This window comes from Azospirillum sp. BE72 (assembly GCF_031455875.1).
Taxonomy (GTDB): domain Bacteria; phylum Pseudomonadota; class Alphaproteobacteria; order Azospirillales; family Azospirillaceae; genus Azospirillum.
Window position 1 is genome coordinate 55,569 of record NZ_JAVDTO010000004.1, and the last position, 112,967, is coordinate 168,535.

102 protein-coding genes and 1 riboswitch (1 of these 103 only partly in view) are annotated in these 112,967 nt (G+C 68.4%); of the genes, 37 read left to right on the forward strand and 65 right to left on the reverse strand.

Features of this window, described 5'->3' with window-relative positions:
* Positions 1-478 precede the first annotated feature (478 nt).
* Entirely contained in the window at positions 479-1,039 is a 561-nt protein-coding gene (locus tag J2Y49_RS14660; protein WP_310115587.1) for a sugar O-acetyltransferase, read from the reverse strand.
* Between the two features lie 113 nt (positions 1,040-1,152).
* A complete protein-coding gene (locus J2Y49_RS14665) occupies positions 1,153-2,343 on the reverse strand; it encodes a plasmid replication protein (RefSeq protein WP_310115589.1) in 1,191 nt (396 codons plus the stop codon).
* A 768-nt stretch (positions 2,344-3,111) separates the two neighbouring features.
* Between J2Y49_RS14665 and J2Y49_RS14670 the strand changes: the two genes are divergently transcribed.
* From J2Y49_RS14670 to adhE, 8 genes are all read left to right on the forward strand, one after another.
* On the forward strand, positions 3,112-3,945 hold the full coding sequence (locus J2Y49_RS14670; protein WP_310115590.1) for a helix-turn-helix domain-containing protein: 834 nt from the start codon (positions 3,112-3,114) through the stop codon (positions 3,943-3,945).
* A gap of 12 nt (positions 3,946-3,957) precedes the next feature.
* Positions 3,958-4,617 (forward strand): hypothetical protein, encoded by a 660-nt coding sequence (locus tag J2Y49_RS14675; protein ID WP_310115591.1) that lies wholly within the window; start codon positions 3,958-3,960, stop codon positions 4,615-4,617.
* 90 nt (positions 4,618-4,707) lie between these two features.
* Entirely contained in the window at positions 4,708-5,784 is a 1,077-nt protein-coding gene (locus tag J2Y49_RS14680; RefSeq protein ID WP_310115592.1) for a UV damage endonuclease UvsE, read from the forward strand.
* A gap of 72 nt (positions 5,785-5,856) precedes the next feature.
* Positions 5,857-7,431, forward strand: coding sequence for a PAS domain S-box protein (locus tag J2Y49_RS14685; RefSeq protein ID WP_310115593.1), 1,575 nt, complete (start codon positions 5,857-5,859; stop codon positions 7,429-7,431).
* Complete coding sequence (locus J2Y49_RS14690; RefSeq protein WP_310115595.1) at positions 7,421-8,119, forward strand: response regulator; 699 nt, start codon at positions 7,421-7,423, stop codon at positions 8,117-8,119. Before J2Y49_RS14685 ends, J2Y49_RS14690 begins: the two co-directional genes overlap by 11 nt.
* Positions 8,120-8,243: 124 nt before the next feature.
* On the forward strand, positions 8,244-8,669 hold the full coding sequence (locus J2Y49_RS14695; protein WP_310115596.1) for a response regulator: 426 nt from the start codon (positions 8,244-8,246) through the stop codon (positions 8,667-8,669).
* Positions 8,670-8,825: 156 nt separating this feature from the next.
* A complete protein-coding gene (locus J2Y49_RS14700; protein ID WP_149225087.1) occupies positions 8,826-9,554 on the forward strand; it encodes a helix-turn-helix domain-containing protein in 729 nt (242 codons plus the stop codon).
* A 161-nt stretch (positions 9,555-9,715) separates the two neighbouring features.
* The gene (gene adhE / locus J2Y49_RS14705; protein ID WP_409017843.1) at positions 9,716-12,382 is read left to right on the forward strand and encodes a bifunctional acetaldehyde-CoA/alcohol dehydrogenase; all 2,667 of its coding nucleotides are present in this window, start codon (positions 9,716-9,718) and stop codon (positions 12,380-12,382) included.
* A gap of 81 nt (positions 12,383-12,463) precedes the next feature.
* On the opposite strand, the gene J2Y49_RS14710 is transcribed toward adhE, so the two are convergent.
* The 3 genes from J2Y49_RS14710 to J2Y49_RS14720 form a co-directional block, all read right to left on the reverse strand.
* A complete protein-coding gene (locus J2Y49_RS14710; RefSeq protein WP_310115598.1) occupies positions 12,464-13,231 on the reverse strand; it encodes an amino acid ABC transporter ATP-binding protein in 768 nt (255 codons plus the stop codon).
* Complete coding sequence (locus tag J2Y49_RS14715; protein WP_310115599.1) at positions 13,228-13,887, reverse strand: amino acid ABC transporter permease; 660 nt, start codon at positions 13,885-13,887, stop codon at positions 13,228-13,230. The genes J2Y49_RS14710 and J2Y49_RS14715 overlap by 4 nt, the downstream gene beginning before the upstream one ends.
* 114 nt (positions 13,888-14,001) lie before the next feature.
* Positions 14,002-14,775 carry an amino acid ABC transporter substrate-binding protein gene (locus J2Y49_RS14720; RefSeq protein WP_310115600.1) on the reverse strand — a complete coding sequence of 258 codons (774 nt, stop codon included), beginning with the start codon at positions 14,773-14,775 and terminating at the stop codon, positions 14,002-14,004.
* A 343-nt stretch (positions 14,776-15,118) separates the two neighbouring features.
* Between J2Y49_RS14720 and J2Y49_RS14725 the strand changes: the two genes are divergently transcribed.
* The 10 genes from J2Y49_RS14725 to J2Y49_RS14770 all read left to right on the forward strand — a co-directional run bounded on the left by J2Y49_RS14725 (position 15,119) and on the right by J2Y49_RS14770 (position 27,061).
* The gene (locus tag J2Y49_RS14725; RefSeq protein WP_310115601.1) at positions 15,119-16,078 is read left to right on the forward strand and encodes a ChuX/HutX family heme-like substrate-binding protein; all 960 of its coding nucleotides are present in this window, start codon (positions 15,119-15,121) and stop codon (positions 16,076-16,078) included.
* 118 nt (positions 16,079-16,196) lie between these two features.
* On the forward strand, positions 16,197-16,988 hold the full coding sequence (locus J2Y49_RS14730) for an ABC transporter substrate-binding protein (RefSeq protein ID WP_310115602.1): 792 nt from the start codon (positions 16,197-16,199) through the stop codon (positions 16,986-16,988).
* A complete protein-coding gene (locus J2Y49_RS14735; protein ID WP_310115603.1) occupies positions 16,985-18,076 on the forward strand; it encodes an iron ABC transporter permease in 1,092 nt (363 codons plus the stop codon). The genes J2Y49_RS14730 and J2Y49_RS14735 overlap by 4 nt, the downstream gene beginning before the upstream one ends.
* A gap of 13 nt (positions 18,077-18,089) precedes the next feature.
* On the forward strand, positions 18,090-18,923 hold the full coding sequence (locus J2Y49_RS14740; RefSeq protein WP_310115604.1) for an ATP-binding cassette domain-containing protein: 834 nt from the start codon (positions 18,090-18,092) through the stop codon (positions 18,921-18,923).
* Between the two features lie 27 nt (positions 18,924-18,950).
* Positions 18,951-19,622: a response regulator transcription factor gene (locus J2Y49_RS14745; protein ID WP_310115605.1), complete on the forward strand. Its 672-nt coding sequence runs from the start codon at positions 18,951-18,953 to the stop codon at positions 19,620-19,622.
* A complete protein-coding gene (locus J2Y49_RS14750; RefSeq protein WP_310115606.1) occupies positions 19,609-21,054 on the forward strand; it encodes a HAMP domain-containing sensor histidine kinase in 1,446 nt (481 codons plus the stop codon). The genes J2Y49_RS14745 and J2Y49_RS14750 overlap by 14 nt, the downstream gene beginning before the upstream one ends.
* A 109-nt stretch (positions 21,055-21,163) precedes the next feature.
* Positions 21,164-21,706 (forward strand): heme utilization cystosolic carrier protein HutX, encoded by a 543-nt coding sequence (hutX, locus tag J2Y49_RS14755; RefSeq protein ID WP_310115607.1) that lies wholly within the window; start codon positions 21,164-21,166, stop codon positions 21,704-21,706.
* A 158-nt stretch (positions 21,707-21,864) separates the two neighbouring features.
* Complete coding sequence (locus J2Y49_RS14760) at positions 21,865-24,168, forward strand: TonB-dependent hemoglobin/transferrin/lactoferrin family receptor (RefSeq protein WP_310115608.1); 2,304 nt, start codon at positions 21,865-21,867, stop codon at positions 24,166-24,168.
* 149 nt (positions 24,169-24,317) lie between these two features.
* On the forward strand, positions 24,318-25,469 hold the full coding sequence (locus J2Y49_RS14765) for an HlyD family secretion protein (RefSeq protein WP_310115609.1): 1,152 nt from the start codon (positions 24,318-24,320) through the stop codon (positions 25,467-25,469).
* Positions 25,466-27,061, forward strand: a complete 1,596-nt coding sequence (locus J2Y49_RS14770) for an MFS transporter (protein ID WP_310115610.1) — start codon at positions 25,466-25,468, stop codon at positions 27,059-27,061. The genes J2Y49_RS14765 and J2Y49_RS14770 overlap by 4 nt, the downstream gene beginning before the upstream one ends.
* Positions 27,062-27,149: 88 nt before the next feature.
* On the opposite strand, the gene J2Y49_RS14775 is transcribed toward J2Y49_RS14770, so the two are convergent.
* From J2Y49_RS14775 to J2Y49_RS14805, 7 genes are read right to left on the reverse strand one after another with little or no spacing between them, the layout of a single operon-like run.
* Positions 27,150-27,497 (reverse strand): RidA family protein, encoded by a 348-nt coding sequence (locus J2Y49_RS14775; protein WP_014189196.1) that lies wholly within the window; start codon positions 27,495-27,497, stop codon positions 27,150-27,152.
* Between the two features lie 29 nt (positions 27,498-27,526).
* Entirely contained in the window at positions 27,527-28,291 is a 765-nt protein-coding gene (locus J2Y49_RS14780) for a transporter substrate-binding domain-containing protein (protein WP_310115611.1), read from the reverse strand.
* A 32-nt stretch (positions 28,292-28,323) separates the two neighbouring features.
* The gene (locus tag J2Y49_RS14785; protein ID WP_310115612.1) at positions 28,324-28,671 is read right to left on the reverse strand and encodes a RidA family protein; all 348 of its coding nucleotides are present in this window, start codon (positions 28,669-28,671) and stop codon (positions 28,324-28,326) included.
* Positions 28,672-28,689: 18 nt separating this feature from the next.
* Positions 28,690-29,817: an FAD-binding oxidoreductase gene (locus tag J2Y49_RS14790; RefSeq protein WP_310115613.1), complete on the reverse strand. Its 1,128-nt coding sequence runs from the start codon at positions 29,815-29,817 to the stop codon at positions 28,690-28,692.
* Positions 29,818-29,830: 13 nt separating this feature from the next.
* Positions 29,831-31,282 carry an NAD(P)/FAD-dependent oxidoreductase gene (locus J2Y49_RS14795; RefSeq protein ID WP_310115614.1) on the reverse strand — a complete coding sequence of 484 codons (1,452 nt, stop codon included), beginning with the start codon at positions 31,280-31,282 and terminating at the stop codon, positions 29,831-29,833.
* Positions 31,279-31,581, reverse strand: a complete 303-nt coding sequence (locus J2Y49_RS14800; RefSeq protein WP_310115615.1) for a (2Fe-2S)-binding protein — start codon at positions 31,579-31,581, stop codon at positions 31,279-31,281. Before J2Y49_RS14800 ends, J2Y49_RS14795 begins: the two co-directional genes overlap by 4 nt.
* A complete protein-coding gene (locus tag J2Y49_RS14805) occupies positions 31,562-32,695 on the reverse strand; it encodes an FAD-dependent oxidoreductase (RefSeq protein ID WP_310115617.1) in 1,134 nt (377 codons plus the stop codon). The genes J2Y49_RS14800 and J2Y49_RS14805 overlap by 20 nt, the downstream gene beginning before the upstream one ends.
* Before the next feature lie 344 nt (positions 32,696-33,039).
* Here J2Y49_RS14805 and J2Y49_RS14810 point away from each other — a divergent pair, with 344 nt between their 5' ends.
* From J2Y49_RS14810 to J2Y49_RS14830, 5 genes are all read left to right on the forward strand, one after another.
* Positions 33,040-33,993 (forward strand): LysR substrate-binding domain-containing protein, encoded by a 954-nt coding sequence (locus tag J2Y49_RS14810; protein WP_310115618.1) that lies wholly within the window; start codon positions 33,040-33,042, stop codon positions 33,991-33,993.
* A gap of 250 nt (positions 33,994-34,243) precedes the next feature.
* Complete coding sequence (locus tag J2Y49_RS14815; RefSeq protein ID WP_310115619.1) at positions 34,244-35,293, forward strand: ABC transporter substrate-binding protein; 1,050 nt, start codon at positions 34,244-34,246, stop codon at positions 35,291-35,293.
* A gap of 214 nt (positions 35,294-35,507) precedes the next feature.
* Positions 35,508-36,584, forward strand: a complete 1,077-nt coding sequence (locus J2Y49_RS14820) for an ABC transporter ATP-binding protein (RefSeq protein WP_310115620.1) — start codon at positions 35,508-35,510, stop codon at positions 36,582-36,584.
* Positions 36,581-37,519 (forward strand): ABC transporter permease, encoded by a 939-nt coding sequence (locus tag J2Y49_RS14825; protein ID WP_310115621.1) that lies wholly within the window; start codon positions 36,581-36,583, stop codon positions 37,517-37,519. The genes J2Y49_RS14820 and J2Y49_RS14825 overlap by 4 nt, the downstream gene beginning before the upstream one ends.
* Positions 37,516-38,316 carry an ABC transporter permease gene (locus J2Y49_RS14830; RefSeq protein WP_310115622.1) on the forward strand — a complete coding sequence of 267 codons (801 nt, stop codon included), beginning with the start codon at positions 37,516-37,518 and terminating at the stop codon, positions 38,314-38,316. The genes J2Y49_RS14825 and J2Y49_RS14830 overlap by 4 nt, the downstream gene beginning before the upstream one ends.
* On the opposite strand, the gene J2Y49_RS14835 is transcribed toward J2Y49_RS14830, so the two are convergent.
* From J2Y49_RS14835 to J2Y49_RS14895, 13 genes are all read right to left on the reverse strand, one after another.
* Positions 38,274-38,603 (reverse strand): DUF3325 family protein, encoded by a 330-nt coding sequence (locus J2Y49_RS14835; protein ID WP_310115623.1) that lies wholly within the window; start codon positions 38,601-38,603, stop codon positions 38,274-38,276. The two genes, J2Y49_RS14830 and J2Y49_RS14835, sit on opposite strands and share 43 nt — an antisense overlap.
* Positions 38,603-40,243 (reverse strand): PepSY-associated TM helix domain-containing protein, encoded by a 1,641-nt coding sequence (locus J2Y49_RS14840; RefSeq protein WP_310115624.1) that lies wholly within the window; start codon positions 40,241-40,243, stop codon positions 38,603-38,605. The genes J2Y49_RS14835 and J2Y49_RS14840 overlap by 1 nt, the downstream gene beginning before the upstream one ends.
* A 14-nt stretch (positions 40,244-40,257) precedes the next feature.
* A complete protein-coding gene (locus J2Y49_RS14845; protein ID WP_310115625.1) occupies positions 40,258-40,539 on the reverse strand; it encodes a DUF3649 domain-containing protein in 282 nt (93 codons plus the stop codon).
* Positions 40,536-41,264: a cobalt ABC transporter substrate-binding protein gene (locus J2Y49_RS14850; RefSeq protein WP_310115626.1), complete on the reverse strand. Its 729-nt coding sequence runs from the start codon at positions 41,262-41,264 to the stop codon at positions 40,536-40,538. Before J2Y49_RS14850 ends, J2Y49_RS14845 begins: the two co-directional genes overlap by 4 nt.
* A 31-nt stretch (positions 41,265-41,295) precedes the next feature.
* Positions 41,296-43,791, reverse strand: a complete 2,496-nt coding sequence (locus J2Y49_RS14855; RefSeq protein WP_310115627.1) for a TonB-dependent receptor — start codon at positions 43,789-43,791, stop codon at positions 41,296-41,298.
* 296 nt (positions 43,792-44,087) lie between these two features.
* A complete protein-coding gene (locus J2Y49_RS14860; RefSeq protein WP_310115628.1) occupies positions 44,088-44,879 on the reverse strand; it encodes an SDR family NAD(P)-dependent oxidoreductase in 792 nt (263 codons plus the stop codon).
* A 158-nt stretch (positions 44,880-45,037) separates the two neighbouring features.
* Entirely contained in the window at positions 45,038-46,192 is a 1,155-nt protein-coding gene (locus J2Y49_RS14865; RefSeq protein WP_310115629.1) for an alpha-hydroxy acid oxidase, read from the reverse strand.
* Positions 46,193-46,221: 29 nt separating this feature from the next.
* Positions 46,222-47,100, reverse strand: coding sequence for an IclR family transcriptional regulator C-terminal domain-containing protein (locus J2Y49_RS14870; RefSeq protein WP_310115630.1), 879 nt, complete (start codon positions 47,098-47,100; stop codon positions 46,222-46,224).
* A gap of 108 nt (positions 47,101-47,208) precedes the next feature.
* Positions 47,209-48,141: a dihydrodipicolinate synthase family protein gene (locus tag J2Y49_RS14875; protein WP_310115631.1), complete on the reverse strand. Its 933-nt coding sequence runs from the start codon at positions 48,139-48,141 to the stop codon at positions 47,209-47,211.
* 50 nt (positions 48,142-48,191) lie between these two features.
* Positions 48,192-49,979, reverse strand: coding sequence for an ABC transporter permease subunit (locus tag J2Y49_RS14880; protein WP_310115633.1), 1,788 nt, complete (start codon positions 49,977-49,979; stop codon positions 48,192-48,194).
* A gap of 1 nt (position 49,980) precedes the next feature.
* Positions 49,981-51,096, reverse strand: coding sequence for an ABC transporter ATP-binding protein (locus J2Y49_RS14885; RefSeq protein ID WP_310115634.1), 1,116 nt, complete (start codon positions 51,094-51,096; stop codon positions 49,981-49,983).
* 118 nt (positions 51,097-51,214) lie between these two features.
* Complete coding sequence (locus J2Y49_RS14890) at positions 51,215-52,297, reverse strand: ABC transporter substrate-binding protein (protein WP_310115635.1); 1,083 nt, start codon at positions 52,295-52,297, stop codon at positions 51,215-51,217.
* A 54-nt stretch (positions 52,298-52,351) separates the two neighbouring features.
* Complete coding sequence (locus J2Y49_RS14895; RefSeq protein WP_310115636.1) at positions 52,352-53,785, reverse strand: FAD-binding oxidoreductase; 1,434 nt, start codon at positions 53,783-53,785, stop codon at positions 52,352-52,354.
* 285 nt (positions 53,786-54,070) lie between these two features.
* Between J2Y49_RS14895 and J2Y49_RS14900 the strand changes: the two genes are divergently transcribed.
* Positions 54,071-55,009, forward strand: a complete 939-nt coding sequence (locus J2Y49_RS14900) for an exonuclease domain-containing protein (RefSeq protein ID WP_310115637.1) — start codon at positions 54,071-54,073, stop codon at positions 55,007-55,009.
* Positions 55,010-55,094: 85 nt separating this feature from the next.
* Here J2Y49_RS14900 and J2Y49_RS14905 read toward each other — a convergent pair whose 3' ends face one another.
* The 23 genes from J2Y49_RS14905 to deoC form a co-directional block, all read right to left on the reverse strand.
* Positions 55,095-57,128, reverse strand: a complete 2,034-nt coding sequence (locus J2Y49_RS14905) for an ELWxxDGT repeat protein (protein WP_310115639.1) — start codon at positions 57,126-57,128, stop codon at positions 55,095-55,097.
* 452 nt (positions 57,129-57,580) lie between these two features.
* A complete protein-coding gene (locus tag J2Y49_RS14910) occupies positions 57,581-58,258 on the reverse strand; it encodes a TerC family protein (protein ID WP_310115640.1) in 678 nt (225 codons plus the stop codon).
* A gap of 534 nt (positions 58,259-58,792) precedes the next feature.
* On the reverse strand, positions 58,793-60,496 hold the full coding sequence (locus J2Y49_RS14915; protein ID WP_310115641.1) for a methyl-accepting chemotaxis protein: 1,704 nt from the start codon (positions 60,494-60,496) through the stop codon (positions 58,793-58,795).
* Positions 60,497-60,705: 209 nt separating this feature from the next.
* Positions 60,706-61,119 (reverse strand): hypothetical protein, encoded by a 414-nt coding sequence (locus J2Y49_RS14920; RefSeq protein ID WP_310115642.1) that lies wholly within the window; start codon positions 61,117-61,119, stop codon positions 60,706-60,708.
* A 114-nt stretch (positions 61,120-61,233) separates the two neighbouring features.
* A complete protein-coding gene (locus J2Y49_RS14925) occupies positions 61,234-61,974 on the reverse strand; it encodes a TetR family transcriptional regulator (protein WP_310115643.1) in 741 nt (246 codons plus the stop codon).
* Between the two features lie 79 nt (positions 61,975-62,053).
* Entirely contained in the window at positions 62,054-62,668 is a 615-nt protein-coding gene (locus J2Y49_RS14930; protein ID WP_310115645.1) for an isochorismatase family protein, read from the reverse strand.
* A complete protein-coding gene (locus tag J2Y49_RS14935) occupies positions 62,665-63,711 on the reverse strand; it encodes a 2,5-dihydroxypyridine 5,6-dioxygenase (RefSeq protein ID WP_310115646.1) in 1,047 nt (348 codons plus the stop codon). The genes J2Y49_RS14930 and J2Y49_RS14935 overlap by 4 nt, the downstream gene beginning before the upstream one ends.
* Before the next feature lie 24 nt (positions 63,712-63,735).
* Positions 63,736-64,542, reverse strand: a complete 807-nt coding sequence (locus J2Y49_RS14940; protein WP_310115647.1) for an alpha/beta hydrolase — start codon at positions 64,540-64,542, stop codon at positions 63,736-63,738.
* 15 nt (positions 64,543-64,557) lie between these two features.
* Positions 64,558-65,313 (reverse strand): Asp/Glu racemase, encoded by a 756-nt coding sequence (locus J2Y49_RS14945; RefSeq protein WP_310115648.1) that lies wholly within the window; start codon positions 65,311-65,313, stop codon positions 64,558-64,560.
* Between the two features lie 13 nt (positions 65,314-65,326).
* Positions 65,327-66,547 carry an FAD-dependent monooxygenase gene (locus J2Y49_RS14950; RefSeq protein ID WP_310115649.1) on the reverse strand — a complete coding sequence of 407 codons (1,221 nt, stop codon included), beginning with the start codon at positions 66,545-66,547 and terminating at the stop codon, positions 65,327-65,329.
* 157 nt (positions 66,548-66,704) lie between these two features.
* Positions 66,705-67,409: an ABC transporter ATP-binding protein gene (locus J2Y49_RS14955; protein WP_409017853.1), complete on the reverse strand. Its 705-nt coding sequence runs from the start codon at positions 67,407-67,409 to the stop codon at positions 66,705-66,707.
* A 50-nt stretch (positions 67,410-67,459) separates the two neighbouring features.
* A complete protein-coding gene (locus tag J2Y49_RS14960; RefSeq protein WP_310115652.1) occupies positions 67,460-68,248 on the reverse strand; it encodes an ABC transporter ATP-binding protein in 789 nt (262 codons plus the stop codon).
* On the reverse strand, positions 68,245-69,204 hold the full coding sequence (locus J2Y49_RS14965) for a branched-chain amino acid ABC transporter permease (protein ID WP_310115653.1): 960 nt from the start codon (positions 69,202-69,204) through the stop codon (positions 68,245-68,247). Before J2Y49_RS14965 ends, J2Y49_RS14960 begins: the two co-directional genes overlap by 4 nt.
* Position 69,205: 1 nt before the next feature.
* The gene (locus J2Y49_RS14970) at positions 69,206-70,111 is read right to left on the reverse strand and encodes a branched-chain amino acid ABC transporter permease (RefSeq protein WP_310115654.1); all 906 of its coding nucleotides are present in this window, start codon (positions 70,109-70,111) and stop codon (positions 69,206-69,208) included.
* Positions 70,112-70,132: 21 nt separating this feature from the next.
* Positions 70,133-71,269, reverse strand: a complete 1,137-nt coding sequence (locus tag J2Y49_RS14975; RefSeq protein WP_310115655.1) for an ABC transporter substrate-binding protein — start codon at positions 71,267-71,269, stop codon at positions 70,133-70,135.
* Between the two features lie 439 nt (positions 71,270-71,708).
* Complete coding sequence (locus J2Y49_RS14980; RefSeq protein ID WP_310115656.1) at positions 71,709-73,349, reverse strand: FGGY-family carbohydrate kinase; 1,641 nt, start codon at positions 73,347-73,349, stop codon at positions 71,709-71,711.
* 83 nt (positions 73,350-73,432) lie between these two features.
* On the reverse strand, positions 73,433-74,356 hold the full coding sequence (gene rbsK, locus J2Y49_RS14985; protein WP_310115657.1) for a ribokinase: 924 nt from the start codon (positions 74,354-74,356) through the stop codon (positions 73,433-73,435).
* Between the two features lie 31 nt (positions 74,357-74,387).
* Positions 74,388-75,473, reverse strand: a complete 1,086-nt coding sequence (locus J2Y49_RS14990) for an aldose 1-epimerase family protein (RefSeq protein WP_310115658.1) — start codon at positions 75,471-75,473, stop codon at positions 74,388-74,390.
* A 23-nt stretch (positions 75,474-75,496) separates the two neighbouring features.
* Positions 75,497-76,489, reverse strand: a complete 993-nt coding sequence (locus J2Y49_RS14995; RefSeq protein ID WP_310115659.1) for an ABC transporter permease — start codon at positions 76,487-76,489, stop codon at positions 75,497-75,499.
* 11 nt (positions 76,490-76,500) lie between these two features.
* Positions 76,501-77,478 (reverse strand): ABC transporter permease, encoded by a 978-nt coding sequence (locus J2Y49_RS15000; RefSeq protein WP_310115660.1) that lies wholly within the window; start codon positions 77,476-77,478, stop codon positions 76,501-76,503.
* 11 nt (positions 77,479-77,489) lie between these two features.
* Positions 77,490-78,992 carry a sugar ABC transporter ATP-binding protein gene (locus tag J2Y49_RS15005; protein ID WP_310115661.1) on the reverse strand — a complete coding sequence of 501 codons (1,503 nt, stop codon included), beginning with the start codon at positions 78,990-78,992 and terminating at the stop codon, positions 77,490-77,492.
* A gap of 85 nt (positions 78,993-79,077) precedes the next feature.
* Positions 79,078-80,124: an autoinducer 2 ABC transporter substrate-binding protein gene (locus J2Y49_RS15010; RefSeq protein WP_310115662.1), complete on the reverse strand. Its 1,047-nt coding sequence runs from the start codon at positions 80,122-80,124 to the stop codon at positions 79,078-79,080.
* A gap of 183 nt (positions 80,125-80,307) precedes the next feature.
* Positions 80,308-80,979 (reverse strand): deoxyribose-phosphate aldolase, encoded by a 672-nt coding sequence (gene deoC, locus J2Y49_RS15015; protein ID WP_310115663.1) that lies wholly within the window; start codon positions 80,977-80,979, stop codon positions 80,308-80,310.
* Between the two features lie 285 nt (positions 80,980-81,264).
* Between deoC and J2Y49_RS15020 the strand changes: the two genes are divergently transcribed.
* Positions 81,265-82,026, forward strand: coding sequence for a DeoR/GlpR family DNA-binding transcription regulator (locus J2Y49_RS15020; protein WP_310115665.1), 762 nt, complete (start codon positions 81,265-81,267; stop codon positions 82,024-82,026).
* Between the two features lie 15 nt (positions 82,027-82,041).
* Here J2Y49_RS15020 and J2Y49_RS15025 read toward each other — a convergent pair whose 3' ends face one another.
* Positions 82,042-82,938: an EamA family transporter gene (locus J2Y49_RS15025; protein ID WP_310115666.1), complete on the reverse strand. Its 897-nt coding sequence runs from the start codon at positions 82,936-82,938 to the stop codon at positions 82,042-82,044.
* Between the two features lie 112 nt (positions 82,939-83,050).
* On the opposite strand from J2Y49_RS15025, the gene J2Y49_RS15030 reads away from it, so the two are divergent.
* Positions 83,051-83,536: an Lrp/AsnC family transcriptional regulator gene (locus tag J2Y49_RS15030; RefSeq protein ID WP_310115667.1), complete on the forward strand. Its 486-nt coding sequence runs from the start codon at positions 83,051-83,053 to the stop codon at positions 83,534-83,536.
* A 22-nt stretch (positions 83,537-83,558) separates the two neighbouring features.
* On the opposite strand, the gene J2Y49_RS15035 is transcribed toward J2Y49_RS15030, so the two are convergent.
* On the reverse strand, positions 83,559-84,692 hold the full coding sequence (locus J2Y49_RS15035; RefSeq protein ID WP_310115668.1) for a hypothetical protein: 1,134 nt from the start codon (positions 84,690-84,692) through the stop codon (positions 83,559-83,561).
* A 165-nt stretch (positions 84,693-84,857) separates the two neighbouring features.
* Here J2Y49_RS15035 and J2Y49_RS15040 point away from each other — a divergent pair, with 165 nt between their 5' ends.
* Positions 84,858-85,844 (forward strand): aldo/keto reductase, encoded by a 987-nt coding sequence (locus tag J2Y49_RS15040; protein WP_310115669.1) that lies wholly within the window; start codon positions 84,858-84,860, stop codon positions 85,842-85,844.
* Positions 85,845-85,885: 41 nt separating this feature from the next.
* Here J2Y49_RS15040 and J2Y49_RS15045 read toward each other — a convergent pair whose 3' ends face one another.
* The gene (locus J2Y49_RS15045) at positions 85,886-86,860 is read right to left on the reverse strand and encodes an MBL fold metallo-hydrolase (RefSeq protein ID WP_310115670.1); all 975 of its coding nucleotides are present in this window, start codon (positions 86,858-86,860) and stop codon (positions 85,886-85,888) included.
* A 175-nt stretch (positions 86,861-87,035) separates the two neighbouring features.
* On the opposite strand from J2Y49_RS15045, the gene J2Y49_RS15050 reads away from it, so the two are divergent.
* From J2Y49_RS15050 to J2Y49_RS15095, 10 genes are all read left to right on the forward strand, one after another.
* A complete protein-coding gene (locus J2Y49_RS15050) occupies positions 87,036-88,253 on the forward strand; it encodes an AAA family ATPase (RefSeq protein ID WP_310115671.1) in 1,218 nt (405 codons plus the stop codon).
* A gap of 162 nt (positions 88,254-88,415) precedes the next feature.
* On the forward strand, positions 88,416-89,504 hold the full coding sequence (locus tag J2Y49_RS15055; RefSeq protein ID WP_310115672.1) for a putative sulfate exporter family transporter: 1,089 nt from the start codon (positions 88,416-88,418) through the stop codon (positions 89,502-89,504).
* A gap of 197 nt (positions 89,505-89,701) precedes the next feature.
* Entirely contained in the window at positions 89,702-90,070 is a 369-nt protein-coding gene (locus J2Y49_RS15060; RefSeq protein ID WP_310115673.1) for an HPF/RaiA family ribosome-associated protein, read from the forward strand.
* A gap of 257 nt (positions 90,071-90,327) precedes the next feature.
* On the forward strand, positions 90,328-90,936 hold the full coding sequence (locus J2Y49_RS15065) for an XRE family transcriptional regulator (RefSeq protein ID WP_310115674.1): 609 nt from the start codon (positions 90,328-90,330) through the stop codon (positions 90,934-90,936).
* A 17-nt stretch (positions 90,937-90,953) separates the two neighbouring features.
* On the forward strand, positions 90,954-91,940 hold the full coding sequence (locus tag J2Y49_RS15070) for an alpha/beta hydrolase (RefSeq protein WP_310115675.1): 987 nt from the start codon (positions 90,954-90,956) through the stop codon (positions 91,938-91,940).
* Between the two features lie 76 nt (positions 91,941-92,016).
* On the forward strand, positions 92,017-92,529 hold the full coding sequence (locus J2Y49_RS15075; RefSeq protein ID WP_310115676.1) for a DUF305 domain-containing protein: 513 nt from the start codon (positions 92,017-92,019) through the stop codon (positions 92,527-92,529).
* Positions 92,530-92,619: 90 nt separating this feature from the next.
* Complete coding sequence (locus J2Y49_RS15080; RefSeq protein WP_310115677.1) at positions 92,620-93,426, forward strand: alpha/beta hydrolase; 807 nt, start codon at positions 92,620-92,622, stop codon at positions 93,424-93,426.
* A 304-nt stretch (positions 93,427-93,730) separates the two neighbouring features.
* Positions 93,731-94,717 (forward strand): AraC family transcriptional regulator, encoded by a 987-nt coding sequence (locus J2Y49_RS15085; RefSeq protein WP_310115678.1) that lies wholly within the window; start codon positions 93,731-93,733, stop codon positions 94,715-94,717.
* A gap of 46 nt (positions 94,718-94,763) precedes the next feature.
* Positions 94,764-96,437, forward strand: a complete 1,674-nt coding sequence (locus J2Y49_RS15090) for an ATP-binding protein (protein ID WP_310115679.1) — start codon at positions 94,764-94,766, stop codon at positions 96,435-96,437.
* A 5-nt stretch (positions 96,438-96,442) separates the two neighbouring features.
* Positions 96,443-97,096, forward strand: a complete 654-nt coding sequence (locus tag J2Y49_RS15095; protein WP_310115680.1) for a response regulator — start codon at positions 96,443-96,445, stop codon at positions 97,094-97,096.
* A gap of 16 nt (positions 97,097-97,112) precedes the next feature.
* Here J2Y49_RS15095 and J2Y49_RS15100 read toward each other — a convergent pair whose 3' ends face one another.
* From J2Y49_RS15100 to J2Y49_RS15165, 14 genes are all read right to left on the reverse strand, one after another.
* On the reverse strand, positions 97,113-99,272 hold the full coding sequence (locus J2Y49_RS15100; protein WP_310115681.1) for a TonB-dependent siderophore receptor: 2,160 nt from the start codon (positions 99,270-99,272) through the stop codon (positions 97,113-97,115).
* Positions 99,273-99,374: 102 nt separating this feature from the next.
* Positions 99,375-100,403 carry an iron ABC transporter permease gene (locus J2Y49_RS15105; protein WP_310115682.1) on the reverse strand — a complete coding sequence of 343 codons (1,029 nt, stop codon included), beginning with the start codon at positions 100,401-100,403 and terminating at the stop codon, positions 99,375-99,377.
* Positions 100,400-101,386: an ABC transporter substrate-binding protein gene (locus J2Y49_RS15110; RefSeq protein WP_310115683.1), complete on the reverse strand. Its 987-nt coding sequence runs from the start codon at positions 101,384-101,386 to the stop codon at positions 100,400-100,402. Before J2Y49_RS15110 ends, J2Y49_RS15105 begins: the two co-directional genes overlap by 4 nt.
* Positions 101,383-102,222, reverse strand: coding sequence for an ABC transporter ATP-binding protein (locus J2Y49_RS15115; protein WP_310115684.1), 840 nt, complete (start codon positions 102,220-102,222; stop codon positions 101,383-101,385). Before J2Y49_RS15115 ends, J2Y49_RS15110 begins: the two co-directional genes overlap by 4 nt.
* Before the next feature lie 122 nt (positions 102,223-102,344).
* Positions 102,345-102,564: riboswitch (cobalamin riboswitch) on the reverse strand.
* Positions 102,565-102,907: 343 nt separating this feature from the next.
* Positions 102,908-104,056, reverse strand: coding sequence for an acetylornithine deacetylase (gene argE, locus J2Y49_RS15120; protein WP_310115685.1), 1,149 nt, complete (start codon positions 104,054-104,056; stop codon positions 102,908-102,910).
* A 31-nt stretch (positions 104,057-104,087) separates the two neighbouring features.
* Complete coding sequence (locus J2Y49_RS15125; RefSeq protein WP_310115686.1) at positions 104,088-105,485, reverse strand: formimidoylglutamate deiminase; 1,398 nt, start codon at positions 105,483-105,485, stop codon at positions 104,088-104,090.
* Positions 105,486-105,521: 36 nt separating this feature from the next.
* On the reverse strand, positions 105,522-106,481 hold the full coding sequence (locus J2Y49_RS15130) for an agmatinase (RefSeq protein ID WP_109157420.1): 960 nt from the start codon (positions 106,479-106,481) through the stop codon (positions 105,522-105,524).
* A gap of 53 nt (positions 106,482-106,534) precedes the next feature.
* On the reverse strand, positions 106,535-106,954 hold the full coding sequence (locus tag J2Y49_RS15135) for a RidA family protein (RefSeq protein WP_310115687.1): 420 nt from the start codon (positions 106,952-106,954) through the stop codon (positions 106,535-106,537).
* Positions 106,955-107,076: 122 nt separating this feature from the next.
* Positions 107,077-109,206, reverse strand: a complete 2,130-nt coding sequence (locus J2Y49_RS15140; RefSeq protein WP_310115688.1) for an ABC transporter ATP-binding protein — start codon at positions 109,204-109,206, stop codon at positions 107,077-107,079.
* Position 109,207: 1 nt separating this feature from the next.
* Complete coding sequence (locus J2Y49_RS15145) at positions 109,208-110,071, reverse strand: ABC transporter permease (RefSeq protein ID WP_310115689.1); 864 nt, start codon at positions 110,069-110,071, stop codon at positions 109,208-109,210.
* Position 110,072: 1 nt separating this feature from the next.
* Complete coding sequence (locus tag J2Y49_RS15150) at positions 110,073-111,029, reverse strand: ABC transporter permease (protein WP_310115690.1); 957 nt, start codon at positions 111,027-111,029, stop codon at positions 110,073-110,075.
* Positions 111,030-111,096: 67 nt separating this feature from the next.
* The gene (locus tag J2Y49_RS15155; protein ID WP_310115691.1) at positions 111,097-112,599 is read right to left on the reverse strand and encodes an ABC transporter substrate-binding protein; all 1,503 of its coding nucleotides are present in this window, start codon (positions 112,597-112,599) and stop codon (positions 111,097-111,099) included.
* Positions 112,600-112,661: 62 nt separating this feature from the next.
* The gene (locus J2Y49_RS15160; protein ID WP_310115692.1) at positions 112,662-112,871 is read right to left on the reverse strand and encodes a hypothetical protein; all 210 of its coding nucleotides are present in this window, start codon (positions 112,869-112,871) and stop codon (positions 112,662-112,664) included.
* A protein-coding gene (locus J2Y49_RS15165; RefSeq protein ID WP_310115693.1) for an MmgE/PrpD family protein crosses the window boundary here: on the reverse strand, positions 112,868-112,967 show its 3' end. It continues 1,331 nt past the right edge of the window; only the last 100 of its 1,431 coding nucleotides appear in the window; its start codon lies off the right edge, out of view — the gene reads right to left on this strand; it ends in the stop codon at positions 112,868-112,870. The genes J2Y49_RS15160 and J2Y49_RS15165 overlap by 4 nt, the downstream gene beginning before the upstream one ends.

Consider the following 112,967-nt stretch of genomic DNA (forward strand, 5'->3'; position numbering starts at 1 on the left):
GAACACCCAGTACGGCAAAACAAGGCCGGACGCCGCCTGTGATGGGAAGTAAAGAGCACGCGCTTTCCCATCTTCCTCCGCGTCGGAGAACATAGGCACGATGCAGAAAACGGCGCAGCGAACCGGACTGCGTTTCTCGCATGGCGGCATCCTCCCTGGCAAAATCCCCTTAGACCCGCCTTGACGACAGGGTGCATTCCGGGACTTTTGAAAGACATGCGGCGTTGATTTCCGCCGCGAGTTGTTTCGAATTATTTATTATCTGAACGACCGGCCATGATCGTTTTATTCTATGATGTGACAGAAGAAAAACAACCATCCCGTAGAGGTCATTTTCCGCTTTGCGGTAAAAGGGAGGATTACTTCGTAATATTTGGATATGGATCGGATGGAGAAGCACCGGCACCGGCGGCTGGACCCTCCGCCGGAACGGGGTGCCGCCACCGGTCCGGCGACACCCCGCCCGCAAGGAAACGGATCAGCGGATCCGCGCCGGGTTTCCCATCACCGTCGCCCCGGCCGGCACGTCGCGCGTCACCACGCTGCCGGCGCCGACGATGGCATCGTTGCCGATGGTGACGCCGGGCAGGATAAGCGCGCCGCCGCCGATCCAGACATTGCGGCCGATATGGATGGGCCGCCCGAACTCCAGCCCGGCCTCCCTGGCGGCGAAGTCGCGCGGATGGTCGGCGGTCAGGATCTGGACCCCCGGTCCGATCTGCGTCCTGTCGCCGATGCTCACCGCCACCACGTCCAGGATGACGCAGTTGAAGTTGAGGAAGACCCCGGCGCCGAGGCTGATGTTGTAGCCATAGTCGCAATGGAAGGGCGGGCGGATGACAGCCCCTTCGCCCACCGCGGCGAAGCGCTCCAGAAGCAGTTTGCGCCTTTCGCCGGGAGGCAGGGCGAGTGCGGCGTTGTAGCGGATCATCCACTCCTTGGCGGCGGCTTGATCGGCCTGGATCTCTGGAGCCGAGGCGTCATAGAGATCGCCGGCCAGCATCTTTTCCTTTTCGCTGCGTCCATCGGACGTCTGCATCGCTCATCCTCCGCATCATTCGCTCGTCCGGCGACAACGTCCGATTGTTGTCCGCCATGGGCGCCCGATTAGAGCAGATGTCGAAATGCGATGCGCCGACGCGTGAGGATGGGTCAGCCTTCACCCTGGCCGGAGCGGGTGCCCAGCAGGTTGCCGCGGCGGCGGCGGACTTCGACGCTCTGGCCGGGGGTGATGGGCATGAACTCCTTCGGGCGCTCGTCGCTGCCGGCAATGGCACGATAGGTGGCGGCGTTCGCCTCCTGCACGTCGTTGCCGCGGCGGACCTGATCCAGGAATTTCTGGCTCGGCATCATGATGTATTCGATGTCGTTGATGCGCCGCCCGTCCTTCGACACCGTCTTCTCCACCCGGTCGAGAATGCCCTCCTCGACCAGGGAATCGACGGCCAGGGTCACCGTGCGCAGCGTGTCGCGCCGCCGGCTCCACTCGTTCATGCCGCTGTTGTTGATGATGTCGTCGGCCGACAGGATCATCGGCGGCACGCTGTGCACCCCGTCGGGCAGGCGAGCCAGATCGAGGTCGCCATATTCGATCGACAGCCGGTTGTAGAGCCAGCGTGCCACCGGGCTCTTCAGCCGCATGATCCACTGGTAGGAGATCGGCTTGAATTCCAGGTTGCGGATGGCCGAGGCGACCAGCGCGTTGAATTCCAGATAGGTGTCGTTCTCGTCCTCCTCGCCACCCTCGCCGGTGCGCGGGCGGATGTAGAGCGTGGGGAAGACCGAGGATTCCAGCACCGGCCGCGCCGACTTACGGCCGCTCTCCGGCACCTTGCTGATGATCATCCGCGTGCGCGCCAGGATCTCCAGCGCCTCGCGAATCTCCGCCGTGTCCATGGTGCGGTTGACCGCGCGCAGCTCCCGCCGGATCTCGTAGAGCGAGAAATGGACGCGCACCCGGTCCTGCTTGTCGCCCATCAGCGACAGGCGCGACCGGTCCATGGCGAGGCGGCGCACCACCTGTTCGACGATCTGCTCGCGCTCGGACGGGAACACCTCATACTCGACCATGCGCTTGTCCGCCGGATCCTCGCCGGGACCGGGCTTGGCCGGGCGGTAGATGCGGGCGGGCTGCAGGGTCAGCGTGAACAGGGCGTCCTTGAAGGGAAACTCCTTGTGCACCGACTGGACGAACGCGTTGGCAGCCGGCAGCTCCGGCTCCGTCCCCCGGCCTTTGGACACGAAGACGAATCGCGGCGCCGTGTCGTAAAGCGCGATCATATGGGACTGACTGCGGTCTTCCATCTCGAACAGAGTCAGCTGGACCGCGTTCGCCTTGCTCATGGCTCATCCCTCCTCGCCAAAGGCCACGATAGGAGGTGCCGTCGGACGGAGGCAACCGGCAGGGCGGAGTCCGCCCGCAGACCTGTGTCCCGTTTGCCCGCGTTTGTGTAGGAAATGCCCGCGCCTGTGTCCCGTTTGCCCGCGCTTCGGTCGCAGGCCGCCGATTGGTGCCGCTCCGCGGGCGTCGGGTGGACCGGATCCGTGCGAATCGCGCGGCGCTTCGGCGAAACGCGAGCAAATGGGACAGAGACTCGGGGGCGCGGCTTCCCTCCATGAGGCCATGAAGCGCGAGCAAATGGGACAGCCCCGGCGCCGGAGGACTCCCAAGCGCGAGCATTAGGGACACAGTGAATCCCGTGATGCGCCTGGCCCGACCACGAAACGCGGGCAAATGGGACAGATCCGGCCGGCGAGGCTGGCCAGCGGCCTTCCTCCGCGGCAAAAGTCCGCGGGCCGGACCGCAGACCATGGCCTCAAACCGCGGGCAAGTGGGACAGCCCGAGGCGGCGCGGATGGTGCTGGTCGCCGGCAAAGCGCGGGCAAACGGGATCGAATCCGATTCGCAAGCCAAGCGCGACCAAAGGGGACACAACCGCGACCAAGGACGACACAGGCGCGGGCCGTTGGGACACAACCGCGGGCGAAGGGGACACAACCGAATCGGTCCCTTTTGCCCGCGATTCGACGGATGCCGCAGTCGGCGGAATCCTTCGCGCAAGTTCGCCGGCCCCATCGATGCCGGTCCCAAAGCCTCGCGGAGTTTTCCCCATGCTCACACCGACGCCGTCCGCATCAGCGGCAAATCCTCCCGATACCAGACGGTGGGGACGGATTCCCGCCTGGTGGCTGGACCATCCCGGCCTGGACGCCGACGGCTTCGCCGTCCTGGCGGCGCTCGCCACCTTCGCCGACGAGGACGGCCTGTGCTGGCCGTCGCAATCGACGCTGGCCGCCAAGCTGAAGCGCTCGCGCCCCACCATCAACCGCATCATCCAGGGCCTGAGCGACATCGGGCTGGTCAGGGTCGAGCATCGCCGCGGCCGCGACGGCGCCCGCCTGTCGTGCCTCTACCGCCTGCGCTTCGCCCCGCTTGATGACGCGGTCGATGCTGCCGAAGACTCCGACCGGGAGTCCGTCTCCACCCGCCCTGTCCAGCTTGCCGACAGGGATGACTCGGACACGCACAGTCCCTGTCCGCCGGCGAGTCAGGAACAGGTCCATTTCAAACAGATTCCAGACTCGCTCGCTTCGGGCGGGCACGGTCAGGCGCAGACGGTTCCGGAGGACTGGATGCCGACCGCCGACGACCTCGCCTGGGCCAAGGCCCGTCACGCCGAAATCGATCTCGGCCGCCATGTCGAGGGGTTCATCCTGCGCTGCCGGGCCCATGGCTACCGCTACCGCGACGTCTCCTCCGCCTGGCGGGCCTGGCTGGCGCAGGATGCTGCGGCGGGCAAGGCCCCGGTCGTCCGCAACCGCCCGTCTGCGGCAATGAACCCGCCAACCACACGTCCATCCGCAGCCGCAGAACAGCGGCTGGGCGCCTGGGCCGCCGCCGCCGCAGAACTGCGCCAGCGCGCAACCACCCCCTCCTGGTCCTAAAAGGGGAGACCGATGAACGCCCCCAAGAGAAGCGCCACCGCCACCGCCACCATCACAGCCCTGCCGCGCTCCCCAACCTCGCTGGCGGCGGCTTTCGATCCGGCATTGCCGGCACCCAATCGGCAGGCCTGCCTGACCGCCGCGCTGCCGCCCGTGCTTCGGCAGCGTCTGGCCCAGGGCCGGACCGACCGCCGCCCGCGCTTCGGCGACGACGGCTTCGACGGCATGATCGAGCTTTGGTCGCCGCCGGACGGCGTCACCGCCGCTGAGTCCTCGCTTGCCCGCCGGTGCCTTGATGAGCTGTACGCCACCGTGCTGGCTCCGGCCGACAGCGACCATCTGCTCGGCCGCGTGCTGACCCTGCTCAGCCATTTTCCCGCCAAGGGGCTGTCGCCCGAGGTGGAGCGGATGATGGCGCTCGACTGGGCCGAGGATTTGGGCGAATACCCGGCCTGGGTGATCGACGCCGCCGCCCGCAACTGGCGCCGCAGCCGGAAATGGCGCCCCTCCATCGCCGAGATGCGGGCCCTGTGCGAGGAGCTGTGCGCACCCGAACGGGCGCTGGCCGACCGGCTGGGCGCGCTCGCCGCAGCCGCCCTGCGGGATGCCTGCGGCACGGACCTGCAGGCGGTTGCAACCGGGGCGCTGCGCCGGATGGGCGGGATGGGGTGAGCCCGCCGGTCCCTGCGGTGAACGGCCCCGGTGGACGGTGGGTGTCGGCGGTCCATATCAAGTGGCCCGTCCGCTTCACGTTGCCGACCGATGCCCGACAGCCCTCATCCCGCGTCCTCCTCCGCCCCCCGCTTCGGCTGGTGCTGCCAGTATGTGCCGCCCGATGGCGACACCGGACTTGCCAAGCGCATGAACCCCGGTACCGTCACCATCGCGACGCTGACCAAGCTTGGCCCCGCCCGTGCCGAGGAAAAGCTGACGGAGGTGCTGCGCCGCAACCTGCTGGCCCTGCATCTGCAACTGGACGAGGTCGCCCGCCATCCGGCCTACCGCCGCCTGCTGCGCGTCAACAGCGGGCTTCTGCCGGCCTACACGCACGAGGTCGGACGGCCGCTCTACCGCCAGCCGGGCATCCAGGCGCTGGTGCGGAGCGGTTTGGAGCATGCCGGCCGCAAGGCGATCGAGGCGGGAATCCGCATCGGACTGCACCCGGACCAGTATTGCGTGCTGAACAGCGCCAACCCGTCCACCCTCGACAATTCGGTGGCGGAGCTGGAATACCATGCCGACGTCCTGCGGATGATGGGGCTGGCCGGCGGCTGGCACCCGCAAGGCGCGCACGTCAACATCCATGGCGGCGGGCGCGGGGAGGGGATCGCCGGCTTCCGCCGCGGCCTTGCCCTGCTGTCGGAGGATGCGCGCAACCTGCTGACCGTCGAGAACGACGAGATGTCCTTCGGCCTGGACGACCTGCTGCCGCTGGCCGACGCCGTTCCGATCGTTCTCGACCTCCACCATCACTGGGTCCGCACGCAAGGGGAATATCTGCGTCCCGACGATCCGCGCATCGCCGTCGTCATCGGCTCCTGGCGCGGGGTGCGACCGGTCGCCCACATCAGCGTGTCGCGCGAGGATCTGCTGGCGGACTGGCCGGCCGACAGCCTGCCGGACTATGCGGCGCTGGCGGCGCGCGGGCTGACCACGAAGGATCTGCGCGCCCATTCCCAGCGCATGTGGAACCGCGCCGTCAACCGGCTGGTGGCGGACCATCTCTCCTGGGCCGATTTCGAGGTGGAGGCGAAGGCCAAGAACCTCGCAGTCGACGATCTGGAACTGGACGCCCTCGGCAGCGGGGCCGTGGCCGCCTCGCCCGATCGACAGCCTTGACCGACAGTTGTACTCAACTACTCTGTTGGCGGAGACGAATGACAGCCGATTGATTTCATGTGAGGGTTTGACGTGGCCGACGACATCCGGGATGAAAACCTGGACGCGCTTTCGCAGTTGCAGGCGATGCTGGACACCGTGCCCGACGGGGTCGTCGTCATTGACGCCCGCGGCCGGATCAAGACCTTCAACCCTGCCTGCGAGCGCCTGTTCGGCTGGACCGCCGAAGAGGTGATCGGCCGCAACGTCAAGATGCTGATGCCGCCGCCCTATCGGGAGGAGCATGACGGCTATCTGGAACGCTACCACCGGACGGGGGAGCGGCGGATCATCGGCATCGGCCGCGAGGTGACCGGCCTGCGCAAGGACGGCTCCTGCTTCCCCATGGATCTGTCGATCGGCGAGGCGAGCCAGGACGGCGCCCCGGTCTATATCGGCATCATCCGCGACCTGACCGCGGCCAAGCAGGCGGAGGCGGCGCTGCGGGAGCGCGAGGCCCGCCTGACCTCCATCCTGGAAACGGTGCCGGAAGCCATCATCGTCATCGACGAGAAGGGGCTGATCGAATCCTTCAGCCCGGCGGCCGAACGGCTGTTCGGCTATGCGGCGGCGGAGGTGATCGGCCGCAACATCAGCATGCTGATGCCCTCGCCCTACCGCGAGCAGCATGACGGCTATCTGGAGCGCTACGGGCGGACGGGGGAGCGCCGCATCATCGGCATCGGCCGCATCGTCTCCGGCCAGCGGCGCGACGGATCGGTGTTCCCGATGGAATTGGCGGTGGGCGAAGTGCTGCTGGGCGGCCAGCGCCGCTTCACCGGCTTCGTCCGCGACCTGACCGAGCGGCAGGCGACCGAACGGCGCCTGCAGGAGCTTCAGTCGGAACTGCTGCATGTCAGCCGGGTCAGCGCCATGGGCCAGATGGCCTCGACCCTGGCACACGAGTTGAACCAGCCGCTCACCGCCGTCATCAACTACGCCAAGGCCGCCAAGCGGCTGATGGAGCGGCCGGAAACGGTGGCCAAGGCGATGGACATGGTCGACAAGGCGAGCGCCCAGGCGACCCGCGCCGGCCAGATCATCCGCCACCTGCGCAGCTTCATCGAAAAGGGCAAGACCCACCGCTCCGTCGAGCCGCTCAACAAGGTGGTGGAGGAGGCGAGCGCGCTGGCGCTCGTCGGCGCCAAGGAGCGGGAGCTTCATGTGCGCTTCGACTTCGACGCCGCCGACCCGCTGGTCCTCATCGACAAGGTCCAGGTCCAGCAGGTGATCCTCAACCTCGTCCGCAACGCGATCGAGGCGATGGGGCAGGGAAGCCCGGCAGGGGCGCAGCGGGTGCTGACCGTCCACACCGGTGCGGAGCCGGGCGAGCCCGCCTTCCGCCGCGTCGCCGTCAGCGACAGCGGTCCCGGCGTGCCGGAGACGGTGCGCGCCCAGCTGTTCCAGCCCTTCGTCACCACCAAGAGCAGCGGCATGGGGCTGGGCCTGTCGATCTGCCGCTCCATCATCGAGGCCCATGGCGGACGCCTGTGGCTGGAGCCGCCGGCGACGCCGCCGGCATCGGGCGCCAGCTTCGCCTTCACCGTTCCGCTGTCCGCATCGGATTCCGGTGGGGATGCTGTCCCGGAGGCCGGCGATGCCCGCTGACGCCATGCCCACTGCGGACTCCGACCTCACCGTCTTCATCCTCGACGACGACGACGCCATCCGCGATTCCCTGGAAGTCCTGCTTGAGTGCGCCGGATTCCGGGTGGAAAGCTTCTCCACCCCGCTGGGATTCCTGGAGTCCGGCGCGCCGTCGCGTCCCGGTTGCCTGCTGGTCGATGTGCGGATGCCGCAGATGAGCGGCCTGGACGTGCAGGAACGACTGACCCGCGGCGGCCATTCCATGCCGGTGGTGGTGATGACCGGCCATGGCGACGTGCCGCTCGCCGTGCGCGCGATGAAGGCGGGGGCGGTCGATTTCGTCGAGAAGCCGTTCGAGGAGGAGGCGCTGCTCATTGCCGTGCGCTCCGCCCTTGCCCTTGCCCGCGCGGCGGACAGCCGGACCGCAGATGCCGCCCCGCCGGCCGCAGTCTCGGAACAGCCGGCATCACCGCCCGCCGCCCCGCCGGAGATTCTGGACCGCCTCGCCGTCCTGACGCCGCGGGAACTGGACGTGCTGCGCTGGCTGGTGGCCGGCAAGTCGAACAAGGTCATCGCCTTCGAACTGTCGATCAGCCCGCGCACCGTGGAGATCCACCGCGCGCGCGTGATGGAGAAGATGCGCGCCGACAGCCTGCCGACCCTGGTGCGTATGGCGATCGCCGCCGGCGTGGTCCCCGGCGGCGGGTGATCTGCATCAAAACAGTGCCGCATACGCAATGGTCCGTATATCGGCGTCCTCCCCGGACTTTTATCTTTCATGACGCGCCGCACCCTCGGCGCCGTCATGTCTGCATGGAAGTTCGGAGGCTGTCATGGATCACCTGGGCAACAAGCCGGGCAACGGACCGGGTGGAATGCCGGGTGCCGGAATCGTCCACATCGTCGACGACGACGAGCCGGTCCGCGACTCCCTGAAGGCCCTGCTTGAAGCGTTCTCCTTCGACGTGCGGGACTTCTCGTCCTGCCGGGAATTCCTCGACGGTTTCGACGGCAATCCGCAGGGTTGCCTGGTTCTCGACCTGCACATGCCGGTGATGAGCGGGCTGGAGTTCCTGGAGCGCCATCGCGGTGATCTGCACGGCATGCCGGTCATCATGGTGTCCGGGCGCGGCGACCCCGCGACCTTCGCCCGCGCCAAGGAGGCCGGTGTGGTCGCCGTGCTGGAGAAGCCGTTCGACGAGGACCAGCTGATCGACATGCTGAACGGTCTGATGCCGTCGCCGGCCGCCGCCGCCTGATCGGATACGGCCCGCTACGTAGGTACACTTACGTACGCAAACTTCCTTAGGTACATCACCGAACTGCACAGGACGGCGGCGGATCGATAGCTTCGGGCCATCAGATGCACCCCGGAACGAACCGGAGCGCACCGCACCGAAAAGGTCGAGGCCACCATGTCCACGCACGCCGCCATTGCCGCCCACGCCAACCGCGCCGTTCCTGGTTATCTGGTCTCCGCCCTGGCGATTTCCCCCGCGTCCGGCATGGGCGCCGCCATTCAGCCGCGCAACCCCGCCGACCCGCTCGCCAGCCTGGGTCACTCCAAGGTCTACGAGCGCGAGACCACGGTGTTCAGCGAAGGCGATGCGGCCGGCTCGGTGTTCCGGGTGATGAGCGGCATGGTCCGCCTCTACAAGATGCTCCCCGACGGCCGGCGCCAGATCATCGGCTTCCTGCAGGCCGGCGACATGATGGGGCTGGCCTTCGCCGCCCAGTATCTCTACACCGCCGAAACCGTCACGGCGACCACCATCCAGCGCATCCCGCGGCTGGAACTGGACGCCCTGATGGACGCGCAGCCAGCCTTCGCCCGCAAGCTTCTGTCGGCGACCACCTCGGAACTGATCGCGGCGCAGGACCAGATGGTGCTGCTGGGCCGCAAGTCCGCCGCCGAGAAGGTCGCCACCTTCCTGCTGCGCCTCAGCGACCGCAAGGGTGGCGAACAGACCATCGACCTGCCGATGGGCCGCAGCGACATCGCCGACCATCTGGGCCTGACCACCGAGACCGTGTCGCGTACCCTGACCAAGCTGAAGTCGACCCGCCTGATCCGCATCCTCGTCGGCGGCAAGCTGGAACTGCTCGACCGCGACGCCCTGGCCGACCTCGCCGGCGGCTTCTGACCCCTACCGCTTTTTTCAAGACCTTGGCCGTGCACCGGGCGCTTCAGCGTCCCGGAGCGCAGCGACCTGCCCGAACAGCGCAGCGGCGCGCCCAAACGGCGCAATCCCGAACTCACCACCGCGACGGCGTCACGGCGTTCCTCGCGGACAGCAAGTGGATTATGACCATGACCGTCACGACCCTCTCCGACCTGAACGCCCTGATCTCGCGCGTGAAGGCGGCGCAAGCGCGCTTCGCCGAGTATCCGCAGGAGAAGGTCGACCTGATCTTCCGCAGCGCGGCGCTTGCCGCCGCCGACGCCCGCATCCCGCTCGCCAAGATGGCAGTGGCGGAGACCGGCATGGGCGTGATGGAGGACAAGGTCATCAAGAACCACTTCGCCGCCGAATACATCTACAACAAGTACAAGGACGACAAGACCTGCGGCGTCCTCTCCGAAGACCATGACGCCGGCATCCTCACCATCGCCGAGCCGGTCGGCCTGATCTGCGGCATCGTCCCCACCACCAACCCGACCTCCACCGCCATCTTCAAGGCGCTGATCGCGCTGAAGACCCGCAACGGGCTGGTCCTCTCCCCCCATCCCCGCGCCCGCAAATCGACCTGCGAGGCCGCCCGCCTGGTGCTCGCCGCCGCGGTCGAGGCCGGCGCCCCCGACGACATCATCGGCTGGATCGACGAGCCCTCGCTGGAGCTCTCCAACGCCGTCATGCACCATCCCGACATCAACCTGATCCTCGCCACCGGCGGGCCGGGCATGGTCAAGGCCGCCTACTCGTCGGGCAAGCCCGCCATCGGCGTCGGCGCCGGCAACACCCCCGCCGTCATCGACGAGTTCGCCGACATCAAGCGCGCCGTCGCCTCCATCCTGATGTCCAAGACCTTCGACAACGGCGTGGTCTGCGCGTCCGAACAGTCGGCGGTGGTGGTCGATGCCGTCTATGACGCGGTGCGCGACCGCTTCGCCCATCACGGCGGCTACATCCTGTCGGCCCGCGAGGCCGATGCCGTGCGCAAGGTCCTGCTGACTGACGGCCACCTCAATGCCGACATCGTCGGCCAGCCCGCCCATGCCATCGCCGCCATGGCCGGCCTGACCGTCCCGCACGCCACCAAGGTGCTGATCGCCGAGGTTTCGGACGTCGACGACAGCGAACCCTTCGCCCACGAGAAGCTCTCCCCCACCCTGGCACTCTACCGCGCCAAGGACTTCGCCGAGGCCTGCGACAAGGCCGCCGCGCTGGTGGCGCTGGGCGGCATCGGCCACACCTCGGCGCTCTACACCGATCAGGACCAGCAGGCCGAGCGCATCCGCCATTTCGGCGACAAGATGAAGACCGCCCGCATCCTGATCAACACGCCGTCCTCCCATGGCGGCATCGGCGACCTCTACAACTTCCGCCTCGCCCCGTCGCTGACGCTGGGCTGCGGGTCGTGGGGCGGTAACTCGATCTCCGAGAATGTCGGGCCGCAGCACCTGATCAACAAGAAGACGGTGGCGAAGAGGGCGGAGAACATGCTGTGGCACAAGCTGCCCAAGTCGATCTACTTCCGCCGCGGCTGTCTGCCCTTCGCCCTTGAGGAGCTGCGCGGCAAGAAGCGCTGCCTGATCGTCACCGACCGCTTCCTGTTCGAGAACGGCCATATCGCCGACAGCGTCCGCGTCCTGAAGTCGCTGGGGCTGGAGGTGGAGACCTTCTTCGAGGTCAGCGCCGACCCGACGCTGGCGGTGGTGCGCAAGGGCGTCGCGCTGGCGAACGCCTTCCAGCCCGACGTGATCCTGGCGCTGGGCGGCGGCTCGCCGATGGATGCGGCCAAGATCATCTGGGTGATGTACGAGGCGCCCGACGTGGCCTTCGAGGATCTGGCGCTACGCTTCATGGACATCCGCAAGCGCATCTACACCTTCCCCAAGCTCGGCGTGAAGGCGCAGCTGGTGGCGGTGCCGACCACCTCGGGCACGGGATCGGAAGTGACGCCGTTTGCCGTGGTGACCGACGAGCGCACCGGGACCAAGTATCCTATCGCCGACTACGAACTGACGCCGACGCTGGCGATCATCGACGCCAACCTCGTCATGGACATGCCCAAGGGGCTGACCGCGGCGGGCGGCATCGACGCGGTGACGCACGCGCTGGAGGCCTATGTCTCGGTGGTGGCGAACGAGTATACCGACGGTCAGGCTCTGCAGGCGCTGAAGCTGTTGAAGGAGAACCTGCCGTCCGCCTACCGCAACGGGTCGAAGGACCCGAAGGCGCGGGAACTGGTTCACAACGCGGCGACGCTGGCCGGCATCGCCTTTGCCAACGCGTTCCTGGGGGTGTGCCATTCGATGGCGCACAAGCTGGGGGCGGAGTTCCACATTCCGCACGGCATCGCCAACGCGCTGCTGATCGCCAACGTGATCCGCTACAACGCGGCGGACATCCCGACCAAGCAGACGGCGTTCAGCCAGTATGACCGGCCGAAGGGCGTGGCGCGCTATGCGCAGATCGCCCGGCATCTGGACCTGGGCGGCAGCCGCGACCATGAGCGGGTGGAGAAGCTGATCGGCTGGGTCGAGGATCTGAAGCAGGCTTTGGAGATCCCGGCCTCGATCCAGGCGGCGGGGGTGCCGGAGGCGGCGTTCCTGGCGCGGGTCGATGCGATTGCCGAGGCCGCCTTCGACGACCAGTGCACCGGCGCCAACCCGCGCTATCCGCTGGTCGCCGAGATCAGGCAGCTGCTCATCGACAGCTACTATGGCCGCGCCTATGCCGAGCCGGAAAGCGACCGGAGCCCGGCGGCGTTGAGCGTGGTCGGCCAGACGAAGACGGCCGCCGAGTAAACCGCAAGCGCAGTCCTACGTGACCGTCGGGGGCCGTCGGGCCGGGGTGACAACCCCGCGTCCGGCGGCCCCGCCGCGTTTTCACACGCCTTCGCCCTGTTGCCCCTGCTGGGTCAGGGTGGCGATGAAGCGCTGGGTGCGCTCGCGCTTGGGGTGGGTGAACAGCTCGCGCGAGGGGCCGGTCTCCACCACCTCGCCACCGTCGAGGAACACCACCTCGTGCGCGATGCGCGAGGCGAGGCGCAGGTCGTGGGTGGCCATCACCATGGTGGTGCCCTCCGCCGCCAGCGTGCCCAGCACCTCCACCACCTCCCCCGACAGTTCGGGGTCCAGCGCGGAGGTCGGCTCGTCACACAGCAGCACGCGGGGCGACGGGGCCAGCGCGCGGGCGATGGCGACGCGCTGCTGCTGGCCGCCCGACAGGGTCGCCGGCCACGCATCGGCCTTGTGGGCCATGCCGACCTTGTGCAGCAAGGCCATCGCGCGTTCGCGCGCCTTTTCCGTCGGCCATTTCTGCACGGTCACCAGCCCTTCCATCACATTCTCCACCGCCGTGCGGTGGGGGAAGAGCTGGAAGTTCTGGAACACCATGCCGGTCTGGCCGCGCAGCCGCTGGATGTCCTTCCAGGCCGGCTTGCCGCCGTGCTGGAATGTCAGCTCCTCCTCGCCGATGCGCACGGTTCCGGAGGTCGGGATTTCCAGCAGGTTGATGCAGCGCAGAAGCGTGCTCTTGCCGCCGCCGGACGGGCCGATCAGGGCGGTGACGCGCCCTTCCGCCACAGTCACGGATACGCCCTTCAGCACGGTCAGCTCGCCGAAGCGCTTTTCGATGTTCGACAGCCGGATCACGACTTCGCCTCCAGGAAACCGCCATACTGGCCGAACCGGCGTTCCAGCCGGACCTGCAGCGCCGACAGGATGGAACTCAGCGCCAGATAGATCAGGGCCACTTCAACATAGAGGATCAACGGCTCGTAGCTGGTGGCGACGATGCGCTGCGCCGCCTGGAACAGCTCCGGCACCGTGATGGCGGCGGCGAGCGAGGTGTCCTTGACCAGCGAGATGAAGGTGTTGGACAGCGGCGGCACCGCGACGCGGGCGGCCTGCGGCAGGATGGTGCGGCGCATCGCCTGCGACCAGCTCATGCCGATGGAATAGGCGGCCTCCCACTGCCCCTTCGGCACCGATCCGATGACGGCGCGGATGATCTCGGAGGTGTAGGCGCCGACATTCAGCGTGAAGCCGATCAGCGCCGCCGGGAAGGCATCCAGCACGATGCCGGCGCTGGGCAGGCCGTAGAAGATCAGGAACAGCTGCACCAGCAGCGGCGTGCCGCGGATGATCCAGACATAGAAGCGGACGATGGCGGCCAGCGGCGCCGGTCCGAACAGCCGGACCACCGCCGCCACCAGCCCGACCGTCAGGCCCAGCGCGAAGGAGGCCAGCGTCAGCGGCACGGTGAAGACCAGTGCCGCCCACAGCAGCGACGGAAGCGAGTCCGCCATCAGGGTAAGCCAGTGCAGCAAGGGGGAAGGTGCCTCTCGTGGTGAAGGAACGACAATGCCCCCGGCCCGGATGGGGCAGGGGGCATTGAGGACTGTCCGGTGCTTGGCCGGCGGTTACTTGGAAACGTCGGCGCCGAAATACTTCTGCGAGATCGTGGTGTAGGTGCCGTCGGCCTTCATCGCGGCAAGCGCCTCGTTGATGGCGGCGACCAGCTTCGCCTCGCCCTTGCGGACGATGATGCCGGACTGGTCGGCATTGTCCTGGGTCGCGGCGATCTTCACGTTGGCGTTCGGCTTCTGCTTCTTGAAGTCCAGGAAGGACAGGCTGTCGTTGACCGTCGCGTCGGCCCGGCCGTTCAGGACCAGCTGGATCGACTGGTCGAAGCCGTCGGTGCCGACCAGCTGCGCGCCCGACGCCTCGGCCAGCTTGCCGAAGTTGCTGGTCAGCGACTGCGCCGATTTCCTGCCCTTCAGGTCGTTGAAGCTCTTGATGGCGTCATTGTCGCCCCGCACGATCAGCACCGCGCGGCTGGTGATGTAGGGGTCGGAGAAGTCGTATTTGGCCTTGCGCGCCTCCGTGATGCCGACCTGATTGATCACGGCGTCGTAGCGGCGGGCGTCCAGGCCGGCGATCAGGCCGTCCCATTTGCCTTCCAGGAACTCCGCCTTCACGCCGATGCGCTTGGCAACCTCGCGCCCGATCTCGACGTCGAAGCCGACGAGCGCGCCCGACGCGTCATGATAGGTGAAGGGGGCATAGGTGCCCTCGGTCCCGATCTTCATCACGCCGTCCGCCTTGATGCGGTCGAGGTCGCTCTGGGCTTGGGCGGCGGAGACGGCGGCGACCTGCAGAAGGCCGGCGACGAGAAGCGATTTCAGCCAATTCATCGGTTGATGCCCGGTGTTTAGGGAGTGGATCTTGGGTTGGTCCGCCACCTTGGACGCAGTTTTGCGCTGGACGGTTGCCGTCACGCTACAGGAAAGAATATTCCCTAACAAGGGAATCCAATACCTATTTAGCACATATCAATTGTGCTTTGTGTGTACCGCAAACGGATCAGGCTGGAAAATCACGGACCTGTCCGGCTTTCACCGCCATCGGCGTAAACAGCTTGGAACCGGAATTAATGCGGGTTAATGAACCCCGCCTTGTCAATGATAATGACTATCATAATCATCTGGGAAACGTCACCGGCCGGCGCCGCGCCAGCCCTCTTGAGGATTTTCCCCGATGCCCGACACCTCCCTGCCTTCCATCGAGGCGCCCACCGTCACCGACACCGCGACCGGCCATCTGCGGCTGGAGGTGGACTGGCCGGCGGTGCTGCCGCGCCTCGACGTCCTCGGTCCGGTCCGGGTCGTCACCGCCAACAGCGCCATCACCCATGAGAAGGTCGGCCGCTTCGGCAATGTGTCCGGCAACGGCCATGCCATCATCGTGCTGAACCGCGACGTCGATCTGCGGATCTTCCCCCGTCACTGGCGCCGGACCGCTTACGATCCGGCCGCCGGCGCCATCCTGATCCGCAATGCTGCCGGCCATCTGGTCCACGCCATCCATCGCACGGCGGAAACCGACGCCGCGGCATGGGATACTCTCCTGGACGAGCACCGGGCGGATGGCGACTTGGCCGACGAGGTCGAAAGCGGCGAGCCGCCGGTCCAGACGGTCGCCACCGTCCCGGCCGACATCGACGTTGCCGGTCTGCGTGCCGCCTGGGCGGCGATGGCCGACGTCCACGAATTCCACGGGATGCTGAAGCGGTTCGGCGTGGCCCGTCTCGACGCCATGCGTCTGGCCGGCGGCGACTTCGCCCGCGAAATTCCGCTGGCCGCGGTGACCGGGCTTCTGGAGTCCGCCCGCGACGACCGGATGGAGATCATGATCTTCGTCGGCAATGCCGGCTGCATCCAGATCCACACGGGCACAATCGCCACGCTGCGGACGGACGGTGCTCTGCTCGGCATCGACGATCCCGCCTTCCGCCTGCACTGCGACATGGCGCGCCTGTCCAGCGCCTGGGTGGTGTTCAAGCCGACCGACAAGGGCGGCATCACCACCGTCGAACTCTACAACGCGCAAGGGGAGAACTGCGCCATCCTCTGCGGCCAGCGCGACGAGGACAAGCCGGAACGGACGGAATGGCGAATGCTGGCCCGGTCTATGCCCGACCTGCCGGGCGTCTCCTGAGATGCGGGAGCCCGTGATGATGCGCACAATACCCCGCCGCCTCTTTGCCGCCCTCGCCATTGGCATTGCCGCCTGCTTGACGGCGCCGGCCGCCGGGGCGGCAGAGGGAATGGCGCAGATGCGCCTCGTCACAATCGGGGCGCCTGTGACCGAACTGGCCTTCGCGCTGGGGGCCGGCGATGCGGTGGTCGGGCGCGACACGGTCAGCCGCCAGCCGGCCGCGGCGGCGGCGAAGCCCGATGTCGGCTACATGCGTACCCTGTCGGCGGAGGGGCTGATGTCGCTCACCCCCACCCATGTGCTGGCCGTCGAGGGGGCCGGGCCGCAGACCGCCTTCGACCAGCTTCGCGCCATGGGCGTGACGGTGGAGATGGTGCCGGAGACCTCCAACCCGGCCGGGCTGACCGCCAAGATCGCCGCCATCGCCCGTGCCCTGGGCCGTGAGGAGGAGGGCCGGCGCCTCGCCGCCGAACTGACCGGCCGGCTGTCTGCTCTGTCGGCCGAGGCGCAGCAGGCCGCCGGTTCCGGCAAGGCGGGCGCGCGCATCCTCTGTCTGGTCGGCGGCGGTCCCGGCGGCATGATGGCGGCCGGGCCCGGCACCGTGCCGGATGCCCTGATCGCGCTGGCCGGCGGACGCAACGCCATCGACAGCGACCGCGACTTCCCGCCGCTGTCGGCGGAAGCCGCCCTGGCGGCCGAGCCGCAGATCCTGCTGGTCAGCCGGACGCTGGTGGAGCGGTCCGGCGGGCTCGACGGCCTGCTCTCCCTGCCGCAGCTGGCGATGACCCCGGCGGCGCGGGACCGCCGCGTCGTCCAGATCGACGCCGCGCTTCTGGTCGGGCTGGGACCGCGCACGCCGGAAGCGGTCGAGGCGCTGCTGCGCGCGCAAACCGGGAAGGCCGGGCCATGAGCGGCAGCGCCAGCCTGTCCATCGCCGCAGTGCCCGCCGCCCGTCGGCCGCGCCTCGCGCCCGCCCTGGGGCTGCTGGGCGTTGCGCTCGCGGTCGCGGTCATGATCGCTTTGTCCACCGGAAGCATCGCCCTGCCACTCGACCGGGTGCTGTCGCATCTGACGCAGGCAATCGGTTTGCCGGGCGAGCCGCTGGGCGCGCGCGACGCCGCGGTCCTCTATGCCCTGCGCCTGCCGCGCATCGTGCTGGCGGCGGCGGTCGGCGTCACGCTGGGCGTCGCCGGGGCTTCGCTGCAGGCGATCTTCCGCAACCCGCTGGCCGATCCCGGTCTGGTCGGGGTGTCGAGCGGCGCGGCGTTCGCCGGGTCGGTCACCATGATGCTGGGGGTTGCCGGGCTGGGGTTGTCGCGCAGCGGCCTGTCGCTGTCCACGCTGCTGCCGGTGACGGCCTTCCTGGGCGCGCTGGCCGCGACGATCCTGATCCTGGCGCTGGCGCGGCGCGACGGGCGCTGCTCGGCCACCGACATGCTGCTGGCCGGCATCGCCGTCAACGCGCTGGGCGCCGCCGGCATCGGCCTGTGCAGCTATCTCGGCGACGATCAGGCGTTGCGGCAGATGACCTTCTGGATGATGGGCGGCTTCGGCGGCGCCGGCTGGACGCAGATCGGGCCGGCGCTGGTCCTGATGCTGGCGGCGACCGCCGGCCTGCTCGCCAACGCCCGGCGGCTCGACCTCTATGCGCTGGGCGAGCGCGACGCCTTCCTGCTCGGCCTGGAGCCGCACCGCTTCGCCGTCCGCACCGTCCTGCTGGTGGCGCTGGGGGTGGGGGCGGCGGTTGCCGTCTCCGGTTTGATCGGCTTCGTCGGATTGGTGGTGCCGCACATGATCCGCCTGTGGCTGGGTCCGGTCCACCGCAGGCTGCTGCCGGCGACGGCCCTGGCGGCGGCGACCCTGCTGATCCTGGCCGACACCGCCGCCCGCAGCATTGCCGCCCCGGCCGACGTGCCGGTCGGGCTGCTGCTCGGAGCCGTCGGCGCGCCCGTCTTCCTGTGGCTGCTGCGCGCCCGCGGCGGACGCTCGTTCGGTTGAGGAGCTTCTCATCTTGCTGCAAGCCGAAGATGTTTCCTTCGCCGTGGGCGGTCGCCGGCTGGTCGACGGCGTGACCGTCCATCTGGTCCCCGGCCGCTTGCTGGCGATTCTCGGTCCCAACGGCGCCGGCAAATCGACCCTGCTGGCCCTGTTGTCGGGCGAGCGCCGTCCGACCGCCGGCGCCGTGCGCCTCGACGGCCGGGACCTGCGCGAGATGCCGCCGCGGCTTCTCGCCCGCCACCGGGCGCTGGTCGGCCAGCATCCCGCCGCCGGCTTCGCCTTTTCGGTGGAGGAGGCGATTATGCTGGCGGTCGAAACCGCCCCCTGCAGCGCCGCCGAGCGGCGGCGGCTGATCGCCGAAAGCCTGCGGGCCGCCGATGCCGAGGGCTTGCGCGACCGCCTGCTGCCCCAGCTGTCGGGAGGCGAAAGCCAGCGTGTCGCCTTCGCCCGTGCACTCGCGCAGCTCGCGGCCGGAGCGCTCCACCGCGACGGGCTGGACGGGGCTCCTTGCCTGCTGCTCGACGAGCCCACCGCCAGCCTGGATCCGGCGCACCAGCATCACCTGCTGCGGGCGGCGCGGAACTGGATGGAGCGGACCGGCGGCGCCTGCGCCGTGGTGCTGCATGACATGACGCTGGCCGCCCGCTATTGCGACAATGCGCTGGTGCTGGCGGATGGGCGCGAGGCCTGGAGCGGCCCGATGTCCGCCCTGCCGGTACCGGTTCTGGAACGGGTCTTCGCCACCCGCTTCGTCCGGATGCCGGCGCCGGACGGGCAGGGGGCCGTCTTCGCCACGACAGGGCAGCCGCCATCCGGGCTGGACAGCCGATTTGCGACTGATTATTAATATCATTTCTTATGAAAGGAGGAGGCGTTGCGCGTTCTGGTCGTCGAGGACGATGCGGCCGTCAGCTATTGGATCGGGGCTAGGCTCAACGGCTCCGGCCATTCCTGCCGCTTCTCCGGCGATGGCGAGGAGGCGTTGCGCCTGCTGGCGGAAGAGGCGTTCGACGTCGTCGTGCTCGACCGCATGTTGCCGAAGCTGGATGGCATGGAGGTGTTGAAGCGGCTGGACGGCATGCGCCATCCGCCGGTTCTGGTGCTGTCGGCGCTGGACGAGACCTCCGACCGGGTCGCCGGGCTGCGCGCCGGGGCCGACGATTACCTGGGCAAGCCCTTCGACTTCGCCGAACTGCTGGTGCGGCTGGAGCATCTGTCCCGCCGCCACGGGCAGGTGGTGGCCGCTCCCGGCGACCTGCTGACGGTCGGCGATCTGGTGATGGACGTTGCCCAGCGGCGGGTGACCCGGCAGGGCGTGCCGATCGAGTTGACCGACAAGGAATTCCGCCTGCTGCACATTCTGATGAGCAATCCGGGCCAGACGGTGACCCGGACCATGCTGCTGGAAAAGGCCTGGGGCTACGGATTCAACCCGCCGACCAATCTGGTGGAGGTGCATGTCTTCAAGCTGCGCAGCAAGATCGACAAGGATTTCGATCCGCCCCTGCTGCGCACCGTGCGGGCCATCGGCTATGCGCTTGGTTGAGCGGCTTCCCGCCCGCATCCGCCCGCTGCTCGACACCCGCAGCTTCCGCCAGACCATGACCATCGGCGCGGTCTTCGTCGTCGTCACCTCCGGCGCGGTGCTGTGGAGCCGCAGCCTGCTGACCGATCTGGTCAAGGACCATGTGGTCGAACTGCTGGAGCGCGATACCGCAACCCAGCGCCAGCTCGGCCGCTTCGGCGACGCCCTCGATCTCGCTGCCGACCTGCGCCGCCGCGCCCAATTCGAAACGGAGACGGCGCGCAAGCGGCTGGTGCTGGATGCATCGGGACGGCTGCTCTACGGCGACGACGCGACGGCGGCCCGGCTGCTGGACGTCCTGTCCTGCGATCCCGCCCGTCTCGCCTCCTGCCCGACCGGGCTGGTCGAACGCCGGGGCAAGGACGCCACCGACGGCTGGAAGATGCAGGCGATGGTGGTGGCGCTGCCCGATGGCGGACGCTTCATCAACGCCTACGACATCCAGCCGATGCTGAGCCAGATGCGGGCGGTGCCGCTGGCGGCCGGAGTCGGCGTGCTGCTGTTCCTGCTGACCAGCCTGACCTTCGGCGTCTATTTCAGTTCCGGCACGCTGCGCCGGGTCGACGCGATGAGCGAGGCGCTCGCCGCCTATGCCGGGGGCGACCGCAACCGCCGGATCGACATCGGCCGCACCGACGACGAGTTCGCCGGCCTCGGCCGCGAGATCAACCGCACGCTCGACCGCGTCAACCGGCTGGTGGAGGAGGTGTCGAGCGTCTCCAGCAGCATCGCGCACGAGCTGCGCACGCCGCTGACCCACCTGCACAACCGGCTGGCCGGCATCGCCGAGGACTGCGCCGACCCCGAGATCCGCCGCGCGCTGGAGGATGGCATCGAGGAGACCCTGCGCATCCAGCAGTTGTTCCGCGCCATCATGCGGTTGGGCGAGATCGAGACCGCCCGCTGCAGCCTGAGCATGGAGCCGCTGGACGCCGAATCGCTGCTGGAGGAGATCCGCGAATCCTACCTGCCGCTGGCCGACGACGCGGGCGTCGCGCTGTCCGTCGCGGTCGAGCCGGGGCTGCGCATCCGCGGCGACCGCAGCCTGCTGTTCCAGGCCGTCGCCAACCTCGTGGACAACGCCCTGAAATATGCGGCCCAAGGCCGGGAGATCCGGCTGTCGGCCGGCATTCGCGACGGCTGGGAGGAACTGTGCGTTGCCGACCGCGGGCCGGGCCTTGTCCCTGGCCAGCGGGCGCTGGCGGTCCAGCGCTTCTTCCGGCTCAACCCGCAGAACGGGGTGCCGGGCTACGGGCTCGGCCTGTCCATCGTCGGCGCCATCGCCACGCTGCATGGCGGCGGGCTGCTGCTGGACGACAACGCGCCGGGGCTCCGCGTCTCCGTCCGGATCGGCCGCCATGCCCAGATGGATCGGATGGCCCCGCCACATTAAGCGGCGTTAAGGGAAGCGCGGTTGAGCTTAAACGCGACTGCGAATTATTCTCATAAATATCACCGGACAGTCGCCTGTCCCCCACCGTCCTGCCCATCCGGAACACGCCATGACCGCACAGAACACCCCCGCCGCCAGCCAGGATGCAGCCATGGAGTCGCTGCGCGCCCGGCTTCTCGCCGAACCCGGCGGGGTGCTGGAGGCGGTGGCGGCGGAGACCGGCGTCAGCCTGCGCACCGTCGTCGATTGCCTGCCGGCGGCCATGCGCGGCTTCGCCCCCGGTTCGGCGGCGGAGGCGGCGATGACCGATATTGCCGGTTGGGGGCCGATCACCTTCCTGGTCCACAGCGCCGATCTGGTGCTGGAATGCAAGGGACCGCTGCCGCTCGGCCAGTTCGGGCGCGGCTTCTACAATCTGGCCGGCGGCAGCCCGATCGGCGGCCACATCCGTCTGGACCGCTGCGCCGACCTCGCCTTCGTCCGCCGTCCCTTCATGGGCAGCGGTGACAGCTGCGCCGTGATCTTCTTCAACGGCGACGGCGAGGCGATGTTCAAGATCTTCGTCGGCCGCGACGAGAAGCGCCAGCTTCTGGCCGATCAGGTGGACCGCTTCCTGGCCTTGCGCAACCGGCTCTGCCTGCCTGCCGCCTAAGCCGGCATCCCCTCCGCAAACGTGGCAGTCCGGCGGAACGCGCGCCAGCATGCCCGTTCTGCGTCCAGCAGTTGCGAATAATAATTAATAGCAAAACTCCGACATCAGCGTGCCGGCCGGGTCCGGTGCGACCCCAAAAAGAGCGAGGAGAGACAGAGATGACCGGAATCCCCAGCATTCCGCGGCGGATTGCAGGGCCTGGACGGCTGCGCCGGGCGCTGTGGCTGTCGGCGTCGGCACTGACCCTGGCCGGCGCCGGTGCCGCGCTCGCCCAAACGGCGGTGCAGACGGCGGCGGCTCCGCAGGCGGGCCAGCCTGCGACCGTGCTCGACGCCGTGACCGTCTATGGCGAGCGCGGGGAGCGGCGGCTGGACGAGGCGACCTCCACCATCTTCGTGGTCGGGGAGGAGCAGATCGAGACACGCGGCCTGCACCGCCTGCAGGATCTGACTCGCTACGAGCCGGGTGTGACGGTCAGCAACTCGCCCGCCCGCGCCGGTGCCGGCGGCTTCGCCATCCGCGGCATCACCGACAACCGCGTGCTGATGCTGATCGACGGCACCCGCCTGCCGGAAACGCCCAAATCCGCCGGTCCGTCCGCCGGCTACAGCCGCGACGCGGTGGACCTCGATTCCCTCAAGCAGGTGGAGATCGTGCGCGGGCCATCCTCTGCGCTTTACGGGTCGGACGCGCTGGGCGGCGTCGTCGGCTACGTCACCAAGGATCCGGCCGACTACCTCTATCCCGGCAAGGATTTCTACGCTTCGCTGAAGGGTGCCTACGACAGCGTCGACAGCTCCTTCTCCGAAACCGGCACCGCGGCGATGCGTGCGGGCGAGTTCTCGCTCCTCGGCGTCTTCACCCACCGCGACGGCGAGGAGTACAAGTCCAAGGACAAGAGCTTCCGCAACCCGCAGGACTATCAGGTCAACAACGCGCTGGCCAAGCTGGCGTGGGAACGCGGCCCCGACAAGGTGACGCTGACCGGCGAGTATTTCCACCGCGACACCGACACCACCCTGCGCAACGACGTCGGTGCCGCCGCCAGCTACATCTTCTCGATGGCCCCGCCGCGGACCACCCGCGGCACCGTCGCCAATTCGGTCAGCGACGACGAGGCGACGCGCTGGCGCATCGGGCTGGAGCATTCCCACGACGCCCCCATCGGCTTCATCGACCATCTAGACTGGCGGCTCTACGCCACCGGCTACGACCATCAGGAGAACCGCACCCGCACCGCCGGCGTCACCACCTCCACCAACACGCTGTTCCCGGCGCGCTCCACCCTGCGCGAAGAGACCAACAACGAATCCGAACAGCGCATCTTCGGCGGCGGCGTCAACATGCGCACCGACACCAGCTGGTTCGGGCTGGCCAACCGCCTCTCCTACGGCTTCAGCGTCGATCACATCCGCACCGAGCGCATGCGCGACGTGACGCTGACCAACACGGCGACCGGTGCCAGCGCCAAGAGCTACAACGGCGACACCTATCCCAGCCGCACCTTCCCCAACACCAGCACGCTGATGCTGGGCGGCTATCTGCAGGACGAGATCACCATCGACCGGCTGCGTCTGGTGCCGGCACTGCGCCTCGACTATTACCGGATGAACCCGGAGTTGGATGCGGCCTATCTCGCCTCCAACCCGTCCTCCACCCCGTCGAAGCTGGACAAGCTGGCGCTGTCGCCGAAATTCGGCGTCACCTACGACCTCACCCGCGAATATTCGCTGTTCGGCCAGTATGCCCACGGCTTCCGAGCGCCGCCCTATGACGACGCCAACCTGGGCTTCTCCAACCCGGCCTTCGGCTACGAGGTGCTGCCCAACGCCAGTCTGAAGCCGGAGACCAGCAATGGGGTCGAGGCCGGCTTCCGCGCCAAATACGCCGACGGCTCCAGCTTCCAGGTGTCCAGCTACTACAACCGCTACAGCAACTTCATCGCCCAGCGGGCGGTCGGCCGCAGCAGCGCCGGCCTGCTGCGCTACCAGTCGCAGAACATCTCGAAGGTCGAGATCTTCGGCGTCGAGGGCAAGGGGGAATGGCGCTTCCGGCCGGGCTGGTCGCTGTTCGGCGCGGCGGCCTTCGCCCGCGGCTTCGACCTCGACGCCAAGACCGCCATCGACGAGGTGGCGCCGCTTACCCTGAACGCCGGCCTGTCCTACACCGCGCCGGACAATTTCTGGGGGGCGGAGGTCGTCACCACCCACGCCTTCGCCAAGAAGGCCGACGACGTCAGCAGTTCCACCTATCTGAAGGCGCCGGCCTACACCACCGTCGATCTGTCGGCCTACCTGAACCCGACCGACCACCTGTCGCTCGGCGCCTCCGTCAAGAACCTGTTCAACCAGGAATACTACAACTACATCAACGTGGTGAGCGTGGCAGAGACCTCCACCGACCGTCGCCGCTACCTGGAGGCCGGACGCTCCTTCCTCGTCCACGCCACCGTCAAATGGTGATCTGACCCAGAGGCGGGCGGGCAGGCGAACGGCCGGCACGCTTCCTTCGTCGCTGCTGGCCCAAGTGGGGCTACACCTTGGTTCAGCAGGTCATTTCACGGATCATCGCGTAGGGTCGCTCGGAAGGAACCTTCCATGGAGCGTCCCGGATGACCGATGCCGCCACGCCAACCCGGGGATCGGACCAGCAGCCGTCCCCACCCCCGCCTCCACTTCCCCCGGCGGCACCGCCGCCGGTGGCCTGGAGCCCGTGGGTGGTGCGGCTGGCGGTGCTGGGGCTGGCGGTCCTGCTGGTGGTGGTCTTCGCCACGCGCTGGGACCGCTGGGTCGCTTCGGCCGCCAGTCAGTCCACCAACGACGCCTATCTGCAATCCGACATCACGCCGCTGTCGGCCCAGGTATCGGGCATCGTCCGCGAGATGCCGGTGGGGGATTTCCAGCGGGTGCGGATCGGCGATCCGGTGGCGTTCATCGTCGACGACGACTACCGCGCGCGGGTGGAGCAGGCGGAGGCGGCGCTGGCGGCGGCCGACGCGGCCATCGCCCAGTTCGATATCCAGAAACGGACCCAGCGTGCCCTGGTCGATCAGGCCGAGGCCAACGTCCATGGGCTGGAGGCCGACGCCTGGCGGGCGCGGCTGGAGGAGTCGCGCCAGCATTCCCTGACCGAACAGGGACTGGCCGGCACGCTGCAGGCGCTGCAGCAGGCCCAGGCGACCTCCCGCCGCGCCCAGGCGTCGCTTGAAGCCGGGCAGGCATTGGTCGATCAGCAGAAGGCGGCGCTCGACGGCATCGACGTGCAGATCCGTCAGGCCCGGGCCACCCGGCTGCAGCGGCAGGCCGACCTCGATCTCGCCCGCATCACGCTGGACCGCACGACGATCCGCGCGCCGGCCGACGGCATGGTCGGCCAGCGGCAGGTCCGCCCCGGCCAGTATGTCGCGCAGGGCAGCCAGATCATCACGCTGGTGCCGCTGCCGTCGGTCTGGGTGATCGCCAACTACAAGGAAACCCAGATGACCCGCATCCGGCCCGGACAGCCGGCGACGGTGCGGATCGACAGCTTTCCCGACACGCCGTTGACCGGCCGGGTCGCCGGCGAGTCTCCGGCCAGCGGCAGCCAGTTCGCCCTGTTGCCGCCCGACAACGCCACCGGCAACTTCACCAAGATCGTCCAGCGCATCCCGGTGAAGATCGTGCTGGACGATCCCAACCCGTTGCGCGACCGGCTGCGGCCGGGCATGTCGGTGGTGGTGACCATCGACACGGAAGGGGATACCGGCAAGGACACCGCGAAGTGAGCGCCGACCTCGACGGCGCCCGGCCGCCGGGCCGCTTTCCGCTGCCGTTCCTGCGGCGGGAGGCGGCGCCGGCCATCACCCACCATCCCGTCATCGGGCTGCTGGGCGTGCTGCTGGGCGCGCTGATCTCCACCCTGACCGCGCGCGTCACCGCCTTCGGGCTTGCCGACATCCGCGGCGCCATCGGCGCCGGCTTCGACGAAGGGTCGTGGATCCCCACCGCCTACACGGTGGCGCAGATGCTGGTGGCGCCGGCCGCAGCGTTCCTGGGGGTGGTGTTCGGACCGCGGCGGGTGCTGCTGGTCTCCTCCGTCACCTACGGGCTGGCGACGCTGGCCCTGCCGCTGACCGGCACGCTGACCGGCGTCCTGACCTTCCAGGTGCTGGCCGGCCTGTCGTCGGGGACCTTCATCCCGCTGACCATCGGCTTCATCGTCCGCAACCTGCCGCCGCGCTATCTGGTCTACGGCATTGCCGTCTATGCGATGAACGTGGAGCTGTCGCTGAACTTCTCCGCCTCCATCGAAGGCTGGGTGATCGAGAACCTCGACTGGCGCTGGCTGTTCTGGGACACCGCAATTCTGGCGCCGCTGATGGCGCTCTGCGTCCATTTCGGCATGCCGGCCGAACCGGTGCGCCGCGACCTCCTGAAGGGCGCGGACTGGTGGGGCATCGCCTATGCCAGCCTCGGCTTTGCCCTGCTCTATGCCGGGCTGGACCAGGGCAACCGGCTGGACTGGTTCAATTCCGGCCTCATAACCGGGCTGTTCCTGGCCGGCGGACTGCTGGTCGTCGCCTTCATCGTGCAGGAGCTGACCTGTCCCAAGCCCTGGATCACCTTCAGCGCACTGTTCCGCGGCAACATCCCGCTCCTGTGCCTGCTGCTGGTGCTGCTGCGGCTGGTGATGCTGTCGACCGCCTTCCTCGTCCCGCAATTCCTGATCACGGTGAACAATTACCGGGCGCTTGAGGTGGGGGACACGCTGCTGCTGATCGCGCTGCCGCAGTTCCTGCTGGCCCCGCTGGTCGGCACGCTGCTGCGCCACGCCGATCCGCGCGTGCTGATGGCGGTCGGCTTCGCCGCGGTGGGTCTGGCCTGCTGGCTGGCCTCGCAGCTGACGGCCGACTGGGTCGGCGCCGATTTCCTGCCGTCGCAGATGCTGCAGGCCTTCGGCCAGTCCTTCGCCATGACCTCGCTGATCTATTTCAACATCAAGAATCTGAATCCGGCCTACATCCTGGCGCTGGGCGCGCTTTTGCAGACATCGCGCCTGCTGGGCGGCGAGCTGGGCGCGGCCTTCATGCAGACCTTCGTCCGCATGCGCGAGCAGTTCCACAGCTTCCGCCTCGTTTCGGACGTGGTGGCGGGGGATCCCGACACCGTCCGCCGGGTGGCGGGCACCGCCGCCGGTATCGCCGCGCGTTCCGCCGGAAACGAGGAGGCGTCGTTGCGCGCGCTGTCCCTGCTGTCGTCGTCGGTGCGCAAGCAGGCCTATGTGCTGGCCTACATCGACGGCTTCATCGTGATCGGCTGGTTCATCGTCGGCGGGCTGCTGCTGATCGCGCTGCTTCGTCCGACACCGAAACAATAGCTCCGAAAACAGTGACGCCCCGCGCGTCGGGCACGGGGCGTCACGGCATGAATGCGGCAATCAGACGGCGGCAATCAGACCGCGGCAATCAGACCGCGGCGGTGACCACCACCTCGATCTTGATCTCCGGCGCGCCCAGGTCGGCGACGCCGATGGTGGCGCGGGCCGGCAGGTCGTTGCCGTCGAGCCAGGCGAGCCACGCCTCGTTCATCTCGTTCTTCAGGCTCATGTCGGTGATGAACAGCTGGGCGGACAGCAGCTTGGTCTTGTCGCTGCCGGCCATCGCCAGCACCTGGTCGAGCTTGCCGCAGATCTGCGTGACCTGGCCGCCCATGCCGACGCTGACGTCGTCGGCGATGATGCCGCCGAGATAGGCCGTGCCGTTGTTGACGACGACGCGGTGCATGATCTTGGTCTTCTCGATGCGCTTGATCACTGGAAACTGCTCCTTGGCTTGAAAAGAACTCAGGGGGTGATGGAGAAATCGACGTAGCGGGCGGCGATGCGCGCTAGCGTGCCGTCCTGCACGACCGCGCGGATCGCCTCGTCGAAGGACTGCTTCAGGCTCTCGTCCTCCTTGCGCAGGCCGACGCCGATGCCGGGGCCGAACACCTCGGCGTCGATCACCGGCTGGCCGACCAGCTTGACCGACGTGCCGCCATCGCCCTTCACCCAGTCGGACGCGGTGGCGCCGGTGGTGATGGCGGCGTCGATCCGCCCGGCCTTCAGGTCGGCCAGCAGGTTGGAGGCGGTGTCGTAGGTCTTCAGCGTGGCTTCGCTGCCGAGATGCTTCTCGACATAGCGGGAATGGGTGGTGGAGACCTGGGCGCCGATGGTCTTTCCGCGCAGGCTGGCGGGCGAACCGTCGATGGCGGACTTGACAGGCGCCACGAAATAGGCCGGCACGACCATGTAGGGGGTGGAGAAGCCGATGGCCTTCGCCCGTTCCGGCGTGATGTTCATCGTCGCCATGATGGCGTCGTACTTCTTCGCCAGCAGCCCCGGAATGATGCCGTCCCATTCCTGCGCCACGACGGTGCAGGGGCGCTTCATCCGCTCGCAGAGCGCGTTGGCGAGGTCGACCTCCAGCCCCGCCACCTTGCCGTCGGGCTGGGTGAAGTTGAAGGGCGGGTAGGCGCCTTCGGTGGCGATGCGGATCTCCTGCGCTGCGGCGATGCCGCCGGACGCAAGCAGAAGAAGGGCGGCAACGCCCGTGACGAGGCGCTTCATGGCAGGCTCCAACGGTGGAAGGGGTGAGAGGATCAGCGCGCGGCGACGACGACGATCTCGACCAGGATCGACGGGTCGGCCAGCTTGGCTTCCACGGTCGCGCGGGCCGGCGGGTTGGCCTTGTCGACCCAGGCGTCCCAGGCGGCGTTCATCTCGGGGAAGGTAGCGATGTCGGCGAGATAGACCGTTGCGGTCAGGATGCTGCTCTTGCTCGTCCCGGCTTCGGCCAGCAGGGCGTCGATCTGGCGCAGCACGTCGCGGGTCTGCGCCTCGACGGTGGTCGATCCGTCATCGACGATCTGGCCGGCGAGATAGACGGTGTCCTTGTGGATCACCATGTCGCAGAGCCGCGGGGTCGGGTGGAAGCGCTGGATCGTCACGGGATGATGCTCCAAAGGTCAGGCGGCGAAGCGGCCGATGCGGAAGGGGTCGATGGGCAGGTCGGTGGACCCGGCCGTGATCAGGTCGGCGGTGATCCGCCCGACGATGGGGCCAAGCTGGAAGCCGTGCGCCGAGAAGCCGAAGGAATGGTAGAGGTCCGGTTCGGTGCCGCTGGGGCCGATGACCGGGATGTCGTCCGGCATCCGCGCCTCGATCCCCGCCCAGCTGCGGACGATGGTGGCGCCGCGCATGGACGGGAACAGATCCCACACCGTGCGGGCGTTCACCGACACCTGGGAGAAGTCCAGTTCCGTCCGGTTCTCGTCGCGCACCGCCCGGCCCAGCAGGCCGCCGCCGATCAGCACGGTGCCGTTGGGGAACTGCTTGAAGGACAGCGTGCGGCCGGTGGCGCCGACCACCGGCTTGATGAAGGGAGCGACGCGGGCGGTGATCATCAGCATCGGCGCGATGGCCTCCAGCGGCACCGGCTCCCCCACCTGCGCGGCGATGCGGTCGGCCCAGGCCCCGGCGGCGTTCACCACCACCGGCGCCTCGAACCGGCCGCCCTCCGCCGTCTCCACGCTCCACAGCCCGCCCTTGCGGGCCAGCCGCGTCACGGCGCCACCCTCCTGGAAGCGGGCGCCCAGAGCGATGGCCTTGCGCCGGAAGGCGAAGGTGGTGCGGAAGGGGATCGCCGCCCCGTCGCCGCGCGACACCAGCGCGCCGACGCAGTGATCGGCGATGGCCGGCACCAGCGACCGCAGCTCGTCCCGGCCGATCATCTCCTCATGGGTGAAGCCCAGCCGGTTCAACTCGGCGACGCGGGCGTTCAGCGTCGCCAGCTCGCCCTCGGTCTCCGCCACCTTGATCTGGCCGTGGCTTTCGAAGCCGCAATCGTCGTCCACCAGATCCCGGATGCCGTGCCACAGCGCCATGGAGGCGACGGACAGCGGCACCTCCGCGACATGGCGGCCAAGCTGGCGCACGCCGCCCGCATTGACGCCGGAGGCGTGGCGGGCGACATGGTCCTTCTCCAGCACCAGCACGCGCACGCCGCGCATCGACAGGTGCAGTGCGGCGGAGCAGCCGTGCAGGCCGCCACCGATGACGATCACATCGGGGTGAGGTAAGGCGGTGGCGGTCATCGGGCGGCTCCGCTCAGTGCTTGAACACGGCGTCGATGTCGGCGTCGGTCTTCGGCAGGGCCGCCAGTTCGGCCAGCGTGATCGGCTTCACCGGCGGGCGCAGGCGGTAATAGCCGACCTCCGCCGGGGAGACGCCGCGCTCCGCCGCGATGACCTCGGTCACCGTCGGACCGCAGAGCCGGCCCTGGCACGGTCCCATGCCGCAGCGCAGGAAGCTCTTGGCCTGGTTGGGGCCTGAGCAGCCCAGCCGCACCGCCTCCCGCACCGCGCCTGCGGTGATCTCCTCGCAGCGGCAGACGATGGTGTCGTCGGCCGGCACGCGGAACGTCTCCGCCGGGGTGTACAGCGTGTCGAGGAAGGCGCGGCCGGTCAGCGCGCGGTCCAGCGCGGTGCGGAAGGGGGCGGCGGACTGGTCGCGCTGCTCCCGCCCGATGCGGCCCAGCCGGTGCAGGGCGTCGAGCGCGGCCAGACGGCCGGCTTCTTCCGCCGCGCGGGCGCCGCCGATGCCGGCGCCGTCGCCGGCCAGCGAGATGCCCTCGACCGAGGTCGCGCCCCACTCGTCGGTGGTCGGCCGCCAGCAGCGCTGCTGCTCGTCCCAGCGCTGGGCGCAGCCGGTGGCGTTGGCGAGATTCAGGTTGGGGACGACGCCCTGGTGCAGCAGGAGCGTGTCGGCCGGCAGCCGGTGTTCGGTGCCGTTGCGGGTGTAGACGACACTCTTCAGCACGCCGCCGCCGCCGATGCCGCTTTCGGCGCGCAGCGCGGTGACGTTGCCGATGACGGTCAGCTTGCGCCGCACCTCCAGCATCAGCTTCATGCCCTTGCCGAGATAGGGCGAGCGCAGGAAGCCGGGCAGCAGCGGCAGGGCGGCGCGCCAGTTCTCCTTCGGCGTGGTGTCGAGGATGGCGTCGATGCGTGCGCCCGCCCGCAGATACTGCCAGGCCAGCAGCCACAGCAGCGGCCCGCTGCCCGCCATCACCGTGGCGCCCGATGGCACGAGACCTGAGGTCTTCAGCAGCACCTGCGCCGCGCCGGCGCCCAGCACGCCCGGCAGGGTCCAGCCGGGGATCGGGAAGGGACGCTCCAGCGCACCGGTCGCCAGGATGACGTGGCGCACGGTCAGCATGGCCGCGGCGCCGTTGCGCGACAGCCCGATCTGGATGGGACGGGACCCGTCGGCGGCGTCCTCGCGCGGGCGGGCGACGCTCCAGACGGTGCTGCCCGGCCAGTGGACGGCGCCGCTGTCGCGCAACGGTCCCAGCAGCTCGGCGCCATGCCAGTAATCCGGGCCGAGCACCTTGCGGTCGCGCACCGGCGTCTCGGTGACGGCGCGGTAGATCTGACCGCCGGGTTCCGTCTGCTCGTCGAGCAGCACCACCGACGCGCCCTTGGACGCGGCGAGCGCCGCTGCAGCAAGGCCGGCCGGCCCGGCGCCGACGACGGCGATGTCGAAGTCAAATGCGCTCATCGCTCCACCTCGCGCTTGCCGTTCTGGGTCTCCACCGCCATGCCCGGCGCCACGCGCACCTGACAGCCCTGGCGGTTGCCGGTCCCGTCGATGGTGACGAGGCAGTCGAAGCAGACGCCCATCATGCAGTAGGGGCCACGCGCCGCACCGCTGACCGGCGTGTTGCGGCAGGCGGTGACGCCGTTGGCCAGCAAGGCGGCGGCGACGCTGTCGCCGGCCCGCGCACTGGCCGGACGGCCGTCGATGGTGAAGGAGACCGTCTGGCTGGTGGCCTCGATCTCAGGCAGCCTGCGGAACATGGAACCTCCGGGCGCTGAAGGGCGCAAATCGGTCGCCGAGGCCGCCGGCCGCGATCAGCGGCGCCAGCGTCAGCGCATGGTTGGCGGCAAGGGTCACGCCGCTGTGGCAGGTGGCGACGAAGGCGCCGGGGGCCGTCTTCGACTCCTCATAGATCGGGAAGCCGTCCGGCGTCAGCACGCGCAGCGCCGCCCAGCTCCGCACCACGTTCAGCTTGCCCAGCAGCGGGAAGAAGCGGATGGCGCGCTCTGCGATGGCCGACGAAATGCCCGGCTGCAGCGTGGTATCGAAGCCGGTTTCCTCGAAGCTGTCGCCGATCATCACCCCGCCTTCGTCGGTCTGGCGGACATAGACGGTGGGGTGGTGCAGGAAGGGCGCGGTCTTCTCGGTGACGATGACATGGCCGCGCTGCGGGCGGACGGGGGCCGACAGCCCGACCATCGGCGCCAGCCGCGCGCTGTCGTGGCCGGCGGCCAGCACGATCTTGCCGGCGCGGACTTCGCCGCCTGCGGTGCTCATGCGGAAACCGCCGTCGCGATGCTCGATCCGCTCGACCCGGTGGTTGGGCCGGTAATCGACGCCCAGCATGCCGATGCCCTTGTGCAGGGTGCGCAGCAGCCGCAGCGAGTTGCAGTGGCCGTCCAGCGGGCAATAGGTGCCGCCGACCACGTCCGGCCCGATGAAGGGCAGCTCCTTGCGCAGCGTCTCGCGGTCCATCACCTCGTAGGGGTAGGGGATCATGTCGGGCTGGTTGTGCAGCCGCATCATGGTGTTGGCGCGGGCCTGCAACTCCTCCTCCGACAGCATCGGCATGAAGCCGCCGGGGCGCCGGTAGGCGACGTCCAGCCCGGTCTGCTGGTGCAGCAGGTCGGCGAAGCCGCTCCAGTCGTCGGAAGACTGCTTGGTCCAGCCGGCATATTCCGCCATACCGAGACCCTTGCCCTGCACCCAGACCAGGGCGAAGTTCCCGCGCGACGGGCGCACGGCGACGTCGCCCTCGTCCAGCATCGTGACCTTCTGGCCCGACCGGGCGAGGCCCCAGGCCAGCGCCGATCCGACCAGCCCGCCGCCGATCACGGCGACGTCGTACTCTCCGCCCCGACTGGGCTGCGTCATCGTCTCCACTCCCGCCGCTGCCGCACAGTGCCCGTGCGCAGCGGCCGCCGCCGTTATCGTGATGCGCGCATCGCGGCATTCGGCACTCGTATACAGTGCCGAATATTTGCCGATGCACCGTATATCTTTGAGACCGCGCCGGATCTGCCAGCGTTACACATGGATGTATTGCAAACAGCAGGGTTTCCTTTGCCGGAGCGCCGCGGGATTCTGCCCGGCGACACCCAACCGCTCCCTTGATCCTTGCGACAGCATCGGCAGCCAACTTATAACTGTCAAATCAGATCGAAGGGGTGTTTCATGACTGAATGTTATGTGTCGGCCGACGGCAAAGGACCGGCGCCATGATCAATCCACGCCAGATCGAGGCCTTCCGCGCGGTGATGGTGACCGGCGGCATCACCGCGGCGGCCGAACTGCTGAACATCTCCCAACCCGCGGTCAGCCGCCTGATCAGCGACCTGCAATATGCGCTGAAGCTGACGCTGTTCGAACGGCGCGGCCCCCGCATCGCGCCGACCAGCGAGGCGATCTCGCTGTATCAGGTGGTCGACCGCGCCTTCGTCGGGCTGGAACTGATCGAGCAGACGGCGCGCGACCTGACGGCCCGGCGCAGCGGGGCGTTGCGGGTGGCGGCGATGCCGGCGCTGGGCGTCGGCTTCCTGCCGCGCTACGTCGCGCGCTTCCTCAGCGAACGGCCGCGGGTGGACATCGCGCTGCGCGGCAGCACCTCGCCCACTATCCTCGATTGGGTGGCGACCGGCCAGTGCGAGTTGGGCTTCGCACACACCCCCATCGACCACGCGGCGGTGCTGACCGAGAAGATCCACGGGATCCCGGCCGTCGCCATCCTGCCGCCCGGCCATCCGCTGGCCGCAAAGGATGTGCTGGTTCCGAAGGATTTCGAAGGGGAGAGCTTCATCTCCACCACCCCGCCGGCCCTGCTGCGCTCCCGCATCGACACCGTTTTCGCCGACCATGACGTGTCGCGGGTGATGCGGGTGGAGGCCCAGCTGACCATGAACGCCTGCGCCATGGTGGCGGCCGGCTACGGCGTGTCGGTCGTCGATCCCTTCACCGCCCAGGATTATGTCCCGCACGGCCTGATCGTCCGCGCCTTCGAACCGCGCATCGGCTTCGACATCGCCATCCTGCGCTCCGCCCAGGTGCCGCTGTCGATGATCGCCGAGGACTTCCTCAACGGCTTCATGGAGGAAGCCACGCGCTTCCGCGACAGCCTGATCGGATCGGGTGGGACCGAGAACGGCCCTCAACTCGTTCGGAACACGGAATTATAACATTTCCGGATGAATGATGGCGCGAATTCGATTTGACGGTTATGTGACCACACCAGCACCCTTGACCCGCGTCCTGACCGCGACCTTCCCGAAAAACAGCCTGCGACAACGGCGGCGGCAAGGTAAGGGATGGTAAAACGGCGATCCGGATCCGTGTCGCGATGCGGTCCGAAGATCAGGCCCAGATGAACCCCCGAGAACAGCGGACAGCGACCGTGAACAGGGACCAAGGCTCAAGAGGAGAATGACGATGCGCTCCATGATGTGCGGGTTGATGGCGACGGCGGCCCTGTGGTGCGGCATGGCCGCGGTCCAGACGGCAGAGGCACAGGACAAGACGCTCTATGTCGCCGCCTATGGCGGTTCCTTCGAGCAGACCATGCGCAAGGACATCATCCCGGCCTTCGAGAAGGCGATGGGCGTGAAGGTCGAGTATGTCGCCGGCAACTCCACCGACAACCTCGCCAAGCTGCAGGCCCAGAAGGGCAACCAGCAGATCGACGTCGTCATCCTCGACGACGGCCCGATGTATCAGGCGGTGGCGTTGAACTTCTGCGCCGACCTGGAGAAGGCGCCGGTCTACGACCAGCTCTATGATCTGGCGAAGATGCCGTCGGGCAAGGCGATCAACTTCGGCGCCGTCGGCACCGGCATCCTCTACAACAAGGCCTATTTCGACGAGAACAAGATCCCGGCCCCGACCTCGTGGAAGGACATCGAGGATCCGCGCTACAAGAAGAAGCTGGTGGTTCCGCCGATCAACAACAGCTACGGCCTGCACGCGCTGGTGATGATGGCCCGCCTGAACGGCGGCGGCGAGACCAACATCGAGCCGGGATTCAAAGAGTTCAAGGACAAGATCAACCCCAACGTGCTGGCCTACGAGCCGTCGCCGGGCAAGATGACCGAGCTGTTCCAGAGCAACCAGGCCGTCATCGCCGTCTGGGGTTCGGGCCGGGCCAAGGCGCTGGCCGACACCGGCTTCCCCGCCACCTTCGTCTATCCGAAGGAAGGCGGCATCGTGCTGGGCTCCGCCGCCTGTCAGGTCGCCGGCAGCAAGAACGCGGCCGAGGCGCAGAAGTTCATCCAGCACATGCTGGGCGTCGAGGCGCAGACCGCGCTGGCGGTCAACGCCGGCTTCGGTCCGGTGAACAAGACTGTCGAACTGCCCGCCGAAAAGCAGGCCGGCATCCCCTATGGCCCGGAACAGGTCGGCAAGCTGCTGGTGGTGGATTGGGACACCATCAACAAGAACCGCGAGCAGTGGAACAAGCGCTGGACCCGCGAGATCGAGCGCTGAGGATGTGAGGAGCAGAGCCCCTCTCCCCATGCGGGAGAGGGGTTGGGGTGAGGGGTAGCAAATCTGGATTCCCTCCGGCCTTCGGCCGGCTGCACCCCTCACCCAACCCTTCTCCCGCAGGGAGGAGAAGGACTATCCGCCCACGACGGTTGCAGCCATTCGCAAGCGCTATGGTGTGGATGCTTCAAGGGCGAAGGGAGAGGGAGACGACGGCATGACTTATCTGGTTCTCGACCAACTGACCAAGCGCTTCGGAAACTGGACGGCGGTCGATCACGTCTCGCTGACCGTCGAGAAGGGCGAGCTGATTTCGCTGCTGGGGCCGTCGGGCTGCGGCAAGACCACCACCTTGCAGATGATCGCCGGCTTCCTCGACGCCGATGGCGGCCGCGTGATGCTGGACGGCCAGGACCTGCTGGCGAAGAAGCCGAACGAGCGAGGGCTGGGCATCGTCTTCCAGAGCTACGCCCTGTTCCCCCACATGACCGCGGCGGAAAACGTCGCCTTCGGGCTGGAGATGCGCAAGATCAACCGCGCCGACCGCGACCGCATGGTCGCCGACGCGCTGAAGCTGGTCGGGCTGGAGCAGTATGGCGACCGCCACCCCCGCCGCATGTCCGGCGGCCAGCAGCAGCGCGTGGCGCTGGCGCGCGCCCTGGTCATCAAGCCGAGCCTCCTGCTTCTCGACGAACCGCTGTCGAACCTGGACGCCAAGATGCGCGAGGAGATGCAGATCGAGTTGCGCCGCATCCAGCGCACCGTCGGCACCACCATGATCCTCGTCACCCACGACCAGTCGGAGGCGATGGCCCTGTCCGACCGTGTCGTGGTGATGAACAAGGGCCGCGTCCAGCAGGTCGCCTCCCCGCAGGAGGCCTATGACCGCCCGGCCAACGCCTTCGTCGCCAACTTCCTCGGCCGCACCAACCTGCTGCCGGGCATGGTCGGCAGCGGGGCGGGGGGAAGCACCGTCATCACCGTGGCGGATTCCGTCTGGCCGGTGTCGCAACCGGTTCCCGCGGGACCGGGAGCACTGGCCGTGCGGCCGGAGAAGATCGGCTTCGTCGAAGACGGCGGCCTCAGCGGTACCGTGCTGGCCCGCGTCTTCCAGGGCACGCAATGGCTGTTCGAGATCGAGACCGCCGCCGGCCGTGTGATGGTGATCCGCCAGCATGACGGGTCTCCCCTGCCGGCGGAGCGCGAGCGGGTGATGATCGGCTGGCGGCCGCAGGACATGGCGGTGATGCCGGCCGATCCGGAGACGACCTCTCTCTCCCGGGAGGCGGCATGAGCATGGCGGCCTCCACCGATACCCAGATCCAGACGTCCGCCGCAAACCCCTCGACCCACGCGCCCCCGCCGCGCCGTCCGCGCAGCTTCCCCTGGGCGCCCTATCTGCTGAGCGCCCCCGGCCTGGCATTGTTCGCGGTGCTGCTGCTGGTGCCGCTGGTGATGACCTTCCTGCTGTCGCTGAACAGCTTCAGCTTCTACGGCGGCATCGAGAATGTCTGGCAGCTCGGCAACTATGCCGACATCATCGCCGACAGCTATTTCCACGAGGTGTTCCTGCGCACCTTCCGCATCGCCGCGGCGGTGACGATCCTCTGCGCGGTGTTCGGCGCGCCGGAGGCCTACATCCTGCGCCGGATGAAATCGCCCTGGCGGGGCCTGTGCCTGCTGATCGTGCTGGGGCCGCTGCTGATCTCGGTGGTGTCGCGCACGTTGGGCTGGGCGCTGCTGTTCGGCTCGACGGGTCTGGTCAACCAGGGGCTGATGGCACTGGGGCTGATCGCGACGCCGATCGAGTTCATGTACACCGAGACCGGCGTCATCATCGCGCTGACCCATGTGCTGGTGCCCTTCATGGTGCTGTCGGTCTGGGCCTCTCTCCAGCGGCTCGACCCGCAGGTGGAGAACGCGGCGCTGTCGCTGGGCGCCGGGCCGCTGACGGTGATGCGCCGGGTGGTGCTGCCGCAGATCGTGCCGGGCATCCTGTCGGGGTCGATCATCGTCTTCGCGCTGGCGGCCAGCGCCTTCGCCACCCCGGCGATCATCGGCGGGCGGCGGCTGAAGGTGGCGGCGACGCTCGCCTATGACGAGTTCCTGAACACGCTGAACTGGCCGTTGGGCGCCACGGTGGCGGTGCTGCTGCTGATCGCCAACATCGTCATCATCGTCGGCTGCAACCGGCTGGTCGAACGTCGCTACAAACAGGTGTTCGAATGAACCGCAACGGTCCGATCGCGCTGATCTTCCACGTCCTGTTCCTGGGCTTCCTGCTGGCGCCGATCCTGATCGTCTGCGCGGTGGCCTTCACTTCGCAGGGCTATCTGTCGCTGCCGACCGAGGGGCTGTCGCTGCGCTGGTTCCGAGCCATCGGCGACAATCCGGAATTCATCCGCGCCTTCAAGGACAGCCTGCTGCTGGGGGCGGTGTCCTCCACCCTGGCGATCCTGGTGGCGGTGCCGGCCGCGCTCGCCATCGCCCGCCACCAGTTCTTCGGGCGCGAGGCGATCCAGGCGCTGTTCCTGTCGCCGCTGATGGTGCCGCACATCGTTCTCGGCATCGCCTTCCTGCGCTTCTTCACGATGATCGGGCTGGGCGGCACCTTCCTCGGGCTGGTGCTGAGCCACGTCATCATCATCCTGCCCTTCGCGCTGCGCCTGATCCTGGCGGCGTCCACCGGCATGGACCGGGCGGTGGAGAATGCGGCATCGTCGCTCGGCGCCTCCTCCTGGACCTGCTTCCGCCGGGTGACGCTGCCGCTGATCCTGCCGGGTGTCGCCAGCGGCTGGGTGCTGGCCTTCATCAACAGCTTCGACGAGGTGACGATGACCGTCTTCATCGCCTCGCCGGAGACCACGACCCTACCGGTGCGCCTGTTCCTCTACATCCAGGACAACATCGATCCGCTGGTCGCCGCGGTGTCGGCGGTGCTGATCTTCCTGACGGTCGCCGCCATGCTGGTGCTCGACCGCGTCTATGGGCTGGAACGGCTCTTGGTCGGCAAGGGCCGCGACTGAGCCGCCCGCGGTGGCGCGCCGCCACCGGTGAGGCGGATGATCGTGCAGAACACGACGCCCGCGGCGAGGCTGGTGTGGCCGCTGAGCATGACGAGGCCGAGCCCCCAGCCCTGCCAGTTCACCAGCACCCCCAGCGCCAGCAGCAGGGCGCTGGTTCCCGTCACGCGCAGGGCGCGCGTGACCGCGGGTGGGAGCCGGCGCCCGAACAGGTCGTGCTGCTGGCGCTCCATCGCCAGGGCCAGCGCCGCGAAGCCGGCGAGGCTCAGGGTGAAAGACAGCAAATGCATCATGACCGCCCCTCCTCCAGCGCGCCGCCGATGACGCCGACCCGCCCCGTCGCGCCTGCCGCCCGCAGCTTCGGCTGGTGGCGGGCGGTGCGGACCGCCAGCACGGCGTGGAGCGCTGCCAGCGCCCAGCACATCAAATCCGTGCCGATGAACACCCAATCGCCCTGACTCAGGCTGTGCCACAGCGGCCGGTCGGTCGTGACGGCGTTCAGCACCGGCAGCAGGGCCAGCAGCGCCGCCGCCGCCCACAATTGCTCGATCCAGGCCGCCTTGGCCGGACGCAGCACGGCATGGCCCAGCGTAAGCGCCCAGACCGCGAAGAACAGGTGGATCTCCCAGGCCGCGCGCTCCGCCATGCCCGCCGGCAGCAGGCGGTTGCCCCACAGATAGGCCGTCATGGCGACCGACAGCCCGGCGATGCCGGCGATGTTCAGCGGTTCCACGATGCGGAAGCCGATATGGGGCCGTTCGGGATCGGCCAGCTTCTGCCGGCGCTTCACCGTCCACATCACCAGCCCGGTGCCGACCATTGCCGTGCCCATCAGGCTGACGAGGAAATAGAGCCAGCGCGTCACGCCGTCGCTGAACCGTCCCAGATGCAGGGCATAGAGCACGCCGCGCGTTTCGGCCGCCGAACCGACGCCCTCGCGGACTTCCAGCAGCCGGCCGGTCGTGCCCTCGAACAGCATGTATTGCGGGCTCATGGAGACGCGGCCGGATTCGCCGCGCGCCACCGCCACGCGGGCGGTGGCATCGCCGGGATTGGTGGCGGTGACCCGGCCGATAGTGTCATGGCCCCAGCGCTCCTGCGCGTGGCGCACCATCTCCGCGACGGGGGCGAGCGGCACCGCCTGTCCGCTGGGCTTGCCGGGCTGGATGAAGGCGTTCAGTTCTGCGGTCATCTGCTGGCGCTCGGCCTGCGTTTTGATCGCCATCTGCTCGCCCCAGGGCATGTAGAGCGCCATCAGCGTGACCAGCCCGGTGTAGGTGATCATGAAATGGAAGGGCAGGCCGAACACCGACAGCGCGTTGTGCGCGTCGAGCCACGACCGCTGCCCCTTGCCGCCGCGGAAGGTGAAGAAATCGACGAAGATCTTCTTGTGGGTGATGACGCCGCTGACGATCGCGACCAGCATGAACATCGCCGCCGCCCCGGCGATCCAGCGTCCCCACAGCGCCGGCATGTAGTGGAACTGGAAATGGAAGCGGTAGAAGAAGTCGCCGCCCAGCGTGTCGCGCGCGGTGACCTTGCCGCCGGTGGCGGGATCGAAATTCGCCTCCCCGAAGGCGCGCCGGCCCCCCTCCGCGCCCGCTCCCCCCGGCGCCGTGCGCCAGAAGGCGTAGACGCTGTTGGTGCGCGCGTCCGGCAGGCGCATGCTCCATTGCGGGCTGCCGGGCACGCTGGCGACCAGCTCGTCGGCGATGCGCTGGGCCACCAGGGCCGGATCGGGCAGCTCTGCCTGATGCGCCAGTTCCGGCCGCATCCATTGCGACAGCTCGTCCTTGAAGTAGGACACCGTCCCGGTCAGGAACATGGCGTAGAGGATCCAGCCCATCAGCAGGCCGGCCCAGATGTGCAGGCCCGACATGCTCTGGCGGATGCCGCGGCCGGCGGGATGCTGCGCTTTATCCGTCTTCACGAGCCCTCTCCCCCTCACCAGACCGACCACGCCGCCGCTGCCAGCGGCACCGCCGCCACCAGCAGCCCGGCCCAGGCCCGCGGCGCGCTGCGCGCCGCGAAGACCCAGACCACCGCGCCGGCATAGATGGCGAAGCTCGCCAGCATGCCGGTGAGCACCGCCTGCGGCTTGCTCATCGGCAATGCCAACGCCGCCACGCTGCCGAGCGCCGCCAGCGCATAGCCGCCGAACAGCGCGGCGACGATGCGCGAGCAGAGCGGCCCGACGCGGCGGGCGCGGTCGACCAGCGGGGTCATTGGTGCGGCGCTGCCGCCGGACCGGCGGGAAGCGGCGCCAGGCCGTCGCCATGGACGTAGGTCACGGTGGTGGCGTAGCTCACGGCGTCGTAGCGCTCGGTGCCGCTGGTGCCCGGACGCTCGCCGGGGGTGGGGTCGGTGAGGCTGACCTCCGCCACATAGGTGCCCTTCCACGGCAGGTCGAAGCTGACGAGACCCTGCTCGTCGGTGTAGCCCTCCTTGGCCCAGCCGGACTGGGTCACCAGCGACACCTTGGTCTTCGCCTTGGGCTGGCCCTTGAAGAACAGCTTGAAGCTGCCGGGCTGGCCAGCGGGCACCAGGTCCAGGGCCAGCTTCGGCTTCTGTTCCGTGAAGCCGGTGATCAGGCGCGCCGACGGGTGATACCAGTTGGCGGTCTCCTTCCCATTCTCCTTGCCGGGATAGAGCGGATAGAGCGGGTCGTCGGCGACGATGCTCTCGCCCTCGCCGGCCTTGAAGGGCAGGGTGAAGCCGGTGGCGGTCTTGGCCGCTTCCGACGCCCGTTCGCCCTTGGCGGAGACCAGCGTGCCGGCCGGCTTGACGAACTTGTCGAGCAGGCCGGGCGACGCCTCGCGCAGGTTCTCGCCGAACTCGCCGAAGCGGATCACCGCGTTCTGGCCGTCGGGCTGCTCGATCCAGATCTGGTGGGCGTTGGCGGGCACCGCGAGCCCCAGCAGGGCGACGATGGCGATGGACAGTCTGTTCATGGCTAATCCAACTAGATCGGGGAGAGGAGGATCAGAAATCGGCGGAGGCGGACAGCAGCACCGTGCGCGGCGCCCCGACGGTCACGTAGGTGCCGGTGGTCAGCCAGTAGTCCTTGTCGAACAGGTTTTCGACATTGGCGCGGAAGGTGACCGGCGTGCCGACGATGGTGGTGGCATAGCGCGCGCCGATGTCGAAGCGGGTCCAGCCGTCGAAGCGCTGGGTGTTGGCGTCGGTCAGGTAGGAGCCGGAGGTGTAGATCACCCGCCCGTTGAGGGCGAGGCCCTGCACCCACGGCGTTTCCCAATCCAGCCCGGCCGAGAAGGTCTTGTCCGGCACGCCGGCGGCGTCGTTGCCCTGCACCGCGGCGTTGGCGGTGCGCGTCAGCTGCGGGTCCATGAAGGAGGCGCTGGCCATGCCGCGCAGGCCGGGCAGGATTTCGCCATAGACCGACAGCTCCAGGCCGCGGTTGCGCTGCTCGCCGTCATAGGCAAGCTCGTTGGCGGCGTTGCGGATCGAGTTCGGCCGGGTCAGCTGGAACACCGCCGCCGTGGTGGTGACCGAACCCCAATCGACCTTGACCCCGGCCTCATACTGCTTGGACTTGTAGGGGGCCAGCACCGCGCCGGTGTTGGCATAGCCGGCGCCGACCACGGTGCCGCGCGTCAGCCCCTCTGCATAGTTGGCGTAGAGCGAGACGTTGGACAGCGGCTTGACCACCAAGCCGGCCAGCGGCGAGGTCGCGCTGGCATCGTAGGTGCCGGTCTGCAGGCCGGTCGCGGTGCTGAAGCTGTCGACATGCACCTTCTGGCGGCGGGCGCCCAGCGTCAGCATCACCCGGTCGTCCAGCACCGACAGGGTGTCGGCCACGGCGAAGCTGGTCAGCGAGGTTTCCGCCGACTTGCGCGCCGAGGTGCGGGCGGCGGTGACGGCCGGCAGCGGCACCGGGTTGTAGATGTTCGACAGGGCGGAACCGGCCGACTGGATGTAGGCGTTGCCCTCGTCGCGCTTGAAGCCGCTGTAGCCGACATTCAGCGAGTGATGGACCGGACCGGTCTCGAAGCGCCAGCGGACGCCCGCGGTGCCGCTGACCGTGCGGGAGTAGGAATCGTAATAGGCGTTGCGGACCGTGAAGTTGCCCAGCGCGTTCACCGCGGTGGTCGAACTGGGGAAGGTCTGGTCGTTCTCGCCCTTGCGGTAGCCGATGCCGGCATAGGCGGTCAGGCTGTCGGTCACGTCCACCTCGATGTTCGAGGCGACGGTGACGTCCTTCTGCACCAGCACGGTGCCGGGATACCAGTTGCTGCGCGCGTCGGGCGGGGAGGGGATGGCGGTGGTGGTGGGAAGGATGCTGATCTGCGGACGGAAATTGTCGGTGTCGTCGCGCTGGGTGATGGCGTCCATCGACCAGCGCAGCCGCTCACCGCGGTAATCGACCGCCAGGGCGCCCAGGCCCGAGCGCAGGTTGCCGCCGTCGACCGACGCCTCGCCGTTGCGCATCAGGCCGTTGAAGCGGACGCCCCATTCCCTGTTCTCGCCGAACCGGCGGCCGACATCCACATGCGCGGCGAGATTGGCGTCGCTGGTGTAGGTGGTGGTGACGCGGGTGAGCGGCTCGTCGCCGGCGCGCTTGGCCAGGATGTTGATGCCGCCGCCGGTGCTGCCGCCGGGGGCGATGCCGTTTACCAGTGCGCCCGGACCCTTCAGCAGCTCGATCCGCTCGACGATCTGCGCCGGCACGCGGTTGGACGACACCAGCCCGAACATGCCGTTGAATCCGACATCGCCGGCTCCCACCGCATAGCCGCGGATCTGGAAGGTGTCGTCGAAGCCGTTGCTGCCGGTGGTGAGCCGGACGGAGGCGTCGTTGATCAGCGTGTCGGCCGCGGTGCGCGCCTGCTGGTTTTCGATCAGTTCAGAGGTGTAGTTGACCGTGCTGAACGGCGTGTCCATGACGTCGCGGCTGCCCAGCAGGCCCACCGATCCGCCGCGCGCCACCTGCCCGCCGGCATAGGGCTGCGCCAATCCGCCGGGCATCATCCCGTTGGCCGTCACCTGCAGGGCCGGCAGGGTCGTGCCGTCCGAGGACGCTGTCGGGGTGGTCGCCGGAGCAGCCGCGCTCTGCGCGACCAAGGCATAACCCGATCCCACGCGGGCGATCCCATAGCCACTGCCCGCCAGCAGCCGGCGGAAGCCGTCTTCCACCGTGGTTGCGCCCTTCAGGCCGGGCGAGCTCTTGCCCCGGATCGCCGCCGGGTCCGCCTGGACCGTGACGCCCGCCTGCGCGGCGAAGCGGCTCAGCGCCTCGCCCAGCGGGCCGGCGGGAATGTCGGCGTTGACGGTGGCCGCCGTCGCCTGGGCATGGGCCGCGGGCGCGAGGAACGCACCGCCCGCCAGGACCGCAGCGGCCAGCCCGGCCGCGACGGCGGCGGGACGCAGGCCGGATTTGCGGGTATCAGGCGCGGCTGAACGGTCGCCACACGGATGGGCGGTGTGGCGGACGGCGGCCTTGCCGCGAACTCGTTTCATGCTGTCGGCTCCCCTGCCAAACGATGCCTTCAGCACGACAGCGGCGACCGGCACGGTTCCCCCCACGCCGGTCCGGATGTCGATGCTAAATTAGCGAATGCGTATTACTCGCATCGATAATGCGAATCGTTCGCACTATAAACACCGATTCTTGCCGGGCGCAACAGGTGTCTGGCTTCGTTGGATTTTTTCCGCAAATGCCGTGAGCGGAACCTGCGGACCTAAAAAGACGAGCGCCGCCGGTCCCAAATCCTGCGGCGCTCGTCTCAATCGGCGAACAGGCGGCGGGGTGCGCGTCAGGCCGGCGTTTCGCGGTGGATCTTGAAGGGCGACCAGGATTGGCTGACCGGCATGATCTCCACACTGTTGATGTTGACGTGGGGCGGCAGCGACACCACCCAGCGCACCGTCTCGGCGATGTCCTCGGGCTGCAACGGGTTGGCCCCGGCATATAGCGCGTCGTAGGCCGCCTTGTCGCCGCCGGTGCGCACCAGCGTGAATTCGCTTTCCGACAGGCCCGGCTCGATGGAGGTGACGCGCACGCCCTGGGCCGACAGGTCGCAGCGCAGGCCGAGCGAGAACTGCTTCACGAAGGCCTTGGTGCCGCCATAGACGTTGCCGCCGGGATAGGGCCAGCTGGAGGCGACGGAGGCGAGGTTGACGATCAGCCCACGCTGCGCGATCAGCCGGTCCAGCAGCAGCCGGGTGATGGTCACCAGCCCGGTGACGTTGGTGTCGATCATCGTGCGCCACTGGTCCAGGTCGCAATCCTGCGCGGCACCGGTGCCCAGCGCCAGCCCGGCATTGTTGACCAGCACCGAGATGTCGGCGAACGTCGCCGGCAGGGACTCCAGGGCGGTGCGCGTCGCCGCCTCGTCCCGGATATCGAAGCAGAGCGGATGCACGACCGCCGGTCCGCCCAGCGCCTCCACCAGGGCGTCCAGCCGATCCTGCCGCCGGCCGGTGGCGACGATCCGCCAGCCTTCCACCACCAGCCGCCGGGCGATGGCATCGCCGAATCCCGACGTGGCGCCGGTGACCATCGCCGTCTTCGGGTTGGTGGCGGTCTTCGGGGCGATGTTCGACATTGTGCGATCTTTCCTCATGACGGATGGAAACTCTGGCCCGCCGCGGCAGCGGACCCAGGCAGATACACACAATATCACAGCTTGGGAATATCCCCCTTCGCCCGCTTTCGGCGGACCTATGGTCCGCCTGTCGCGTCAGCGCAAACGAAGTTTGCGCATTAGCGGGGAGGAGAGGGGAGTCCCCGCAACTCCGCGACCGTCCGGCAGCCCAGCAGGGCCATGGTGCGGGAGAGTTCGTCCTGCAGGATCGTCAGCGCATGTTCCGCCCCGGGCTGTCCACCTGCCGCGAGTCCGAACAGCGGTGCCCGGCCGAGCAGCACCGCCGCGGCGCCGGCCGCCAGGAGTTTCGCGGCGTCGCTGCCGCGCCGCACGCCGCTGTCGGCCAGCACCGTCATCCGGCCGCCGACCGCGTCCATGATCCGCGGCAACACCGCAAGCGGCGAGGGCGCGCAGTCCAGGTTGCGTCCGCCATGGTTCGACGCCACTACGGCCTCGACCCCGGCCTCCAAGGCGCGCAGCGCATCCCCCGGCGCCAGCAGGCCCTTGAGGATGATCCGCCCCGGCCAGCGGCGGCGCAGCTCCGCCACATCGTCCCAGCTGACCCGGTCGCACAGCCGGATCGGATCGTGCGCGGCGGCGTCGGTGATGCGGGTGCGGAACTGCGGCGGATAATGCGCATATCCCGGCCAGCCGCCGTCGGCCAGCAGGCGCAGCAGCACGCCGCCCGCCCAGGCCGGATGGCGCGCCACGTCAAGGGCGCCGCGCAGGGACGGCGTGACCGGCACATTGAAGCCGTTGTGTCGGTTATACTCGCGTTTCGGTGAAACGGCGGTGTCCACCGTCAGGATCAGTGTGTCCACGCCGCAGGCGGCGACCCGGTCCAGCAGGGCATGGGTCAGGCTGCGGTCGCGCCAGACATAGAGCTGGAACCAAAGCTCGGCCCCGGCCTCGGCAATCGCTTCGATGCTGGTGATCGACTGGGTCGAGACGCAGAAGGGAATGCCGGCCGCGCGGGCGGCCCGTGCCAGCAGCACCTCGCCGTCATAGCGGACCAGACCGGCGGCGGCGGTGGGCGCGATGACGAAGGGCAGCGGGCGCTCGCGGCCGAACAGCGTCACGCCGGTGTGGCGCTCGCCGCAATCGACCAGCACCCGCGGTGTCAGCTCGGCCTGCTCGAAGCTGTCGCGCAGCCGGCGCAAGGCCGATTCATCCTCGGTGCCGCGGTCGATGTATTCGAACAGGCCGCGCGGCAGGAAGCGGCGGGCGCGCTGGCGCAACTCGTCGATGTTCAGGCATGCCTTATGGGCCGCCATGGGGTCACCGCCTCCCGCGGGGTGGGGCGCTATCGGGAATAGCTGCCGAATTTGTGGACGGAGATGGAGGCCGCGGCCACCTGCACATGGCGGGCGAGTTCCTGTTCGACCTGCTCCGGCGTCCAGCGCGTGGCGGGGACGGAGATGCTGAGGCCGGCCACCGCGCGGCCATGCTCGTCGGTGATGGCGGCGCCGACGGAGATGTCGCCCATCACCGTCTCGTTGACCAGCAGTGCATAGCCCTTCTCGCCGGCCTCGCGCACGCGGGCGCGCAGCCGGTCGGGATCGCAGACGGTGAAGGGGGTCAGCGGGCGCAGGTCGGTGCGGGCCAGGATGTCCTCCCGTTCCTCCTCCGACAGACGCGACAGGATGGCGGTGCCGGACGCCGTGTAATAGGCGGGCAGGCGGCTGCCGACCATGAACTCGATGTTGACCAGATGCTTGCCGGGGAAGCGGGCGACGAAGACGATCTCGGCGCCGTCCAGTTCCTGCAGGTTGGTGGTCTCGCCGACGCTGCGGCTGATGTCGAGAAGATAGGGAAAGGCCTTCTCGATCAACTCGTTGGCGCGCAGGTAGTTGTAGGAGAACTGCAGCAGCTTCGGTGTCAGCGCATAGTTGCGCGTGCCGTGGACACGGCGCAGATAGCCCAGCACTTCCAGCGTGTAGACCAGCCGCTGGGCGGCGCTGCGGTCCAGGTTGGCGGCCTTGGCGATCTCCGACAGCGGCATCTGCCGGTGCGGCCCGTCGAAGGCGTGGAGGATCTGGAAGGTCTTCTCGGTCGAGCCGACGAACAGCGAGGACTCGCGCGGGTCGGCCTTCTTCGTGTCCGAATCCGCCTCCGTTGCACTCGTGCCTGTTTCCGTCACGGCCCCTTCCGCCTTCGGCGTCCGTCCTGCTGTCCGCGTCATCGGCAATCCCCCAAGGCTTCTTCGTCCGGCCGGGCCATCACCCGGCGCCTCCGCGCCAACGCATAGCATCCGGCGGACCGAATGCCACGCGCCGCGCGATGCAACCCATCATACCGGCTGGGCGGCCGGCATTCCCTCGTAAGTGACGAGCAGGCGCGACAGCTCGCGCCGCAGCGACCGCTTCAGCGGCTCGGCCGGCTCGCGCAGCGGCGCCAGCATCGCCGGGGCGTCCACGCCGATCAGGTCCATCACCGACTTCATCGGGCCGGGATTGGTCTCGGCGAAGGCGAGGTTCATCATCGGGATCAGCGTGCGGTGGATCTCCAGCGCCTTGTCCAGCTTGCCGGTGGAGGCGAGGTCGTGGATCAGCCGCCACGCCCGCGGCAGCAGGTTGGCCGTCACGACGATGCCGCCCTTGGCGCCCGCCGCGACCTGCAGCGGGAACAGCGTGTCCTCGCCGCTCAGCACCGCGAAGGACGGGTCGACCCCCGCCACCGTGCGCAGGAAATGATACATGTCGGTGTTGCAGGCCTTCATGCCGACGATCCGCTCGTGCCGCGACAGCTCGTGCAGGATCTCCGGATCGATGGCGATGCGGGTGCGGTAGGGGATCTCGTAGATCAGGATCGGCACCGGCGATTCGTCGGCGTAGCGCAGGAAGTAATCGCGGATGCCGGCCTGCGTCGGGTTGGTGTAGTAGGGCGTCAGCACCAGCAGCCCGTCCACGCCCGCCGCCGCGAAATCGCGGCCAGCGGACAGCGCGTCGTAATAGCCGGTGTCGAGCACGCCGGCGATCACCGGGCCGCGCTTCTCGCCAGCGCCAGCCATCGCCTCCACCGACAGCTCGGCGAAGCGGATGCGCTGGTCCTTGGCCAGCGCGCCGTATTCGCCGGTGCCGCCGAGCGGGACCAGCCCGTCGATCCCCTGGCGGAACAGCCAGGAGAACAGCGCCTGGGAGGCCGCCACGTCGATGGTGCCGTCGGCTGTCACCGGGGTCGGAGTGGCGGGCAGAATGCCGCGAAGCTTCGTGGCGTCAAGCATGTCTTGTCCTTGGAAGAAGCGGGTGGTGAAAGGCGGTTCGGGAACCGGGCTCAACTGGCGAGGCTGCGCCGCCGCAGCCGGTCCGCGACATAGATCAGGGTCGCGACGAACAGCAGCAGCCCGGTCGACACCGCCGCGATGACGGGGGAGACCTGCAGCGTCACCTCGTCCCAGAACTGCTTGGGCAGCGTGGCGCTCAGCCCGCCCGAGGAGAACAGGGAGATGGTCAGCTCGTCGAAGGAGGTTGCGAAGGCGAACAGGAAGGACGACAGCATGCCGGCCCCCAGGATCGGGAAGGTGACGTGCCGCAGCGCCGCCAGCGGCCGGGCGCCCAGGCTCTGCGCCGCAAGGTCGAGCCGGGTGTCGTAGTTGCGCAGCACCGCCATCATCGTCATCACCACATAGGGCACGGCGACTACCGTGTGGCCGATGACCAGCCCCAGGACGGTGCCGACCAGACCCATCTGGGCGAAGACATAGAACATGCCGACGGCGATGATCATGCGCGGCACGACGATGGGCGACAGGATGAAGGCCAGCATGGCGCCCTTGCCCCGCATCTGGCCGCGCACCATCAGGAAGGCGGCGGGAACGCCGATCGCCATCGACAGCAGGCCGGTGCCGAAGGCCACGACGATGGAGCGCCACAGCGCCTGCATCCAGATCGGCGAGTCCAGCAGCTGTTGGTACCATTGCAGCGTGAAGCCCGACGGCGGCCAGGCGAGTCCGCCCTTGCCGAAGGACAGCGGGATCATCAGGAAGGCGGGCAGGCTGATCAGCACCAGCAGCAGCCAGACGAAGGCGGTCAGCGCCAGCGGACGCTCGGACCGGCCGCGGATCGGGTGGCGGCGCGGCATCAGGCCGATCAGCGCGTCGCTGGCCGACCCCAGCGCCCCCAGCACGCGCCCGCCCAGCCGCCGCATGGCGGTGTCGCGGTTGCGCACCACGGCGCTCTCACCGGTCAGCGACGCGAAGCCGAAGACGCGGTCGTACAGCACGAAGACCACCAGCACGACCGTCAGCAGCAGGACCGAGATGGCACCGGCCAGACCCCAGTTCAGCGTCTGCTGCACCTGATCGATGATCAGCTGGGTGATCATGGTTTCCTTCCGGCCGCCCAGAAGGGCGGGCACGATGAAGAAGCCGATGGCCGACACGAAGACCATGATCGCCGACGCGGCCACGCCCGGCAGCGACAGCGGGAAATAGACGGTCCAGAAGGCCGTGCCGGGACGGGCGCCCAGCGTGCCGGCGGCGCGCGGCAGGGTGCGGTCGATGTTCTCCATCACCGCCAGCATGGTCATCACCGCCAGCGGCAGCATGGCGTGCACCATGCCGACCAGCACGGCGCCGAAGCCGTAGAGCAGGTCGGCCGGGGTGTCGATGATGCCCAGCGACATCAGCGTGCTGTTGATCACGCCGTTGCGGCCGAGGATGACGACCCAGGCGAAGGCGCGCACCAGGAAGCTGGTCCAGAAGGACAGCAGCACCCAGAAGATCAGCCGGCTCTTCGCCGGTCCCTTGGCGATGGAGATCAGGTAGGCGATGGGATAGGCGGCCACCACGGAGACCAGCGTCGTCGCCAGCGAGATCTTCAGCGTGATCCACAGGACGGTGACGTAGAGGCTGGAGGCGAACAGCTGCGCATAGGGCGCCAGCGTGAAGCCCTGCCCGTTGTAGACGCTGAGCGCCAGCAGCTGCCCGACCGGGAAGACCAGGAAGGCGACGAGCAGCAGGACGAGTGGGGCGCCCATCAGGACCGGCTTGCGCCAGGCGGGAGGGGGCGAATGGCGTTTGGCGCCTGCGGCTTGGGTCATGGTCATGGACTGTCCGCTCATCTCACGCCGTCCCGGCCGCACGGGCCGCTTCGGCGATCACCACGGCGTCGCGGCCGCTCCAGGACAGCGTCAGCACGTCATCGATGCGCACCGCGTCGGCCTCGTTGCGGGTGGGGAAGGCGGCGACCAGCGGCGGCAGGTCGCGGTCGAGCGGCTGCATGTAGACCTTGGTCAGGCTGCCGGTGACCATCACCTCCGACACCCGCCCCTGCAGGCTGTCGGGAGCGTTTCCGGCGTTGCGCACGACCGTCAGGTTCTGCGGCCGCACCATGACGCGCACCTCGGCACCCGGCGGCAGGTCGTTGCCGTTGGCCAGCGCCCGGCCGGAAACGCCCATCCTGCCCAGCCCGACCTCGACCTCGTCGCCGCTGCGGTTGCGGAGCGCAGCGGGCAGGATGTTGGATTCGCCCAGGAAATCGGCGACGAACAGCGAGCGGGGACGGAAATACAGGTCGGCCGGCGTGCCCAGCTGTTCGATCCGCCCGGCATTCATCAGGCAGATGCGGTCGGACATCGTCATCGCCTCTTCCTGGTCGTGGGTGACGTAGACGACCGTCGTTCCCAACTCGCGGTGCAGGCGCTTGATCTCCAGCTGCATATGCTCGCGCAGCTTCTTGTCGAGCGCGCCCAGCGGCTCGTCCATCAGGATGATCGAGGGTTTGTAGACCATGCAGCGGGCGAGTGCGACGCGCTGCTGCTGGCCGCCCGACAGCTCGCGCGGGTAGCGGCCGGCGATGTGCGGCAGATGCACCATCTCCAGCGCCTCGCGCGCCCGCCGCTTGGCCTCGGCCGCCGCCACCTTCCGCATCTTCAGCGGGAAGGCGATGTTTTCCTCCACCGTCATGTGGGGGAACAGCGCGTAGTTCTGGAACACCACGCCGATGTCCCGCTCATAGGGCGGGGCGTAGGTGACGTCCTGCGACCCGATGCGCACGCTTCCCTCGTCGGGCGGCACCAGCCCGGCCAGCAGGCTGAGCAGCGTCGTCTTGCCGGAGCCGGACGGGCCGAGCAGCGTCAGGAATTCGCCGTCGGCGACGATGAGATCCGTCGGGGCGAGCGCCACGAAGTCGCCGTAGCGCTTGGCAAGGCCCTGGACGGAAAGGCTGGAAGAAGACATGCGCGCCTCCTCGCGAAGGGGGTGGGGCCGAAGGGGGAGTGTGGACGGCGGGGGGGGGGGGGGGGGGGGGGGGGGGGGGGGGGCCCGCCCGGGGGCGCCCCCCCCCCCCCGCCGCGCCTCAGCTCAGCAGCCAGGCGTTGTAGCGCTCCAGCCCCTTCTGCTGGTTCTTCAGCCAGTAGTCGGCGTTGATCTGCACGCCGCGCTCGATGTTGGCCGGGAAGGTCGGGCAATCGGCGGCGATCTTGGCGTCGATGTGCTTGAAGGCGTCGGGCTGGGTGACGCCGGCCGGGAAATACTTCACCAGCTCGGCCTGCCGCTTGGGGTCGGAGGCGAACTTGATGAACTGGCGGCAGGCGTCGGCATTGGGGGTGCCGGCCAGGATCGCCCAGCTGTCGAGGCCCCAGATGTTCTGATCCCAGACGATGCCGACCGGCGCACCGGCGGCGATGGCCGCCTGCGGACGCGACACCCAGGTCGGGACCATGTCGACTTCACCGGACAGCAGCATCTGTTCGACCTGCGCGCCGCTGGTCCAGAAGACGGAGACGTCCTTCTTGATGCGGTCCAGCGCCTTGAAGGCGCGGTCGAGGTCGCAGGGATAGACCTCGCCCGTCGGCACGCCGTCGGCCATCAGCGCCTGCTCGATGGTGTCGAACGGATGCTTGCGCAGGGCGCGGCGGCCGGGGAAGTTGGCGACGTCGTAGAAGTCCTTCCAGGAGGCCGGCGCCTTGCGGCCCTTGAAGGCGTCAGTGCGGTAGGCCAGCACCGTGGTGTAGACGTTGGTGCCGACGCCGTATTCCGACATGTACTGCTTGGGGATCGAGGCGACGGCCGGGTCGGCCTCCAGCCCGTGCTTCTCCAGCAGCGGCTTGTCGCCGCCGGTCAGCATCAGGATGGCCGGCTGGCTGATCTTCGCCATGTCCCAGGTGTAGGACTTGGCTTCCACCATCGAGCGGATCTGCGCGGTCGGCTCCGCATTCGCCTGGACGCCGATCACCTCGATACCGGTTGCCGCGGTGAAGGGCTTGTAGAACACCTCGCCATAGGCCTTGGTGTAGATGCCGCCGTCGTCGCGCACGACGATCCGCTTGTTCTGTGCGCGCGCCGGGCTCCAGATCGCCGGCATGGCAAGGGCGGAAGCGCCGACGGCGCCGGCTTTCAGCAGGGTGCGGCGGGACCAACCGGATTGGCGGATGCTCATGTCGGAACTCCTCTTGGTGGGCCGGAACGGCGGAAGAAGGGACGGAAAGGGTGCTCAGCCCGGCGGCAGCAGGCGGCCGGGATTGAAGAGGTTCTGCGGGTCGAGCGCCTGCTTCACCGCGCGCATCAGCGCCAGTTCGGCGGCGGGCTTGTAGCGTGCCATCTCGCCCAGCTGGACGCGGCCGACGCCATGTTCGGCGCTGAAGGTGCCGTTAAGTCGGGCGGCCTCGTCGTTCACCGCATGGCGGATGGCGGCGGCCAGCGCCTCGCGGTCGGCGGCCCCAGTCCCCACGGCATTCCAGGCGTCGAAGGTGAAGAAGGGGATGAAGTGGACGTTGCCGTCGCCGAGATGGGCGACGACGATCACCGGCAGGTCCGGCACCAGCGCCCGCACCGCGGCGGTCGCGGCGGCGATGAAGGCGGGCACCGCCGACAGCGGCACGGCGCAATCGGTGGTCAGCCCGACGCCGGCCTTCTTGTTCGCCTCCGACACGCTGTGGCGCACCTCCCACAGGGCGTGGCGCTGGGCGTCGCTGGCGGCCAGCGCCGCGTCGGTCAGCAGCCCGTCGGCGAAGGCGTCCTCCAGGATCGCCTGAAGTTCGGCGTCCAGCGCGTCGCCGCCGCTGTTGTCGGACAGCTCGATCAGCACATGCCAGTCGGCCGGCGTATCGACCGGGCTGCGGCGGCCCGGAACCTGCTCCACCACCAGATCGAGCTGGAGGCGGTTGATCATCTCGAAGGCCGACAGCCGGGCGCCGCAGCGTTCCTGTACGCGGGTCAGCAGGGTCAGCGCGTCGGCGGGATCGGCCATCCCGACCCAGGCGACGGCATGGCGCGTCGGCAGCGGGTGAAGCTTCAGCGTCGCCGCGGTGATGATGCCGAGCGTCCCCTCCGACCCGATGAACAGGTGCTTCAGGTCGTAGCCGGTGTTGTTCTTGCGCAGGCCGTACAGCCCGGACCAGATCGTGCCGTCGGCCAGCACCACCTCCAGCCCCAGCACATTGTCGCGCGTGTTGCCGTAGCGCAGGACCGAGGTGCCGCCGGCATTGGTCGCGATGGTCCCGCCGATCTGGCAGGAGCCTTCCGCGCCCAGGCTGACCGGATAAAGCCGTCCCGCCGCCGCCGCCGCTTCCTGCACGGTGGCGAGCACGCAGCCGGCTTCGACCTCCATCGTGCTGTTGACCGGGTCGATGCTGCGGACCGCGCGCATGCGCGCCAGATTGAGGATCACCGGGGCCGGGCCCGTTTCCGAAGGAACGGCGCCGCCGCACAGGCTGGTGTTGCCGCCTTGCGGCAGCAGCGGAATCCCGTGCCGCGCGCAGCAGCGCACCACCTCCGCCACCTGTTCCGTATTCGCCGGCCGGACAAGGCAGAGCGCCGGACCGCGATAGCGCCCGCGCCAGTCTTCCGTCGCGGCCTCCAGGTCGATTTTGGATGTCAGAACGGCGTCGGCGCCGATCAGGCCCGACAGCTCAGCGATCACGTCCACACGCGATCTCCTTGATCTGCATGGTGTCTGTCTTTGTAATCGCTATTCGATTACATCAACTGAAATATGATACCCCGTGATTGGTGCGCCAACAATCCACTTTTTGCATAGAGACCGAATTTTTGGTTAGGCACCGAAATATCAGGGGCGGGAGTGATGGGTGGCCGGATCGGACGAACCGCCGTCACTGCGACGGCAGGGACTATCGACCTGCGGTGGCGGACCTGCTTATAGTCGGCGGGTATGTGAACCGGCAGGACCGTCCTGCCTCCGGGGCGAGAGTTCATGAGCCGTTTGACCGATGCAGTGCTTGCCCGTCCGTCGGCGGCGGCGAAACCCGTCCGGACGCAATCATCCGCCCGCCGCTTCGTCGTCATCGACTGCGAGACCACCGGGCTGTCGACGGCCGGCGGCGACCGCATGGTCAGCTTCGCCGCGATCGAACTGGCGGAGGCGACGCCGACCGGCCGCTGTCTCAGCCTCATCTTCAATCCGGGGCGCAAGTCGAACCCGCATGCGCTGAGGGTGCATGGGCTGCCGGATCACCTGCTGCGCCACCAGGATCCGTTCCACAGCGTCGCCCAGGATATCCGTGGCTTCCTGGACGGCGCGGTGCTGGTCGGCCACAATGTCGGCTTCGACATCGAGTTCCTGCGGCATGAATTCCGGCTCTGCGGCATTCCCTGGGCGCCGGCCCAGTCGCTTTGCACCATGCAGCATGCAAGAGGGCAGGTGGCGGGGCGTGTGTCGCTCGACGCGGTGGCGACCCTGTACGGCATCGATGTCGGCATCCGCGCGCGCTTCCATGGCGCCTTCGTCGATGCCGAGATCACCAGCCGCCTGTTCCAGAAGATGATGCTCGGCAGCGCCGACATGCTGGCGGTTCCCCATCTGGCGCCGACCAACCAGATCGACCCGCCGCCGGTGGTCCGACATCCGGCCGCGCCGATCACGCACGGCATCGCTGGTTATGCCTTCGCCGTCACCGGCGAACTGACCGGCCTGTCGCGCGAAGCCGTCATGGCCCGCATCCTGGCGCTGGGCGGAAGCTGGCATCACAGCGTCCGCAAGGACACCGACTATCTCGTCGTCGGCCACGCCCCCGGCGCCACCAAGCTGGACACCGCCGCCGCCCGGCGCGCCAAATACGGCAAGCCCGACACCATCGACGAGGCGCAGTTCTTCGCCATGGTCGCGGCGTCCGGCGGTGGAAGGCGCAGTTGACGGCAGGTGAGCCACGCCGGACCCTAAGCTTCTGGCTTTCTCGCGTATTCACGCTTCAAGCGATTCCGCTTGAACCGATCACGCGCTAGAAGATCGGGTCGATGACCGTGAAGCGCAGGTCCTGCACCATCGTGTCGAGGACGAGGAGGCTGTCTCCACCGCCAAAATCGATCCGCACACCGTCTCCCTGCGCGACGACATGCTCCGCCCGCCATGCCGCAGTGCCGATGGCCGCCTCGAACCCTTTCAGGATGATGACGTCCAACGACGGGTCAAAGGAGGTCAGCACGTCGGCGCCGCTGCCCGGGGCGAAGAAGAACTGGTCGCTCTCGCCGTCCCGTTCGGCCAGCAGCACATCGTCGCCGGTGCCGCCGTCGACGATGTCGCGTCCCGCCCCCGGAACCAGGACGTCCCGTCCGGACATGCCGTACAGGCGGTCGGCGCCATCCGCCCCGTCGATGTAGTCCGCGCCGGCGCCGCCGTTCAGCCGGTCGTCCCCGGCGCCGGCCAGGATCCGGTCGTTGCCGCCCAGCCCGTGAATTCTGTCCGCGCCATCCAGCCCCCACAGCGTGTCGTCGCCTTCGGTCCCCTTGCGGATGTCGTCCGGTGCCGCGCCACCCGGCGCCGCGATGACGCCCATCAGCTTGGCCGTGTGGTCCCAGTAATCGGACCCGCTTCCGGGGGGAAGCTCCGCCAGCACGATGGTGCCGTCCGCCGTGCCGTCTGACAGGAAGAAGCGGTCGATCTGGGCCGAATAGTCGCGGTCGAACCCCAGCACGCCGCCAGCGAACTCCCCGAGCAGCGTGTCGCCGTAGGCTCCCCCTGCCGTCTGCCACAGCTGGCGGGTGCCTTCGGATGTTCCGTCGGTCACCCACAGGCCGGCGGGACCGGCTTCGCCGTGATCCGTCAGGAAGAAGGCGCGGTCGCCGGCGAGCTCGATATCCCCATACATCCAATCGGTCTGATGGAGCTGGGAGGTCCCCTCGGGCGTGCCGTCGGTGACCAGCAGGCGTTGGGCCCCCGACCAATAGTTCTCGTCGAGGAAAAGCAGGCGGTCGCCGTCCCCGCCGGCGCTTCCCTGATCGAACCAGCCGAGCGGCTGGGCGAGGTCCTGTCCCGGCAGGTAGCCCACCGCGCCAGTGGCGGTGTCCAGCACGCCGATTCTCGAGGCGGCGCCCTGTTCGATCCGGTAGGTGTCCATATTGCTCGTGAACATCACCTGGCCGTCGCGCGATCCGACCACGGCGCCGAGATCCCAACCCTGCATCGTCAGGTCGCCGAGGTACCGGGTGCCCTGCTGCGTGCCGTCGGTGGCCCAGAAGGTCGAATGACGGACGGCGGTCGGCCACTCCATGCTGCCGGTCCACTCGGTCACGGTCGTGACGGAGGCCACCAGACCGTCGGGCGTGGCGGCATAACGGACGGCCCCGGCGTCGGGAACGAGCTGCGTGAAGGCCGTCGCTGTGCCGGCGGCGTCGACGAAGGTGAGCTTGGACGGCCAGGATGCCGATCCCTCGTGGAAGGCCAGCCCTCCGTCGGGCATGCCGATCAGCGTGATGCCCTGGGACCATGGGGCGAGGGGCGCCATCTCATGAAAAAGGCGGGTTCCCGCGGCGGTGCCGTCGGAGCTCCAGATCCCATCCTGCGCCCCGCCATCCGCATGCAGGTAGAGCCGGCCATGGGCGGCCGTCAGCGCCGACGGCGAGGCCCCCTGGCCCCCCGGCATGAGGTCCGCCACCATCCGCGTGCCGGCCGCGGTTCCATCGCTCACCCAAAGCTCGCGGCCATGAACGCCGTCGTCGGCGGTGAAGAATAGCCGATCGCCGACCACCGTCAGGTCGTCCGGGGTGCTGGATGCGGCACCGGCCGCGGCATCGAACAGCCGGGTTCCGCCGCCGGTTCCGTCGGTGACCCAGAGCTCGCGGCCATGCACGCCGTCATCCGCGGTGAAGAACAGCTTGCCGCCGGCGACGACGGAATCGCTGGGGGCGCTTCCCTGCTCGCCCGCCCTGATGTCGGCGAGCAGGCGGGTCCCCGATGGCGTGCCGTCGGTGATCCAGGGCTCGGTCCCCGTGCTTTGCATCGTGGCCGTGAAAACAGCGATCTTTGCCTGTGCCATGCCCCCTCCAATCGGATGAAGCATTGCCCGGAGCAGATGAAGTCATGCTGTGATAATTTCGGGGCAGTCAAACGCGGCTTATGTAAATCTAAAGACGGCAGATAAACCTGTTTGATTTCTCCCTAATTTCAAATGACCAATGCTGCGGCGTCGGTATAATTTAGCGGAACAAACTCTGCAACCGTCTCACCTTCAACAATTAGAACTGGGGAAGTTATCGGCTGTTCCGACTCCTTCCGGTTGGCTGGGAAAGTCCGGAAAAGAAAAAGGCCGCTGCCAGGACGGCGCGGCCTTTAGTTCAGGTTCGGGAGGAAACGATGAACCTGGAGAGACCATAAGGCCCTACAGATTAACGCACTGTGAATGGCCTCACAGGTCTGTGCCTATACTACTTTATTGCAATGGCTTCGAACCGGCTGATGGTTCCCGCCGGCGGGTGCGGAAAGCTGCGGTCAGACAAGCGCCATCTGCCGGAGAACCTCGTTGCTGCCGCGCCAGATCATGTCGAGGGCGACATAGGTGATGATGAGCAGGCCGACCCAGCCGATCCAGCGGTGCTTGTGCAGCGCATGGGCGATCATGTTGGCGGCCGCACCCATCAGCACGACCGACAGCACCAGCCCGATCACCAGGATGGTCGGGTGCTCCTTGGCGGCGCCGGCCACCGCCAGCACGTTGTCCAGCGACATCGACACGTCGGCGACGACGATCTGCCAGATGGCTGCCCCGACCGTGGTGGCTCCGACCGCCGCGACGGCGGCATTGCCGGCAGAACCGGCGGTGGCGACGCCCGCGGAATCGGGCATGTCCATCGCCTCGTCGGGGGCGATCTCGTCCTCCCCATGGCTGCGCAGTTCGCGGAACATCTTCCAGCAGACCCACAGCAGCAGCACGCCGCCGGCCAGCGTCAGGCCGATGATCGCCAGCAGCTGCGTGGTGATGAGGGCGAAGAAGATGCGCAGCACGATGGCCGCGGCGATTCCCCAGAAGATGACTTTGCGGCGCTGGGCCAACGGCACCGCGGCGGCCGCCATGCCGACGACGATGGCGTTGTCGCCTGCCAGCACAAGGTCGATGGCGATCACCTGAAGCAACGCGGCCAGCGCGTCGGCCGTGAACAGATCGGTCATATGGTGCTTTCCTCTTACATCGGGCAAGAGAGTGGCACCCACGGGGCCGATCCGGACATACGGAATGAACGCTGCCGGCAGGCACGGGTCGGGGCCACTCTGAACGTCTTTCCAGTCCGACATCACAGTTCGACGAACTGTCAGAGGGGCCCGGCCTGGCAGGGCCGACTTTTAGACGAACGCTCCGCACATGACAATTGCGGTTTGGCTGCAACGGCCATGCAGCGGACGGCGTTCGGCGCGGGAAAGCTCCCGGCCGCAAAACGGCGATTTTCATCCCGTGCTTAGCGGCGGCCGCCGGTGGTGGTAGAACCCGGTGACCCCCTGTGTTTCATCCGGCGGAGGGAAGGCATGGCCCGGTGGCGGCGGTTCACTCGTCCTTCTTCCGAAACAATCGAGCGAAACCGCCGTCTTCGCGGCCTGAACCCGGCGTTGCGCATCCATGCGGCCGGCGGATGGAACAATGAAACAGGCCCGGAAAACCGTTCCACGGCGTTTCAAACGTTCCATCCGGGGCCGGTCCGGATCCTTGCGTCAGGCCGCGCGGACCTCGCCGATGAAGGCCTGGATCCGCTCGCGCAGGCGGTCGGAGTCGCGGGACAGGCTGTCGGCGGCGCCCAGAACCTCCCCGGCCGCCTGACCGACCTGCCCGGCGGAGCTGCTGACCGCGGCGATGTTGCCGGTCACCAGTTGGGTTCCCTGGGCCGCCTGCTGGATGTTGCGGCCGATCTCCTGGGTGGCGGCGGTCTGCTGTTCCACCGCCGCGGCGATGGCGCCGGCGATGGAATCGACGTCGTTGATGGTGCGGCCGATGGTCTGGATCGCCGTCACCGTGCCGTCGGTCACCGTCTGGATTTCGGCGATCTGGCTGCCGATCTCCTCGGTCGCCTGGGCGGTTTGGGTGGCGAGCGCCTTCACCTCCTGCGCCACCACGGCGAAGCCCTTGCCGGCCTCGCCGGCACGCGCCGCCTCGATGGTGGCGTTCAGCGCCAGCAGGTTGGTCTGGCTGGCGATGTTCTGGATCAGGCTGACCACGTCGCCGATCTTCTGGGCCGCGTGCACCAGCCGGGCGACCAGCGCGTTGGTCCGCTCGCCTTCCTCGACCGCGTTGCGGGCGATGGCGGCGGCGGCGTTGACCTGCCGGCCGATCTCGCCGATGGAGCTGCCCAGCTGTTCCGACGCCGCGGCGACGGTGGCGACATTGGCGGAGGATTGCGCCGTGGTGGCGGCGACGGTCGAGGCCTGCTCCGTCGTGTGGGAGGCGATGGCGGTCATGGTCTCGGCATTGCCGCGCAGGTGGCGCGCGGCCAACGCCACCGCCTGCACCACGTCCTGCACGTCGGCGTCGAAGCGGTCGGCCAGCGCCCGCATGGCGGCCTGCCGGTCGCGCTCGGCCTGCAGCTTCTGCGCCTCGCGCTCCTCCTGCAGGCTGCGCATGGCGAGGCCGTTGCTCTTGAACACCTGCAGCGCGCGGGCGAGCAGCCCGACCTCGTCCCGGCGCGCCGCGCCCTGGATGTCGACCGCGAGGTTGCCATCGGCGATGGCCGTCATGTCGGCGACCAGCCGGTGCAGCGGCCGGACGACGAAGGCCACGATGATGGAGCCGAACAGGCCGAAGGCGACCAGCAGACCGACGCCGGCGACCGCATACAGGCGGGTCATGACGCTGGAGGACAGGGCCAATGCCCGCTCCTCGGCGCGCTTGGTCTCCTCCAGGCTGTGGTCCACCCGCTCCGACAGCGCCAGGGTCAGCTTCTGCCGGACCGGGCGGCCGACGTCGATCGACACGCGAATCGCGCTGTCGGTGTCGTAGGCCCGCGCCAGATCGACCGCCTTCTGCGACACCCGTTCATACTCGCCGACGATGGACTTGATGCCGGCAATCGCCTCGCGGTCGGCCGGGGCGTCATAGGCCGCGGCCAGGCGGTCGATGGCGTCCGTCGCCTTGCGGATGTTGTCCTTGTAGGTCGCGAAGGCGGCGTCGATGCGCTCGCGCGTGCCGGCGACCAGCGCGTTGGACTCCGCGTCCATCGCGTCGCTCATGGCCGACTGGATCGCCAGCGCCGCCGACAGCCGTCCGGCCACCACATCGGTCACCCGGCTGGTGGAAGCGGTCAGGTCGATCAGCGCCGACCGGGCGGTCCAGACCACGCTTCCCATCACGGCAAGCAGCAGGACCGCCGGGATCAGCAGCTTATGGACCAGTTTCCGGTCGGAAAACCAGCGGTGCAGGGCCATGGCGTATCTCTTTCCGAGGATATTGGGTGGGCCGAGTGGGGGCTTTCTGCCCAAGGCAACCGGCTGCAGCGGGAGCAGGAGATCCCCGGCCCGAGTAATTGCTATACGATTGCATTGACTGAAATATGATAGACAATAGTTTGTGTCCGAACAAACAGTTTTTCTTGCCGACCGTGTGGCCCGCACCGGCGGCCGGCGTTGGTGCGGCGCTACTCCAGTGACGCCATGGTGGGTGCGTTCGGGCAGATGCGGTCATGATCGTCGCGGGTGCCGCCGGCCAGCAGCCGGGTGCAGGCGCGGGACTTGCGGCAATGCATGCACACCCGCGCAAGGTCGTGCATGACGTCGCCCCGTTCGGTCTCCAGCGCGGCACCGTCGAGGCCGTGCAGAGCAAGCGCGGCCGGCAGCAGGGTTTGCACATGGCCGCCGCGGGCAAGGGCCGGCAGGTCACCCTCGGTCAGCCCGGCGTCCTGCAGCACCGCCTTGCGGTCAAGCGGCTCCAGCGCCGCCAGTGCCTGCATCTGGCGCCCGCTGCGCCAGCGCGCCAGCAGGGACGCGCACCAGCCGCCGCGGGCGATGGTGCGGGCGGGAGCGGCAGGGGATGCGGGAAAGGAGTTCGGCATGATCGGCGCTCTCTAATTGATCGACCGATTAATAAGGCCGCAACAGGAGGTGGAGGCGCCTTGATGCAGATCAGTTTTGCCCTTGAAGAGGCGGGGAAGGGGGCCGGAGCCCCCTCAGGGTGCCGGAGCCAGCATGCCGGCGGTGACGAAGCTGGTGATCGCCTTCAGGATCTCCTCCGGATCGTCCGGGTTTACGATGCCGGGCGCCATCTCCTCCAGCCGGTGGGTGTCGGAGAAGGCGTAGAGATAGGCGCCGATCATCAGAGTCATCCGCCAGTAGACGTCCTTTTCCGACAGATGCGGCAGGGCGTCGCGCAGCGTTTCGGTGAACAGGCGGGTCGAGGTCTCGTAGGCCTCGTTGCGCAGCTTGTAGGAGATCTCCGGCGGTTCGGTGTGCAGCCGCGCCTGCAGCCGCATGAAGGTGCGGCCGGCCGCGGTGGAGCGCATCGACAGGGCCGGCATCAGGAAGGCGCGGACGATGTCCGCCACCGCCGGGGGCTTGCCGCTGCGGCGCAGCTCCTCCAGCCGCTGCATGCGGTCATCGGCGATCTGCCGCCCGCGGCGCAGGAAGACCTCTTCGAACAGGCCGTATTTGGAGCCGAAGTAATAGTTGATCAGCGCCTGCGTCACCTGGGCGGCCTCGGCGACGTTGCGCAGGCTGGTGCCGGCATAACCGAGGTTGGCGAATTCGATCTCCGCCGCGTCGAGGATCTCGTCGCGCACGTTGCTGACGCCTTCCGGACGGCCGGGACCGGCCCGGCGGCGTTGCGTCGGGCGTCCCCTTTTGCCTGCCGATTCCGGCGGCGCCGCCTCCGGTTCCGGGGCCGCCTTGGACTGTGAACTCGCTGATTTCATGGCTTCCGCGGAGGAATCGTCCTTGTCGCGGACACGTATATCATCCTTGGGCAAGGGCGCATCCACTCCTTTCACCCCGTCACGGCGCCAGCACACGCTCGGCGGGTACGACGTCACCGTATTTCTGGGCGATGTCGAACAGGTTGGCCTCGTGCGGGGCGATGGCCCGGTCGCCGACGCAGTCGGACAGCACCACCGGCCGGAAGCCGTGGCACATGGCGTCCACCACGCTGGCCCGCACGCATCCCGATGTGGTGCAGCCGGCGACCAGCAGCGTCTCCACCCCCATCCGAGTCAGCCAGGGGGCGAGGCCGGTGCCGAAGAAGGCCGACGGGTTGGTCTTGCGTACCACCAGCTCGCCCGCGGCCGGTCTCAGTTCCGGGACGATGGCGCTGGCCGGGGCGTCCTCCGTCAGCGTCAGCATGCCCGGCACCTTGATCGAGAAGACCGTGGCGTCCGATCCGTCGTCGGCATAGACGATCCGGCTGTGGGCGACCGGCCAGCCGCGTTTGCGCGCCTCTTCCAGCACCGTCACCGTGCGGGTGATGGCGACGGGGATGTTGCCGCCGCCGAACACCGCCGGGTCGGCGAAGCCGTTGACGAAATCGACGATCAGCAGGCCGATCCGCCCCTGGATGCCCAGCGACTGGCCGAAGCCCTGCCGCTCGTAGACCGCTTGCGTCGGCTCGCTCATGCCACGGACTCCTCTTCCAGAAGGCGGCCGGCGCGGACCACCTCGCGGCCGTCCAGCCGGACGGTGCAGTTGCGCATGGGGATGTCGATGTGGCAGGCGGTGGTGCGCGACCCGCCGCCCTCGTTGTTCGGCCCCATGGAGAACAGGAAGTTGCCGGCGAAGGCGCGGGCGTCCATGCCGATGGTGCCCTCCCGGTCATACAAGCCGAGCGTCGACCAGCGCGCCCGCTTCTGCAGGCCCCAGCCGACATGAGAGACGGCATAGGCCTCCGGATCGTCGAAGACCTCCATGTAGTCGTTCAGCAGATCGGCATCCATCCCGCCGGTGATCGAGGTGACATAGCCCTTCTCCACCGTCATCTCGATGCGGTCCATGACGTAGGACTTCATCGGCAGCAGGATGTCGCCGCGCTCAAGCACGACGCGGCCCTCCGCCTTGCCTTCGTTGGGGAAGGTCAGGCCGAAGCCGCTCGGCCAATGGTCCCAGCGGCCGGGCTCGTCGACGAAGCCGTATTCCTGGATCGCCGGGAACTCCCCCAGCGGCAGCCGCAGCTCGGTGCCGGCGGCCGAGGTGACGGTCATCTCCTTCGTCCCCGCCAGCAGGGCGGCGGCCTCGCCGACACGGGCCTTGTCCTCAAGGCTGGGCAGCAGGCGGACCAGCACCTCCGGCGGTTCGACGGCCAGCAGGATGCGGGTGCCGCTCTCCAGGATTTCCGCCTGTTCGGGCGAGAACAGCAGCGTCATCAGGTCGAGAACGATGTCGCTTTCCTTCAGCGCCGCGATGGCGGCGCGGTTCCCGGTCAGCGGCGTGGTGCCGAGATAGGCCAAGCTGTCGCGGCTGTGCGCGAATTCGGCATTCATCGGCGGCAGGTCGAGCCGGTTCACCACCGCCCCCATCATCCCGGCGGCGATCCGCGCGGTCTGCAGGGTCTGCGGATGGGTGTTGGCGCTGGTCAGCAGGGTGACCGTGTCACCGGGCTTCAGGTTGGACAGGGTGAGGACATGGGTCCAGGCGCGGACCATGTCGGCATCGCTGACGGACATCGCGGGGGTCCTTTCTGTTGGGGGTCAGACCGGCTTGCCGAGGAAATCGCCGAACGCGCGGTAGAAGCCTTCCTCGTCGTCCCAGGGGATCATGTGCCCGGCGTTCTCCACCCGGACCATGCCGATGACCGGGTTGAGGTCGCGGATCTCCGCCTCCTCGTCCGGCAGGATCACGTCCCCGCGGCCGGCGGCGATCAGCAGGGCCGGGCAGCGCAGGCGCGGCAGGTCGGCGTGGATGTCGTCGGTCCGGAAGCCCTCATAGGCGGCGACGATGGCCCGCTCGTCGCAGGTGTGCAGCCATTCCGCTCGCAGGCGCAGCTGTTCGTCGGTCCAGGTCGGGCAGAAGGGACGCATCGCCTCCAGATCGGCGCCCTGCGCCATCAGGCGGATGGAATCGACATACCAGGGAAGCTGCGCCGGGTAGGGGCGGCGGCCCGGTCCCGACACCGGCGGATCGACCATGACGAGGCAGCCGGGCTCGGCCCGATGACGGCTAACCGCCCGCAGCCCGATGCGCGCACCCATGGAGTGCCCGACCAGCGCATAGTCCTCCAGCCCCAGCTCCACCGCGAAGGCGGCCACGTCGGCGGCCATGGCGTCCAGCCCGTAATCGAGCGTGTCCGAGGCTTCCGACAGGCCGCGCCCGCGGACGTCCAGCACATAGGTGTCGAAGTTGCGGCCGAAGCGCTCGGCGACGAAGCCCCACGTCGGCGCCGGGCTGGTGATGCCCGGCACGATCACGACCGGACGGCCGCTGCCGCCATAGCGCAGGTAATGCTGGCGGATGCCGTTGGCGCGGATGTTGGCGCCGTATTGGAAGGTGCTGCTCATGCCGTTTCCCCCCCCTCAATAGGCGCCGGACAACAGCGCACCGGCGCCGGGCACCACCGTTTTCAGATCGAGCGCCTTCAGCATGGCGTAGGTGGTGGCGACGGCGGCGGTGACCACCGGTTTGCCGGTCATCGCCTCCACCTTCGCGATCACCGGCAGCGACGGCATCTGCACGCAGGCCGACAGCACGATGGCGTCGACGTTGCGGGTGTCCATCCCGGCGACGATCTCCGGCAGGCGCTCCGGGTCATGGCGGCCGACGGCGATATTGTCGGGGATCTCCAGTGCCCGCCAGTCGGCGACCTCCACCCCTTCATGCTCGATGTAGTCGATGACCAGCTTGGTCAGCGGCTTCATGTAGGGGGCGACCAGCGCGATGCGCTTGGCACCGATGACGGGGAGCGCATCGACCAGGGCGCCGGCGCTGGTGATGACCGGCGCCGGCGCCCCGTTCTCCACCGTGCGGCCCTGCAGCCGCTCCTGCGAGACGCGGTGGTAGCCGCGGCCCATGCTCATGATCGCGACGAGGCAGGCATAGCCCAGCACGTCGACGCGGGCGTCGGTGAGTTCCAGCGCGCAACGGTCGGATTCGCCGTCCATCGCCGCCAGCTCTTCCTTGGCGACCGTCTTCATGCGCATGCGGCTGGAGTGGAAGGTGAAGCGGGTGCCGTGCGCCAGCGAGTGGGCGGTCAGCATCGCCGGGATCTCCGTCTCCATCGTGGTGTTGGAGCTGGGGACGATCTGGCCGATGCGATAGGTGCGGGTGGTCATTGCGGAGCGTCCCTCAGGCGGCGAGTTCGGAGGCGGCGGCGACGCCGGGGCGGAACTTGCGGGCGTCGTATTCGTAGACCCAGTTGGCCTGGATGCCGGTGGCCTGCGGGTTGATCAGGCCGCGCAGCCAATAGACGAAGTCGCGCTTGGCCTGGGCGATGGGCGAGGGCAGGTGGTAGGTCCGCCCGCGCTCCCGTGCCTCCAATTGGACCCGGCTGGTGCGGGGCAGCCGCTCGCGCTCATAGTCGCGCAGGGCGGCGGGCACGTCGCGGCCGTGGCCCTCCAGCGAGGCGGCCAGCACATAGGCGTCCTCGATCGCCATGGCGGCACCCTGCGACAGGAAGGGCAGCATCGGGTGGGCGGCGTCGCCCATCAGAGTCACCCGGCCCTTCGACCAGCTCGTCATCGGATCGCGGTCGAACAGGCCCCATTTGTAGACGGTGTCCACCCGCTGGAAGAGCGTCTCCACATTGCGGTGCCAGCCCTGGAAGGCGCTCAGCAATTCGCTGCGGCTGCTGGGCGCGTTCCAGCTTTCCTCGACCCACTCGCTGGTCTCGGCAACCGCGACGATGTTCACCGCCTTGCCGCCGCGGACATAGTAGGTGACGACGTGGCTCTTTGGGCCGAACCAGAAGGACGCCTCCGGCGCCACGAAATCCACCGGGCCGCCGACCGGCACCACGGCGCGGTAGCACATGTGGCCGGTGAAGCGCGGCGCCTCCTGACCGAACAGGGCGGTGCGCACGGCGGAGCGCACACCGTCGGCGCCGACGATCAGGTCGGCCTCGAACTCGCTGCCGTCTTCGAAGGTGGCGACGGCGCCGTTCGGTTCCTGCCGGACACCGGTGCAGCCAACGCCGAAGGTCGCGATCGACTCCGGCACCACCGAAGCCAGGATGGAATGCAGGTCGGCGCGGTGAATATGGATGAAGGGGGCGTCGTACAGGGTCGGGCAGTCGGTCAGCGGCGTGCGGAAATTCTCCCGCGCCGTGCGCCAGTTGCGCCCGACCAGCGCCTGCGGCAGGAAGCCCGCCTCCAGCATCTTGTCCAGCAGGCCCAGGGTCTTGATGACCTTGACGGCGTTCGGCGTCATCTGGATGCCGGCGCCGATCTCGCCGAAGCCGGACGCGCGCTCGAACAGACGCACCTCGAAGCCCCGTTGCAGCAGGCAGCCGGCCAGCGCCACGCCGCCGATGCCGCCGCCGACGATTCCGATCCGCGGTTTGCTTCTCACTCTATCCCTCCTTCAGGGAGACGCCGACAATTAATCGGCCGGCTGTTTAATTAGTATTTGCGTTTGGCGCCAGAGGTTTGGCGCGGCTTGCCCCCACCCTGACCCTCCCCCGCTGGGCGGGGGAGGGTCAGGGTGGGGGTCTAACGCCGCCCGCCGCTCACCCGCCAAGATAAGCCTTCAGCAGTTCCGGGTCGCCGCGCAGCTCCGCAGCCGGGCGGGCGGCGGCGATGCGGCCGGTCTTCACCACATAGGCGCGGCTGGCGACGGCCAGTGCGTTGTGGATGTTCTGTTCGACCAGCAGCACCGTGACGCCATGGGCGTTGATGGCGCGCACCACGTCGAACACCTCCTCGGCCATGCGCGGGCTGAGGCCCAGGCTGGGCTCGTCCAGCATCAGCAGGCGGGGTTCCGACATCAGCGCGCGGGCGATGGCCAGCATCTGCTGTTCGCCGCCGCTGAGCGTGCCCGCCATCTGCCGCGCCCGTTCGCGCAGGCGCGGGAAGCGGTGGAAGGCCATGCCCATGCGGGTGCGCACCTCGTCCTTCGAGCGGCAGAGATAGGCGCCGAGCGCGATGTTCTCCTCCACCGTCATGCCGGGCCAGACATGGCGTTCCTCGGGGCAATGGGCGATGCCAGCGGCGACGATCTCCTCCGGCGGGCGGTTGGCGATCGATTTGCCGTTCCAGGCGATGCTTCCCGACCGCGCCTTCAGCAGGCCGGAGATGGCGCGCAGCGTCGTGCTCTTGCCGGCGCCGTTGGCGCCGATCAGCGCCACCGTCTCCCCGGCATGGACGTCGAGCGAGATGCCGTGCAGCGCCGCGGTGCTGCCGTAGGAGACATGCAGGTCCCGCACCCGCAGCACCGGTTCCGCCACGCCTGCGGCCGTGTCCGGGGCTTCCATGGTGATCGCGCTCATGCCGCCGCCTTGCCGAGATAGGCCTCGGCGACCTTCGGGTTGTCCAGGATCGCGCGCGGTTCGCCTTCCGCCAGCATCTGGCCGAAGTTCAGCACGACGATGCGGTCGCACACCCCCATGACCAGCTCCATGTTGTGTTCGACGATCAGCAGCGACTGCACCGCCTTGCCGACCAGGGTCTTCAGCGTTTCGCCGAATTGCATCGCCTCGTGGCTGTTCAGCCCGGCGGCGGGTTCGTCCAGCATCAGCAGGGTCGGCTTGGCGGCCAGCGCCACAGCGACCTCCAACAGGCGAAGCTCGCCGCAGGACAGCAGATGCGCCGGGGCGTTCATGCGGCGCGACAGGCCCATGGTCTCGACGATGGCGGCGGCACTCTCCCGCGCCTCGCGTTCGGCGCGGCGGACCTTCTCGCCGGGGAAGAAGGTGGCGAGCAGCGATTGGCGGCCTTCCATGTAATGGCCGGTCAGCACATTCTCGAACACCGTCAGCCGCTTCATCACGTTGGTCTTCTGGAAGCTGCGGATCAGGCCGAGCCGCGCGATGGCATGCGGCTTGTAGCTGGTGATGTCGGTGCCCCTGAAGAAAACCCGGCCCTCCGTCGGCGTGTAGAAGCCGGTCAGCATGTTGAAGCAGGTGGTCTTGCCGGCGCCGTTCGGGCCGATCAGCCCGACGATCTCGCCGGGAGCGACCGCGAACCCCACCTGCTTCACCGCGGTGATGCCGCCGAAGCGCATCGTCAGGTTCTCGGCCCGCAGAAGCGGTTCGGTCATGCGAAGGGCGGTCATACGGTGCGCTCCTCGATGGCGGGGGAGAGGGACGGGGCGTCGCCGCGCTGTTCGCGGCGGCGGGCGATGAAGCCCATCAGGCCGTTGGGCAGGAACAGCACGATCGCCATCACGATCAGCCCGAACAGGGACAGGCGCAGTTCCTGCAGTTCGCGCAGATATTCCTCCAGCAGGGTGACGATGACCGCCCCCACCACCGGACCCAGCAGTGTGCCCTTGCCGCCCATCAGCACCATGATGATGATCGTCGCCATGAAGGCGAAGCGGAACACCTCCGGTCCGACGAAGGAGATGTAGAAGGCATAGAATCCGCCGGCCAACCCGGCCAGAAAGGCGCCCAGAACGAAGGCCTGCATGGCGGTGCCGAAGGGGTTCACGCCGATCGATTGCGCAACGTACCGGTTCTCGCGCACCGCCACCGCGGCGCGGCCGGCGTTGGAATAGACGAAGCGGTAGGACAGGTAGAAGGTCAGCGCAGCCAGCCCCAGCACGATGGCGAGGAAGGCGCTCTTGTTGGCGATGCCGCCCTGGCCGACACCGGCCAGTCCCATCGGACCGTTGGTCACGGCGATCCAGTTGTTGGCGACGATGCGCAGCACCTCGGCGAAGGACAGGGTGACGATGACGAAATATGGACCCTGCAGGCGCAGCGTGATGGCGCCGATGGCAAGCCCGAACAGCGCGGCCACCACGCCCGCCGCCGGTATCGCCGCCCACATCGGCCAGCCGGCATTCACCGACAGCAGCGCCGCGGTGTAGGCCCCGGTGCCGAGGAAGGCGGTGTGGCCGAGCGAGAATTCGCCGACATAGCCCACCACCAGGTTAAGGCTGTTGGCGAGGATGGCGTAGAAGATCGCCATGATGGCGAGATGCAGGATGTACTGGTCGGTGATCGCGAAGGGCAGCAGCGCCGCCAGGACCCCGAGGCCGAGGAGGATGTTGCGTTCGAGCGTCATGTCAGGCCCTCTCCGCCCGGATCGAGAACAGACCCTGCGGCCGCAGCACCAGGATCAGGATGACCAGCAGGAAGCCGATGATGTCGACCATGCCGGTGGCGACATAGCCGCCCCACAGCGCCTCCGCGACGCCCAGCAACAGGCCGCCGGCGATGGCGCCGGGGAAGCTGCCCATGCCGCCCAGGATCACCACGACGAAGCTCTTCAGGCTGACCAGCCCGCCGACCGACGCCTGGGCCGAATAGATGCTGGCCAGCAACATGCCGGACAGCGCCGACAGGGTGCAGCCCAGCGCGAAGGTCGCGGCATAGACCTGTTTGGTGCGGATGCCGGCGAGGCTGGCGGCCATCGGGTCCTGGAAGGTGGCGCGCATGGCGCTGCCCAGCCGGGTGCGGTGGATGATGGCATGCGCGCCGAAGATCAGCGCGACGCCGATGACCATCGCGAGCAGACGCATCTTGGTGATGGTGACGGGGCCGAGGAAGATCGGCCCTTCGGTGATGGCGCGGGCGACCTTCAGCGGCGCCGGGCCGATGGCGAGCAGGGTGATGTTGACCAGGAAGATCGACAGACCGATGGTCAGCAGGATACCCGGCTCCTCGCCCTGGCCGCGGACGCGCTCGATCAGGAAGCGGTCCACCAGCCAGCCGAAGCTGCCGATCGCCAGCGCCACCAGCACCAGACCTGAGAAGAAATCGAGCCCGAGGTAGGTGGTGACGAACCACCCCACCACGCCGCCCAGCATGTAGAATTCGCCATGGGCGAAGTTGACCACCCGCATCAAGCCGAAGATCAGCGTCAGCCCCAGCGCCGACAGCGCATAGAAGACGCCGACCACCAGCCCGTTGGTCAGGAATTGCAGGAACAGATCCATTGCAGTCTCAGCCTCGCTCGTCGCGTGGGGCATGGGGCTTAGGGCCGTGCCGCCTCACTGCGGCGCTTCGACGGGGGAGGAGGCGACGACCTTCGGCGTCCCGCCTTCGATGCGCACCAGCACGGCGTCGAAGCCGTAGGCTTGACCCTTGGCGGTGAAGCGGTATTCGCCGTTCGGCGCCTTGTAGTCGGTCTTGCCCAGCGCCGTGCGGATGGCCTCCGGATCGGTGCTGCCGGCCCGGGCGATGGCCTGCGCCGTGATGTTCAGCGCGTTGTAGCCGGCCGCGCCATACTTGCCGGGCTTCACCTTGTACTTGGCCTCATAGGCCTTCACGAAATCCTGGTTGCGCGGGGTGTCGACGCTGGAGACGTAGGGAACGGCGGCATAGATGCCTTCGGCCGCGTCGCCGGTCAGGTTGATGAAGTCAGCGGTCGCCCAGGACCCGACGCCGAACACCTTGCTCTGCACCCCCATTTCCTGAAGCTGCTTGACGAGGATCGAGCCGTCCTGCGTTTCCGCCGCGACGAAGATGCCGTCGGGCTTGGCGGCGCGCAGCTTGGTCAGCAGGGTGAAGAAATCAGTGGAGCCGTGGTCGAAATACTCGGTCAGGGCCGTCTTCACGCCCAGCGCCGACAGGTCGCGGGAGAATTCCTCCACCCCGCCGCGGCCCCAGTCGTCGTTGACGCCGACATAGGCGACGGATTTCAGTTTCAGATCGTTGGCGAGGATCTTGGCGAAGGCCTTGGCCATCAGCGCATCGGTTTCGGCCGCGCGGAAGAACCAGGGATTGTTCTGTTCGGTCAGGGCGGCGCTCGACGACACGCCGGTCACCAGCGGGATCTTGTACTTCGCCGCCACCGGCATGATCGCCGCGGTGGCAGAACTGCAGAAGGCGCCGACCAGAACGGCGACCTTGTCCTTCTGCACCAGCTTTTCGACGGCGTTGACCGAGTTGGCCGGGGCGCATTGCCCGTCCTCGATCACCAGTTCCACCGGCTTGCCGAGCACGCCGCCCTTGGCGTTGATCTGCTCGACCGCCAGCTTGGCGCCCTCGACCACCGATTTTCCGTTATAGGCGACGGAGCCCGTCAGCGGCTCGACGAGGCCGATCTTCACGCTGTCCTGCGCGTTGGCCGAACCCGATGCGGCGACACCGGCCGCAAGTGCGCATCCCAGAACATAGCGGTACATCTCTAACCCTCCTGTCCCTTGGGAAATCTGTGGAATTGGTCGTGATCCCACGCCTGCGCGGGTGCCGGATCTTGCCGGTGACGCGCGCAGGGGTTGCCCCCATTCGGGGTGCTTATGAACCGTATTCCATACGGTTAGGCGATTTTATTATTCGCCCAATTAATTCTTGTCCCAACGTTAACGAGGGCCGACGCCCCCTGTCAATCCCGATTCTTGGCCTGTCCGGCGATCGGATCGGAGGATTTCACGCTGCATCGCAAAATGCGGGCCAGAGGGCGGCGCCGGTGGAACCCGGCGGTTCCCGCCGCCCGCTGCGAGGATCGCGCGAATAGTCAGCCGTGCCGCAGTGCCCAAAATCCGCGCATGCACATGCATTCCATGCAGTCCGCCCAATTTTTGGGCGGCTGCCGGGCGAAAAGACGATGGCGCTGCGGAGGGGTCAGCCGGCTGCGGCCATCAGGGCGCGATAGGTCATCTGGTCTTCGTGAAGGCGCAGGAAAACGCTGTACTTGGCGTCGTGGTAGACGCGCAAACGCCCTTCGGCCGGTGCGATGCTGCGGCCGGCACGGGTCATGCCGGCCATGCCGGCGGCGATGTCGGGGAAGGCGCCCGCCGCGACCGCGCCCAGAACGGCGGATCCCAGCAGCACCGCCTCTGGTTCCTCCGGCAGGACCAGGGTGCAGCCGGTGGCGTCGGCATGCGCCTCCAGGAACACCGGGTTCTTGGTGCCGCCGCCGCAGGCGAGGATGGTATCGATGGCAAATCCGGTGTCGTTCATCGCGGCGACGATGTGACGGGTGCCGTAGGCCACCGCCTGCACAGTCGCCAGATAGAGCAGGGCCAAATCCTCCAACCCGTCCGACAGGCGAAGCCCGCTGACGGCACCGCGCAGGCTGGCGTCGGCGCGCGGCGAGCGGTTGCCATGGAAGTCGGGCAGCACATGCAGGTCGCGCGTCAGCATCGCCATCGGCCCGCCGCTACGCCCGGCCAGTGCGGCCAACGCGTCGTTCAGCAGTTGGTAGATTGTGGCTCCGCGCCGCTGCGCTTCGGCAACGAGATCGGCATGGCGGGGATGGCCCTGCACCACATGGTCGATCAACGCACCGGTCGCCGACTGCCCGCCCTCGTTCAGCCAGAGGCCCGGCAGCATGGCGGAATGGTAGGGTCCCCAGACGCCGGGAATGAAGCGCGGTGCGGCCGGGCTCATCACCATATGGCAGCTCGACGTGCCGCCGATCAGCGCCAGCCGTCGGTCGTAATCGACAGTGGCCGATGCAGCGAGCGGCACACCGATGACGCCGATCCCGCCGGCATGGGCGTCGATCATGGAGGTGCCGACGGCGATGCCCGGCGTCAGGCCAAGCTCGCGCGCCGCCTCGACGGTCAGGCCGCCGCCGATGGCGCTGCCGACCGCGCCGACATCGGTGCCGATGCGCGCATGCCCCTCGTCGACCAGATCGCCCAGCCCGATGGCGCGGAGATAGGAATCGTCCCACCGTCCCTCATGGCCGAGATAGGTCCATTTGCACACCAGCGAGCACAGCGACCGCCGCGTCGCTCCGGTGGCGCGCCAGGTCAGGAAATCCGGCAGGTCGAAGAAATGGGCGGCGCGGCTCCAGCTTTGCGGCAGATTCTCCCTCAGCCACAGCAGCTTGGGGGACTGCATTTCCGGCGACAGCCGGCCACCGACATAGCGCAGAACCTCATGACCGCCGGCATTGATGCGGTCGGTCTGGTCGATGGCGCGGTGGTCCATCCAGACGATGACGTTGCGGGTGTCGTCCCCCTCCGGATCGACCGTCACCGGCCGCCCGGCGTCGTCCAGCACCACCAGCGAGCAGGTGGCGTCGAAGCCGATGCCGACCACCTCCGGCCGTTCGCCGCAAGCCTCCATCGCCTCTTGCACTGCGGCGCAGACGGCGGCCCAGATGTCGTCGGAGGACTGCTCCGCCCATTCCGGCTCGGGTTTCCACATCCGGATCGGGCGCGATGCGGCGGCCAGCCGGTGGCCGGCAAGGTCGAAGATGCCGGCGCGGGCACTGCCGGTCCCCACATCCACCCCGATCACGGCGCGCGTCATGGCATGTCCTCCGTCCGACGCTTCGAGTGTGATCGCTTCAGACGGAATGGTCTGAAGCGTGAATCGCACGGAAAATCAAAAAGCTACAGGCTGGCGCAGAAGGCCTCGAACGCCTCGCGGGTGGCGTAGGATTTCTGGGTGCCCGGCCGGGTGATGCTGTCGGCGGCATAGCGCACCGCCATGTGCAGCGCGGCGTCGAGGTCGCGGTTCTCCACATAATAGCGCGCGAAGCTGCCGATGAAGGCGTCGCCGGCCCCGGTGGTGTCCACCGGCGTGACCCGCACCGGTTCGATCCGCCGCGTCTCCTCGCCCTTCGTCACCAGCAGGGCACCGCGCGCTCCCAGCGTGACGATGACGGTGCGGATGCCGCGGTCGATCAGGGAGCGCGCCGCCGTCTCGGCCTCCGCCTCCGAATTCACGGCCAAGCCGGAGATGGTCGCCAGTTCCGTCTGGTTCGGCACCAGGAAGGTCACTTGCTCGATCCTTTTGGGGTCGAGATCGGCGGGGGCGGGTGCCGGGTTCAGCAAGGTTTCGATGCCATGCCGCGCGCCGAACTCGATGGTGTGGTAGATCGTCTCCAGCGGGACTTCCAACTGCATGACGATCAGGTCGCAGCCCTTCAGATCCTCCGCCGCGCGGTCGACGTCGGCCGGCGACAGCAGGGCGTTGGCGCCCTTGATGATGAGGATGCTGTTCTCGCCCGAGGGCTCGACGAAGATCGGGGCGACGCCGCTGGAGGTGCCGGGCACCCGCTCGACATAACGCGTGTCGATGCCCGATGCCTCGAAGTTGCGGATGGTGTTGTCGGCGAAGATGTCGTCGCCGACCTTGGTGACCATCATCACGTCGGCCCCCAGCCGTGCGGCGGCGATGGCCTGGTTGGCGCCCTTGCCGCCGCAGCCCATCTCGAAGCGGGGCGCCTCGATGGTCTCGCCGGGGCCGGGCATGCGGGCGGTGTAGGTGATCAGGTCGACCATGTTGCTGCCGACCACGGCGATCTTGCCCATCTTCGGTATCTCCTTGTCACAGCGCCCTAAATCACAGCGCCCGGATGGCGCATTCCTCGGCTTCGGCCTCGTCGGCGGTCAGGTAGCCCAACCGGACGGAAAAGCGCCGCGTCTCGCCGCCCGCCAGTGTCTGGACATTGCCCTTCATCGCCTCCGCATTATAGCCCTCCGGTTCGCAGGTGGAGGGCAGGGCGAAGGCGCAGACCTTCTGGTCGCTGTTGACCAGCACCCAGCGCACCGTCTTGGGGAACTCCCGCGTGCTGTAGGCGATATGGAAGGCGTCGCCCTCCCGCCGCCGCATCATCAGTGCGGTGCCGCCCTCCTCGTCGGTGCGCAGGCCGCGGATGTAGAAGACCTGCTCCGGGTCGTAGCGGTGCGGCTCGTCCAGCACCTCCATCACCGCGGGATCGCGGGCGAGGTCGGACAGCAGCGCGTCATAGGCGGGGCTGCGCGGCACATGGGCCGGCACCACCGTGCGCACCGCCGTCGCCTCCGGCGTGAAGGGAGCCGGCTGGACGATGCGGGCACCCTCGGCGAAGGCGAAGTTGACGTGGCACATGTACATCAGGTCCATGGCCGCGCCCGACAGGTTCTCCACCTCCATCCTGATGTCGAACAGGGCGGAACCGGGGCGCAGAACCACGCGCGGGCGGGCAACGTAATGGGCGCCGAAGCCCATCACATACTCGCGCCGGCCCGTCACCGCCATGTAGGGGCCTTCGTCATCTTCCCCCACCTCCAGCCCGGCGGCGTCCATCGGCGCGCAGGGCATCTCGCCGTGCAGAGGATGGCTGTCCTGCGGGCCGGGGCAGCCGTTGCGCAGCAGCCCGGAATGGAAGGCGAAGCAGCCATAGGTACCGACGATCTCGCTGGCTGGACGCGGCATGTCGAACATGTTCGCCATGGTCAGGTCGACGCCGTCGAACACGGCGTCCCACACCATCTGGCCGTAATAGGGCAGCACCACCAGATGCCCGCGCCGGTTGGACAGCCGCACCGCCTCGATCCCGCTGTCGTAGCGAAACAGGCTGGCGGTCATGCCGTGCGCCTCGGCGATCGGGCGCTTCGCCTCGCCGAAGAAGCTCTTGCGGAAATGGATCGCGGTTCGGACGTTCATGGCTGGTCCCCCGAATGAGCGGGCTAGCGGGTGCGGTTCTTGTAGGCGTTGATCACGATGACCAGCAGCAGGAACGCGCCCCAGATGAAGTCGATCAGGTGGTTTGAGAAGCGCAGGATCTGGAAGCCGCTCGACAGCAGCATCAGCGCCACCACGGCGATGGTGATGCCCAGAACCGTGCCGCGCCCTCCGGCCGGGTTGGTGCCGCCCAGCACGGCGATCAGCACCGCCTGCAGCAGGTAGGAGTTTCCGTAGTCCGACTTCGCCGCATTGGTCCGCCCCGACAGGATGATCCCGGCCACCGATGCCAGCACGCCGGTCAGCATGTAGCTGTAGAGCACCATCCGTTCCCGCTTCAGCCCGGCGAACAGCGCCGCCTTCGGGTTGGTGCCGATCAGCATCAGGTTGATGCCCAGCGCGGTGCGGGTCAGCATGAAGGCGATCAGGGCGGCGATGGCGGCGAACAGCACGAAGGGCGTCGCCAGCCCCAGGATCTTGCCGTTGCCGAGGAAGGCCCAGGCGGTCGGAAAGCCGACGATGGCCGGTCCGCCGGTCAGCACGATGGCGAGCCCGGTGAAGACCTGCCCCGTTCCAAGCGTCGCCAGGATCGGCGTGATGCCCATCCGGGTGATTAGCAGCCCGTTCACCGTCCCCGCCACCAGCCCGGTGCCGAGCGCGATGACCCCGCCCAGCAGGACGGTCAGGATGCCGGTGTCGGCGATGCCCGCGGCTCCCGCCAGCTTGTGGAACAGCACGCCGGCCAGGATGCCCGACAAATTGGCGACCCCCACCACCGACAGGTCGATGCCGCCGGTCAGCATGGCGATCATCATGGCGATGGAGAGCAGGCCAAGCTCGGGGAAGATGTAGGTGATGGACTCGAAATTGTAGTAGCGCAGGAATTTGTCGGGGCTGAGAGCCGTCATCACGGCGAAGATCAGCACCGTCATCACCAGAAGCTGGACGATGTTGTTGTCGCGGTTGACCAGACTGCGGATGTTCATCTGTGCCTTCATGATCCGCCTCCTCACGCCATCCGGCGACGGTCGCGCCACGCCGACAGGGCGGTCGCGACGATGACGATCAGACCCACGGCGACCAGCTGCCAGGTGGTGTCCACTTTCATGATGATCAGGCTGTTCTTGACCATCACCAGCATGAAGACGCCGAGCATGGTGCCGAGAACGCTGCCCCGCCCGCCGAAGATCGACGCGCCGCCCAGCACCACCGCGGCGATGACGTCCAGCTCAAGGCCCACGAAGTCGCGCGGGTTGGCGAGCCAAATCATGCCGCTGTGCAGCAGCCCGGCGAATCCGGCCAGCGCGCCGGCGACGCAGTAGATGAAGAAGATGGTCTTGCGCAGGTCGAAGCCGGCGCGCCGCGCCGCCTCGGGATCGCCGCCCAGCGCATAGGCGCTGCGGCCGATCATGGTGTAGCGCAGCACCAGATGCATGGCGACCGCCAGCCCCAGATAAATCAGCACCATCGCCGTCAGGCCATAGGTGGTGCCGTCGGCCTTGGTCACGCTGATCACGTCGGTGCGGGCGAAGTCGATCAGCGCGGTCGGCATCTTGTTGATGTTGATCATGCTGGTGCCGACGACGCCCAGCAGGAAGCCGCGGACCATGGCGCTGGTGCCCAGCGTCACGATCAGCGGGATCATGCGGAATTTGTAGACGAAGAATCCGTTTACCGCGCCAAGCAGCAGACCCATCAGGGTGGCGGCCAGCAGAGGCAGCACGACGCCATTGTATCCCAGCGCCAGCATGCCCTTGATCGTCAGATACATGGAGGCGACGGCGAAGGCCGGGAAGGACACGTCGATGCCGCCGGAGATCAGAACCAGCAGCACGCCCAAGGCCATGATGCCGATGATGACGTTGCTGCGCATCAGGCTGAACAGGTTGTCGAGCTGCCAGAAGGCAGGGTTGATCGTGCCGATGAGGACCATGGCGAGCAGCAGGATGCCCGCGATGACCATTTCCGACCGGCGGAGCAGGGCCATCGGTTCCTCCCCTAGGTAAAGGTCTTGAGCCGGTCGCTGACCGTCTCTTCGGTGACGTCGGCGGCGGGCAGATCCTCGATGAAGCGCCCGCGATGCATCAGCACGATGCGGTTGCAGTTCTGCACCAGCTCCGGCACGTCGTCGGAGATCATCAGCACGGCAAGGCCGTGATGCTGCGCCAGCTCCCGGATCTTGGCGTGGATTTCCGCCTTCGACCCGACATCGACGCCGACGGTCGGGCCGTTGAGGATCAGCACGCGGGCATCGGTCAGCAGCCAGCGGGCCAGAACCACGCGCTGCTGGTTGCCGCCCGACAGCTGCATCACCGGCTTCTCGGCGGTGGGGGTGGCGATCTGCATGGCGCGAACCATGCCCTGCGTCATCTCCTCCGCCCGGTCGCGGTCGATCACCAGCTTGCGCGCCAGCCGCTCGTAGGAGGTGGCGAGCATGTTGCGCTTGATGCTCTGCGGCAGGAACAGCCCCTCGCTCAGCCGGTCCTCCGGCACATAGGCGATGCCGGCCTTGATGGCCTCCTGGGTCGAGCGCAGCCGCACCGGCGCACCGTCGATCAGGATTTCGCCCTCATGGCGCGGGACCATGCCGAACAGCGCCAGTGCCAAATCGGTGCGGCCGGAGCCGAGCAGGCCCGACAACCCGACGATCTCGCCCGGCCGGATGGCTAGATCCAGCCCCTCGCATTTGCCGGGCACGGTCAGGCCGCGGATCTCCAGACGCGGCACCGGAGGCGGGCCGGGGGGCGGGGTCCAGACATAGGGTTCGTTGAGGATGTCGCCGCCGGTCATGTGGCGGGTGATCGACGCCTCGTCGAAGTCGCCGGTCGGCCCCTCCGCCACCTTGCGGCCGTTGCGGATGACGGTGATGCGCTCGCTGATCTCCAGCATTTCGCGCATCTTGTGGCTGACGAAAAGGATGGCGATGCCGCGCGCCTGGATGTCGCGGACGATGCGGAACAGCGTCTCGACCTCCTTGCGGGTCAAGGCCGTCGTCGGCTCGTCCATGATGATCAGGCGGGCGTCGGACATCAGCGCGCGGGCGATGGCGACCAGCTGCTTGCCGGCCGTCGGCAGCGAGGCGACCTCGGCATTCAAATCCAGCTCCACGCCGAGCCGGTCGACCGCCTCGCGGGCGATGGCGCGGGTGCGCCGCCAGTTCATCAGGCGCCGCTTCTCGCCCAGATGGACGTTCATCGCCAGATTCTCGGCGACCGTCAGGTTCCCGAACAGGGAGAAGTCCTGGTAGATGACCTGGACGCCGTGGGCGATGGCGCCGATCGGCGTCATGCCCGGCACCGGCTTGCCGTCGATCAGGATTTCGCCGCCGTCCGGCTGATAGACGCCGGACATGATCTTGATGACGGTGGATTTGCCCGACCCGTTCTCTCCGGCCAGGCAGTGGATCTCGCCGGGCTTGATGACCAGGGACATGGCGTCCAACGCGACGACGCCGGAAAATACCTTCCGGATGCCGCGGAGTTCGATGAAACCGTCTGACATGTCTTCCGCCCGGCGGTTCGAGGATAAGGATGAAGACACGGACGCCGGCAGCCTTTATGGACCGCCGGCGGCCGCCTTCAGGTCATCAGAAGTCGTAGGCGTCCATGTTTTCCTTGGTCACGCCGACCCAGCCCTGGCCGTACAGCAGGTTGGCCTTGGCGCCCTGCGGCGTGGTCAGGTTTGTGTAGCCGGGCAGGCCGAGGTTCAGGCCGGCCTTGATCTGGTCCTTCTTCCCGTCCAGCGCCATCACCGCCATCATGTTCATGGCATAGCCGGCGACCGCGGGATCCCAGAACTGGATGTACTGGATGTCGCCCTGGGCCAGATACTGGCCGGCGACCGAAACCAGACCGGTGCCGGAGAAGAACAGCTTGTTCTTCAGACCGCGTTCGGCCACCAGACGGCCGGCGCCGGCCGAGGTCGGCATCGGGCCGCCGATGATGCCCTTCAGATCCGGATATGTCGTCAGGACTTCCTTCAGCTTGTTATAGTCGGTGTTGGCGTCGTCATAGGTTTCCAGACGGTTGGTCACCATCTGCATCTTGGGGAAGTTCTGCTTCTGGTAGGCGATGGCGCCGTCGATCCATTCGTTCTGCGACTTCGAGGTCAGGCTGCCGACGGTGCAGACATACTTGCCCTCGCCGCCCATCGCCTTGCCCAGCACTTCCATCAACTTGGCGCCGTAGGCGAAGTTGTCGAAGGCCTCCAGCACATAGTCGGCGTTCTGGATGTTCGACGCTTCATGCGCGATCACCACGATGCCGCGGTCGCGCGCCTTCTTCAGCACCGGCTCCACCGCCTCGACGGAGAAGGGGACGATGGCGATGGCGTCCACGCCCTGGGCGATCAGGTTCTCGACCAGCTGGACCTGCGCCGCCGCGTCGGCCTGGCTCGGCCCGACCATCCAGGTGTCGTGGCCGGTGTCGCCGGCGAACTGCTTCACGCCGTCGCGCATGCGGTCGAACCAGGCGATGCCGTCGACCTTCACCACGGTAGCGATGGAGTATTTCTTCTTGGTGGCGTCGGACTTCAGCGTCTTGACGGCATCCGGGGTCGGAACCGGATCGGCGGCCACCGCCGGCCCGGCGACCAGCGACGCGGCGACGATGAGCGAAGACAGCAACTTCTTCATGTTGGCGTGACTCCCATGGCAGGCGATGTGCGCCGCAAGGTGGAGTGCGAATAGCCACGCCCCACCGTGCGCCGCCGGGGTGTTTGCCACCCCCTGCGCGTTCCGTTTTTGGTGATGCCGTGCCGGCTGGGACGGACGGAACACCCGCCCGACCGGCACGCTGTGCGGCGTGGGCCCGCGGCGTCAACCGCCGACGATCGCCACGCTGGCGCTGGCGCCGATGCGCGAGGCACCGGCCGCGATCATGCGGCGGGCATCCTCGGTCGTCCGCACGCCGCCCGATGCCTTGACGCCCATCTCCTCGCCGACGGTGCGGCGCATCAGCGCCACATCCTCGACGGTGGCGCCGCCCCCGGCGAAGCCGGTGGAGGTCTTGACGAAATCGGCCCCGGCCTCCTGCGACAGGCGGCAGGCCAGAATCTTCTCGTCGTCGGTGAGCAGGCAGGTCTCGATGATGACCTTCAGCAGGGCGTCGCCGCAGGCGCGCTTGACCGCTGCGATGTCGTCGCGGACTTCCGAAGTCCTGCTGGCCTTCAGCAGGCCGATGGGGATCACCATGTCGACCTCGCGGGCGCCGTGGCGGACCACCCATTCGGCTTCGTCGGCCTTGATCGCCGTGGGATCGGCGCCGAAGGGGAAGCAGATCACGGCGCAGGGCGCCACCGGCGATCCGGCCAGCCGCTCCGTCACCAGCGGGATGAAGATCGGATTGACGCAGACAGCCTTGAAGCCATGCGCGCGCGCCTCGTCGCACAGCCGCTCGACATCGGCGGGCTGGGCGTCCGGGCGCAGGATGGTGTGGTCGATGAACGGAGCCAGACCGGCCGACTCCGTCGGGACGCTGGGAACGGGCATCTTGGTCCTCCCGGGGAGCCCCTTTTCGCCGGGCCTCTCCTCGATTGTCGCCGGGATGCCAACATCTCGCGTGCTGATGTTAACATCCTAACATTTTCTGAAAGGATAGTTTCACGCTGCCGCGCAGTGTGTCAAGATCAATGCATGCGATTGTGAGTTTGGCTACGGCCATGCCGTTCCGGGCATCGCGCCATTGGGATTAACCCGTTGGGATTGTAGGCTGCGGCCGTGCCCGCGAAGGGCGGAGCTGGCTGGGCGGAAGCGCTACGGGATGCGGATATGTCGATGAGAAGGGCCGATCGCCTCGACCGGTTACAGACTGCGCTGGATGCCGGCGGCTATCTTCGGCTGAAGGACGCGGCCCGGCTGCTGGGCGTCTCCGAGATGACGGTGCGGCGCGACATCGCGTCCTGCGGCGGGCGCTTCGCCTATCTCGGCGGCTACATCGCCGGCGGGCTGGAGAGCAGCGGCGGCATGGGCTACATGCTGGACCGGGAGCGCGACGCCCATATCGAGATGAAGCGAGCCGCCTGCGAAGCGGCGGCGACCCTGCTGAAACCTGGCGAGACGGTCTTCATCGACTGCGGCACCACCACCACCCATCTCGCCAGCCGCATCCCGGCCGACAGCCAGATCACGGTGGTCTGCTACGCCATGAACATCGCGGAGATCGTCTGCAAGAAGCCGGGCGTGCGCGTGGTCATGCTGGGCGGCCTCTATCACGCCTCGTCGGCGTCCTTCTCCAGCCCCGAGTCCCTGGAGATGCTGCGCGGCATCGGCATCAACACCGCCTTCATCTCGGCCGGCGGCGTGCACGAGTCGCTGGGAATCAGCTGCTCCAACTTCCACGAGGTGGAGATCAAGCAGACCGCCATCGCCAATGCCGTCACCAAGGCCCTGGTGATCGACACCAGCAAGTTCGATCAGGTGAAGCCGGCCTTCTTCGCCAAGCTCGACAGCTTCGACATCCTGTGCTGCGACCGCGGCCTTGATGACGAGCGGGCAGGGCGGCTCACCGCAGCGGGGGTCCGCATCGTGCCGGCCTGAGCCGCCGGACGCCGATCAACCCGACTTGGCGTCGCCCGCCGCCTTGCCCAGCGCGCTGCCGGCGGACGCGCACATGATGCAGGCGATGGCCGCCCACTGCACCCAGCTCAACCGTTCGCCCAGCATCAGGAAGCCGATCAACGCCGCCACCGCCGGCGACGCGCTGACGGCGAGGCCGAACACTGGGCCGGGCAGACGGCGGAGCGCCATCATCTCCAGCGTGTAGGGCAGCATGCTGGACAGCGCCGCCACGGCGAGGCCGACCGCCAGCACGGACGGGACCAGCAATCCGCCGCCGGCATGGGCGACCCCCAGCGGCACCGTGAAGCTGGCGGCGACCAGCATGCCCCAGGCCACCGCCTGTCCGCCGGGCAGGGAAGACGCGCGCTTGCCGAACACGATGTAGAGTGCCCAGCACAGCGCCGCCGCCGCCGCATAGACGACGCCGAGCGGATGGAGCGCGGTCGCCGCCTGTTGCAGGGGCAGCAGCAGGGCGAGCCCGGCCGCGGCGCAGGCGATCCACAGGAAGTCCTTCAGCCGGCGGGAGCCGAGCAGCGCCACCGCCAGCGGCCCGGTCACCTCGATGGCGATGGCGATGCCGATGGGGATCAGCTCCATCGCGCGATAGATCGACAGGTTCATCGCCCCCAGCGTCATGCCATAGACCAGCAGGTTGCGCAGATCCCCGCGGCCGGGTCGGTTGCGCCAAGGCCGCAGGATCGCCGCCAGCATCAGCGCCGACAGCCCGACCCGCAGCGCCGTGACCCCTTCCGCCCCCACCAGCGGGAACAGCGACTTGGCCGATGCGGCGCCGACATACTGCGACAGCAGCGAGGCCAGCAGGAGAAGCAGGGGAAGCGCCGCGGGCTCCGTCCTGCCGGCGGTCGTCGGGTCGGTGGAGGCGTTCGCCACGCTCAGGGGCTCCGGATCGGGACTGGGGTCGAACGAAAAGATACTGTGACGTTGCGGCGCTGAGCGCTTAAGTTTCGCCCCATCGACGCATCGTTATTTCGCAAGAGCCCCCATGCGCTCAACAACCGCTCGGCCGCCGGACCAGCTCGACGACCAGGACCGCGCAATCCTGCGCATCCTCCAGCGCGACAACAAGACCTCGCAGCGGGCCATTGGCGAGGCGGTCAATCTCTCAGCCCCGGCGGTGCAGCGCCGCATCGCCCGAATGGAGGCGGCAGGCATCATCCGCCGCAACGTCGCGGTGGTCGATCCGGGCAGCGTCGGCCAGGGCGTGACCGTGGTGGTGGAGGTCCAGACGGTCAACGACCGCTCTCCCGTCATCGCCGCCGCCAAGCGCCTGTTCCGCGAGGCGCCGGAGGTGCAGCAGTGTTATCTGGTCACCGGCCGTGCCAGCTTCATCCTGATCCTGCTGGTCCCGGACATGGCAAGCTACGAGGTGCTGTCGCGCCGCCTGTTCGCCGACAACGAGCTGGTGCAGTCCTTCCAGACCCTGGTGGTGCTCGACCCGGTGAAGGTCACGCTGGAGGTGGACGTTTAGAGCGTTTGCGCCGTTTGGCCGCTCAGTCGTCCCAATCCTCATAGCCCCAATCCTCGGCGTCCGGGTCGGCGGTGCCGAGCGGAGCAACCGTTGCCCCGGCGTCCAGCGCCGCGGCCAGCCAGGGTTCCACGCCGGTGACCGGGGACATCCGGCACCAGCGCCGGCGGCGGCCGTCCCACCGGCACTGGCCCTGCCGCTTCATCTCCTCCCGCAGCTCCCAGGACGGAATGGACGGGAAGCGCAGCTCAAGGCCGCGGTCGTTCTGGGCGATCTCCACCAGCTCCCCGGACAGCGTCGTATGGGTCAGCCCATTTTCCAGCACCCGGCGCAGTTGGGAGGCGCGTTCTTCGCGGACACGGGCCTCGGCTTCGCGCTGGCGGCGGCGCTCCGCCATGGTGTCGGCGATCCAGTCGGGCGGTTCCTCCAGCACGCGGTAGCCGGCGCCGCCGCGCGGGCCCGGCGCCTCTTCGATCAGCCCTTCCTGCACGAGGTCGGCAAGCATGGCCTTCAGCCGGTCGCGGTCGGTCCGGTTGCCGAGCGGCCGCTGTGCCGTGGCATCGGCGGCGGTGAAACGCTCGCCGGCTCCCCAGCCCTCGTAGAGTCCGGCGGTCAGCGCGTGGAGGTCGGCGATGCGGCTGCGCTGGTCGGACAGCCGCTGTGCGACGATCGGGTTGGGGGCCAAGTCGGTGCGCCCGCTCAGCCCGCAGGTGCCGCATTGCCAGCCGCCGGGATCCGACAGGAGGATGCGCGGCGCGCAGCGACGGTTGCGGCAATGCTCCTCGCTGCCCGGCTCCGGCAGGCCGCGTCCACTGTCCAGCAGGGTGCGGATCGCATCCAAGGGGCTGTCGGCGATGATCCGCAGCCTGTCCAGCACATCCGCCGGCAACCAGACCTCCGCACCGCCGGATTCATCGGGTTCGGCGAAGCGGCTGGTCAAACTTCTGCGGTGGGCGGGGGCAAGCAGGGAGAGCACCCGCTCGGCCGTATAGCTCTCGTCGAAAGTATCGGCGAGGGCTTCGACCAGTTCGGCCAGCGATGCGGTCGGCGCCAGAGCGCTCCGGTCATCGGCGGCGACGATGCGGCGGGCTTCGGCAAGGATCTCCGCGCTTTCCTTCGGTCCGGCCGCCCTGTGTCCGTTCTGGCCCTTCGCCGCCATGTGCGCCCTGGTCCCATGCCGCTTCACCCTACCAAGCTAGTCGTCGCCGAAACGGTCTTCAAGCGCAGGCGGAACGGCCTTGCGAACGGCGCTGTTGACGATGGGCATCCAAAGGCATCGGCGCCCCGCCCAGCGGCAAGGACGCCGGACATGATGAGGTTTCCCATGCCAAACAGCGCGCATTTCGCTCCGCCCGGCCCGCTCGGCTTCGGTGGCGCTCCCCTGGGCAACATGTTCGAGGAGGTGGCGGACGACATCGCCGAAGCCACGCTCGACGCCGCCTGGGACGCCGGGATCCGCTATTTCGACACGGCTCCCGAATATGGTCCGGGCATTTCGGAGCACCGGTTCGGCCATGTGCTGCGCAACCGCCCGCGCGACCAGTTCGTGCTGTCCACCAAGGTCGGGCGGCTGCTCCGCGCGGACCAGAGCAAGGGCGGACGCCATGGCCCCTTCGTGAAGGGGCTGCCCTTCCGCGTCGATTACGACTACACCGCCGACGGCGTTCGCCGGTCGATCGAGGACAGCCTGCAGCGGCTGGGCATGGCGCGCATCGACATCGCCTATATCCATGACTGCGCCGAGGACGCCCATGGCGACCGCTGGCTGGAGGTGTTCGACACCGCCATGACGGGGGCCGCCGTGGCGCTCACCCGACTGCGTGAGGAGGGGGTGATCCGCGCCTGGGGCCTGGGCGTCAACCGGGTGGAGCCCTGCGTCATGGCGCTGGAGCGCGCCGACCCGGACGTCTTCCTGCTGGCCGGCCGCTACAGCCTGCTGAACCAGCCGGCGCTGGACGAGCTGTTTCCGCGCTGCGGGGAGCGCGGCGTGCATGTGGTCGTGGGCGGCCCCTACAATTCCGGCATCATCGCCGGCGGCAAGACCTTCGAGTATCAGGAGGCATCATCCGACAAGGTCGCCGCCCGCGACCGTCTGGCGGAGATCGCCGGCCGCCATGGCGTCGACCTGCGCGCGGCGGCCCTGCAGTTCTGCGCCGCCCATCCGGTGGTCGCCTCGGTCATTCCCGGCACCAAGAACCCGGCGCGGGTGCACGAGAACGTCCAGCTGATGGCCCAGCCGGTCCCCGCCGATTTCTGGCGGGAGCTGAAGGCGTCGGGCGTCCTGCCGGAACAGGCGCCGACTCCGGCATGATGGTGTCCGGCTTGATGGGATGACCGGTGAGCGCCGGCCCGTCAGGCGCTCACCACCATTCCAGGGAAGGCCGCCTCGAACCGGCCGGGCTCGATGCCATGGCCGGCCAGCGTGGCGCGCAGCCGCTCGGGCGGCTCCTCGCGCGCCTCGTCGGTCAGGGCGAAGGTGCCCCAATGGATGCCGACGGCCTTCCGCGCCCCGACGTCCAGCATGATCCGCACCGCTTCCTCCGGGTCGCAATGCTGGGCGGACATGAACCAGCGCGGATCGTAGGCGCCGATGGGGATCAGCGCGAGGTCGCAGCCGCCCAGCCGCCGGTGGATCGCCTTGAAGGCCGCCCCGGTGCCATAGCCGGTGTCGCCGGCGAAATAGAGCGTGCCGGCTGGCGTGCGCAGGTGGAAGCCGCCCCACAGCGCCATCCGCCGGTCGCGCACCGTCCGCGACGACCAATGGTTGGCCGGTACGATGTGGACCTCCGCGCCCGCGGCAAGCTCGAACCGGCTCCACCAGTCGCCGACCGCAGTCCTTATTCCGGGAATATGCCTGTGCAGGATGGTGTCGTTGCCGAGCGGCGTGACGACCAGCGGCCGGTCGCGCTCATGCAGCGGCCGCAGGGTGTCGATGTCCATATGGTCGTAATGGTTGTGCGACAGCAGAACGGCGTCGATCCTCGGCAGGTCGTCGAACCGGATGCCCGGCGCCGTCGCCCGCTTCGGCCCGGCGAAGCGCACCGGGCTCGCCCGCTCCGACCAGACCGGATCGGTCAGGATGTTCAGACCCGGCGCCTGGATCAGCGCCGTCGCATGCCCCACCACCGTCACGCGCAGCGCATCGACACTCGGTTCCGGCATGGCCGGAGTGACCGGCACCTCGCCCGGCCATTTGACCTTCCGGCGGCCGAACTGCCAGCGCAGCAGCTGGCGCAGCGAGCGGTCGGTGTCCGGCTCTCCCGGATTGAAGAAGCGCACCCCGTCGAAGTTCGAGGAGACGGGGCCTTGCCAGTAGGGATTGCGCATGCCGGACTGATCCTCTTCAGTGAGAGCGAGGGGGGACACACCATGTGCGCAGTCGGGTTCACGCTTGAAAGGGGGGGCTGCAAATCGGCATCGAGGCTGATCGCCACTGGACCGCGGGCGGCCGGGCAGGCTACTGTGCCGCCTTGATTCATGGTTTGATCCCGGTTTGGACCCAATGCAATCCGATACGCCGACCGACGAGCAGCACCGCGCGATCCAGGCGATCGATGCATGGTATACGGACGACCAGGCGCCGCAGGTCTTCTGGCTTGCCGGAGAGGCGGGAACGGGAAAGAGCAAGACCACCGCCTTCGTGCTGGAGCATCTGCAGGAACGCCGTCGGCTGACGGATTATGTGGTCGGCGCGCCGACCGGCAAGGCCGCGCAGGTCCTGCGCCAGAAGGGGATCGAGGGGGCGGCGACCCTGCACTCGCTGCTCTACGCCCCGCGCAAGGACGGCGACACCGGCGAGCTGTTCTTCGCCCGCCGCAGCGACGGCCCGATTGCCGATGCCGACCTGATCGTCTGCGACGAGGGGTCGATGATCGGCGACGACGTGGCCCGCGACCTTCTGCGGACGGAAAAGAAGATCCTGGTGATCGCCGACGACTATCAACTGCCGCCGGTCTCCGGCCAGGGCCTGTTCACCAGCGGCGAGCCCGATTTCCGCCTGACCGAGCCGCACCGCACCGCGCGGGAAAGCCCGGTCATCCGGCTCGCCCACCTGCTGCGCCGGCAGGAGATGCCGCGCCGCTTCGGCGCCGTCGGCAAGGTCCATGTCCTGCCGCTGGAGCGCAGCACCCAGTCCCTGGTGATGCGTCCCTCGTCGCAGGCGATCTGCGGCACCCATCGCGTCCGCACCACCTACACCAAGCGGATGCGCTCGCTTCTCGGCCATGAGTCGATGATGCCGCAGGCGGGGGAGCGCGTCATCTGCCGGCGCAACCAGAAGGACGAGGGGCTCTACAACGGGATGATCGGCTCGCTGACCCGTCCCGCGGCCGAGGCCCAGGGGCGCGACGCCGGCCTGTGGTCGCTAGGCGTGCAGATGGAGGACGAGGTGCGGTCCCGCGGCAAGCTGATGGTCCATCCCTGGATGTTCCAGGCCCATTATACCGAGGGCATGGTCCAGCCGCGGGTGGGCAAGGACATCCAGATCTATGATTGGGCGTGGCTGATCACCTGCCATGCCGCCCAGGGGTCGGAATTCCCGTCGGTCACGGTGGTGGACGATTCCGCCGCCTTCCGGGAACACCGCTGGCGCTGGCTCTACACCGCCGTCACCCGGTCGCGCGACGAACTGGTGCTTCTGCTGCGCAATGCCGCGCTCGGTGGACCGTGGCAGCTGCCGGATTTCGACGACTGCCTGCCGGACCGAGCGAACGCTCGATAAATTGAACTGATCGAACGCATCAGGTTTTTGCGTTGGATGTGATCGGTCGCGGTCTCCATAGTCACTGCATCGGAGCGGCAGCGACCGCAGGCGCCTGAGTTGGTTCGGCGCCTCCGGTCCTGTGCGCGGCCTCCGACCGCACCGCCTTTGGAGACCTCTTCCATGCCCCCTGACGCCGTGGCACCCGCGAGGCTGGTGCCGGGACGCCCCGTCCTTACCCTCGTCCTAGCCCATATCCGCACCGCTCTGCCTGGCGTGGCCCTCTGCGCCGCGGTCACTGCGCTGGCCTTTGCCGCCGTCTGGGGGGAGGTGCGGCTGTTCGGCGAGCCGTGGATCGAGGCGCTGGTGCTGGCCATCCTGATTGGGACCGTGTTGCGCACGATGTGGGCTCCGTCCGCGTTCTGGCGGCCGGGCATCGCTTTCTCGGCCAAGATCCTGCTGGAGGTGGCGGTCGTGCTGCTCGGCGCCACGGTCAGCGCCGCCACCATCCTGGCGGCGGGGCCGGCCCTTCTGCTGGGCATCGCCGCCGTGGTGCTGGTTGCGGTGGCGGCGGGGTTCGGGATCGGGCGGCTGCTCGGCCTGCCGCCGCGCATGGCGCTGCTGGTCGCCTGCGGCAATGCCATCTGCGGCAATTCGGCCATCGCCGCGGTGGCGCCGGTGATCGATGCGGACAGCGACGACGTCGCCGCCTCCATCGCCTTCACCGCCGTGCTGGGTGTGGCGGTCGTGCTGGGCCTGCCCCTGGTCGGCCTGGGGCTGCATCTCAGCGGCGTGCAGTATGGCGCGCTGGCGGGGCTGACCGTCTATGCCGTGCCGCAGGTGATCGCCGCCGCCGCCCCGCTGGGGACCACGGCGGTTCAGGTCGGCACGCTGGTGAAGCTGGTGCGCGTGCTGATGCTGGGGCCGGTCTGCCTGCTGCTGTCGCTGCTGTCGCCGAGGCTCGACGGGAATGCGCCGGGCACCCGCCGTTCTGCGACGCCGCCCGTCCATCATCTGGTGCCGTGGTTCATCCAGGGCTTCCTGGCGATGATCGCCTTGCGCTCCCTCGACCTCATTCCGCAGGCGGCCCTGGTGCCGATGGGGCATGCGGCGACGCTGCTGACCGTGGTGTCGATGGCGGCACTCGGGCTGGGAGTCGATGTGCGGACGGTGGCGCGGGCGGGCGGGCGGGTGACCGCGGCGGTCGTCCTCTCCCTCCTCATGCTGGGCGCGGTCAGCCTTGGCCTGATCCATGCGATCGGCCTGGCCTGAAAACGGGCGGGATTCTACATCCGGCAACCGAAGGCCGCATTGACCCAGATTAATGCGTGATTTTTCAGATGTGCGATCCTGACCTCATCAAGTCCCCGCCACCCCCGAGCCCCTTCAGCGGCACCGGGGGTCGCGCCGGGCCCCGCGGGAGAGAGGCCGTTCAGGTCCATTCCGCGCGCCGAACAAGGAGTATGGACATGCGTCAACCGTTGCAGATCGCCTTCCGCAACATCGACCCGTCTCCCGCCCTGGAGCATCTGATCCGCGAGCATGCCGAAAAGCTCGACCGTTTCTTCGGCCGCATCCTGGCCAAGCGCGTGGTCTTTGAGGTTCCCCACCGCCACCAGCATCAGGGCAAGCAGTTCACCGTCCAGATCGCCCTGACCGTCCCCGGCGAGGAACTGGTCGTCCACAGCGACAAGTCCGGCGGCCATGGTCATGAAACCGCCGACGCGGCCATCCGCGATGCCTTCGACGCCGCCCGCCGTGTCCTGGAACGCTTCGCCGAGCGGCACCGGCACGAGGTGAAGTCCCATACTCCGGCGCCCGACGCTGCCCTGTCGTAAGCGCCCAGTCCGGCATATCCGCGTCTATCCGCCCAGCGCCACGCCCGTCCGACCATCCCGGACGGGCGTGGCGTTCTTGCTGTTCGGACCATTTGAACATAAAAAAATTGTTTATAAACCAGAATCTCTCTCAAACAACACGAAAAAAGCACATTTTCCTACTTGATGAATAGGCATTTCTGGTGTTCAATCCTGCCGTCCACCGTCGGGCACGGTCCGCGTCGCCCCGGTCATTCCTGTTGCAGGAGCATGGATCCATGACGATCGGCACCACCCCCGCCCCTGCCCCCGCTTCCCACCAGGCCTCGTTCGATCAATTGGTCGGCGTGATCGGCGAGAATCTGCGCGGCTTCCGCCGACGCCAGGGCCTGTCGGTGGATGGGCTGGCGCAGTTGTCCGGAACGGACCCGGCGCTGCTGACGGCCATCGAGGAAGGACGCCACCGCCCCGACATCGGCACGTTGTGGACTGTCGCCAAGGCGCTGGACTTGTCCTTTTCCAGCCTGCTCAGCACCGGCGGCGACGCCGGGACCACGGTGATCCGGCGGGCCGAGCAACGCAACCTGACCTCCCGCGACGGCCGCTTCACCTCGCGCGCGCTGTTCCCGCTCAAGGGAGAGCGGCAGGTGGAATTCTATGAGCTTCGCCTGTCGCCCGGCGCCGACGAGGCCTCCGACGGCCATTCCCCGGGCACGGTCGAGAACATCCTGGTCGGCCGCGGGCGGGTCGAGGTCACCACCGCCGACGGCGAGCACTGGTTGGAGGAAGGCGACTCGATCCTGTTCGAGGCAGACGTTCCCCATCGCTACCGCAATGCCGGCGACGGCGAGGCGGTGCTGTATCTCGTGATGTCCTACATCCTGTGAGCATGGGGAAATCTCCGGTGCCGGATACCCTCCTGCCGCTTCACCGCGATCCGCTCGACCCCCAGGTCGCCGCACTGGGCGAACTGGCCGCCCGCGCCGGGCTGGCGCCGGCCGATCCGCTGCGCCTGACGCTGGCAGAGGCGCGCGCCGCGGCGGAACGCTACCATCTCTTCCTCAACGGCCCGGCACTTCCGGCCGATATGCGGGAGGTCGAAACAGACGGCCCAGCCGGTCCGCTGCGCCTTCGCCTGATCCGGCCGGCAGCCGACGACGATCGCGCGGCCGGCCATCCCCTGCCGGTGCTGATCTACTTCCATGGCGGGGGCTTCGTTCTCAATTCCATCGACACCCACGACCGGCTGCTGCGGCTGCTGGCCCGGCACAGCGGTGCGGCGGTCTGTGCCGTTGGCTACAGCCTTGCCCCGGAACAGCGCTTTCCCCATCAGCGGGGGGAGGCGCTGGCCGCCCTGCGCTGGGTGGTGAGGCATGGTGCCGGCCATGGGCTGGACCCGGAGCGGATCGCCGTCGGCGGCGATTCGGCCGGGGCCAACCTGGCGCTCGGCTTGGCGCTCGACGCGCGGGACGAGCCCGGACCGCCGCTGTCCTTCGGCATGCTGCTCTACGGCATGTTCGCCCACGACTTCGACACGGAGTCGCACCGGCTTTTCGGTGGCGGGCGCTACGGCCTGACGACGGAGCGGATGCGCTGGTACTGGCGGCAGTATCTCGGCCATGGCGGGATCACCCGCGATCCGGCCGCCGCCCCACTGCTTGCCGACCTGCAGGGGCTGCCGCCGCTGCATGTGGCGGCGGCCGGGCTGGACTGTCTGCGCGACGACAGCCTGCACCTTGCCCAACGGCTGGAAATGGCGCGGAGTCCGCACCGTCTGGTGCTGCACGGCACGCTTCCCCATTCCTTTGCCGGCATGACCCGCCATGTCCGGAAGGCGGAAGGGGCGGTTGTCCTGGCCGCCGGGGAGGTTCGCCGCCACCTGTTGCGGTGAACCACCGATCGGATGGGCTGTTGTCTGCTCCAGGCGCCCGCACACAGGGGGCGTCGATGCCAAGGGAGAGCAGACCATGACGACCACCCGATGCCGCCGCATTCTCGCACCTTGCGCTGCGGCGCTGGCCCTCATCGCCGGCACCGCCCTGGCCCAGCCCGCCAATCCGTCCGCCAACCGGCCGGGCTCCGGCGCGATGCCGGGGCATGAGCGGATGCAGGGGCACGCCCAGGACCACGCACAGGGTGATGCCATGCCCTCCGATCACCTGCCGCAGGACCAGTTGACCCGAGATCCGGCCTCGCAAGCCTATATGGACGGCATGCGCAAGATGAACCGCGACATGCGCAAGCCGATGACCGGCGATGCCGACCAGGATTTCGCGCGCATGATGCTGTCCCACCACCGGGGAGCCATCGACATGGCGAAGGTCCAGCTGCAATACGGCAAGGATCCGGAACTCCGGGCCTTGGCCCAGAAGATCGTCGCCGACCAGACCAGGGAGATCGCGCAACTGCAGGATTGGCTGAAGCGGCGTCCAGCCAAGCCGGCACAGAATGAAGGGGCTGCTGCGAAGACGCCGAAATGATGTGAATCCCACCGGACCGGATGTTCCTGCTTGCGCGTGCGATGCACATCATGGTTGCATATGCCATTATTTTAAGCAGGCTCCCGGAAGATGATCGAAAGCGCCAGCGTCATTCTGGAGCGGCATAACGCCACCCTCGTCGGGTCGGGGGATGAGACGCTCGTGCTCATTCCCGGCTTCGGAACCGAACAGTCGGCTTGGCGCCACGTCGTGGATGTATTCAAGGACCGCTACCGCATCCTGTCCTTCGATCTGGCAGGGGTCGGGCCGGCCAACCAGATCCACTACGACCATGCCCGCTACGGCACGCTGGACGCCTATGCCCGCGACGTCGTCGCGGTTCTCGGCGCCCTCAAGGTGGAGCGCTGCGTCTGCGTCGGCCATTCGACCGCGGGCATGGTGGTGGCGCTCGCCTCGGTCAAGGCCCCCCGCCTGTTCCGCAAGCTGGTCCTGCTGGGGGCGTCGGCCTGCTATCGCAACATCGGCAGCTATCGCGGCGGGTTCGAGCGTGCGGACATCGACGGCCTGATCGACGGCGCAACCCGCGATTACCTGCGCTGGACCGCGCAATTCGGACAGCTGGTCGTGTCCGCCCCGGCGGAGGATCCGACCGTGCAGGAATTCGTCGCCGCGCTGCGGGCTATGCGTCCGGACATGGCCCTGTCGCTTCTATTGACCATTCTGAACAGCGACCTCCGCAGCCGTCTGCCCGAGGTGACGGTGCCGGCGGTCGTCCTCCAGACGCGCGAGGACCCCGCGGTAACCCGGGAAGCGGCGGAGTATCTGCGCGACCATCTGGCCGGCAGCGTCTTCGAGCTGCTCGACGCGTCGGGGCATCTGCCCCACATGTCGGCCCCCGGAACGGTGATCGACGCGCTGACCCGCCACCTGCCGTAAGGTTCGCAGGCCGGCAGCGGCGCGCCATGGGCGGGCACGTGACGACGCTTGTGCGTTCTTTGCTAATTTAGTGTCGTCTCAGCAGAAAGTTCACACCGACAGGTAAGAACCTAAACCAAGGTCTAGGGACACTCCACCTAAACACTGCCGCGGTTTATCTGTGTCTAGTGGTGTGCGGCATGTGGCCGCGCCTACCCTGTGTGCAGGCAAGTCGGGGGCCGAGCCGGCCGTTCCGACATGGCTCGCCCGCCGGTCTTCCGGATGACGGAAGCGGCAGCCTGCACGCAAGCCCACGGAGACACCCATGGCCACGGCCTTTCAGAGCAATCTCCACCTGCGCTACGTCCCGATGCCGGAAAAGCCCGAGGTGCTGGTCCTTCGGTCGCCCCGTGGAACGGTGGGGGTCGCGCGGGTCCGTTGCCAGAGCGCCGGCATCGGCCGCTTCAGCAGTCCCGAATCCGAGGATGCGTTCCTGGTGAGCCATCACCTGTCGAACTTCCGGTCCGATGTCCGGGTCGACGGCGTGCTGGTGGAAAAGCCCGCCAACATAGCAGGGCTGACCACAATCCACGATTACCGCCGCACCATCGACTGCCACATGCATTCGGCCTTCGACACGCTGACCTTCCATCTTCCCCGCTCTCTGCTGGAAAGCGTCTGTCCGGATGTCCGCGGCAGCCGGCTGGAGGATCTGGCAATCGAGCCCAGCCGCCCGGTGAAGGACCCGACTGTCACCGCATTGGCCTCCGCAATGCTGCCGGCGCTGGCCTTTCCGGAGCGGATCAGCCTGCTGTTCCATGACCATCTCTGCTCGGCGCTGGCGACCCATCTGGTCACCGCCTATGGCCGGACCAACGAGGTCAGGAGCGGCGGCACGCTGGCGCCCTGGCAGGAAAAGCGGGTGAAGGAGATGATCGCGGCCAACCTGGACGGGGAAATCCGGCTGGCCGACCTCGCCGCCGAATGCCGGCTGTCCGTCGGCCATTTCGTCCGCGCCTTCCGACGCACCGCCAACACCACCCCCTATCAGTGGCTGCTGCAGCGGCGGATCGACCATGCAAAGACACTGATGCGCGACGGAGCCCAAACGTTGGCCGACGTGGCGCTCGCCTGCGGCTTCGCCGACCAGAGCCATTTCACCCGCACCTTCAGCCGCCTCGTCGGCGTCTCCCCCCGCGCCTGGCGGAACCGCAATGCGGCGACGCCGGCAAGGCAGGTCAAGGCGGCGGCCTGTTCAGATCCGTCAACTCATCGCCAGATCCTTCAAGAAGCGGGCGCCGCCCGCATTTAGGCTGCTGGAAACGGAACGGCACAGCGCGGGGGCTGGAGGCGGACGCATGGGAGCGGGCGGAGGGGCGGTGCCGGGCGGTTCACCTATGGCCGGGCGGCCGAACGAGCGCCGGCTCGGCATCCTGGCGATTCCGCTGGCGCTTGCGGTGTTCGTCATCGACACCTTCACCGACATCGAGAGCGCCATCGCTGTCCTCTATGTCCTGGTGCTTCTCCTGGCGGCGACCACCCTGTCGCGGCGGGGCATCCTGCGGGTGGCGGCCGGCTGCGGGCTGCTGGCGGTGTTGTCCTTCCTGCTGTCCCACTGGCAGGACATGGACCTGTCGGCGCTGCTGCGCTGCGGCGTATCGCTGTCTGCCATCCTGATCACCGGCGCGCTGCTGGTGCGCGACCATGAGTCCCGGGCGCTGCTGGTGCGGGCCAACGGGGCGCTGGCGCGCAGCGAGAAGCGTTACCGCAGCATGTTCGAGCAGGCGCGCGTTTCCCTGTGGGAGCAGGACTTCACCGCCGTTATGGCGGCGCTCGACGCCCTGCGGGCCGATGGCGTGACGGACCTTGCCGCCCACGCGCAGGCCAATCCCGGCTGGGCGCGGCAGATGGGGGCGCTGATCGTCACCACCAACGTCAACGACGCCACCCTCGAACTGCTGGGTGCGGCCGATCGGACGGAGGTGCTGGGGCCGCTCGAACGTTTCCTGCCCGAAGACGACCCGGCGATGCCGCAAGCCCTTCTGGCGCTTTGGGAAGGGCGCGACCGGTTCGAAGGCCGGGCGCAGCTGATCGCCGCCGACGGGCGCGTCCGGACCGTGCTGCTCGGCATCAGCTTTCCCGACGACGGGATCGGCTTCGATCAGGTCGTGGTCGGCATCGTCGACATCACCCAGCGCGAACGCACGCAGGAGGCGCTGCTGGCCGCCCAGGCGGAACTCGCCCGCGCCGCGCGCGCCGCCACGCTGGGCGCCCTGTCCGCTTCCATAGCCCACGAGCTGAACCAGCCGCTGGGCGCCATCGTGCTGAACGCGCAGGCCTGCCTGCGCTGGCTGCGCCGCGACCCGCCAGACATCGACACCGCCGCCAAGGCGGTGGACCGCATGATCCGCGACGGCAAGCGGGCCGCCGAGATCGTGCAGCGGACCCGCGGCATGCTGGTCAAGGACGCCCGCTGCGACGAGACCATCGACCTGCGCCAACTGGTGGAGGAGGTGTCGCTGCTGCTGGAGCGCGAGTTGTCGGCCGCCACGGCGGTCCTGTCCACCGACTTCGCCGCCGACGTTCCGCCGGTGCGGGGAAGCCGGGTGGGGCTGCAGCAGGTGGTGATCAACCTCGTCACCAACGGCCTGCACGCGATGGCGGAAGCCGGCAGCCCTCGGCGCGACCTGACCGTGACCGTCGATAGTCCCGAGGACATCCAGGGCATGCCGCAGGTGCGGGTCTCCGTGCGCGACCGCGGCCGGGGCATCGACGAGGGCAGCCGCGCCCGCCTGTTCGATCCCTTCTTCACCACCCGGCCGGACGGCATGGGCATGGGGCTGTCGATCTGCCGCTCCACGGTCGAATCCTGTGGCGGCACGCTGAGCGTTCACAACCATGCGGAGGGCGGCGCGGTGTTCGAGTTCACCATTCCCGCAGCCTCGACCCCGCCATCCATCCCATCGCCATCCACCCCATTGCCGTCCACCCAATCGCCAGTCGCGCCGCTGGCGCCGGCAAGAGAGGACTGACCGCCATGCCGCCGCCACCCGCCGCGCAACAGGCCCCTTCTTTGACCAAGGACGATCCGCTGGTTCTCGTCGTCGACGACGATGGCGGCATGCGGGAGGCGGTGGTCGACCTGCTGCGGTCCGTCGGCGTCGAAAGCCGCGCCTTCGGCAGCACGGCCGAACTGCTGGCGGCGGCGGTTCCCGACCGGCCGGGTTGCCTGATCCTCGACGTGCGGCTTCCCGGCCTGGGCGGGCTGGAGTTCCAGACGAGGCTGGAAAGCCTGGGCATCGCGCTGCCCATCGTCTTCATGACCGGCTTCGCCGACGTGCCGATGTCGGTGCGGGCGATGAAGGCCGGGGCGATGGATTTCCTGATCAAGCCCTTCCGCGACCAGGACATGCTGGACGCGGTGGAGGCCGCCATCGCCCGCGACCGTGCCCGGCGGCGCGAACGGACCGCCGCCATGACGGTCGAGGCGCAGGCCGCGACCCTGACCCCGCGGGAGCGCGAGGTGATGGCCGCGGTGGTCAAGGGCCGGCTGAACAAGCAGATCGCCGGCGATCTCGGCATCAGCGAGGTGACGGTGAAGCTCCACCGCGGCAAGGTGATGCGGAAGATGCAGGTCCGCTCGGTCGCCGACCTCGTCCGCAAGGCGGAGATGCTGCCCCCGGAGGAATGACGGCCGGCGCCGGAGGTCAGAAGGTCATCGAGAAGGCCAGTTCGGCCGAGCGCGGGCGGCCGAGCACCCAGCTGTTCGTGCTGCCGGCCACCGCATAGACCTCGTCGAACAGGTTGAAGGCGCGCAGGCTCAGCTTGGTGTTGCCGGTCGGCCGGTAGTCGAGCCCGGCATTGACGACGGTGTAGGCCGGCCGAACGCTGCTGTTGGCGGCGTCGGCGTAGGTCTTGCCGACATATTGCAGGCCGGCCCGCACCTCCCAGTCCGGCAGGAAGGCCCAGTTGGCCCAGACATTGGCGGTGCGCTCCGGCACGCCGGTCGGTACATTGCCGGCATAGGACACCGCGCGGCCCGAGACGGACTGGGTGAAGTCGTCATACTTGGCCCGCAGCAACGCGCCGTTGACGTCCACCCGCACGCCCTCCCACAGGCCGAGCGACAGGGATGCCTCCAGCCCCCGCGACGATTGCCGGCCGACCTGCATCGTCACGCCGGGCCGGTTGGGATCGGTGGTGAGCAGCTTGTCCTTGACGATGCGATAGGCGGCCAGCGTCCACTCGCCGCGTAGTTCAAGGAAAGACTGCTTGACGCCGATCTCGACCTGCCGGCCGGTGGACAGGTCGAAATCCTTCTGCGTCGGCGACAGCGAAATTAGGTTTCCGACCGGATCGACGGCGGTGGCGTACTGGCCGTAGAGAGCCAGACCGGGCATCACCTCGTACACGGCGCCGGTCCGCCAGCTGGTGGCGCGGAAGTCCTTGGTGTAGCTCGTTCCCGTCACCAGATCCCGGCGCTCCACGGTCGGCGCGTCGTGGCGGATGCCGCCGACCAGCGACAGCTGCGGCGTCAGCGACAGCCGGTCCTCGGCGAACAGCGAATACTGGCGGGTGCGAGACCGGCTGCGCGGGGTGGTGCCGGCGCTGTTGAGGAACAGGCCGGGCACCGGGTCGAACGGATCGACCGTGCTGGAGCCGCCATAGGGCGAGTTGTTGGCGTGCGTGAACTCGATCCGGTTCAGGTCGAAGCCGCCGACCAGCTCGTTCTTCATGCCGAAGAGGCTGCTGCGCCACGTCGCGTCGAAGCGGTCGCCGACTTGCCTCTGGTCGTGGTAGATCTCGATGTAGCTGTCACGCAGCACCCGCCGGTTGGCGGCGTTCCAGGCGTAGCTTTCCACATTCTTCCAATGGCGGTGGCTGGTCAGGTGATAGGCGGTGTTGCGCAGGGTCAGCGCGTCGGACACCGCCCATTCGGCCTTCATCTGGGTCCAGTTGTCGCGATAGCGGATCTCGCCGTCGGCCACGTTGAAGTTGCGGTGCCGCAGCGCGCGGTCGAGCCGGCCGGCGATCAGCGGCGTTCCGAAATACTCCTGCGGCTGCTGGTCTCCGTAGTCGTTGGACAGGGTGACGGCGAGGTCCGGCGTCGCCTGGAGCTTCACGGCGCCGGAAACGGCGAGTGACTTGTTGTCGCCGCGGTCCACCCAGCCGTCGGAGCGGTTGCCGCCGACATCCAGCCGGTAGGACAGCTTTTCGCTGACCGGACCGCCGCTGCCCGCCGCGGCGCGCCGTGTGCCGTCGGTGCCGATGGCGACCATCGCCTCGTTGCGGAACCCCGGCGTCGGCCGCTTGGGCACCACATTGACGACGCCCCCGATGGCCCCCTCGCCATAGAGGACGGAAGCGGGGCCGCGCAGCACCTCGATCCGCTCCGTCGACCATGTGTCGAAGGGGAAGGTGACGGTCCCCGACCCGACATAGAGCCGTGTGCCGTCATACAACTGCATCACCGAGCCGTGGCCGGCGAAGCCGCGCGTCGCCAGCGACGTGCCGCCATTGCCGGGCGCAGCCAGCGTGGTGAAGCCGGTGGCGTTCTGGGTGACGGCTTCCGTCACGCTGGTCTGGCCGCGGTCGCGGATGGTCCGGCCGGAGATCACCTCGATGCTGGCCGGGGTTTCCAGCGGGGTGAGGTCCAGCCGGCTGCCGCCGCTGTTCGGCCGGTCGAGCGCCAGCCCGGCGGGTGCCGCGTCCGTGGAACGGCCGGTCACCGTGACGGGGGACAGCGTGAGCGGCGCGTCGCTGTCCTCGGCACTGGCGGTCGCAGGTGCGACGGAGGCCGCGACCAGGAACAGCGTCGCCAGTGGAGCGGGCCGGCGGCGATGGCGGCGGGAACGGGCAGGCGGCATCGATGATCCTCCAGTTTGACTTGGAAAAGGGCATGGAAAGGCGATCCGCGAAGGCGGTCCTTCGAGGTCGGTTCGGGTTTTCCCAAGAGGGCGCTCCGGACTTTACGGGTCTGAGCGGCGGCGCATCAGCCACAGGAAGAAGGCGCCGCCGACTAGGGCCGTGGCCACGCCGACGGGGATCTCGCGCGGGGCGAACAGCGTCCGTGCGGCGACATCCACCCACAGCAGGAGCAAGGCCCCGCCGAGGGCCGCCACCGGCAGCAGCGTCCGCAGATGCCCGCCCACCAGCAGGCGCGCGATGTGGGGCAGCACCAGCCCGACGAAGCCGATGCCGCCGCAGGCGGACACCAGCGCGCCGGTCATCAGCGCGGTGACGACGAACAACTCCAGCCGCAGCCGCTGCGGATCGGTGCCGAGCGAGCGGGCCGCATCGTCGCCGAGCGCCAGCGTGTTGACCGTCTCGGCCCGCAGCCACAGCCAGCCGAGCCCGCACAGCGTCAGCAGGGCTGGCGCCGGCAGGACGCTCCAGCGCGCGGTGCCGAAGCCGCCCATCATCCAGAACAGCGCGGCATCGGCGCTGCGGTCCGCCGCCGCGACGATCAGGGTGTTGGTGACGGCGTGCAGGACGAAGGCGACCGCGACGCCGGTCAGCACCAGCCGCTCGCCGGTCACGCTGCCGTCACGTCCGCGCGCGGCGGCGAAGACCGCCAGCATGGCGGCGAGCGCGCCGAGGAAGGCGGCGGCCGGCAGGCTCAACGTTCCAGCCACCACGCTGGCGAACAGGATGACGCTCACCGCCCCGACGGACGCGCCGGCCGACACGCCGAACAGGTAGGGGTCGGCCAGCGGGTTGCGCGTCACCACCTGCAGCACCGCCCCCACCGCCGCCAGCCCGGCGCCGGCCAGCGCGCCCAGCAGAACGCGCGGCAGCCGCAATTCCCAGACGATGTTGCGCTCCGCCCGGCCGAAGCCCTGCGCCGGGAAGGCCGCCGGCCAAAGCTCGTGCGAGACGACCGACCAGACCGTGGCGACTGGGATGCGGGCGGCGCCGAAGCCGACCGCGGCGACCAGCGACAGGATCAGGGCGGCGGCCAGCACCAGGCACAGACGCAACGCGCGGGAGCTGTTCATGGCGTGAACAGCTCCGGGTGCAGCGTCCGCACGATCCGCTCCAGTGCATCGACGTTGCGCGTCGACGGGGTCTGTTCGGCATAGGTCAGGACGATGAACTGCCGCTTGCGCACAGCCTCCACATCGGCCAGCTGCGGGGCGGACAGCAGGTAGCGGATGGCGGCTTCGGCCGGGATGCGGTGGTCGCTGACGATGATCCATTGCGGGTCGCGCCGCGCCATCTCCTCCCAACTGACCCGGACATAGCTGTCGGCGATGTCGTCGAAGATGTTGCGGCCGCCGGCCAGATCCATCAGCAGGCTGGTCATGCCTTCGCGGCCGACCGACAGCGGGGCGTCGTCGGTGTGGCAATCGTCGCAATACATCACCCGCGGCCGCTGTGCGGTGGTGCCGGTCAGCCGGGTGACCGCGGCGACGCGGCGGCGGAAGTCGGCGACCATGGCCTCCGCCCGGTCGGCGATGCCGAAGATCCGGCCCAGCGCCAGCAGGTCGGCGTAAAGCGTCTCCATGCCGATCGGCTCGCGCGGGCCGATGCGGATGCAGCTTTCCCGCAGCGTGTAGGTGGCGACGCCCATCTCCGCAAGGCGGGCCGAGGTGAGGCCGCGAGCCTCGTTGAAGCCATAGCTCCATCCGGCGAACAGGAAATCTGGGTCGGCGGCCAGCACCGCTTCCAACGTCGGGGCGCGGTCGGGCAACTGGGGCAGGGCGGCGACCACACCCGGCGGTGCGATCAGGTGGCGTTCGGCCCCGGCGATGCCGGACACCGCGACCAGCCGGTCCGCCAACCCGAGATCCAGCATGGTCTGCGTCATGTTGACGTCATGGACCATCGGCCGCTTGGGAGGAGCGTCGAACCGGGCGGTTTCGAAGCAGTTGGCGACCTCGACCGGATGGCTCTGCGCCTGGGCGGAAGCGAAAGGCAGCGCAAGCCCGGCGGCGAGCAGGGCGCTGCGCACAATGGGGCGGAACGGGACCGGGGTCATGCGAGGTCCAGTCGGTTCGGCGCCAGCGGTGACAGGTCGATGCGCAGCCGGCCGTCGCACGGGCGGCGGTCCACGGCGGCGGCGACCCGGTAGACGGCGGTGAGCCGCTCCGCCGTCAGCGCCTCTTCCGGCGCAGCGTCTGCCTGCAGGCGGCCGTCCTTCAGCAACAGCAGGCGGTCGCACCAGCGCGCCGCCAGTTCGATGTCGTGCAGCGTCATCACGACGGTGATGCCCAGCGAACGCACCAGATCGAGGACGGCGAAGCGGTGCTGGATGTCCAGATGGTTGGTCGGCTCGTCCAGCAGCAGGATGCGCGGGCGTTGCGCCAGGGCGCGGGCGATCATCACCCGCTGCCGCTCGCCGCCCGACAGGTGTTCGACCGGCCGCTCGGCCAGCGCCTCCAGTTCCAGCCGGGCCAGCGCATCCTCGACGATGGCGCGATCCTCCACCCCGCTTGCCGAGAAGACCGAGCGGCGGTGGACCAGCCGGCCCATGCCGACCACGTCGCGCACGGTGAAGCCGAGTGCGGCGGCGGAGTCCTGTGCCTGGAGCGCCAGCCGGCGGGCAAGCTCTGCCGGGCGCAGGGCGCGCGGATCGGCGCCGTCGATGCGTACCTGCCCGGCGGAGGGCGCCTGCAGGCCGGCAAGGCAGCGCAGCAGCGTGGTCTTGCCGGAGCCGTTCGGTCCGAGAATGCCGAGGATAGCCCCGTGCGGAACGGAAAATCCGATGTCCGACAGGACCTTGCGGGCGGCCAGTTCGCAGCTCAGCCCCTCCACCGAGACGGCGTGGATCCGGCGGGGGTGGGGTGCCTGTGTAGGGGAAGGCGCTGGCGTCATCCGTGCATCCTGCCGTTGTGGGCGGGAGGGTCGAGGCGGACGCATTGCGGAACACGCGGGCAATCCGGCGCGGAATCCGGACGTGCGGTGGCAAGCGTTCCACCGGGACACCCCGCCCGAGGACGTTTCGTTTTGGCGCTGGCAGGTCTCCTGGCTTGCGGGTCATCACCGGTCCGTCCGGCCTTCCCAGCGCCGACAGGCGCCAGTGGCAGGAAATGACGGAACGGCTCACCGCTCACAGTTGCGGGGACAGCTCCGGTCTCGCCGCGCGGCGCGGCTCACCGGATTCCCTCTTAGCTTCCGGCGGCGGCCGCCGGAAGAACCAGTACCAGGGCCATTCATGAGCGACCCGGCTGCGGAGGTCAAGGTTCGAAAATAAATGGCCGCGGGAAATTTTTTTGCGGCGCGACCCTGACTTGGGCGCCGATGTCGGCCCTGCTCATGTCGGGCAGGTCAAGGGACATCTTCTCGCGCGCGGGAAGCGGCGGGGGGCCGGGGAGGGCGTCCGCAAATCGATCCGCAAATGGGTCATCGTCATACCGGTCCGCTCGTTGCTCGGTCACGTTACGCGTTAGAATGTAACATTATAACATTACATATCCGGTCGGCACGCAACCCGCAAGGAGGAAGATCGGCAGGGGCGGGACTTTGCCGCCGCGGGCAAAAACGTCGTTTGCCGCCGCCATCACGCCAAATTGGCGAGCAGGGCCTCCAACATGCGGTCGCAGGCGGCCAGTTGTTCCTCGGTGATGAACTCGTCGGGCTTGTGGGCTTCGCCGATGCTGCCGGGTCCGCACACCACGGTGGGCATGGACAGGCGGCGCTGGAACAATCCGCCTTCCGTTCCGAAGGAGATCTTGCCGGTGCTGTTGCCGCCGGTCAGCGTCTTGACGAACGCCACCACCTCCGCGTTGCCGTCGGTGTCGAGCGCCGGATAGCTGGACAGCTCGCCGATCGACAGTCCGGCGGTTGGGAAATCGGACCGCAAGCGACGGACGATGCCGTCGGCCTCCTCCCGGATGCTGTCCAGAAGCGGTTCCACCGGATCCTGCGGCAGATGGCGGATTTCGAAGTCGAGACGGCAGCGGTTCGGCACGATGTTCAGCGCTTCGCCGCCCTGGATGACCCCGGCATGGATCGTGGTCCACGGCACGTCGTAGGCGTCGTCACGCGCGCCCTCAACCCGCAGCCGGTCCTGGATGCGGCGCAATCCCGTCAACAGGTCGCAGGCCATGTGGATCGCGTTCAAACCCTGCGGCGCAAGGCTTGAATGGCATTCGACGCCGTGGCAGTCGGCGCTGAGGGCCGTCTTGCCCTTGTGGGCGGTGACCACCTGCATGCTTGTCGGCTCGCCGACGATGCAGAAGCGTGGACGGACGGGCAGGGCCGCCATCATCTCGATCAGGCGCCGGACACCGAGGCAGCCGATCTCCTCATCATAGGACAGGGCCAGATGCAGCGGCTGGGACAGGGTCCGTCCGGCGGCGCGGTCGAACAGGGCGAGGCTTGCGGCGATGAAGCCCTTCATGTCGGCGGTGCCCCGGCCGAACAGCTTGCCGTCGCGGCGGATCAGCCGGAAGGGATCGCCGGTCCAGGCCTGCCCTTCGACCGGCACCACGTCGCTGTGCCCCGACAGCATCACGCCGGGACGATCCGCGGGACCGAGCGTCGCGAACAGGTTGGCCTTGCGGCCGTCCTCGCTCGGCACCAGCCATGTGGTCGCGCCGGCGGCCTCCAGCCGCTCCTGCGCCCAACGGATCAGCTCCAGGTTGCTGTCGCGGCTGACGGTGCGGAAGGCAACCAGCCGTTCCAGAATGTCGATGGTCGCCGTCATGGGATTTCCCCTCGCTTCTTCGATGCGCCTGTCAGGCGGCGTTCAACCGGTCGACGGCATGGCGCCAGCCCTTGGCGATGGCGTCGCCATCGACATGCCGGCCGTCCCGCACCACCAGCCGTCCGCCCGACACCACGTCGCGCACCGCGTCGCGGGCGCCAGCGAAGACGTAGGAGTCCAGCAGCATGTCGTCGGTTCGGCCGTACAGCCGCGGATCGTCGGGGTTCAGCACGATAAGATCGGCGCGCTGGCCCGTGGCGAGACCGCCGGCCGGCCCCGGCAGGCCGAGCGCCTGCGCGCCCCCGGCGACGGCCGCCCGGTAGAGCGCCGCTCCGGTCGAGGCGCCGGCCGCCGGTGCCAGCAGGTTGCGCCGCCTCGCGGCCAGCCGTTGCCCGAACTCCAGCAGCCGCAATTCCTCCGCGGCGTCGATGATGACCTGACTGTCGGACCCGATGCCGAAGCGTCCGCCTTGGGTCAGGAACTCGCGGGCCGGGAACAGCCCGTCGCCTAGATCGGCCTCCGTCGTCGGGCAGAGGCCGGCGACGGCGCCCGACGCCGCGATCCCCGCCACCTCGTCCGGGGTGACGTGGGTCGCATGGACGAGGCACCAGGAGGGCCCCAGCCAGCCGCGGTCGAGCAGCCATTCCACCGGCCGCCGGCCCGACCAGGCGAGGCAGGCATCCACCTCCGCCGTCTGTTCGGCGACATGGATGTGGACCGGCGCCGCCGGGTCGAGCGCCGACAGACCGTCCAGTGCCGCCACTATGGCGTCGGGCGACACCGCGCGCAGGGAATGTAGGGCGAGGCCGGTGCGGTGGCCGCCGGGTGCGGCGCGGCAGGCCTCGACGATCGCCAGCAGCCTGTCGGGATCGTTCAGGAAGCGGCGCTGCCCCTCTCCCGCCGGCTGTCCGCCGAAGCCGCCCTGGGCATAGAGCACCGGCAGGTGGGTCAGTCCGATGCCGGTGGCGTCCGCCGCGGCGAGGATGCGCTTCGACGTCTCGGCCACATCGGCATAGGGCCGGCCGTCGGTGTCGTGGTGGAGGTAATGGAACTCCGCCACCGACGTGTAGCCCCGCTCCAGCATCTCGGCATAGGCCATCGCCGCAACCGCCTGGAGGCTGTCGGGATCGATGCGGCCGACGAAGCCGTACATCACCTCCCGCCATGTCCAGAAGCTGTCCTCCGCCGGCCCGGCCCGCTCGGTCAGCCCGGCCATCGCTCGCTGGAAGGCGTGGCTGTGCAGGTTCGGCATGCCGGGGATGACGGGGCCGGCGGCGCGCTCGGCGCCGGTGGGCGGAGCGTCGAGCCCCGCCTCCAGCCCGGCGATCATCCCTTGCGCGTCGAAGCGCAGCAGCACTCCCGATGCCCAGCCGCCGGCCAGCAGCGCCCGCTCGCAGAACAGCCGGTCCAGCCGGCGCGCGGCAGTCATCGTCCGATCCTCCCCATCGCAATCACCTTGCCGCCGTCACTTGGCGTCGAAATAGCCGGCCTGGATGGTCTTGCCGATCAGGTTGCAGATGATGCGGCCGGCGGTGATGGCGGTGATGCCGTTGAGGTCCTTCTTCGGCGTGATCTCGACGATGTCCATGCCGACGACCCGGCCCTTGGCCACCAGCCCGTGGATGAGCGTGCGGATCTGCGGATAGGTGACGCCGCCGGGCGCGGGGCCGTTGACCGCCGGCATGATGGTCGGGTCCATGCCGTCGGCGTCAATGGTCAGGTAATAGCGGCCGCCGTCGGGGATGCGGTCCAGAACGGCCTTCATCCCGATGTCCTGCAGTTCCACGTCGGGGACCAGCACCGCGCCATAGGACAGCGCGGCCTCGACCTCTTCCGGCCGGGCGCTGCCGGCCGAACGCAGGCCGATCTGGAAGATCTGGCCGATATGGTCCATTTCCGCGGCACGGCGGATCGGGCTGGAATAGCCGTTGCGGGCGCCGTTCACGTCGTCGCGCCAATCCAGATGGGCGTCGATGTGGACCAGCGTGATCGGCCCTTGGTCGTCATAGGCGCGCAGAACCGGAATCGGGATGCCGTGGTCGCCGCCGATGACGATGGGCAGCATGCCCTTGGCCAGCATCCGGCGCACCACCGCCTCGGCGTTGCGGTAATGCAGGTCGAGGTCGCGCGGATCGGCCTTCACGTCGCCGCAATCCACCACCTTGATGTCCTTGCCGCCCAGCAGCGGACCGCCGATGTCGAAGTCCCAGCGCTCCAGCTTGCGCAGCGCGCGCTCGGTGTAGCGGCGCACCCAGGTCGGGGCGTTGGTCTGGTCGTTGGTCACCTCGTCGATCGAATAGGGATCGCCGTAGGGGATGCCGAGGATGCCGATATGGCCGTCGAGCTGGTCGATGTCGGTGCAGATCGGGAAGTCCAGGAAGCTCTGCAGCTCGCGGCGCGGCGGGTTGGTCAGGCTGGTGCTCATGGCGGCGGTTCTTCTTGTCGGTTGGGTGGACGGTTGGCGGCGGGACCGGAGACTCAGGCGTCGGGGATCACGGCGGTCGCATCGACCTCAACCACCCATTCCGGGCGGGCGAGCGCGCTGACCACGATGCCGGTCGACACCGGGTAGACCCCCTTCAGCCACTTGCCAATGGTGCGGTAGACCGGCTCGCGATAGCGCGGATCGGTGATGTAGACGGTGATCTTGCAGATGTGCTCCAGCGACGAGCCCGCCTCTTCCAGCAGCATCTTGATGTTGGCCATCGCCTGCTCGGTCTGGCCGGCGGCGTCGCCCACCGCGACGCTCTCGCTGGTGTCGAGGTTCTGGCCGATCTGGCCGCGGACGAAGACCATGGTGCCGCGCGCCACGACGGTCTGGCACAGGTCGTTGTCCAGCGCCTGCTCGGGATAGGTCTTCTTGGTGTTGAACTGGCGGATGCGGGTGTGGACGGTCATGGCGGGTTCCCTGATTCGGATGGTCGGGGGTTCGGATGGTCGGGATCGGTTCGAAAGGGTAAGGGGAGGGCGTTCGGCGCCCCCCGCGGGTGCGCCGGTGACGGACGCGCCGGGACGGCGGGTCAGTGCCGGGCGTCGCCCCCCATGAGTTCCGGAAAGACCGACGCCCGTTCGGCCAGCGTCGCCAGCGGGATGTGGCAGGCGATGCGGTGGCCGTCGGCCGTCTCATGGACGGGCGGGGCCTGTTCGTCGCAGACCGCCCCCAGCTTGCGCGGGCAGCGGGCGGCGAAGGCGCAGCCCCGGCCGCCGGGGGCGGCGGCGGCATCCTCCAGAAGGATCCGCGGCGTCTCCTGCCCGTCCTCCGCCAGCCGGGGCACGGCGGACAGCAGCGCCTCGGTATAGGGATGGTAGGGCGGGCGGAGCACGCTGGCGATCGGGCCTTCCTCGCAGATGGTGCCGCCATAGACGACCAGCACGCGGTCGGCGATATGCGACACCACGGCGATGTCATGGGTGATGAACAGGTAGGACAGGCCCATTTCGTCGCGCAGTTCGGCCAGCAGGTTCAGGATGTTGGCCTGCACCGACACGTCGAGCGCCGACACCGCCTCGTCGCAGACGACGAAGTCCGGATCGGTGGCGAGCGCGCGGGCGATGTTGACGCGCTGGCGTTCGCCGCCGCTCAGCTCATGCGGGTAGCGGTCGGCGTAGGCGGCCGGCAGCCCGACGCGGGTCAGCAGGCCGGCGATGGTCCGGCCCCGCTCCTCCGCGTCGCCTTTGCCGGCCAGCACCAGCGGCCGATCCATCGCCGCACCCACGGTCTTGCGCGGGTTCAGCGAGGCGGCGGAGTTCTGGAAGACCAGCTGGGCACGGCGGCGCAGCTCCTGGTCGCCGCGCCTGACCCGCTCCGTCAGGTCGGCGCCGTCGAACAGCACGGTGCCGGCGCTGGGTTCGGTCAGCGCCAGCAGGGCACGGCCGATGGTGCTCTTGCCGCTGCCGCTTTCGCCGACCACCCCCACCACCTCGCCGCGGCCGATGGTGAAGGACACATCCTCCACCGCCACGGTGCCGGCGCGGCGCAGCCAGGGCAGGATGGAGCGGTTCGCGCCGTAGACCTTGCGCAGATGGTCCACCTCGACCAGCGGACCGGACCGCTGCGGCAGCGCCCTGGACGGGCGGGCGGCGCCGGCATCCTCGTCCGGCCACGGCGTGCCGGCCAGGGCGTCGGCCTTCCAGCAGCGCACGCCGTCCCCGGCCTCGTCCATCCGCATCGTCTGCGGCAGGCTGCGGCAGGTCTCTTCGGCGAAGGGGCAGCGGGGGGCGAAGACGCAGGCGGTGACCGCGCCGCTCAGCTTGGCGACCGTCCCGGGGATGGAGGGCAGGCGGTGGCGCCGACCCGCGGTGATGCGGGGCAGGGCAGCGACCAGCCCCTTCGCATAGGGATGGGCCGGGCGGGACAGCACGCGGCCGGTCCGCCCCGTCTCCACCACCACCCCGCCATAGAGCACGGTGACGGTTTCGCAGATCCGGTTGACGATGCCGAGATTGTGGGAAACGAACAGCGCGCTCAGCCGGTGGCTGTCGCACAGCTTCGCCAGCAGGTCGATGATGCGGGCCTCCACCGTCACGTCCAGCGCGGTGGTCGGCTCATCCAGGATCAGCAGCTTCGGTTCGCAGCCGAGAGCGGTGGCGATCAGCGCCCGCTGCTGCATTCCGCCCGACAGCTCGTGCGGGTAGGAGGCGGCGACCCGGCGGGGATCGCGGATGCCGACCTCGGCCAGCAGGTCCTCCACCCGGACCGCTGCCTGCCGGGATGAGAAGCCCTTGTGCTGGATCAGCGGCTCGGCGATCTGCCGGCCGACGGTCAGCGCCGGGTTCAGGGAGGTGAAGGGGTCCTGGAAAACGGCGGCGATCCTGTCGCCGCGCAGCGCCCGGCGCTCGGCCGCCGGCAGCCGGCGGAGGTCGACGCCGTCGAACAGGATCTCGCCCGAATCCACCCGTCCCCCGCCGCCCAGCAGGTCGAGGATCGCCATGGCGATCGTGCTCTTGCCCGATCCGGATTCGCCGACCAATCCCATCACTTCGCCGGGACGGATGGCGAAGCTGACGTCGCTGGCCGCGCGCAGCGTGCCGCGGGCATTGCCGTAGCTGATGGTCAGGCCGCGGATGTCCAGCAGAGGCTCTGGCTCGGGCGTCGTCGCCGGGGCGATCACCGGCGGCACGGCCGGACGCGCTTGCGGAGCGGTCATCATCTCAGTGCGCTCCCGTGTTGCGGGGGTCGAGCAGGGCACGCAGCCCGTCGCCCAGCAGGTTGATGCCGATCACCGCGATGGCCAGGGCGAAACCGGGGCACAGCGCGATCCACGGCGCCTGTTCCACGAAGGGGCGCGCCTCGCTGATCATCAGGCCCCAGTCGGAGGAGGGCGGCTGCGCCCCCATGCCGATGAAGCTGAGCGAGGCGCCGAGCAGGATGGCGAAGACCACGCGCAGGCTGGCCTCCACCGCCAGCGGCGGCCAGATGTTCGGCAGGATTTCGTGGAACAGGATGTAGGTCGCGCTCTCTCCGCGCAGGCGGGCGGCGGTGATGAACTCCTCCTGCATCAGTTCCAGCGTGATGGCGCGGGTCAGGCGCACCACCTGCGGCACATAGACGATGCCGATGGCGGCGATGGCCTTCCACTGAGCCGGCGGGGTGACGGCCAGCACCAGAATGCCCAGCAGGATCGGCGGGAAGGACATCAGCACGTCCATGGCGCGCATGATCGCCTCGCCGACGCGCCCGCCCTTGTAGCCGGCGACCAGTCCCAGCGGCACGCCGGCCAGCAGGCTCAGCGCTGTTGCGGCGACGCCCATCACCAGCGAGCTGCCGGTGCCGACCAGGGTGCGGCTGAACACGTCGCGGCCGAACTCGTCGGTGCCGAACCAGAAATCGGCGCCCGGCGGCTGCAGCCGGCTCAGGATGTTCATCTCGTCGTAAGGGTAGGGCGCGAGCCAGGAGCCGGCGACGGCCGCCACCACCAGCGGGGCCAGCAGGACGATGCCGACGATCAGCGAGCCGGGCAGCGCGGACATGCGCAGGCGCCGCGGGGCCGGTCGGATGGAAGTCGCGTCGGTCATGTCAGGAGGCCCTCATGCCGTGGCGGATCTTCGGGTTCACGAAGGCGTAGAGCAGGTCGGCGGTCAGGTTGGCGAGGCAATAGGCGGCGGACACGATCAGGATGGTCGCCTGGATCAGCGGCAGGTCATGGCGCTGGATGGCGAACAGCAGCAGCCGTCCCATGCCGGGATAGGAGAAGATCGTCTCGATCACCACCACGCCGCCCAGGATCAGGCCGAAATCGATGGCCAGCACCGTGATCGTCGGCAAAAGCGCGTTCTTCAGCGCGTGGCGCAGGATCACCACCGATTCCGGCATGCCCTTGGCGCGGGCGAACTTCACGTAGTTGGTCTGCAGAACGTCGATCATGCTGGAGCGGGTCAGCCGGGCGATGCGGGCCAGCAGCATCAGCACCAGCGTGACGACCGGCAGCACCAGATGGGCGGCCCAGGGCAGGAAACCCTCGGCGATCGGGGTATAGCCGCCGGTGGGCAGCAGTTTCAGGTAGCTGCCGAAGATCAGGACCAGCACGATAGCCCAGAAGAAGTCGGGGACCGCGATGCCGAGATAGGAGATCCCGGAAACCACCTGGTCGGTCAGCTTGCCGCGCCGCACCGCCGCCAGCACGCCGAGCGCGATGCCGACCACCGCCACCACCGCCAGCGCCACGACGGCCAGCACCAGCGACCGCGCCAGCGCCTCCATCAGGATAGGGCCGATCGGCTGTTCCAGCACCAGCGAGCGGCCGAGGTCGCCCTGCAGGATGCCGGCGGCCCAGCGGCCGTACTGGACGATCAGCGGCTGGTCGAGCCCCAGCTTGACCGCGATGGCGTCCACGACCTCCTTGGAGGCGAACTGGCCGGCGATCATCGAGGCGACGTCGCCCGGCATCGCCTGGGTCACCAGGAAGATCAGGACCGACATGACCACCAGGATCAGCGCCAGGGAGGCGAGCCGGGTCAGGATGTAGGCGAACATGGCTGCATTCCCGTCGGAAAGAGGAGGGGACCGGCGGCGGCGGGCGCGGCCGGTCCCCGGTTCGGCCTCAATCGACCGACACGTTGCGCAGGTCGAGGAACATCATCGGGTGCGACTGGAACCCCTTGACCTTGGCGTTCAACCCGTTGATGTGGTTGATGACGTAGGGAATGACGCCCGGCGAATCCTCCACCGCCAGCGCCTGGACCTGGGTGTAGAGCGACTTGGCCTCATCCTCGCTCTTGGCCTGGCGGGCGCCGTCCAGCAGCGTGTCCATCTTCGGGTTGGAATAGCTCCACAGCGCGGTGTTCCACGACCCGCGCGAATGGTACCAGGGGTAGACGGACGTATCGATGGTCGGGCGGCTGAAGAAGCCGTCGATGTAGAAGCCGGCCTTGCCCTCGATGTCCTTCAGGAAGACGTCGAAGGGCACGCGCTGCACGTTGACGGTGATGCCGGCCGGCTTCAGCAGCTCGCGCACGGCAAGGCCGAGCCGTTCGCGGGTGGCGCGGCCGGCGGGCGTGTGCAGCGTGACCTCGAACCCGTTGGGATATCCCGCTTCGGCCAGCAGCTTCTTCGCGCCCGCCGGATCGCCCTTGGCGATCTTCAGGTCCTTGTTGAAGAAGGGGTGGCTGGGCGGGATCGGCGAATGGGTCGGCGTGCCGTTGCCGAACAGCGCGATCTGGGTGATGGTCTGCTTGTCGAGCGCCATCGCCACCGCCTTGCGCACGCGCGGATCGTCGAAGGGCTTAACCGTGTTGTTCATGATGACGCCGTCCCAGGTGGATGTCGGGACGGAATCGACCTTCAGCTTCGTGTCGGCCTTGACCTTCTCGATGGCCTCCAGCGGCAGGTTCCACACCAGATCCAGCTCGCCGGTGGTCAGCGCCGCCACCTGGGCCGCGGATTCCGGCAGGATGCGCACCACCACCTCGTCCAGCTTCGGCAGCCCCGGTTCGAAGTAGTTGGCGTTGCGCTTCAGGACGACGCGGTCGCCGGGGGCGAAGGACACGAACTCGAACGGGCCGGTGCCGACCGGCTTGGTGGCCAGCGTGTCGACGGCATCGCGCGGAACGATGCGCGCCTGCCGCTCGCCGAACAGCTCGGCGAAGCCTGCATAGGGGCTCTTCAACTGGAACTGGACGGTCGCCGGGTCCAGCGCCTTCATCGACTCCACGATCTCGAAATTGACGCGGGCGGTGGAGCCGGTCGCCTTGTCCTGGATGCGGGCGATGGTGGCGACGACGTCCTCGGCCTCCAGGTCGCGGCCGTTGTGGAACTTCACGCCCTTGCGCAGATGGAAGGTCCAGGTCTTCAGATCGTCGCTGTGCTCCCAGCGTTCGGCCAGATCGGGTTTCACCGTCATGTCATGGCCGATGATCGTCAGGCCGTTGAAGATCAGGTAGGCGGCGACATACTCCTGCCCGCCCTTCATCTTGGCGGGATCGAGCGTGTTCAGGTTGGAGTCCACCGAGACCTTGAGCGTGCCCGCGGCCTGGACCGACATCGCCGTTCCGGACAGGAGGATCGCCGAGAGCACGGCCCGTGCCACCAAACGTCGCATCATCATGAAAGCCCCTCTGTTTTCCGGTCCTTGCGGTGGACCTTGGTTTCCGCTCGATCCAAACGGTGTCACAAGGCTGCGGCAGGAGGAAAGGGCGGCGGAAGGGCGGCCGATCGGGCAAAATTCTGCCCAAATGTTGCGCAAGCGAGCCGTGCGGACGGTTTTTGTGCAGCGCACGCGCCGGAAAGTTGCTGGAAATCCTGCGTTTTTTGCCGATTGTTCGGCATCGCAGCCTGATCGGAAAACAGGCGGTCACGGACACGCCAGCGGCGGATCATGACCGTTTTTCATCGGGATCATGAATCGTCGCCATGGTGCGGAGCTGAAGCAGGCTCGAAAGGTCCGTTTCGAGTTCAAGGTTCTGCAATTTCAAA

What these genes read in the sequence shown, in the direction of transcription:
- J2Y49_RS14925 (WP_310115643.1), bottom strand. Translation starts at nt 61,974, where the DNA reads ATGAAATCAGCGAGTTCACAGTCCAAGGCGGCCCCGGAACCGGAGGCG.
- J2Y49_RS15065 (WP_310115674.1), top strand. Translation starts at nt 90,328, where the DNA reads ATGACGATCGGCACCACCCCCGCCCCTGCCCCCGCTTCCCACCAGGCC.
- J2Y49_RS15130 (WP_109157420.1), bottom strand. Translation starts at nt 106,481, where the DNA reads ATGAGCACCAGCCTGACCAACCCGCCGCGCCGCGAGCTGCAGAGCTTC.
- J2Y49_RS15155 (WP_310115691.1), bottom strand. Translation starts at nt 112,599, where the DNA reads ATGATGATGCGACGTTTGGTGGCACGGGCCGTGCTCTCGGCGATCCTC.
- J2Y49_RS15080 (WP_310115677.1), top strand. Translation starts at nt 92,620, where the DNA reads ATGATCGAAAGCGCCAGCGTCATTCTGGAGCGGCATAACGCCACCCTC.
- J2Y49_RS14965 (WP_310115653.1), bottom strand. Translation starts at nt 69,204, where the DNA reads ATGACGCTCGAACGCAACATCCTCCTCGGCCTCGGGGTCCTGGCGGCG.
- J2Y49_RS15090 (WP_310115679.1), top strand. Translation starts at nt 94,764, where the DNA reads ATGGGAGCGGGCGGAGGGGCGGTGCCGGGCGGTTCACCTATGGCCGGG.
- J2Y49_RS15115 (WP_310115684.1), bottom strand. Translation starts at nt 102,222, where the DNA reads ATGACGCCAGCGCCTTCCCCTACACAGGCACCCCACCCCCGCCGGATC.
- J2Y49_RS14825 (WP_310115621.1), top strand. Translation starts at nt 36,581, where the DNA reads ATGAGCATGGCGGCCTCCACCGATACCCAGATCCAGACGTCCGCCGCA.
- J2Y49_RS15035 (WP_310115668.1), bottom strand. Translation starts at nt 84,692, where the DNA reads ATGGCGGCGAAGGGCCAGAACGGACACAGGGCGGCCGGACCGAAGGAA.
- J2Y49_RS15095 (WP_310115680.1), top strand. Translation starts at nt 96,443, where the DNA reads ATGCCGCCGCCACCCGCCGCGCAACAGGCCCCTTCTTTGACCAAGGAC.
- J2Y49_RS14800 (WP_310115615.1), bottom strand. Translation starts at nt 31,581, where the DNA reads ATGTTCCGCAGGCTGCCTGAGATCGAGGCCACCAGCCAGACGGTCTCC.
- J2Y49_RS14935 (WP_310115646.1), bottom strand. Translation starts at nt 63,711, where the DNA reads ATGTCCGTCAGCGATGCCGACATGGTCCGCGCCTGGACCCATGTCCTC.
- hutX (WP_310115607.1), top strand. Translation starts at nt 21,164, where the DNA reads ATGACCGCACAGAACACCCCCGCCGCCAGCCAGGATGCAGCCATGGAG.
- J2Y49_RS14675 (WP_310115591.1), top strand. Translation starts at nt 3,958, where the DNA reads ATGAACGCCCCCAAGAGAAGCGCCACCGCCACCGCCACCATCACAGCC.
- J2Y49_RS14900 (WP_310115637.1), top strand. Translation starts at nt 54,071, where the DNA reads ATGAGCCGTTTGACCGATGCAGTGCTTGCCCGTCCGTCGGCGGCGGCG.
- J2Y49_RS15150 (WP_310115690.1), bottom strand. Translation starts at nt 111,029, where the DNA reads ATGTTCGCCTACATCCTGACCCGGCTCGCCTCCCTGGCGCTGATCCTG.
- J2Y49_RS14715 (WP_310115599.1), bottom strand. Translation starts at nt 13,887, where the DNA reads ATGGCGGACTCGCTTCCGTCGCTGCTGTGGGCGGCACTGGTCTTCACC.
- J2Y49_RS14795 (WP_310115614.1), bottom strand. Translation starts at nt 31,282, where the DNA reads ATGAGCGCATTTGACTTCGACATCGCCGTCGTCGGCGCCGGGCCGGCC.
- J2Y49_RS14910 (WP_310115640.1), bottom strand. Translation starts at nt 58,258, where the DNA reads ATGACCGATCTGTTCACGGCCGACGCGCTGGCCGCGTTGCTTCAGGTG.
- J2Y49_RS14695 (WP_310115596.1), top strand. Translation starts at nt 8,244, where the DNA reads ATGGATCACCTGGGCAACAAGCCGGGCAACGGACCGGGTGGAATGCCG.
- J2Y49_RS14725 (WP_310115601.1), top strand. Translation starts at nt 15,119, where the DNA reads ATGCCCGACACCTCCCTGCCTTCCATCGAGGCGCCCACCGTCACCGAC.
- adhE (WP_409017843.1), top strand. Translation starts at nt 9,716, where the DNA reads ATGACCATGACCGTCACGACCCTCTCCGACCTGAACGCCCTGATCTCG.
- deoC (WP_310115663.1), bottom strand. Translation starts at nt 80,979, where the DNA reads ATGCCCGTTCCCAGCGTCCCGACGGAGTCGGCCGGTCTGGCTCCGTTC.
- J2Y49_RS14885 (WP_310115634.1), bottom strand. Translation starts at nt 51,096, where the DNA reads ATGTCTTCTTCCAGCCTTTCCGTCCAGGGCCTTGCCAAGCGCTACGGC.
- J2Y49_RS14690 (WP_310115595.1), top strand. Translation starts at nt 7,421, where the DNA reads ATGCCCGCTGACGCCATGCCCACTGCGGACTCCGACCTCACCGTCTTC.
- J2Y49_RS14830 (WP_310115622.1), top strand. Translation starts at nt 37,516, where the DNA reads ATGAACCGCAACGGTCCGATCGCGCTGATCTTCCACGTCCTGTTCCTG.
- J2Y49_RS14810 (WP_310115618.1), top strand. Translation starts at nt 33,040, where the DNA reads ATGATCAATCCACGCCAGATCGAGGCCTTCCGCGCGGTGATGGTGACC.
- J2Y49_RS14975 (WP_310115655.1), bottom strand. Translation starts at nt 71,269, where the DNA reads ATGTACCGCTATGTTCTGGGATGCGCACTTGCGGCCGGTGTCGCCGCA.
- J2Y49_RS15030 (WP_310115667.1), top strand. Translation starts at nt 83,051, where the DNA reads ATGCGCTCAACAACCGCTCGGCCGCCGGACCAGCTCGACGACCAGGAC.
- J2Y49_RS14970 (WP_310115654.1), bottom strand. Translation starts at nt 70,111, where the DNA reads ATGCCCCACGCGACGAGCGAGGCTGAGACTGCAATGGATCTGTTCCTG.
- J2Y49_RS15050 (WP_310115671.1), top strand. Translation starts at nt 87,036, where the DNA reads ATGCAATCCGATACGCCGACCGACGAGCAGCACCGCGCGATCCAGGCG.
- J2Y49_RS15060 (WP_310115673.1), top strand. Translation starts at nt 89,702, where the DNA reads ATGCGTCAACCGTTGCAGATCGCCTTCCGCAACATCGACCCGTCTCCC.
- J2Y49_RS14680 (WP_310115592.1), top strand. Translation starts at nt 4,708, where the DNA reads ATGCCCGACAGCCCTCATCCCGCGTCCTCCTCCGCCCCCCGCTTCGGC.
- J2Y49_RS15135 (WP_310115687.1), bottom strand. Translation starts at nt 106,954, where the DNA reads ATGACCGTCCACACCCGCATCCGCCAGTTCAACACCAAGAAGACCTAT.
- J2Y49_RS14765 (WP_310115609.1), top strand. Translation starts at nt 24,318, where the DNA reads ATGACCGATGCCGCCACGCCAACCCGGGGATCGGACCAGCAGCCGTCC.
- J2Y49_RS14780 (WP_310115611.1), bottom strand. Translation starts at nt 28,291, where the DNA reads ATGAAGCGCCTCGTCACGGGCGTTGCCGCCCTTCTTCTGCTTGCGTCC.
- J2Y49_RS15140 (WP_310115688.1), bottom strand. Translation starts at nt 109,206, where the DNA reads ATGATGACCGCTCCGCAAGCGCGTCCGGCCGTGCCGCCGGTGATCGCC.
- J2Y49_RS14890 (WP_310115635.1), bottom strand. Translation starts at nt 52,297, where the DNA reads ATGAGCATCCGCCAATCCGGTTGGTCCCGCCGCACCCTGCTGAAAGCC.
- J2Y49_RS14880 (WP_310115633.1), bottom strand. Translation starts at nt 49,979, where the DNA reads ATGAGCGGACAGTCCATGACCATGACCCAAGCCGCAGGCGCCAAACGC.
- J2Y49_RS14670 (WP_310115590.1), top strand. Translation starts at nt 3,112, where the DNA reads ATGCTCACACCGACGCCGTCCGCATCAGCGGCAAATCCTCCCGATACC.
- J2Y49_RS14820 (WP_310115620.1), top strand. Translation starts at nt 35,508, where the DNA reads ATGACTTATCTGGTTCTCGACCAACTGACCAAGCGCTTCGGAAACTGG.
- J2Y49_RS15125 (WP_310115686.1), bottom strand. Translation starts at nt 105,485, where the DNA reads ATGACTGCCGCGCGCCGGCTGGACCGGCTGTTCTGCGAGCGGGCGCTG.
- J2Y49_RS14870 (WP_310115630.1), bottom strand. Translation starts at nt 47,100, where the DNA reads ATGACGCGGACAGCAGGACGGACGCCGAAGGCGGAAGGGGCCGTGACG.
- J2Y49_RS15110 (WP_310115683.1), bottom strand. Translation starts at nt 101,386, where the DNA reads ATGACCCCGGTCCCGTTCCGCCCCATTGTGCGCAGCGCCCTGCTCGCC.
- J2Y49_RS14905 (WP_310115639.1), bottom strand. Translation starts at nt 57,128, where the DNA reads ATGGCACAGGCAAAGATCGCTGTTTTCACGGCCACGATGCAAAGCACG.
- J2Y49_RS14720 (WP_310115600.1), bottom strand. Translation starts at nt 14,775, where the DNA reads ATGAATTGGCTGAAATCGCTTCTCGTCGCCGGCCTTCTGCAGGTCGCC.
- J2Y49_RS15105 (WP_310115682.1), bottom strand. Translation starts at nt 100,403, where the DNA reads ATGAACAGCTCCCGCGCGTTGCGTCTGTGCCTGGTGCTGGCCGCCGCC.
- J2Y49_RS15040 (WP_310115669.1), top strand. Translation starts at nt 84,858, where the DNA reads ATGCCAAACAGCGCGCATTTCGCTCCGCCCGGCCCGCTCGGCTTCGGT.
- J2Y49_RS14700 (WP_149225087.1), top strand. Translation starts at nt 8,826, where the DNA reads ATGTCCACGCACGCCGCCATTGCCGCCCACGCCAACCGCGCCGTTCCT.
- J2Y49_RS14815 (WP_310115619.1), top strand. Translation starts at nt 34,244, where the DNA reads ATGCGCTCCATGATGTGCGGGTTGATGGCGACGGCGGCCCTGTGGTGC.
- J2Y49_RS14790 (WP_310115613.1), bottom strand. Translation starts at nt 29,817, where the DNA reads ATGACCGCCACCGCCTTACCTCACCCCGATGTGATCGTCATCGGTGGC.
- J2Y49_RS14995 (WP_310115659.1), bottom strand. Translation starts at nt 76,489, where the DNA reads ATGAAGGCACAGATGAACATCCGCAGTCTGGTCAACCGCGACAACAAC.
- J2Y49_RS14940 (WP_310115647.1), bottom strand. Translation starts at nt 64,542, where the DNA reads ATGAGCAGCACCTTCCAATACGGCGCCAACATCCGCGCCAACGGCATC.
- J2Y49_RS15075 (WP_310115676.1), top strand. Translation starts at nt 92,017, where the DNA reads ATGACGACCACCCGATGCCGCCGCATTCTCGCACCTTGCGCTGCGGCG.
- J2Y49_RS15160 (WP_310115692.1), bottom strand. Translation starts at nt 112,871, where the DNA reads ATGATCCGCCGCTGGCGTGTCCGTGACCGCCTGTTTTCCGATCAGGCT.
- J2Y49_RS14805 (WP_310115617.1), bottom strand. Translation starts at nt 32,695, where the DNA reads ATGACGCAGCCCAGTCGGGGCGGAGAGTACGACGTCGCCGTGATCGGC.
- J2Y49_RS14660 (WP_310115587.1), bottom strand. Translation starts at nt 1,039, where the DNA reads ATGCAGACGTCCGATGGACGCAGCGAAAAGGAAAAGATGCTGGCCGGC.
- J2Y49_RS14850 (WP_310115626.1), bottom strand. Translation starts at nt 41,264, where the DNA reads ATGAACAGACTGTCCATCGCCATCGTCGCCCTGCTGGGGCTCGCGGTG.
- J2Y49_RS14665 (WP_310115589.1), bottom strand. Translation starts at nt 2,343, where the DNA reads ATGAGCAAGGCGAACGCGGTCCAGCTGACTCTGTTCGAGATGGAAGAC.
- J2Y49_RS14860 (WP_310115628.1), bottom strand. Translation starts at nt 44,879, where the DNA reads ATGTCGAACATCGCCCCGAAGACCGCCACCAACCCGAAGACGGCGATG.
- J2Y49_RS14750 (WP_310115606.1), top strand. Translation starts at nt 19,609, where the DNA reads ATGCGCTTGGTTGAGCGGCTTCCCGCCCGCATCCGCCCGCTGCTCGAC.
- J2Y49_RS14855 (WP_310115627.1), bottom strand. Translation starts at nt 43,791, where the DNA reads ATGAAACGAGTTCGCGGCAAGGCCGCCGTCCGCCACACCGCCCATCCG.
- J2Y49_RS15020 (WP_310115665.1), top strand. Translation starts at nt 81,265, where the DNA reads ATGAGAAGGGCCGATCGCCTCGACCGGTTACAGACTGCGCTGGATGCC.
- J2Y49_RS14865 (WP_310115629.1), bottom strand. Translation starts at nt 46,192, where the DNA reads ATGGCGGCCCATAAGGCATGCCTGAACATCGACGAGTTGCGCCAGCGC.
- J2Y49_RS14835 (WP_310115623.1), bottom strand. Translation starts at nt 38,603, where the DNA reads ATGCATTTGCTGTCTTTCACCCTGAGCCTCGCCGGCTTCGCGGCGCTG.
- rbsK (WP_310115657.1), bottom strand. Translation starts at nt 74,356, where the DNA reads ATGGGCAAGATCGCCGTGGTCGGCAGCAACATGGTCGACCTGATCACC.
- J2Y49_RS14945 (WP_310115648.1), bottom strand. Translation starts at nt 65,313, where the DNA reads ATGACCACCCGCACCTATCGCATCGGCCAGATCGTCCCCAGCTCCAAC.
- J2Y49_RS15045 (WP_310115670.1), bottom strand. Translation starts at nt 86,860, where the DNA reads ATGCGCAATCCCTACTGGCAAGGCCCCGTCTCCTCGAACTTCGACGGG.
- J2Y49_RS15100 (WP_310115681.1), bottom strand. Translation starts at nt 99,272, where the DNA reads ATGCCGCCTGCCCGTTCCCGCCGCCATCGCCGCCGGCCCGCTCCACTG.
- J2Y49_RS14990 (WP_310115658.1), bottom strand. Translation starts at nt 75,473, where the DNA reads ATGAACGTCCGAACCGCGATCCATTTCCGCAAGAGCTTCTTCGGCGAG.
- argE (WP_310115685.1), bottom strand. Translation starts at nt 104,056, where the DNA reads ATGACGGCGACCATCGACATTCTGGAACGGCTGGTTGCCTTCCGCACC.
- J2Y49_RS14735 (WP_310115603.1), top strand. Translation starts at nt 16,985, where the DNA reads ATGAGCGGCAGCGCCAGCCTGTCCATCGCCGCAGTGCCCGCCGCCCGT.
- J2Y49_RS14915 (WP_310115641.1), bottom strand. Translation starts at nt 60,496, where the DNA reads ATGGCCCTGCACCGCTGGTTTTCCGACCGGAAACTGGTCCATAAGCTG.
- J2Y49_RS14980 (WP_310115656.1), bottom strand. Translation starts at nt 73,349, where the DNA reads ATGACGCGCGCCGTGATCGGGGTGGATGTGGGGACCGGCAGTGCCCGC.
- J2Y49_RS15145 (WP_310115689.1), bottom strand. Translation starts at nt 110,071, where the DNA reads ATGACCGACGCGACTTCCATCCGACCGGCCCCGCGGCGCCTGCGCATG.
- J2Y49_RS14875 (WP_310115631.1), bottom strand. Translation starts at nt 48,141, where the DNA reads ATGCTTGACGCCACGAAGCTTCGCGGCATTCTGCCCGCCACTCCGACC.
- J2Y49_RS14920 (WP_310115642.1), bottom strand. Translation starts at nt 61,119, where the DNA reads ATGCCGAACTCCTTTCCCGCATCCCCTGCCGCTCCCGCCCGCACCATC.
- J2Y49_RS14845 (WP_310115625.1), bottom strand. Translation starts at nt 40,539, where the DNA reads ATGACCCCGCTGGTCGACCGCGCCCGCCGCGTCGGGCCGCTCTGCTCG.
- J2Y49_RS14730 (WP_310115602.1), top strand. Translation starts at nt 16,197, where the DNA reads ATGCGCCTCGTCACAATCGGGGCGCCTGTGACCGAACTGGCCTTCGCG.
- J2Y49_RS15085 (WP_310115678.1), top strand. Translation starts at nt 93,731, where the DNA reads ATGGCCACGGCCTTTCAGAGCAATCTCCACCTGCGCTACGTCCCGATG.
- J2Y49_RS14960 (WP_310115652.1), bottom strand. Translation starts at nt 68,248, where the DNA reads ATGACCGCCCTTCGCATGACCGAACCGCTTCTGCGGGCCGAGAACCTG.
- J2Y49_RS15055 (WP_310115672.1), top strand. Translation starts at nt 88,416, where the DNA reads ATGCCCCCTGACGCCGTGGCACCCGCGAGGCTGGTGCCGGGACGCCCC.
- J2Y49_RS15005 (WP_310115661.1), bottom strand. Translation starts at nt 78,992, where the DNA reads ATGTCAGACGGTTTCATCGAACTCCGCGGCATCCGGAAGGTATTTTCC.
- J2Y49_RS15000 (WP_310115660.1), bottom strand. Translation starts at nt 77,478, where the DNA reads ATGGCCCTGCTCCGCCGGTCGGAAATGGTCATCGCGGGCATCCTGCTG.
- J2Y49_RS15010 (WP_310115662.1), bottom strand. Translation starts at nt 80,124, where the DNA reads ATGAAGAAGTTGCTGTCTTCGCTCATCGTCGCCGCGTCGCTGGTCGCC.
- J2Y49_RS14760 (WP_310115608.1), top strand. Translation starts at nt 21,865, where the DNA reads ATGACCGGAATCCCCAGCATTCCGCGGCGGATTGCAGGGCCTGGACGG.
- J2Y49_RS14930 (WP_310115645.1), bottom strand. Translation starts at nt 62,668, where the DNA reads ATGAGCGAGCCGACGCAAGCGGTCTACGAGCGGCAGGGCTTCGGCCAG.